General features: G+C 48.5%; 90 protein-coding genes (2 of these 90 running past the window's edge). 79 read left to right on the plus strand and 11 right to left on the minus strand.

What is annotated here, in order from left to right; genetic code table 11:
- The 15 genes from AC50Y3_RS07835 to AC50Y3_RS07905 form a co-directional block, all read left to right on the plus strand.
- Positions 1-157, plus strand: partial view of a carbohydrate ABC transporter permease gene (locus AC50Y3_RS07835; RefSeq protein WP_494818214.1) — the end only. 746 nt of this gene lie to the left of the window's left edge; only the last 157 of its 903 coding nucleotides appear in the window; the start codon falls outside the window, past its left edge; it ends in the stop codon at positions 155-157.
- 36 nt (positions 158-193) lie between these two features.
- On the plus strand, positions 194-1,420 hold the full coding sequence (locus tag AC50Y3_RS07840; protein WP_494818215.1) for an alpha-L-fucosidase: 1,227 nt from the start codon (positions 194-196) through the stop codon (positions 1,418-1,420).
- A gap of 417 nt (positions 1,421-1,837) precedes the next feature.
- A complete protein-coding gene (locus tag AC50Y3_RS07845; protein ID WP_494818216.1) occupies positions 1,838-2,194 on the plus strand; it encodes a hypothetical protein in 357 nt (118 codons plus the stop codon).
- 125 nt (positions 2,195-2,319) lie between these two features.
- Positions 2,320-3,234, plus strand: a complete 915-nt coding sequence (locus AC50Y3_RS07850) for a phosphotransferase (protein ID WP_494818217.1) — start codon at positions 2,320-2,322, stop codon at positions 3,232-3,234.
- Positions 3,235-3,524: 290 nt separating this feature from the next.
- Entirely contained in the window at positions 3,525-4,610 is a 1,086-nt protein-coding gene (locus AC50Y3_RS07855; RefSeq protein ID WP_494818218.1) for a helix-turn-helix transcriptional regulator, read from the plus strand.
- Between the two features lie 654 nt (positions 4,611-5,264).
- Entirely contained in the window at positions 5,265-11,714 is a 6,450-nt protein-coding gene (locus AC50Y3_RS07860; protein ID WP_494818219.1) for an S-layer homology domain-containing protein, read from the plus strand.
- 158 nt (positions 11,715-11,872) lie between these two features.
- Positions 11,873-13,300: a GNAT family N-acetyltransferase gene (locus AC50Y3_RS07865; RefSeq protein WP_494818220.1), complete on the plus strand. Its 1,428-nt coding sequence runs from the start codon at positions 11,873-11,875 to the stop codon at positions 13,298-13,300.
- 124 nt (positions 13,301-13,424) lie between these two features.
- Positions 13,425-14,483, plus strand: coding sequence for a Gfo/Idh/MocA family protein (locus AC50Y3_RS07870; protein WP_494818221.1), 1,059 nt, complete (start codon positions 13,425-13,427; stop codon positions 14,481-14,483).
- A 20-nt stretch (positions 14,484-14,503) separates the two neighbouring features.
- Positions 14,504-15,586: a Gfo/Idh/MocA family protein gene (locus tag AC50Y3_RS07875; RefSeq protein WP_494818222.1), complete on the plus strand. Its 1,083-nt coding sequence runs from the start codon at positions 14,504-14,506 to the stop codon at positions 15,584-15,586.
- Positions 15,587-15,757: 171 nt separating this feature from the next.
- Positions 15,758-17,506 carry a sensor histidine kinase gene (locus AC50Y3_RS07880; protein WP_494818223.1) on the plus strand — a complete coding sequence of 583 codons (1,749 nt, stop codon included), beginning with the start codon at positions 15,758-15,760 and terminating at the stop codon, positions 17,504-17,506.
- Between the two features lie 8 nt (positions 17,507-17,514).
- Positions 17,515-19,203 (plus strand): response regulator transcription factor, encoded by a 1,689-nt coding sequence (locus AC50Y3_RS07885; protein ID WP_494818224.1) that lies wholly within the window; start codon positions 17,515-17,517, stop codon positions 19,201-19,203.
- 92 nt (positions 19,204-19,295) lie between these two features.
- A complete protein-coding gene (locus tag AC50Y3_RS07890; protein ID WP_494818225.1) occupies positions 19,296-21,011 on the plus strand; it encodes an extracellular solute-binding protein in 1,716 nt (571 codons plus the stop codon).
- A 78-nt stretch (positions 21,012-21,089) separates the two neighbouring features.
- A complete protein-coding gene (locus AC50Y3_RS07895; RefSeq protein ID WP_494818226.1) occupies positions 21,090-22,001 on the plus strand; it encodes an ABC transporter permease in 912 nt (303 codons plus the stop codon).
- Between the two features lie 18 nt (positions 22,002-22,019).
- A complete protein-coding gene (locus tag AC50Y3_RS07900) occupies positions 22,020-22,904 on the plus strand; it encodes a carbohydrate ABC transporter permease (RefSeq protein WP_494818227.1) in 885 nt (294 codons plus the stop codon).
- Between the two features lie 16 nt (positions 22,905-22,920).
- On the plus strand, positions 22,921-24,174 hold the full coding sequence (locus tag AC50Y3_RS07905) for a Gfo/Idh/MocA family protein (protein WP_494818228.1): 1,254 nt from the start codon (positions 22,921-22,923) through the stop codon (positions 24,172-24,174).
- A gap of 51 nt (positions 24,175-24,225) precedes the next feature.
- Here AC50Y3_RS07905 and AC50Y3_RS07910 read toward each other — a convergent pair whose 3' ends face one another.
- Positions 24,226-24,786: a GNAT family N-acetyltransferase gene (locus tag AC50Y3_RS07910; RefSeq protein WP_494818229.1), complete on the minus strand. Its 561-nt coding sequence runs from the start codon at positions 24,784-24,786 to the stop codon at positions 24,226-24,228.
- A gap of 25 nt (positions 24,787-24,811) precedes the next feature.
- A complete protein-coding gene (locus tag AC50Y3_RS07915) occupies positions 24,812-25,282 on the minus strand; it encodes a heme-degrading domain-containing protein (protein ID WP_494818230.1) in 471 nt (156 codons plus the stop codon).
- Between the two features lie 200 nt (positions 25,283-25,482).
- Between AC50Y3_RS07915 and AC50Y3_RS07920 the strand changes: the two genes are divergently transcribed.
- From AC50Y3_RS07920 to AC50Y3_RS07930, 3 genes are all read left to right on the plus strand, one after another.
- Entirely contained in the window at positions 25,483-27,525 is a 2,043-nt protein-coding gene (locus AC50Y3_RS07920) for a hypothetical protein (RefSeq protein WP_494818231.1), read from the plus strand.
- A 600-nt stretch (positions 27,526-28,125) separates the two neighbouring features.
- Positions 28,126-30,615: a GH116 family glycosyl hydrolase gene (locus AC50Y3_RS07925; protein WP_494818232.1), complete on the plus strand. Its 2,490-nt coding sequence runs from the start codon at positions 28,126-28,128 to the stop codon at positions 30,613-30,615.
- 199 nt (positions 30,616-30,814) lie between these two features.
- The gene (locus AC50Y3_RS07930) at positions 30,815-31,645 is read left to right on the plus strand and encodes a phytanoyl-CoA dioxygenase family protein (protein WP_494818233.1); all 831 of its coding nucleotides are present in this window, start codon (positions 30,815-30,817) and stop codon (positions 31,643-31,645) included.
- Between the two features lie 59 nt (positions 31,646-31,704).
- On the opposite strand, the gene AC50Y3_RS07935 is transcribed toward AC50Y3_RS07930, so the two are convergent.
- The gene (locus AC50Y3_RS07935; protein WP_494818234.1) at positions 31,705-32,577 is read right to left on the minus strand and encodes a helix-turn-helix domain-containing protein; all 873 of its coding nucleotides are present in this window, start codon (positions 32,575-32,577) and stop codon (positions 31,705-31,707) included.
- 154 nt (positions 32,578-32,731) lie between these two features.
- On the opposite strand from AC50Y3_RS07935, the gene AC50Y3_RS07940 reads away from it, so the two are divergent.
- From AC50Y3_RS07940 to AC50Y3_RS07965, 6 genes are read left to right on the plus strand one after another with little or no spacing between them, the layout of a single operon-like run.
- On the plus strand, positions 32,732-33,529 hold the full coding sequence (locus AC50Y3_RS07940) for an HpcH/HpaI aldolase family protein (RefSeq protein ID WP_494818235.1): 798 nt from the start codon (positions 32,732-32,734) through the stop codon (positions 33,527-33,529).
- Between the two features lie 37 nt (positions 33,530-33,566).
- The gene (locus AC50Y3_RS07945) at positions 33,567-34,604 is read left to right on the plus strand and encodes a Gfo/Idh/MocA family protein (RefSeq protein ID WP_494818236.1); all 1,038 of its coding nucleotides are present in this window, start codon (positions 33,567-33,569) and stop codon (positions 34,602-34,604) included.
- Positions 34,597-34,917 carry an L-rhamnose mutarotase gene (locus AC50Y3_RS07950; protein ID WP_494818237.1) on the plus strand — a complete coding sequence of 107 codons (321 nt, stop codon included), beginning with the start codon at positions 34,597-34,599 and terminating at the stop codon, positions 34,915-34,917. The genes AC50Y3_RS07945 and AC50Y3_RS07950 overlap by 8 nt, the downstream gene beginning before the upstream one ends.
- A 17-nt stretch (positions 34,918-34,934) precedes the next feature.
- A complete protein-coding gene (locus AC50Y3_RS07955; RefSeq protein ID WP_494818238.1) occupies positions 34,935-35,981 on the plus strand; it encodes an NAD(P)-dependent oxidoreductase in 1,047 nt (348 codons plus the stop codon).
- 17 nt (positions 35,982-35,998) lie between these two features.
- Complete coding sequence (locus tag AC50Y3_RS07960) at positions 35,999-37,471, plus strand: cellulase family glycosylhydrolase (protein ID WP_494818239.1); 1,473 nt, start codon at positions 35,999-36,001, stop codon at positions 37,469-37,471.
- Between the two features lie 16 nt (positions 37,472-37,487).
- Positions 37,488-39,131, plus strand: coding sequence for a glycoside hydrolase family 140 protein (locus AC50Y3_RS07965; RefSeq protein WP_494818240.1), 1,644 nt, complete (start codon positions 37,488-37,490; stop codon positions 39,129-39,131).
- 347 nt (positions 39,132-39,478) lie between these two features.
- Here AC50Y3_RS07965 and AC50Y3_RS07970 read toward each other — a convergent pair whose 3' ends face one another.
- Positions 39,479-40,291: a helix-turn-helix transcriptional regulator gene (locus AC50Y3_RS07970; RefSeq protein ID WP_494818241.1), complete on the minus strand. Its 813-nt coding sequence runs from the start codon at positions 40,289-40,291 to the stop codon at positions 39,479-39,481.
- A 194-nt stretch (positions 40,292-40,485) separates the two neighbouring features.
- On the opposite strand from AC50Y3_RS07970, the gene AC50Y3_RS07975 reads away from it, so the two are divergent.
- The 8 genes from AC50Y3_RS07975 to AC50Y3_RS08010 all read left to right on the plus strand — a co-directional run bounded on the left by AC50Y3_RS07975 (position 40,486) and on the right by AC50Y3_RS08010 (position 50,381).
- Complete coding sequence (locus tag AC50Y3_RS07975; RefSeq protein ID WP_494818242.1) at positions 40,486-41,436, plus strand: zinc-dependent alcohol dehydrogenase; 951 nt, start codon at positions 40,486-40,488, stop codon at positions 41,434-41,436.
- A 1-nt stretch (position 41,437) separates the two neighbouring features.
- Complete coding sequence (locus tag AC50Y3_RS07980; protein ID WP_494818243.1) at positions 41,438-42,442, plus strand: zinc-binding dehydrogenase; 1,005 nt, start codon at positions 41,438-41,440, stop codon at positions 42,440-42,442.
- 614 nt (positions 42,443-43,056) lie between these two features.
- Positions 43,057-44,073, plus strand: coding sequence for a LacI family DNA-binding transcriptional regulator (locus tag AC50Y3_RS07985; protein ID WP_494818244.1), 1,017 nt, complete (start codon positions 43,057-43,059; stop codon positions 44,071-44,073).
- Positions 44,074-44,194: 121 nt separating this feature from the next.
- Complete coding sequence (locus AC50Y3_RS07990) at positions 44,195-45,109, plus strand: carbohydrate ABC transporter permease (RefSeq protein WP_494818245.1); 915 nt, start codon at positions 44,195-44,197, stop codon at positions 45,107-45,109.
- Positions 45,110-45,994 (plus strand): carbohydrate ABC transporter permease, encoded by an 885-nt coding sequence (locus tag AC50Y3_RS07995; RefSeq protein ID WP_494818246.1) that lies wholly within the window; start codon positions 45,110-45,112, stop codon positions 45,992-45,994.
- A 36-nt stretch (positions 45,995-46,030) separates the two neighbouring features.
- Positions 46,031-47,326, plus strand: coding sequence for an ABC transporter substrate-binding protein (locus AC50Y3_RS08000; protein WP_494818247.1), 1,296 nt, complete (start codon positions 46,031-46,033; stop codon positions 47,324-47,326).
- A gap of 122 nt (positions 47,327-47,448) precedes the next feature.
- Positions 47,449-49,482: an alpha-galactosidase gene (locus tag AC50Y3_RS08005; RefSeq protein WP_494818248.1), complete on the plus strand. Its 2,034-nt coding sequence runs from the start codon at positions 47,449-47,451 to the stop codon at positions 49,480-49,482.
- 116 nt (positions 49,483-49,598) lie between these two features.
- Positions 49,599-50,381, plus strand: a complete 783-nt coding sequence (locus tag AC50Y3_RS08010) for a transglutaminase domain-containing protein (RefSeq protein ID WP_494818249.1) — start codon at positions 49,599-49,601, stop codon at positions 50,379-50,381.
- A gap of 131 nt (positions 50,382-50,512) precedes the next feature.
- Here AC50Y3_RS08010 and AC50Y3_RS08015 read toward each other — a convergent pair whose 3' ends face one another.
- Complete coding sequence (locus tag AC50Y3_RS08015; RefSeq protein WP_494818250.1) at positions 50,513-51,694, minus strand: conserved virulence factor C family protein; 1,182 nt, start codon at positions 51,692-51,694, stop codon at positions 50,513-50,515.
- A gap of 186 nt (positions 51,695-51,880) precedes the next feature.
- Here AC50Y3_RS08015 and AC50Y3_RS08020 point away from each other — a divergent pair, with 186 nt between their 5' ends.
- From AC50Y3_RS08020 to AC50Y3_RS08045, 6 genes are all read left to right on the plus strand, one after another.
- A complete protein-coding gene (locus tag AC50Y3_RS08020; RefSeq protein ID WP_494818251.1) occupies positions 51,881-52,816 on the plus strand; it encodes an MBL fold metallo-hydrolase in 936 nt (311 codons plus the stop codon).
- Positions 52,817-52,888: 72 nt separating this feature from the next.
- On the plus strand, positions 52,889-54,511 hold the full coding sequence (locus AC50Y3_RS08025) for an ABC-F family ATP-binding cassette domain-containing protein (RefSeq protein WP_494818252.1): 1,623 nt from the start codon (positions 52,889-52,891) through the stop codon (positions 54,509-54,511).
- A 237-nt stretch (positions 54,512-54,748) separates the two neighbouring features.
- A complete protein-coding gene (locus AC50Y3_RS08030) occupies positions 54,749-55,231 on the plus strand; it encodes a double zinc ribbon domain-containing protein (protein ID WP_494818253.1) in 483 nt (160 codons plus the stop codon).
- 145 nt (positions 55,232-55,376) lie between these two features.
- The gene (locus AC50Y3_RS08035; RefSeq protein ID WP_494818254.1) at positions 55,377-55,952 is read left to right on the plus strand and encodes a class I SAM-dependent methyltransferase; all 576 of its coding nucleotides are present in this window, start codon (positions 55,377-55,379) and stop codon (positions 55,950-55,952) included.
- Positions 55,953-56,060: 108 nt separating this feature from the next.
- The gene (locus AC50Y3_RS08040; protein WP_494818255.1) at positions 56,061-56,297 is read left to right on the plus strand and encodes a KTSC domain-containing protein; all 237 of its coding nucleotides are present in this window, start codon (positions 56,061-56,063) and stop codon (positions 56,295-56,297) included.
- A gap of 326 nt (positions 56,298-56,623) precedes the next feature.
- Entirely contained in the window at positions 56,624-57,610 is a 987-nt protein-coding gene (locus AC50Y3_RS08045; protein ID WP_494818256.1) for a C40 family peptidase, read from the plus strand.
- A 96-nt stretch (positions 57,611-57,706) separates the two neighbouring features.
- Here AC50Y3_RS08045 and AC50Y3_RS08050 read toward each other — a convergent pair whose 3' ends face one another.
- Positions 57,707-58,822: an MGDG synthase family glycosyltransferase gene (locus tag AC50Y3_RS08050; RefSeq protein ID WP_494818257.1), complete on the minus strand. Its 1,116-nt coding sequence runs from the start codon at positions 58,820-58,822 to the stop codon at positions 57,707-57,709.
- A gap of 188 nt (positions 58,823-59,010) precedes the next feature.
- On the opposite strand from AC50Y3_RS08050, the gene kapB reads away from it, so the two are divergent.
- The 4 genes from kapB (at position 59,011) to AC50Y3_RS08070 (ending at position 62,947) form a co-directional block, all read left to right on the plus strand.
- Positions 59,011-59,403, plus strand: coding sequence for a sporulation phosphorelay system protein KapB (gene kapB, locus AC50Y3_RS08055; protein ID WP_494818258.1), 393 nt, complete (start codon positions 59,011-59,013; stop codon positions 59,401-59,403).
- Between the two features lie 115 nt (positions 59,404-59,518).
- On the plus strand, positions 59,519-60,085 hold the full coding sequence (gene pyrE / locus AC50Y3_RS08060; RefSeq protein ID WP_494818259.1) for an orotate phosphoribosyltransferase: 567 nt from the start codon (positions 59,519-59,521) through the stop codon (positions 60,083-60,085).
- Positions 60,086-60,177: 92 nt separating this feature from the next.
- On the plus strand, positions 60,178-60,762 hold the full coding sequence (locus AC50Y3_RS08065) for a TetR/AcrR family transcriptional regulator (RefSeq protein ID WP_494818260.1): 585 nt from the start codon (positions 60,178-60,180) through the stop codon (positions 60,760-60,762).
- Positions 60,763-60,931: 169 nt separating this feature from the next.
- A complete protein-coding gene (locus tag AC50Y3_RS08070) occupies positions 60,932-62,947 on the plus strand; it encodes a YhgE/Pip family protein (RefSeq protein WP_494818261.1) in 2,016 nt (671 codons plus the stop codon).
- A gap of 643 nt (positions 62,948-63,590) precedes the next feature.
- Here AC50Y3_RS08070 and AC50Y3_RS08075 read toward each other — a convergent pair.
- The gene (locus AC50Y3_RS08075) at positions 63,591-64,931 is read right to left on the minus strand and encodes an SGNH/GDSL hydrolase family protein (protein WP_494818262.1); all 1,341 of its coding nucleotides are present in this window, start codon (positions 64,929-64,931) and stop codon (positions 63,591-63,593) included.
- Positions 64,932-65,252: 321 nt separating this feature from the next.
- Between AC50Y3_RS08075 and gltB the strand changes: the two genes are divergently transcribed.
- The 30 genes from gltB (at position 65,253) to AC50Y3_RS08225 (ending at position 105,760) form a co-directional block, all read left to right on the plus strand.
- Positions 65,253-69,857 (plus strand): glutamate synthase large subunit, encoded by a 4,605-nt coding sequence (gltB, locus tag AC50Y3_RS08080; RefSeq protein WP_494818263.1) that lies wholly within the window; start codon positions 65,253-65,255, stop codon positions 69,855-69,857.
- A 399-nt stretch (positions 69,858-70,256) separates the two neighbouring features.
- A complete protein-coding gene (locus tag AC50Y3_RS08085) occupies positions 70,257-70,394 on the plus strand; it encodes a hypothetical protein (RefSeq protein WP_494818264.1) in 138 nt (45 codons plus the stop codon).
- A 518-nt stretch (positions 70,395-70,912) separates the two neighbouring features.
- Complete coding sequence (locus AC50Y3_RS08090; RefSeq protein ID WP_494818265.1) at positions 70,913-71,665, plus strand: YveK family protein; 753 nt, start codon at positions 70,913-70,915, stop codon at positions 71,663-71,665.
- Positions 71,646-72,338: a CpsD/CapB family tyrosine-protein kinase gene (locus AC50Y3_RS08095; RefSeq protein ID WP_494818266.1), complete on the plus strand. Its 693-nt coding sequence runs from the start codon at positions 71,646-71,648 to the stop codon at positions 72,336-72,338. Before AC50Y3_RS08090 ends, AC50Y3_RS08095 begins: the two co-directional genes overlap by 20 nt.
- Before the next feature lie 252 nt (positions 72,339-72,590).
- Complete coding sequence (gene galU / locus AC50Y3_RS08100) at positions 72,591-73,502, plus strand: UTP--glucose-1-phosphate uridylyltransferase GalU (RefSeq protein WP_494818267.1); 912 nt, start codon at positions 72,591-72,593, stop codon at positions 73,500-73,502.
- Positions 73,499-74,209: a sugar transferase gene (locus AC50Y3_RS08105; protein WP_494818268.1), complete on the plus strand. Its 711-nt coding sequence runs from the start codon at positions 73,499-73,501 to the stop codon at positions 74,207-74,209. The genes galU (AC50Y3_RS08100) and AC50Y3_RS08105 overlap by 4 nt, the downstream gene beginning before the upstream one ends.
- 22 nt (positions 74,210-74,231) lie before the next feature.
- Positions 74,232-75,419: a glycosyltransferase family 4 protein gene (locus AC50Y3_RS08110; protein WP_494818269.1), complete on the plus strand. Its 1,188-nt coding sequence runs from the start codon at positions 74,232-74,234 to the stop codon at positions 75,417-75,419.
- Positions 75,420-75,446: 27 nt separating this feature from the next.
- Positions 75,447-77,018 carry a murein biosynthesis integral membrane protein MurJ gene (gene murJ / locus AC50Y3_RS08115; RefSeq protein WP_494818270.1) on the plus strand — a complete coding sequence of 524 codons (1,572 nt, stop codon included), beginning with the start codon at positions 75,447-75,449 and terminating at the stop codon, positions 77,016-77,018.
- 3 nt (positions 77,019-77,021) lie between these two features.
- Positions 77,022-78,161: a glycosyltransferase family 4 protein gene (locus tag AC50Y3_RS08120; RefSeq protein WP_494818271.1), complete on the plus strand. Its 1,140-nt coding sequence runs from the start codon at positions 77,022-77,024 to the stop codon at positions 78,159-78,161.
- A gap of 4 nt (positions 78,162-78,165) precedes the next feature.
- Complete coding sequence (locus AC50Y3_RS08125) at positions 78,166-79,311, plus strand: glycosyltransferase family 4 protein (protein ID WP_494818272.1); 1,146 nt, start codon at positions 78,166-78,168, stop codon at positions 79,309-79,311.
- A 3-nt stretch (positions 79,312-79,314) separates the two neighbouring features.
- Positions 79,315-80,445: a glycosyltransferase family 4 protein gene (locus AC50Y3_RS08130; protein WP_494818273.1), complete on the plus strand. Its 1,131-nt coding sequence runs from the start codon at positions 79,315-79,317 to the stop codon at positions 80,443-80,445.
- A gap of 102 nt (positions 80,446-80,547) precedes the next feature.
- Positions 80,548-81,861 (plus strand): hypothetical protein, encoded by a 1,314-nt coding sequence (locus tag AC50Y3_RS08135; RefSeq protein ID WP_494818274.1) that lies wholly within the window; start codon positions 80,548-80,550, stop codon positions 81,859-81,861.
- A gap of 67 nt (positions 81,862-81,928) precedes the next feature.
- Positions 81,929-83,305 carry a sugar phosphate nucleotidyltransferase gene (locus tag AC50Y3_RS08140; RefSeq protein ID WP_494818275.1) on the plus strand — a complete coding sequence of 459 codons (1,377 nt, stop codon included), beginning with the start codon at positions 81,929-81,931 and terminating at the stop codon, positions 83,303-83,305.
- Between the two features lie 194 nt (positions 83,306-83,499).
- The gene (locus AC50Y3_RS08145) at positions 83,500-84,453 is read left to right on the plus strand and encodes an LCP family glycopolymer transferase (protein WP_494818276.1); all 954 of its coding nucleotides are present in this window, start codon (positions 83,500-83,502) and stop codon (positions 84,451-84,453) included.
- Between the two features lie 135 nt (positions 84,454-84,588).
- Positions 84,589-85,062: a Calx-beta domain-containing protein gene (locus tag AC50Y3_RS08150; protein ID WP_494818277.1), complete on the plus strand. Its 474-nt coding sequence runs from the start codon at positions 84,589-84,591 to the stop codon at positions 85,060-85,062.
- Positions 85,063-85,382: 320 nt separating this feature from the next.
- Positions 85,383-86,162 (plus strand): YveK family protein, encoded by a 780-nt coding sequence (locus AC50Y3_RS08155; RefSeq protein WP_494818278.1) that lies wholly within the window; start codon positions 85,383-85,385, stop codon positions 86,160-86,162.
- Positions 86,162-86,785, plus strand: a complete 624-nt coding sequence (locus AC50Y3_RS08160; protein WP_494818279.1) for a sugar transferase — start codon at positions 86,162-86,164, stop codon at positions 86,783-86,785. The genes AC50Y3_RS08155 and AC50Y3_RS08160 overlap by 1 nt, the downstream gene beginning before the upstream one ends.
- 35 nt (positions 86,786-86,820) lie before the next feature.
- A complete protein-coding gene (locus AC50Y3_RS08165) occupies positions 86,821-88,092 on the plus strand; it encodes an oligosaccharide flippase family protein (protein ID WP_494818280.1) in 1,272 nt (423 codons plus the stop codon).
- Between the two features lie 16 nt (positions 88,093-88,108).
- Positions 88,109-89,395, plus strand: coding sequence for an O-antigen ligase family protein (locus AC50Y3_RS08170; protein ID WP_494818281.1), 1,287 nt, complete (start codon positions 88,109-88,111; stop codon positions 89,393-89,395).
- A gap of 18 nt (positions 89,396-89,413) precedes the next feature.
- Positions 89,414-90,328 carry a glycosyltransferase family 2 protein gene (locus tag AC50Y3_RS08175; RefSeq protein ID WP_494818282.1) on the plus strand — a complete coding sequence of 305 codons (915 nt, stop codon included), beginning with the start codon at positions 89,414-89,416 and terminating at the stop codon, positions 90,326-90,328.
- A gap of 48 nt (positions 90,329-90,376) precedes the next feature.
- Complete coding sequence (locus AC50Y3_RS08180; RefSeq protein ID WP_494818283.1) at positions 90,377-91,339, plus strand: NAD-dependent epimerase/dehydratase family protein; 963 nt, start codon at positions 90,377-90,379, stop codon at positions 91,337-91,339.
- Positions 91,340-91,354: 15 nt separating this feature from the next.
- The gene (locus tag AC50Y3_RS08185; protein ID WP_494818284.1) at positions 91,355-92,770 is read left to right on the plus strand and encodes a UDP-glucose dehydrogenase family protein; all 1,416 of its coding nucleotides are present in this window, start codon (positions 91,355-91,357) and stop codon (positions 92,768-92,770) included.
- Positions 92,771-92,795: 25 nt separating this feature from the next.
- Positions 92,796-94,391: a N,N-dimethylformamidase beta subunit family domain-containing protein gene (locus AC50Y3_RS08190; protein ID WP_494818285.1), complete on the plus strand. Its 1,596-nt coding sequence runs from the start codon at positions 92,796-92,798 to the stop codon at positions 94,389-94,391.
- A 22-nt stretch (positions 94,392-94,413) separates the two neighbouring features.
- Entirely contained in the window at positions 94,414-95,964 is a 1,551-nt protein-coding gene (locus tag AC50Y3_RS08195; RefSeq protein WP_494818286.1) for a class II glutamine amidotransferase domain-containing protein, read from the plus strand.
- Positions 95,964-97,133: a glycosyltransferase family 4 protein gene (locus tag AC50Y3_RS08200; RefSeq protein WP_494818287.1), complete on the plus strand. Its 1,170-nt coding sequence runs from the start codon at positions 95,964-95,966 to the stop codon at positions 97,131-97,133. The genes AC50Y3_RS08195 and AC50Y3_RS08200 overlap by 1 nt, the downstream gene beginning before the upstream one ends.
- Positions 97,127-97,693, plus strand: coding sequence for an acyltransferase (locus tag AC50Y3_RS08205; RefSeq protein WP_494818288.1), 567 nt, complete (start codon positions 97,127-97,129; stop codon positions 97,691-97,693). Before AC50Y3_RS08200 ends, AC50Y3_RS08205 begins: the two co-directional genes overlap by 7 nt.
- 30 nt (positions 97,694-97,723) lie before the next feature.
- Positions 97,724-98,800, plus strand: coding sequence for an NAD-dependent epimerase/dehydratase family protein (locus AC50Y3_RS08210; protein WP_494818289.1), 1,077 nt, complete (start codon positions 97,724-97,726; stop codon positions 98,798-98,800).
- Positions 98,797-99,615, plus strand: coding sequence for a WecB/TagA/CpsF family glycosyltransferase (locus tag AC50Y3_RS08215; protein ID WP_494818290.1), 819 nt, complete (start codon positions 98,797-98,799; stop codon positions 99,613-99,615). Before AC50Y3_RS08210 ends, AC50Y3_RS08215 begins: the two co-directional genes overlap by 4 nt.
- Before the next feature lie 185 nt (positions 99,616-99,800).
- A complete protein-coding gene (locus tag AC50Y3_RS08220; protein ID WP_494818291.1) occupies positions 99,801-102,233 on the plus strand; it encodes a polysaccharide lyase 8 family protein in 2,433 nt (810 codons plus the stop codon).
- 89 nt (positions 102,234-102,322) lie between these two features.
- Positions 102,323-105,760, plus strand: coding sequence for a polysaccharide lyase family 8 super-sandwich domain-containing protein (locus AC50Y3_RS08225; protein WP_494818292.1), 3,438 nt, complete (start codon positions 102,323-102,325; stop codon positions 105,758-105,760).
- A gap of 59 nt (positions 105,761-105,819) precedes the next feature.
- Here the strand turns inward: AC50Y3_RS08225 and AC50Y3_RS08230 are convergent, their stop codons facing one another.
- On the minus strand, positions 105,820-106,188 hold the full coding sequence (locus AC50Y3_RS08230; protein ID WP_494818293.1) for a helix-turn-helix domain-containing protein: 369 nt from the start codon (positions 106,186-106,188) through the stop codon (positions 105,820-105,822).
- Between the two features lie 287 nt (positions 106,189-106,475).
- On the opposite strand from AC50Y3_RS08230, the gene galU (AC50Y3_RS08235) reads away from it, so the two are divergent.
- From galU (AC50Y3_RS08235) to AC50Y3_RS08255, 5 genes are all read left to right on the plus strand, one after another.
- The gene (gene galU / locus AC50Y3_RS08235) at positions 106,476-107,375 is read left to right on the plus strand and encodes a UTP--glucose-1-phosphate uridylyltransferase GalU (RefSeq protein WP_494818294.1); all 900 of its coding nucleotides are present in this window, start codon (positions 106,476-106,478) and stop codon (positions 107,373-107,375) included.
- A 133-nt stretch (positions 107,376-107,508) separates the two neighbouring features.
- Positions 107,509-107,967 carry a PilZ domain-containing protein gene (locus AC50Y3_RS08240; protein ID WP_494818295.1) on the plus strand — a complete coding sequence of 153 codons (459 nt, stop codon included), beginning with the start codon at positions 107,509-107,511 and terminating at the stop codon, positions 107,965-107,967.
- A complete protein-coding gene (locus AC50Y3_RS08245) occupies positions 107,954-108,493 on the plus strand; it encodes a VanZ family protein (RefSeq protein WP_494818296.1) in 540 nt (179 codons plus the stop codon). The genes AC50Y3_RS08240 and AC50Y3_RS08245 overlap by 14 nt, the downstream gene beginning before the upstream one ends.
- A gap of 565 nt (positions 108,494-109,058) precedes the next feature.
- A complete protein-coding gene (locus AC50Y3_RS08250; protein ID WP_494818297.1) occupies positions 109,059-109,997 on the plus strand; it encodes an ABC transporter ATP-binding protein in 939 nt (312 codons plus the stop codon).
- Positions 109,981-110,790 carry an ABC transporter permease gene (locus AC50Y3_RS08255; RefSeq protein ID WP_494818298.1) on the plus strand — a complete coding sequence of 270 codons (810 nt, stop codon included), beginning with the start codon at positions 109,981-109,983 and terminating at the stop codon, positions 110,788-110,790. Before AC50Y3_RS08250 ends, AC50Y3_RS08255 begins: the two co-directional genes overlap by 17 nt.
- Before the next feature lie 117 nt (positions 110,791-110,907).
- On the opposite strand, the gene AC50Y3_RS08260 is transcribed toward AC50Y3_RS08255, so the two are convergent.
- Positions 110,908-111,375 (minus strand): bactofilin family protein, encoded by a 468-nt coding sequence (locus tag AC50Y3_RS08260; protein ID WP_494818299.1) that lies wholly within the window; start codon positions 111,373-111,375, stop codon positions 110,908-110,910.
- Positions 111,376-111,520: 145 nt separating this feature from the next.
- On the opposite strand from AC50Y3_RS08260, the gene cls reads away from it, so the two are divergent.
- Positions 111,521-112,948 carry a cardiolipin synthase gene (gene cls / locus AC50Y3_RS08265; RefSeq protein ID WP_494818300.1) on the plus strand — a complete coding sequence of 476 codons (1,428 nt, stop codon included), beginning with the start codon at positions 111,521-111,523 and terminating at the stop codon, positions 112,946-112,948.
- A gap of 6 nt (positions 112,949-112,954) precedes the next feature.
- On the opposite strand, the gene AC50Y3_RS08270 is transcribed toward cls, so the two are convergent.
- Positions 112,955-114,193: an NAD(P)/FAD-dependent oxidoreductase gene (locus AC50Y3_RS08270; protein ID WP_494818301.1), complete on the minus strand. Its 1,239-nt coding sequence runs from the start codon at positions 114,191-114,193 to the stop codon at positions 112,955-112,957.
- Between the two features lie 97 nt (positions 114,194-114,290).
- Positions 114,291-114,470, minus strand: coding sequence for a hypothetical protein (locus AC50Y3_RS08275; RefSeq protein WP_494818302.1), 180 nt, complete (start codon positions 114,468-114,470; stop codon positions 114,291-114,293).
- Between the two features lie 382 nt (positions 114,471-114,852).
- Between AC50Y3_RS08275 and AC50Y3_RS08280 the strand changes: the two genes are divergently transcribed.
- Positions 114,853-115,343: the 5' portion of an asparaginase gene (locus tag AC50Y3_RS08280; RefSeq protein ID WP_494818303.1), read on the plus strand. It continues 739 nt past the right edge of the window; 491 of the gene's 1,230 nt are visible here — the first part of the coding sequence; it begins with the start codon at positions 114,853-114,855; its stop codon lies off the right edge, out of view.

A 115,343-nucleotide genomic window follows, 5' to 3' on the forward strand; every position in this document is an offset into this window, starting at 1 on the left:
TATCGAAGAATACAAGAGAACAATGCAGAGAAGTCTGACCCCGCGGGGTGTACAAATTACAATTACCATGATAACAACCATTCCGATTCTGCTTGTGTACCCTTACATGCAGCGTTTCTTTATCAAGGGAATCATGGTTGGAGCCATTAAAGGCTAGACTGTCAGCAAAATAACGCTTGGAGGATGATTGTTTATGAGCAGCACTTTGCCAACGAAACAACAGCTGGAGTTCTTGAATTGGGAAATCGGAGGGTTTTTCCACTTTGGAATACGTACCTTCTATGAAGGACATCGGGACTGGGACGGGAAGCCCATGCCCCTTGAAGGCTTCAATCCGTTACAACTAGATTGCGAGAACTGGATTCAGACCGTAAAGGCGGCCGGTGGGAAATATGCGATTTTAGTCTGCAAGCATCATGACGGTTTTGCAAACTGGCCTTCCGAATATACGAATTACGGCGTACACAATACGCCTTGGAAGGAAGGTAAGGGAGATGTTGTACAGGAGTTCGTCACGGCCTGCCGCAAGCATGAAATCAAAGTCGGTCTGTACTATTCGCCTGCCGAAATGGGCTATACAGAACGATCGCCGATTGAACATGACGACTATTTTATCAACCAGATCGGTGAGCTTCTGACGAATTACGGCAAGATCGATTATCTCTGGTTTGACGGATGCGGTTCAGAGGGACATGAATATGATGAACCAAGAATTATTAAGGCAATCCGTACGATGCAGCCTGAGATTCTAATCTTCAATATGTGGGATCCCGATGTACGATGGGTAGGAAATGAAGGGGGAATTGCCCACTTTAACAATTCCAACCTAGTGACCACGTTGGATTTTTCCGTCATGACAGACGAGGTGAGCAGCCTATCCGAACAGAAATTTTTACCTGCGGAATGTGACTTCATGATGCGTGATAATTGGTTTTACAGTGAATACGATACGGCCAATGTGAAGAGCTTAGATGAACTGATGGGTATCTATTATTACTCTGTCGGCAGAGGCGCTAACTTCTTGATCAATATCGGACCAGACAGGAGAGGATTGCTTCCGGAAGTGGATGCATCGAGGCTGATTGAGTTCGGAAACGAGGTAAGACGAAAATTTGCAAATCCGCTTGAAATTGCTGTCGAGAAAACAGACAACGGATTGTGCATCACGCTTGACCGGTCGAGACTTATCAATCATGTCATTCTCAGAGAGGACCTGACTACGGGCGAGCATATCGAGGAATTCGAGATTGCTGTGAAAGCGCCGGTACTCCATCAAAGTGGGGTCGTACATATCGCAAAAACGATTGGCAACAAGAGGATTATTCAGTTTCCTCCGGTTGAAGCTGTGCAAGTTTTTGTCAATGTAACAAAATGTTCAGGGGAGTTCGAACTGTTATCGCCTGAGGTATACTACTGTTAATTGATACTAAGCATTTGATTGCTGTGTACACAGCTCGTGGGAGGATGATCCTCTAGCGAGCTTTTTTTATAGGCGCTCTCAGAGCGGCGTAGGCATAATGTCAACCGCGACATCCGCCGCCGCAACAATTATGTCGGGTGACAAGAACATTATCTCATTAAAGGCCGCGAAAATCGCGGCTTTTTTATTTATGGGATCAAGTTCTTGTCAAAACCAAATGACAAGAACTTGATCCCATTACCGAAATTGACAAGAACTTGATCTCATTCCCGCGAAATGCTTGGAAATCGTTTAAATGAAGCACAAAGCTAGAAATAACCGACTGAACTTCGTTGAAGTAACGGGCAGTTATGTTCAATTCCAATAGCTTTGGTATAATTACAGGAAAAGGAAACACTAATCGGAAGGAGACTCTAAATGTCGAAGGAAAAGCAAGAGCTTCTTTTCGAAAAATTAAAGGGAATAAAGGATACTTGGATAGATTTATCAAAAGATAGTTTTAATCCACATTCAAGTATAAATTGGGCTGACTCCAATGAAGCATATAAATATCTACAAGAAAAGTTGAAGTCAGAGGACGACCTAAACGCCATTTCCACAATACAAAACGAACTTGTCGAGACCGTCATTTATAAGATTATGGAACTCTTTGATGGGTATGGTGATTTGAAATATCAAGTGGACTTGATTGATAAAGATACTAAAAAATCTTTAAGGGAAGTTGGAGAATTGCACGATGGTTTTATGAGCTATTTATATGAACATGAGAGCTGAACGAAACAAGGAGCAGTTTGCCGGTGGCACTGCTCCTTGTTTCGTTGAAGTAACAGGCAGTTATGCGTAACTTCCAGGGAATGTAAACATCTAAATAACGTAAGGAACGAGGAGGCAGACAATTCATGGGAGGAACGAATGTATGGGATGCGGAGTTGGAGGTTAACGAAGAGCAGGCGCGGACGCTGATCGACAGACAATTCCCTCAGCTGTCATCGAAGCAAGTGAAGCGATTGGGCTGGGGCTGGGACAATACGGTTTTTCTCATCGGTGACGAGTACGTGTTCCGGTTTCCAAGAAGAACGATTGCAGTTGGCTCGATTCGTATGGAAGGGAAGCTGCTGCCGAAGCTGGAGGCATATATGACCATCCCCTATCCGAAACCGTTGTTTTATGGCGAAGCAAGTGACGAATACCCGGCACCATTTCTTGGCTATGCCTACGTGCCAGGAGATTTCCCAATCGGTTTGACGGAAGAACGCCGGGCTTTATCGGCAGAGACGCTGGCGAAATTTTTGCGGAGATTGCATGAGTTTCCGGTGCAGGCGGCGCTGAAGTGCGGAGTTCAGCAAGATCATCGAAACTTGACGGACATAGCATCGCGCAAAGTGAAATTGGAGGGCTTTCTATCGAAGGTGGTTGAACATTTGTCGCCGGAGGAGTCCGGTGTGATCGAAGCGTATATTAGCAGGCTGCAAAAGGACCGTGTCGAGGTGGTGAACGCACTGCTACATGGCGATCTTCATTTCAAAAATATGCTTGTGAATGAGAACGGGATCGTTTCCGGCATCATTGATTGGGGCGATCTGAGCGTAGGCCATCCGGCTTGCGATTTGAGCGTTGCTTATAGCTTTTTATCACCTTACGCTCGCGGCGTGTTTTTCGAAACGTACGGAGGAGCGGACGAGGAAACGAAGCTGCTGGCGCGGCTGATCGCGGTATACATCCCCATACTGATCTTAATGCAAGCGGTCGATGACGGGAATGAAGCGATTGCGGCAGAGGCGAAATCCAACATCATGCGGGCATTGTCGGATTAGGCTCATTATTTCGTTGCGGCTATGGGGCTATGGCTATCGGCACCATTTTGTCGTTTAAAGGCCGCGATAAGGTACGATCCGCCTTCTCTGATGCCGGTTTATGTTGAGGAACACGAAATTCAACAGAGTAAGTCGTTGCGCTAACGGAGAACATCGGTTTAATGGCTGACATCAATTACCCAGAGAGATTCCATCGGAAGCGAAAAGCTGCAAATAATCAGAAGTAAACACAACTTAGATCAAGAAGAAGATCTTCTTTTCTTCTATAATCAATTTAGGAGGAGGTGCTCATGAAATACACGATGCAGGAGATGATTGACTGGATTGAGGATCATCTTTTTGAAGATTTTTCATTAGAAAGCTTAGGACAGAATATGGGGTATTCTCCCTATTACTGTTCGTTCAAATTCCATCAAATGACTGGAATCACCATAAAAAGATATAAGTCACTTAGAAAAATTTATCTGGCTTCTATTGAGTTGAAAGAAACCAATCATAAGACGATCGAGCTTGCATTCAAATATGGATTTTTATCTCAGGAAGCTTTTACGAGAGCGTTTAAAGGAACATTTGGCATAAGCCCGAGTTCCTTTAGAAAAAAACCGCAACCATTGCAAACCTATGTGAAACTTAATATTAATCGTAGAGAAGGTGAGTTTTCGATGGACATCTCGCAAAAATTGAAAATTGGAGCTTTGCAAAGTAAAATTCAGGATCAATTTGATCAAGACATACTGAATATCTTAAATGGACAAATGATGTATGAAGAATTTTATCATCATCAATTAATGGAAAAAAGCGATTATGTCCCATTTAATGAAGCGATGTGTTCAAACGATACTAGCGCTACAATTTTCAGCGATGAATTTATGCAGATAAGAGCTTCCGGACATCAGGTGCCTTTACAGGAGTATGAGAAGATTACCGTGACTCCTTTGAAACCCCTATTTGAGAACAATTACAAATGCATCGTTTTATGGTTCGGTGATGATATGTTCTGTCAAATCAATTTACTGACCGTGCTGGCCTATCTAGAACAAGTGGGATACGAAGGAAAAGTGTATTTCCATATGGTTAAGGAAGCGACTTATGAAGTGGAAGAAACGGAGATCCGGTTAGAAGGTTACGGAGAAATTTATCAACAGGTGTTGATGCATCATCATCTATCCGAAGCGAAATTAATGCCTGTGATGTACCAGGGAATTCGATTATATTTAGAATATTTAAAGGAAGATAATGAAATCACTGCGTTTATTAAGAAGCATATAAGCAAACCACAGCATGAACTATTGCAACACTTATTTCATCTATTTCCTCACTATGGACTAGGAGATTTGCAATATATCAAAATCATTGAAGCCCTGAAACAAGCATAAGTTGACGTTAGTATTAGAAACCCTGGAGCAGTTTGCCGACGGCAGCTGTTCAATTTTTTTCGTTACGCTAACGGGCACTTTAGTTGAACGACAACATGTCGGCAACCGGTTACACAATCCGAAAGTGCCGAACCTTGCTTTAAAAGCTTAGTTGGGCACTATTATTTGTTTTAAAGCCGCATAATGATCTGTGGTTGCTATCATTAAACAATTTTATTTTCACGATTTCTGCCCCGGCACAACGGAAAGTCGCCCCATTAAACAACTTTAATTTATTTGCAGTAGATTTTGTATGCCCGAAAACCCTTGATTTCATTGGACGTTCGTTAAACATCTTTATTTTCCCTCACCACTTCAACTGATAATTGGAAATAAAGTTCACGGCATTTTTCCGCATCCAGCCCCCTCGCGCCGCCTCAGCGACGACTACGATTTTTCCTCCGAATGGTTTCCTCAAGATTATGTCTTCCTTCTTCTCCATTTACGATCTCTAAACAAAATATTAACTTTACGTGCACAATACTTTAATAGACTTGTTTATGTGTTGCGACAAAATACTGCAAAATACTACAATCAATCTACAAAATAATACAAATTAATACAGAAATCGCTACGTCGCAGCACTACATATTAGACAGGGAGTGAGTTTATTCAGTGAGCAAGAAGAAGATTCAAAAGTTGGCACTCGGCGCGTTGGTCGGCAGTTTGCTGACCGGCCTGATTACGCCTTACGGCGCAGGCATCGCAAATGCAGACGTGTCCGAAGAGGCGCTTGATTTCTCGAAGGTGCCCAAGCTGTTAATTACGGAGCTCGTGCCGGATAGTGATAATGTAGCAGGTTTCACGCCTGCAACAGATGCATATGAATTTATTGAAGTCTATAATAACTCGCTGGCGCCGGTTTCTTTTGACAATTACAGCATCGATTATCATTATCTGAATGCTTCGAACAAAGATGTTGATGCGATTTGGGCACTATCTGATTCAACTCAACATCCAGTAATACCAGCCAAGAGTTCGATTGTCTTGTGGGTGATGAATACAGCTCCAGACAACGGTTCTAATCTTGGGTACACAGCTACTCAGTTCAATACGAATTACGGTACATCGCTCGTGGAAGGAACTAATTTATTCCGTATTAATGGCGGAGGCGGCATGGCAAACGATGCCGCGCGCGATGTATTTCTAAAAGACAGCAATGGAAATAAAGTTGCCGCTGCTTCTTACGATTCTACGACAAATAAGGGTTTAACTAATCCTAATAAAGGCATGTTCTACGCATATCCAACCGACGGCAGCGTGAATAGTACCTTGGTTACAAACGGCTTATACGCCTCAGGCGCCCATGATGCTTCGCCGGGCACAGTCGAAAGCATTTTCATGCCAACGCTGGCTTCGGATGAACAGCCTGCTGCCCCGCAGCCTGCGATTGGGATTAATCACACACCGGTTACAGATGTCAACGAAGGCACTGATGTAGCTCTAAGCGCAACGGTATCCGCGTCGAATGGCGCTGATTTAACCAAGGCTACAGCGAAACTCTTCTATAAATTGGATTCGGAGAGTAACTTTACTTCCGTTCCTATGACGCTTAATGCGGGTAACTCCACGCCGGAGCTTTCCGCATTCGAAGGCGCAATTCCTAAGGAGAAGCTGCTGGAGAGCAAACTGGAATATTATATTGAGGCCACTGACGGCACGACGACCAAAGACACGGTTGCGTATACGGTGAGTGTTCACCTTAACGTGCCGCAGCCTGCCATTGCGATCGATCATACGCCTGTGAAGGACGGTATCGACGACAGCGACCTGGAGATGATTGCTTCTGTATCTGCCTCGAACGGCGCAGACCTGTCCAAGGCTACGGCAAGCATCTACTACAAGCTGGATTCGGAGTCGACCTACACGGCAGTTCCAATGACGCTGAACCCGGGCAGATCTACACCGGATCATTCTGCATTCGAAGGAGCCATTCCGAAAGCAAGACTGACGCAGAAGAAGCTCCAATACTATATTGAAGCAACGGACGGCACGACGAAGAAAGACACGGACGTCTATACAGTGGATGTTCGTTCGAGTCTGAACTACAACTACGTGCCTTCGATTCTGATCACAGAATTGAACCCAAATTCAACGAATGTAACGGTGAGTGGATCGCCGTTTGATGGGTATGAGTTCATTGAAGTGTACAACAACGCCGATCGTACGATTAATTTGAAAAATTATAAGCTCATGTATGTGTACACGAATCAAACCAAGGAAACGCAGTGGCCGACAGGCGATATCTCAATCCCGTCCCAGAAATCGGTGGTTCTGTGGATTGCCAACGGCTCCAACGACAATATGTCCGCTGCCGAGTTTAACGCCCATTTTGGCTCGAACCTGACAATGAACAAGGATTTGTTCAAAATCGACAGCGCAGGCATGGAGAACGACGGCGCTCGCAGTCTTGTTTTCCGCAATGCCTTGAACAAGGACATTGTATCCGCCCATTATGATGCGCAAGTAAGCGGAGTTGAGGACAAGCCGCTCTTCTACAAATATCCCGATGACGGCACGCTGGCGATGCTTCTGGATTCCGCGGGTACACAGGCCGCAACACCTGGCGCAGTCGCTGCTAATCAGGTGCCTAAGATGCCGGCTTCGATTCCGGTTGAAGGCGAGAACGAGAAACCGGTGATCGCCCATACGCCGGTAACCTCTGCCGAGACGAATGTGAACCTGAAAATTATCGCTCAAATCACGAATAAGGAAAGCGATGACGGCATGGTCGATCCTGTGACGGCAACGGTATTTTACAAAACCTCCTCACAAGCTAAATTCACGGCAGCCAAGATGTCCGTAACAACCGGACATACCTATCTGGCTGACATTCCGCGCCAAGATCTGATCGAAGCGTCGCTACAATACTATATTGTAGTGAAAGATACCGTGAACACGGTGACGACGGATACGTACACGGTGAAGGTCAATGTACCGGAATTTGATCCAGCCAAAGTTCCGCCGCTGCTCGTCACGGAGCTGATGCCGAACAGTGTGGGCGTTGGCGGCGATCAATACGAATATATCGAGTTGTATAACAATACGGATAAAGATCTGGACTTGAAGGATTACAAGCTGTATTACCGCTACACGGATTCCGGTCCGGACGGGGATATCGTTTGGCCGACGGATAGCGAGAGCATGACAATTGGAGCAGGCAAGGCGATTGTTTTCTGGATTATCAACAGCGCCGCTAAGAATTTGACAGTAGCCGACTTTAATAAGACCTATAAGACGAACCTGATCGAAAATCAAAACATTTTCAAAATGTATGCAGACGGCATGTCTAACACAGGTAAAAGAGGTGCCGTTATCGGTACCAACACGCATGTAGACTTATCCGCTGCGTATTATGACGGTACAGCAGCACCTACAGGCAATCCGCCAAATGATGAAACTAAAGAAGGCAAGGCCATCGTTTATAAATATCCGGCTAACGGAAGCACGACGATGATTAAGGTAAGTTCCGGCATTGCGGCGCCTACGCCTGGCAGCGTGCCTGCAGATCTTGTGCCGAATGTGAAGGTAATAACGAAAGACGACACGGTTCCGCCAACCATTGAAGACATCGATGGCGTTACGACCATCGATCAATCCAAGAACTTGGCTATCAAAGGCGATGCTCTGGACGATCAGGGCATCAAGTCGGTTAAGCTCTATTACAAATCAAACGCAGATACGAACTTCGCGAGCCGTTATTTGTATCGAGACTATAACGATTTCATGTATCATTTCACGCTCTACTCGCCTGATCTGATTGGAAAAGCTTCCATTCAATATTACTATGTCGTTTCGGATGGTCCGCACGAAGTGACCTCAGATACGTATACGGCAATGATTACTGGCGGCGAAGAACATACGCCGTTGCGCTTGAACCTGAAGGACGGCGATATCATCGGCGGAACGAAGGCCGTGAAAGGTACGGCGGAGCAGGCAGGACCGGATACACTGAAGCTGAGTATCGACGACAAGGAACTGACTTCCGACACCTACCATGCACTGGAGAAAGACGCTTACTTTGCGTTTGATGCCAATTCGGTCAACTATTACTTCAAGAACGGCGTTACGATGGGGAACGATATCCTGAGCATCTTCATGGATCCTATCAACTCCTATCAAACCTTAAGTGTACCGATTCCAACGGAGCGCCTGAAACTAGGCAAGAATGTGATCTCCATTCGTGCAGGCACGAAGTCTTCCCCGTACGACGATCGTCCGACGGAAAACAAGGATGACTTCACGGTGAAGAATGTCAGACTGGTATTCACAGATGGAACACTCGTCAAAGATCCAGACTACAACAATCCGCTGACAGAACTTAAAGTAGGCGACAGTTCAGGGAAGAAGCCTGTGTACGATTTTAACTTTACTTTGAATGATTCGGATTTAAGATCTAAGGCGTATGATTTGCATACGTCAGACCTTTCCGATGGCCCACATCGTATCGTGGTCAGCAGCACGGAATACGGCCAAGTGAAGGCTGACATCAAGGTCGACAACACAGCTCCTGTTATCGTTCCGACGATCGAGAACGGCAAGACATACCGCGGTGCATTTACGCTTGGCGCCGAAATTACGGATGCCATTGCCGGCGTGAAAACGACCGAGGCTAAACTTGATGGCAACACAATCACCCTGCCATTAGCTACTTCGTCTTCGAAGCTGAGCCCGGGCAAGCATGTATTTTCGATTAAAGCAGAAGACAACGTCGGCAACCTAACCGAAGAGAATTTGTCTTTTGAAGTACCGAATGAGAACCCGGCTAAGCCACAGCTGGTTACGCCCGGCATGGACGAAACAGGCGCACCAAACCTGTCAGTTAAGGTTCAGGATCCGACGGAAGATAAGATGAACGTAAGTTTCTATCAAGGCTATCTGTACGACAGCCTGCATAAAAACGGTTTCTCTGCGTACAAGAACGCATCTGAAGTTGAACCGCCTAAGATGCTGAAACCTGAAGGTGAAACCGCGCTAAATCAAAGTGAATATGACTTGATTGGCAAAGCAGACGGTCAATATTTAAGCAATGATTCCGACGAGAAATTCCCGTACCATCGTTTCGAAGTGAAGCTGGATCCTACTGTGAAAGCAACGGATAAAGTGGAAATCGATTGGCAGGGTAAGTCGCTTGAAGGGCGCAAAGTAAGCATGTATGCGTGGAGCCCTGTTGAAGAGAACTGGAAGAAACTTGACGAGAAGCTTGCAGGTAATGAAGATTTTAGCTTAAAGGCTGAAGTACTTGCAGGAGACTTCTCTGTCAATAAAACCATTCACGTGATCGTGCAGGATGAGCTGCCGGCCAAAGAGGACGATTATGACTTCAGCTTTGTCTGGATGTCTGATACGCAGTACTACTCCGAGAGCTATCCGGAAATTTATGAAGGCAACGTGAAGTGGATCGTCGATAACAAGGATAAGATGAAGATTAAGTATGTCATCCACACCGGCGATATCGTCGATGAAGCGGACAAGAAATACCAGTGGGATGAAGCGAGCAAGGATATGAAGGTCCTTGAGGACGGTAACGTTCCTTACGGCGTACTCGCAGGGAACCATGACGTGTCTCACCAATATGCCGACTATTCGACGTTCTACAAGTATTTCGGCGAGGAGCGCTTCAAGAAGCAGCCGACTTATGGCGGTTCGCATCAGAACAACCGCGGTCACTATGATTTGATTTCGGCAGGCGGTAACGACTTCATCATTATCTACATGGGCTGGGATATCCGCGACGAAGACATTCAGTGGATGGACGATGTCGTTAAAGCGTACCCGGACCGTAAGGCCATTCTGGATTTCCACGAGTATCTGCTCGTCTCCGATACACGTGCGCCGATAGCGGAGAAAATCCATGAGCGCGTGGTCGTGCCGAACAAGAACGTGATTGCCGTACTTTGCGGGCATTATCATGATGCTCAGGAACTGGATACGGATATTGACGATAACGGCGATGGCATTCCGGACCGCAAGGTTTACCAATTGCTGGCCGACTATCAAGGTGCGGAGAAAGGCGGCCTCGGCTACATCCGCCTGCTCCAGTTCGACGTGAAGAACAACAAAATCCATGTGAAGACGTACTCGCCTTATTTGGATGATTACAACTATTACGATCCGGCGACTTATCCGGGCAAAGATGAGTTTGATCTGAATGTCGACTTGCAGCCGATGCACAAACAGGTTGCGACAGACTATTTCGGCGTGAAAGTGTATACCGATAAATTGATCGGGCAGAACAACGATATTGCCAGCGATTCAACGACGGCAGTGAAGTGGAGCGGTCTACAGATTGGTAACTACTATCAATGGTATGTCGTAGCCGAGGATGCGTTTAGTGGATTTACGCGTTCCGATATTTGGGGATTTACGACAAATAGTACCGGAAACAGCGACAACGGCGGCAATGGCGGCAACGGCGGCGAAACGCCTCCGGTCAAACCGACAGATCCAGTCATACCAACAGATCCGGGCAAGCCAGCTCCTCCGGCCACAATACCGTTCAAGGACGTGGACAAGCATTACGACTGGGCTAAGGATGCCATCAGTACTCTAGCAAGCGAAGGCATCATTAACGGTACTACCTCGACGACGTTCGAACCGGCCAAGAACATGACGAGAGCCGACTTTATGGTTATGCTGGTCAATCTGCTGGATCTCAAATCAACAGGCAGTACCGGCAGCAATTTCAGCGATGTAAAAGCATCGGATTACTATTATGAGTCGCTCTCCATTATGAAAAAGCTTGGTATTGCCACAGGCGTAGGCGACAATAAGTTTAATCCGAAGGCGAACATTTCAAGACAAGAGATTATGCTGCTTCTGCAGCGGGCGCTGCAAGTGACCGGTAAGCTGAAGCTAAGCGGCTCTGATGCGGATCTTAAAGGTTTCAAGGATACCTCCAAGCTGGCCGTGTACGCGAAGGACGCTGCGGCGGCCATGGTCAATGCAGGCATCGTTAAAGGAAACGATGACGCGCTGAACCCGACGGGCAAAGCGACAAGAGCGGAAACCGCGCAGATGATCTACCGCGTTTACCTGCTGATGCAGGAGCAAGGAAGCAACTAATTTTGTAATCAGCGAGACGCTCTGTTCAGGAAGCGGCGTTTCGCCCATGAAGATGAAAGGAGCCGTTCGAGGTCACCGCGGGTGATCTGGGACGGCTTCTTTGTTCATTGGCAGGTACTGTCACTTCTCGTTATACTGGACACAAAGGGGGATTTTCTTTGCATTTTGAACCGATAGATGTAGTCAAACATAGAAAGTTTATTATTCCGTTTCGCAGAGATGCGTTCATTGTTAGTTTCGGTTCAGATAACGATTTCGGGAATGAAGAAGAATATCTCGATTGGGTACATACAAAGTCGAACCAATTCCCGGGCGGATTGGTTTTAGCTATGGAGAATGAAATCCCCATCGGTCAACTTGAGCTTACAATACAAGGGTACAAGGATAGCAAAATCGGCTATGTACATCTTTATTATTTAATTCCTGGAAAACGCGGGATTGGATTAGCCAAGGAACTCCACCAGTACGCGCTTAAGTTCTTCGAAAACAATGGAGTAAACGAATATCATCTTCGTGTTTCTCCTTCTAATCAAAGTGCTCGCCATTTTTACCATAAAATCGGAATGCGGGAAATGGGATTCGAACAAGACGGAAAAGTAATCCGAATGAAAGGGTGCTTGCACTTGGCGGAGGATGAAGGAACATTGAAGATTTCTTTAGTTAAACAAGCAGCACGAATTGCAGGCGATTATCTTCAGGAGCAAGTGAAAACTTCCTATCAGATCATCGGTAAAGGCATCGCTAATCAGGTTTGCGTAGTCGAAACAGAGATTCATAAAGTTGTAGTCCGTATGAACGATAAAGAAGCACTGCCAAGCTTTATGAAAGAAAAGTGGTGTATTGAGCAAGCTGCGGCAGTTGGCGTTCCGGGACCTGAGGTGTTGTCCGTTGGTATCGTTGATGAAACCGCATATATGATTCAAGCCTTTGTTGAGGGAGACAACGGGGCAGACAGTACTGTACCCAGGCCTGATGTTTGGCGGAAACTGGGCGAATATGCCAAGCTTATTCATGCGATTCCGGTGAAAGGCTATGGAGAAAATCTGATTGATCCGGTCCAGGGTGAGTTTCAGTCACCGCCTCATGCTGGATCGGATGGTAGCTGGCAAGGGTATGTGCAGCATAATATTAATAGTTTGACGGAGCACGATCGTTTGATTGAGCTTGGAGTAATCACTCCGATGCAATCGCAGAGAATAAAGAGACTATTTGAAGATTTAAAGAGTAAAACGTTCCGTTTCGGCTTAAATCATGGAGATATCTCTTTAAAGAATACGATTATCAATCAGGCTAACCAAGTGATATTGCTGGATTGGAATGCGAAAGTAAGCGTGGTGCCACATGCAACTGTTGCTCAAATCATGCACTACCAAATCCTAGGGCTGGAAGAAGCTCCAAATGTTGAAGAGTTCCAAGCATTTATAGACGGGTACGAAGTAAGTGAAAAAGACCTTTCTGGCATTAAACATTATCTGCTATTAAGAGCTTTCGATAACCTCAGGTGGGCGATGAATCGAAGCCCGGAGCATATTGAACCCTTTGCTGCATTCGCGAAACAAGTAGTAGACCTTATAGAGGATGAGTAGGCACGATTGATTAGAAAGTACTATTTTTTAGGAGATTCGTTATGGTAAATTGAAAGGGGTTCCAATATAGCAGAAGCGGAATGGCTTGGGTGAAATTATGCTAGGAAAAATGAGGAGGAGCTTCATGAAAAAAATGACTGCATCGGTCGTTGGCGGAGGAGCTGGCGGGCAGCTCAGCATGAATGCCTTACAGAATTCAGAGCATTATGAGTTAGTAGCCATCGCAGATCTTCGGCCGGAAGTGTGTGAGAAACTGCAAAAACAATTTCCCGGCATCCGCACGTATTTGGATCACAACGAGATGTTTAAGGACTGTCCGACGGATGTCGTATGTGTAAGCACGTTCCCGCCTTCTCATGAAGAAGTGACGCTGGATGCGCTTAAGCTTCCGCTCAAGGGGATTCTCGTCGAGAAACCGCTTGGGCATACGGTGGCGTCCGGTCGGCGGATTCTGGAAGCAATCAAGAATCGTGATTTGCCGATGGCTGTGCCGCATGGCCTGCTGGCGAAGCAGACGCCTCGTGAAATCATTGAGAGAGTGAAGCGCGGGGATATTGGCGAGCTCAAGCTCGTAGAAATTCAAAATACGAATTGGGATATCATCAATGCCGGCATCCACTGGCTACATTTCTTCGTGCAATTGACGGGGAATGAACCTATGGACTATGTGATGGGGATCTGTGAATCGAGCACGCGTACGTATCGTGATGGGATGCAGGTGGAGACGACAGCGGTCACGTATGGACAAACGAAGAGCGGCGTCCGCGTAGTCATGAATACCGGAGACCATGTGATGATTAACGCCGAAGGCAAAGATACCTTGTTTCGCCTAATCGGAACCGCGGGACAAATTGAATTCTGGGGCTGGGAGAATGGCTACCGCATTCTGAATGCTGAGTTTCCTAAGGGGAAGCTTATTACTCCTGAAGAGCTGGCAGTTACGGGGCATCAGGCGCATCTTGAGAATATGGCTCGTATGATCGAGTCAGGCGAGCGGAATTATTCGATCGCGGAGAGCTCTTTACTGGCGCTTGAAATTGTGGAAGGCGCGTACATATCCAGCAGACATCGCTGCAAAGTCACGTTTCCCGTGGATTCCTTCGAAGCGCCGGCTGAACCGGATTGGAATCCTGGACTTGCATACAGCGGAACCGGCGGAGGCCGAGACGGCAGAAAGCTCTAATGACGAAGGAGGGATTAGGAATGGGTCGAATACGTTTTGGGATTGTCGGCGGCGGATGGCGTACGGAGTTTTATCTGCGTATTGCAAAGGAGCTGCCGGAGCAGTTTGAAGTGAGCGGTGTCGTAGTCCGGAATGAAGAGAAAGCTAAGAAGCTGGCAGCCGCTTGGCAAGTGCCCGTATACCGCACCGCTGCTGAAATGCTGGAGCAGGCAGAGCCGCTATTTGTCGTGTCGTCGGTGCCTTGGGATGCGAATCCGGGTGTAATCGAAGAATTAGCAATAGCCGGAATGCCGGTCCTATCCGAGACGCCGCCGGCGCCGGATGTAGAAGCACTTATCCGTTTGAATGAGAAGTTTGGCGACAGCCGCATTCAAGTTGCGGAGCAGTATTTGTTTCAGCCGCTTCATGCTGCTCGAATAGCAATCGCGCAGTCCGGGAAACTCGGAACCGTGTCTCAAGCCCAGTTGTCGGCGGCACACGGGTATCATGGGATTAGTCTACTGCGTCAGTTCCTCGGCATCACGTTCGAGAACGCCGTCATCCAAGCTTCGCGTTTTCGTTCACCGCTGGTCAATGGACCGGGCCGAGATGGAGCGCCGAAGGAGCATCGGCTTGTTGAGTCCGATCAGGTCATCGCCTCGCTCTCTTTTGATGGCAAACTAGCCATCTATGATTTCACGGGGGATCAATACTTTTCGTGGATTCGCAGTCAGCGTCTGCTTGTACGCGGGGAATCGGGTGAAATCAACAATAAAGAAATCCGTTATCTGAAGGATTATCTGACACCGATTGAGATGGAGCTTCGCAGGCAGAATGCAGGGGAGAACGGGAATCTCGAAGGCTATTATTTCAAAGGTATCCTAGCCGGAGATGAGTGGGTCTACCGGAATCCGTTTACTCCGGGCAGACTGACGGATGATGAGATTGCGATTGCAACCTCCCTGGCGAAGATGGCCGAATATGCGGCAGGTGGGCCGGGCTTCTACAGTTTAGCAGAAGCTTCGCAGGATCATTATTTGAGTATTAAGATCAATGAAGCACTCGAAACAGGAGCGCCGGTCCAAACGGAAACACAGCCATGGGCTGCTTCAAATACGCGATAAAGCCTGTTGCAATAGGGTCAGCTGAGAACCGATGGTTCTCATGCTGACCCTTTTTTTACATCAATCCGGACTTACTAAATTGCAGTGCAAATTTTTTGTAAATGAGTGATAATGTGACAAAAGGCAACAGGAATCCAATAGCAGAAGGGAAAGTCGAGGGGATGTGTGCCCGTGAAAACGAAGTTTAGACTGGCAAATCTGCATGTGTATCAGAAGGTTATCCTTATTTTCATCTTACTGATTGTGCCCCTGCTCTTAATCAATCTGCGCATGAATACGACAGGCGCGTCCTTCATCAAGCAAGAATATACGAATTCGATTAACTCCAACGTGAAGTTTTATTCCCGTCAGCTTAACGATCAGATTGCATTTATCCGAAATTTGCAGCTTCAGTTTCTGAATGATTCGGACCTGCAGAAGCTTAGTTTTATTGGGAAACGATTAGAGGGCTACGAACAATTTCAGCTCGTGAACCGCGTGCGGGAGCGGCTGCTATTGATCCAGAACTCCAGCGAATTTCTGGTGAACACCGGCGTGTACGTGAAGTCGCTGGAGAAAACCTTCTCAGTCAGGGCCGGTATCAAGGATCTGCCTAACGCGGAATTCGATGCGATATCATCTTATCGGGAAGCTGACCAGACGCAGCCGGTCTACAGCAAGAACGGAAGGCTGTACTTCATCGCTTCCAGCAACAATGGCAGAATTGTTTCGTACATGGAGATTTCCAAACCGAAGCTGGAAGAAACGCTGCGCCGATTTGTGGAGAGCTACGAGGATTCCGGAGCGGCGCTGTCCAATGATGATTTTACAACTACGATCGCCGTGAAGATGGACAAGGATATTTTCGGCCAAATCCAGAAGCACGTTGCCAGCACTAGCAGTAATACCTCGTTAGAGGATCCCATCCGTACAGATACGCTGCGGCTTGGCAATCATAAATATTTGATTACATCAAGCGACATTCAGATGTTCGGCATGACGATCTTCACCTACATCAATCAGAATGAAGTGCTCGGCCCTATTCGGACGTTCAACTTCTGGTATATTATCCTGTCCACGGTATCCGTTGCTGTTCTGATTGTCTTCTCCTTCTCGGTCAACGTCATGATTCATCGACCGCTCAAACGATTAATTCAAGCCTTCAAAATACTGGAAACCGACAACTTGAATATTTCCATTCGGCCGCAAGGGGATATCGAATTTGGTTATCTCTATCGAAGCTTCGACCGGATGGTAGACAAGCTTAGGGGCTCCATCCAAGAGAACTACGAGCAGAAAATCGCGCTGCAGCACTCCGAATTAAAGCAGCTGCAATCGCAAATTAATCCCCATTTTCTATACAACAGCTTCTTCAATATCTACATGATCAGCAGAAGCGGTGATGCGGAGAATGCGGCGACGCTGGCACAAAGGCTCGGCAGCTACTATCAATTTATAACACGCAGCAGCAGCGACGAAGTTACGCTTGATCAAGAATATCGCCATGCGGTGGATTATTGCGACATCCAAGGCATCCGCTTCTCGAATCGGATTACCATTGAAACGGCGAAGCTGCCTGAGGTTTGCAAGTCGCTGCTGGTACCGAGATTGCTGATTCAGCCGGTGGTGGAGAACGCCTTCGAGCATGCCTTCGAGGATGGGATGAGGCGAGGGAATGTTGCCGTCAACGTGGGATACGAGGACGATACGCTGTGCATCTCCGTCGAAGATGACGGCGACACCTTAACGGACGAAGCGCTCGAGCTGCTTCGCGAGCGGCTTGACGATGTTTCTGCTTCCCAGGAGAAGACCGGGTTGTTCAACGTTTGCCGGCGTATCCGGCTCAAATTCGGGCAGCGCAGCGGTATCTTCGTTTCTCGCAGTACACTCGGCGGGCTGAAGGCTGACATTATCATTCATTTTAACGAGATGGGAGTTTGAGAGATTCCATGTATCGATTACTCATTGTAGACGATGAACCCGCTATCGTTGACGGCCTTGTTCAACATTTTCAGAATGTGGAATCATTAGAACTCGATGTATGTAAAGCGTATTCGCCTCTTGAAGCACTCGCCATTGTGAAGAAAACCAAGATCGATTTGGTCATCAGCGATATTCGGATGCCGGGGAAGAGCGGCTTGCAATTGGCGGATGATATTCTCTTCTACTGGCCGGCTTGCCGGATCATTCTGCTTACGGGATACAGCGAATTCGATTACGTGTACAGCGCCATTCAGAAGAATATCGACAACTACATTCTGAAGACAGAAGGCATCGAAACGATCGTGGCGGCAGTCCTTGCTGCCATCGACAAGCTGGATCAAGCAAATCAAATACAGGCCGCACTAGAGCAGGCCAAGCATCAGCTGACAGTCGCGGAGCCGCATCTCAAGAAGCAGTTTTTCGAAGCGCTGCTGCTAGGGGAGAAAGCGCTCGACCTGTGGCAGTCGCCTTATTTTGCAGGACTAACGATGAGACTAAGCAGCAGCGACCATGTCATGATGATTGTCGGAAGGATGGATCGTTACGACCATGTACCAACGACTTACATGGATAAATTGAAGTTGTACTTATCCATTCAAGACGTGCTGCGGCATCAACTGCCGTCGCACTTTCATGCGGAGACTGTCGTGCATGACTCGTCCCTGCTCGTATGGTTTATTCAGCCTGCGGAGGATGCCGGAATGTTTAAGAATGGCGAGGGTATCACGCAATGGGAGGATATTTCGGAATATCTCAAAGGGATGCTGGAGCCCGTTCAGGATCAATGCCGCCATGTGCTTAATGCCGATGTATCGTTTGCGATCAGCCGCTCTGCCGTAGGTTGGGATGGTGCGGCAGCGGAATTCGAACGGTTGAAGTCGTCGATGAAGAAGTGCTCGCTCTTCGGTCAGCCGATGTCCATTATTCATCTGGGCGATATGGACGATGTCATTAAGGCGGAGAGACCGCATCCATCGTCGGAGCTGTCCACCGGTATGTTCAACAAGCAGCTCGATGCTTTGCAGCGCAGTTTGGAAGCGGGCGATGAGCAGGCAGCCGTTAAGCTGACTTCGGAGCTCTATGCCCATGTTGAACTTAATCTATCTTCCAACTCTTTAATCGGGATGGAAAGATACTATCAATTCGTGCTGGTTATTATTACGCAAATGACGCAGGTACGCCCTTCGGAGATATCGTATGAAGAAGAAGCATGGACGCTTGATCTCAATGCTTCCAAGGAGCAGCTGCTGGAACTTGTCCATAAGCTATGTGCGCAGAAGAAGGAGCAGCAGAATAAGAGCGAGCATCTTATTATCGAACGTATTCACCGATTTATCGCGGAGCATTTAGGCCGTGATCTGTCTCTCGCGAGAATAGCGGAGTCGGTTTATTTTAACCCCTCGTATCTATCCAGGTTCTATAAACAGCTGACGGGCCGGACGCTGTCCGACTATATGAATGCGACAAGGGCAGATGCCGCGCGGCACATGCTGGAGGAAACGCAGATGAAAGTGAATGAAATTGCGCTGCGGCTCGGGTTCGAATCTCCTTCGTATTTCACGGCCTTTTTCCGCAAAATGACAGGCAGCACCCCTCAAGAATACCGGGAATCGGTCCTATTGCGAAGAGATGGTAAAGAAAACAGAAGCATGTAAAGATGTTTATAGAGCGAGCCCCCTGCCGCTCACCTTATGATGAAATAGCAAGGTCAAACGCAGTGAAACCAACTTTAATGGGGGGAAACAAAATGAACAGATGGGCAAGTTCTTTTCTGATTATCTCATTAATCGCCACCATGACCGCATGCTCAAGCAATAACAACACTGCAACAGATCAAGCCGAAGAGACCGATCAGACAGTCGCAACGGACAATGCAACCACAACTACGGATCAGACAGACGATGCAGCAACGGAGAACGTGGATCCACTAGGAAAATACGACAAGACGTTAACGGTAACCGAAGTACTCGGGTACGGTCCACCGGAAGATCCGAAGACGCCATCAGGCTTAACGCCGGAGCAGAATGCGTACCTGAAGGATCTGAAGGATCAGCTGAACATCGATTTGAAATACAAGTGGACGGTGCCAACCGACCAGTACGAGCAGAAATTCTCGCTTTCCATTGCTTCAGGAGACCTGCCGGACATTATGGATGTGGATATCCGCAACTTTGAGAAATTCAAGAATCAAGGCGTGCTGGCTGATTTAACCGACGCTTACGATAAATACGCTTCGCCGACACTGAGAAAATTCATGGAATCCGATGGCGGGCAGGCGATGAAGTCACTGACTTCGGATGGCAAGCTGTACGGTATTCCGGGTTTCGAGGAGCCGTTCTTATCGACGCAGATTCTATGGATTCGTGCGGACTGGCTGAAGAACGTGAACCTGGAAGCTCCGAAAACAATCGGTGATTTAGAGAAAATCGCGACTGCTTTCGTCAATAACGATCCCGATAAGAACGGTAAGAAAGATACGTACGGCCTTGCGCTGCAGAAGAACATCGTGAACTGGGGATTCGATACGCGCGGCTTGTTCTTCGGCTTTAATGCGTATCCGAGCGGATGGATTAAAGGCAGCGACGGCAAGCTGGTGCCGGGCGAGATTCAGCCGGAGATGAAACCGGCGCTCAGCAAGCTGCAAAGCTGGTATAAGAACGGCATTCTCGATAAGGAATTCGCGCTCAAAGACGAGAACAAGGTCGTCGAAGATATCGTCGGCAGTAAAGTGGGCATGCTGTACGGCGAATGGTGGCTCCCGAACTGGCCGCTTAATCTGAACAAAGATGCTGACCCGAACGCTGAATGGATTTGCGTGCAAATTCCGTCCCTTGACGGTTCACCGGGGAAGTCGCTTGTACCGAAAGTACGCATGGGACATATCGTTGTCGTAAACAGCAAGTTCAGCAACCCGGAAGCTGCGATTAAGATGATCAACTTCTATATCGAGATGAACACGAAAGCGCATTACGATACGAACAAACCGGAGAATGGCTACGTCTACAACTGGTTCGTGCCGCGCATTTACAATCCGGTCGAAATTCAAACGATTCATGACGAAGTCAACAATGCGATTGCGAACAAGCTGAATACAGTCAGTGAGGACATTCCGTACTACGTCAACATTCAGAAGCCGCTTGAAGCAACGGAGAAATTCCTCGCAGGCGACAAAACCGGATGGGGCCTCTACTCCAGCCGTGTTTCAAAAGACGGAGGCTGGGGCCTTACAAGCCAAATTCGCGACAGCAATCAATTCGTGTACAACGAGTTCTACGGCTCTGCAACGGAATCGCAGGTCGAGAACGGTGCACAGCTTGATAAGCTGATGAATGAAACGTTCACGAAGATCATTATGGGTGAATCGATCGACAGCTTCGATAAATTCGTAAGCAGCTGGAAAGCGCTCGGCGGCGACGATGTAACGGCAGAAGTGAACGATTGGTACAGCAGCGCATCGAAATAATGAGAATGGCAGAAACGGCGGAAGACGCTTACGCAAGTAAGCTCTTCCCCGCTGCTTCTTACTGGAGGCGGAACCTTGATGAAACAGCAGACAATGCGGAGAAGCCGGTTCGTACGGCAATTGCCATTCCATATCATGCTCATCCCCGGAATCATCGTTACACTCATTTATGCCTATGGTCCGATGTTCGGAATCGTCATGGCCTTTCAGAAATTTGATCCTGTACTAAGCTTCTGGAAATCCAAATTCGTCGGCTGGAAAAACTTCCGCTACATGTTTCACCTGCCGGATATGAATCAAGTCATTTGGAATACAGTGGTGATCTCCGTTCTCAAGATCGCCTTTGGGCTGGCCATTCCGCTTATTCTTGCCTTATTGCTCAATGAGCTCAGCAGAGATTGGTTTAAGCGAATCATTCAAACGAGTATTTTTCTGCCGTTCTTCCTTTCGTGGACGGTGCTTGGCGGTGTCATTCTGGAGCTGTTTTCCTTGAAAGGTCCGATCAATGATTTGCTCGCCGGTACGGGAATCGAACCGATTATGTTTATGGGCCAAGGGGATTGGTTTCGGGCCATCATTGTTGGCTCCGAGGTTTGGAAGGGCATGGGCTACAATATGATCATTTTCCTGGCAGCCATTGCAGGGATCAATTCAAATTTGTACGAAGCGGCCGAGGTGGACGGAGCGGGAAAATGGAAGCAGGTTGTCCATATCACGCTGCCGGGCATGGCGCCGATCATTATATTGCTCGCTACGCTTAGCTTAGGCAATATTCTAAATGCCGGATTCGATCAAATTCTGATCCTGTATAATCCTGTCGTCTACGAGAGCGCGGATATTCTCGATACGTTCGTATACCGGCTCGGTATATTCAACCAGCAATATGCGCCAGCAGCAGCTGTCGGATTGTTTAAGTCCGCGATTTCCTTAGGATTGGTAGGCATATCCTATTACTTAGCTTACCGGTTCACCAAGTATAGAATCTTCTAAGAGACTGGGGGAGATGACATGGTTTATCGAGCATCCTGGGGCAGAGTCCTGTTCATGGTTGTGAATACGATCGTGCTGGTAGCAGTGACATTGCTGGGCATATTACCGTTCATTCATCTGCTTTCAGTCAGCTTAAGCTCCAACATTGCCGCAGTGGCTGCACAGGTTAAGCTATGGCCCGTCGGATTCACATTGGATGCCTATCAATATTTAGCGCAAAAGGTAGAGTTTATTCGTTCCTTGAAAGTATCCCTGGAGCGCGTTATTCTCGGCACGGCACTCAGCATGTTTCTGACGATCATTACGGCATATCCGTTATCGAAGAGCCGAGAACAGTTTGATTTCCGCACGCTGTATGTATGGTTCTTCGCGATTACGATGTTTTTCGGCGGCGGCTTGATTCCGACCTACATTGTAGTTAAAGAAACCGGCCTGATTGACAGCATTTGGGCACTGATTGTCCCCGGAGCGCTTAATGTGTGGAATATGGTGATGCTGCTCAACTTCTTCCGTAATATCCCGAAGGATATGGAAGAAGCGGCCACGATTGATGGGGCAGGCCAATGGGCGATTCTGATACGCGTTTATCTGCCGGTGTCCTTGCCATCGCTTGCGACCATTCTCTTGTTCACGATCGTCGGTCATTGGAATTCCTGGTTCGACGGTATCTTATACATGAATTCACCGGAGAAATATCCGCTTCAGACGTACTTATCGACTCTGGTGACGGCTATTAATAAAGCAGCGATATCCATCGATGACTTGAAACGGCTTGAAGAAGTCAGTGAGAAAACATTGCGAACGGCTCAAATTTTCTTGGGCGCTTTGCCGATCATGCTTGTTTATCCGTTCCTGCAGCGTTACTTCATTAAAGGCATTACGGTTGGCAGTGTAAAAGAGTAGGAGATGAGAGCGTCTGATGAGCAAAGTGAGGATTGCCTTAATCGGAGCGGGACTGCGCGGACAAAATTACGTCGATTATGCGCTCGCACATCCGGATGAGATGGAAGTTGTAGCGGTAGCCGACCCCAACCTTGATCGGCGAGATCGCTTGAAGCAGCGTCACGGGATAGATGTGCGCATGTGCTATGACGATTGGCGCGAATTGCTTGCGCAGCCGAAGCTTGCGGATGCCGTGTTGATCTGCACGCAGGATAAGATGCACTACGAGCCGACGATGATGGCGCTAGACGCGGGTTATCATGTACTGCTTGAGAAGCCCATGTCACCGGACCCGCTCGAGTGTCTGGAGATGGGGGAGAAAGCGCAGCAGTCAGGGCTCATCTTCTCGATCTGCCATGTGCTTCGGTATACGAATTTCTTCCGTACAGTGAAACGGCTGCTCACGGGAGGGCAGATCGGTCAGCTGATGTCTATCCAGCATAATGAGAATGTGGGTTATTGGCATCAGGCGCACAGCTTCGTTCGCGGCAATTGGCGCAATGCGGAAGAATCCAGCCCGATGATTCTGGCGAAGTCTTGTCATGACATGGATATCTTGTTATGGCTGGCGGGAGCGGATTGTACACGCTTATCCTCCTTTGGTTCACTCTCCTACTTCAATGCTTCCAATGCTCCGGAGGGAGCGCCAAAGCGGTGTACGGATGGTTGCCCTGTGGCTGATGAATGCTTATATTATGCGCCTAATGTCTACCTCGGGGACTCGGAAAGCTGGATGGCGGCGGCCATAAGTGATGATCCAAGTCCGGAAGCAAGGCTCAAAGCGCTGCAGGTAGGGCCGTACGGACGCTGTGTCTACCATTGCGATAATAATGTGGTGGATCATCAGGTCGTCAATATGGAGTTTGCCAATGAAGTGACGGCGGTCTTCACCATGAGCGCATTCACACAGGAATGCAGCCGGACGTTGAAGCTGATGGGCACGAAAGGCGAGATCCGAGCTGCAATGGAGAAGAACGAAATCGAGTTGATTCGATTCGGCGGTCATACGCCGGAGAAGATTTCACTTGAAATGCCCGGCGGCCATGCCGGCCATGGCGGCGGAGATTATGGGTTAATGAGCGACTTTATCGGACTCGTGAAGTCGGACGGCGGTGCCGGCGATAGTTTGACTTCTGCGGCCAAATCGGTGCAAAGCCATATGATGGCATTCGCAGCGGAGGCATCTCGTTTAGAGAAACGCGTGATTGAGCTGGATGCATTCAGAGGATAAATAAAAAGGCAATGAAGAACGTTGGGGTTCAACGTCCTTCATTGCCTTTTCTTATACTCGTTTCACCATACGGCGGTAGTCGCTGTCGCCGATGCGCAGCATATCGTCTTCCTCGTAGCCGCTTGCGAGATAAAGCCGATAAGCCCGCTCGTTGTAGGTTTCGACGATTAGCGCCGCACGCTCGAACCCGAGCTGAGCCGCGCGCTGCTCGGCGGCTGCCATGAGAAGCTTGGCAATCCCTTGTCCGCGATATTGCTCCGACACGGCCAGCGCGTCCAGATAGAACTCGCCATCTCGTGCCTCACGTACAATAACGCTGTTTTCTTTGCCGGGTCTGTTGCGAAGCTTCGCTAGGAATGGCTCGTCCAACAGCGATGCATCGTTACCGGAATAGGCCACGACCATGCCGGCAATTCGGCCTTCCTGCTCGGCCACGATCACATTACCGTAGCTGACTCGATTGCCCTGCTGCTTGTAGAATTCGGTCAGCAGCTCTGCCGCCTCGATTTCATCCGATGCTCCCGTAAGCAGATAAGCAATCGAACCGATCGCTTCGAGCAGCAGCGGAATGACCTCCGGGGCGTCGTCTCTTGCTGCGATACGCGTAATCACTGTCATAACACTCCTTGTGACGCGATTATTTTCCTAGTAGAAACTCTCCCAATACATCCACGATAATCTGATGGTCCAGCTCACCCGGCAGTCCGGATGCTGTAATCGTCCCTACGATGCCAACATTCTTGATGATCAGCGGGAAGGAGCCGCCTTCTGCCGCATAATCTTTCGGGTCAAGGTGAGATGCTTCTATGGAGGAGCCGTTTGCTTTAAACTCGACATGCATGAAGTACGAGCTGTGAGCGAAATGGTGAACGACGTTCCGTTTACGCTGAATCCATTGATCGTTGTTTGCATTTGTTCCGTTCATTTTGCTATGGAATAATAGCTCGCCGTTTCTTACGATCGTGACCGCGATTGCTTTGTCCTCTTGCTGCGCTCTCTCAATGATCTTCGTACCGATCTGAAAAGCGGTTTCGTTCGTAAACGAGGAGAATTGAAGCTCGTTCTCCTGTTGCTGCAGCTGCTCTAGCAAAGCTTGGTATTCACTCATATGTAGCACTTCCTATCGGCTGATTTTTTCACCTCTAATACTATGCTTTAACCTAGGCTTCGTCAAACTTGGGGCCGTGTTGCGGCGCGCAATGGCATGGTCTATTCGGACAATTGCTTAGGCAGGAATGGACTTCCGGTGCTCGAATAGGATGGGATAGAGGACGACCTGATTTCCTCACATTGAAGGAGTGATCGGAAGTGCCGGAATTTACGCAGGGCAGCTATGGAGGAGAAACAATACGAATAGCTAACGAGCATATGCGAATTGACGTGCATAAGAGATTGACCGGATGGGGATGGGCGGAAGTATTTTCGGCAGATGATCGGTTTATGGGGGTACTGGAGCATTTCGGTGAGATGCTGCTGCGGGATCAGGAAATTCCGATTCGGATGGAATCGGAGTCGTACGAGCGGACACAATCGGATGAAGGGGAATCGCTGACGTTTCAGGTGAAGGCGTTGGTTGTGCAGCAGAAGCTGAAAGGCACTTCGTTCGATACTTGGATTCAGTATCCTTTCGATGCGGCGTTGATGGATGGCGAAGTGAAGCTGACGTTATTGCGTGATCAGCCTGTATTGAAGCTGGCATATAGGTTTGTCTCGCATTATAACCTGTTTGTTCGTTATGTCAGAGGGCCGTGGGTTAAAGTCGGTGCGGATTCATTCGGGGCGAACAAGACGGATGCCATCTTCCCCGGCGTGGAATGGCTGGAGGGCGAGGAGTGGTCAAGCGGTACAGATTGGTTCAAGGACCCATGGGCGCTCAGAGTCGCGCCTCATCCAAATAAGGTAGCTTTCCCGGTAATGGCGGTCAGTCACGATGGTACGGCGGTTGGTCTGTCGTGGGACCCGGCGCTGCATGCAACCCGCTGGTTCAACTACCGCATTCATGTGCAGCAGCCGGTATTCGCTTCGCCGAATTTCATAGATAGAAGGAATCATCATCTACTCGGACTGATGGTGCCCGATGCCCGAACCGAGCATGCCGAGAATCAAATTTATGCGGCAGAACCATTGGAGCTCCATCCGCAGCAGGTGGTGGCTTGGAATGCTGAGCTTGTTGTGATTCCGGGTCGATCGCTGGATGTGATGACGGATTGGATTACTCGCTCAGGAGGGCTCCCGGCACCGGCGACACCAAGGTGGTCTTATGAGGAAACGCTTGATCGCATTGCACATGCCTATAACGAGCGATACTGGCAGGAAGGCCAAGGATTCGGAACACCGCAGCATGAGAAAGGGTATTCACACCGCGTGCCGCGTTTCGCAGAAACCTACATAGAACGCCGCAAAGGGACTTCGCTAGCTGCTTCGCTGCAGGAGAAAGTCGATAAATGCAGAGCACTCGACGCGGCCTCTGGGAGCAACGGGAGTACGGTCGAAGCGAATGCATCGTCCGTTGATGACCGCTTACTGCAGAAGGGACTGCAGCTTCTGTCCCATCAAAAGGAAGACGGTGCATTCCCGTTCGATCCGGATGGGCGGCATTACATGAAGGATGATTTTGTCGTGGCGCGGGCCTTTCTTGAACCGATGGGTCATGCGGGGGATACGGCACTTGATTTATGCGTGGTGCCGGCGATCGAGCTGCTTCGGCTATGGAAAGCGACCGGGGATGAACGCTTGAGGGAAGGTGCTCTGCGTGCCATCGACTATTGCTTGCCGATGACAAGGCCGGAGGGCGGCGACTTCTGGGAAACGCCGCTGCATAGTCCGAACCTGTTCGCGGCAGGCCATGCGGCTATCGCAAATTGGCTTGCTCATCTGGCAACAGGCCGTGAAGTCTATAAGGAAAAGGCTGTGTATTGGATTCGTTCGGTTCTTCCTTTTACCCATCTGCGGCAGCCGGCAGATAAGCCCATGCTATACAATACGAAGCCGTGCTTCTGTTCAAGCGATTGGTATTTCGCCAATTGGGTGCGCGACCATGTGCAGTGGGAAGTGTTGGAAACGTTTGCGGAATCCTACAGGCTCGGCATCGACTGGGCGGTCATTGATCCGGCTATCGATTGGACGCGTTATCGGGAGGGGATCACGAATGCGGCCATGCGCTGGATGATCGATCACCGGGATGCAACGTGGATGCCGCATAATTTGCAGCATACGAAGGTGTATTATGATCAAGGCTTGCTCGATGATTGCTTCGCCGATACGCATAATGCGGTCACCGGCTTGTATGGCGGAATGGCGATTATGCCGGATGTAATTGCGGTCAACTTGCTGGCGATGACGGAAGGGTAAGGTGAAGCTCACAGTTGCGTTCTGAACTGTGGGCTTCTATTTGTCTTGTTTGATTGTGAACCTGCCGCTATGATCATTCCTAGAGTTATTATGGGAAGACTGCCTAGTGATTGCGGATAGGAGGACTCATCGGAATGAATAAAATGAACACGCTCGGTTCCCGATTTATTTTGCTATTCTGCGCGATTACGATTCCTCTTCTGGCCGCACATGCTGAGGCTCTTCGTATAATTAGGTCAACCAGATTACTCTGGTTGGCCTTTTTTTATTCTAACGAACCGTACGGGCCTTATTTGATCGAATAGCAGCGGTTTGAAATTCTAACGAACCGTACAAGCACTATTTGGCCCAAAGGTCGTGCATTTCAGCCTATTTCGACTAAATAAGGTCTCTGTGGTTCGTTAGAATAATGGAGGAGCACTTTTCTCTCAAATAAGGCCTCTACGGTTCGTTAGAATAGCGAGGGGAATGACGAGTGACCCTCTCCTGGAGAAAGTTTTATTCAATTAGGGAGAGATTTGTAATCGGTTCCATGAAACACGTATTCATAGGATAAGAGAGCGCTTATGATGGATGGAGACTCATTAAGGGGGAATCAGTATGAGCCAGCAATCTTACAGTCAATCGTATTCGGGGAATCGGAATGCCCACATCGCTTATCCGCTTGGCGGGATAGGTGCGGGCATGTTTTGTCTGGAGGGAACGGGGGCGATGTCCCATTTCTCTTTACGCCATGCACCCAATATTACGCACGAACCTATCATTTTTTCCGGCTTGTGCGTGAAAGGGGAGCAGGACAATATTGCAAGGGTCATGGAAGGCCCGATTCCTTCTTGGAAGATCTACGGCAATAAAGCAGAGTCGATGAATCCAGGCAGCGGGCTGTTCGGTAAGCACTTCGGCTTGCCGCGCTTTGAGAGCAGTACGTTTCACGCCAGGTTTCCGTTTGGGACCGTTGAACTGAAGGATGATCAGCTTCCTGTCGAGGCGTCGATTACGGGCTGGAGTCCGTTTATTCCCTTACATGCAGACGACTCGAGCTTGCCTGCAGCAGCGCTCGAAATTACGCTAATCAACCAAACAGATCGCCCTGTTGAGCTCGTGTATTCCCTTCATGCGGCTAACTTTATGGCGTTCAATAAATCGACGAAACAACGGGTATACGGCGCGAATGCAGGCAAAGGTTTTGTACTGGAGCAATCGCCGGAGGAAGGAAAGCCATGGGAAGAAGGTTCATTCAGTGCCTTAACGGATCATCCGAACGCTAAAGTCGACTGCGCTTGGTTCCGCGGCGGATGGTTCGATTCGTTAACCATGGTTTGGAACGCGGTTAAAGAAGGCCGAAGTGAGGAGAAACCTGAAGTATCGGAAGGGAAGCCAAGTCCGGGAGGAAGTTTGTTTGTTCCGATTACGCTTGCTCCTCATGACCGCGAGGTCATTCGAATCATGCTGTCTTGGTATGTGCCGGAGACAAATCTGATTGAAGGTGTAGAAGCAGCTAAACATGCGGATTGGGCCGGAGAATTCCATAAGCCCTGGTACGCCGGTAAATTTGCAACGATTTCGGAAGTTTCCGAGTACTGGTTCCGTCATTACGATTCGCTTCGCGAAAGAAGTCTGAAGTTTAGCGACACGTTCTATGGCACTTCGCTCCCTGCGGAAGCCAAGGATGCAATAACCGCCAATCTGACGATTCTAAAATCACCTACCGTTCTGCGACAGACGGATGGCCGAATGTGGGGCTGGGAAGGGCAGCAGCTTAAAGAGGGAAGCTGCAGCGGTTCATGCACGCATGTCTGGAACTATGCGCAAGCGGTGCCGCATCTGTTTCCGGAATTGGAGCGCAGCTTGCGGGTTTCGGAATTTACGGAAGGGCAGGATGAACGGGGGCATCAGAATTTCCGGGTTCCGCTGCCTATTCAGCCGGCAAGCCACAAGTATCACGCAGCTTCGGATGGCCAGCTAGGCGGCATCATGAAGGCCTACCGTGAATGGAGAATCAGCGGGGACACCGAGTGGCTCCGGAAGTATTGGCCGCAAATCAAGCAAAGCCTGTCGTATTGCAAGGAGCTTTGGGATCCCGATGGCATGGGGGTATTAATCGAGCCCCATCACAATACGTACGACATCGAATTCTGGGGACCGGATGGCATGTGCTCTTCCATTTACATTGGCGCGCTTAAAGCGGCTTCGCTCATGGGCGAAGCGTTGGGGGACCCTTTAAACGAATACGAAGAGCTATACCGCAAGGGCAGGAATTATTTGGAACAAGAGCTGTTCAATGGCGAATACTTTGAGCAAAAGATTATTTGGGAAGGGCTACGCGCGCCGGATCCGGCCAAGCTGGTTCCCCAAGGAAATGATAACTACAAGGCTGCCGAGACATTGGAAGGTCCTGAAGCATGGAATGTCAACTACTCCAAGGAAGCCCAAAAGCTTCTGGAGCAGGAAGGTCCGAAGTATCAATATGGGAAAGGCTGCTTGTCAGATGGGGTCATCGGAGCGTGGATCGCGGAAATGTGCGGGCTTGGGGATATCTTGGATCGCGAGATGGTCAAGTCCCACTTGCTAAGTATCTATAAGTACAATCTCAAGCGCGACTTGTCCGAGCATGCTAACCCGCAGCGTTCAGGCTTTGCACTCGGCCGAGATGGAGGACTCCTTCTTTGTACATGGCCGAAGGGCGGTCAGCTGTCGCTCCCGTTCGTATATAGCAACGAAGTTTGGACAGGTATCGAATATCAAGTCGCCTCCCATTTAATGTCGGTTGGCTGCGTGGAGGAAGGGCTGGACATTGTACGCGTTTGCCGCGACCGTTATAATGGAAGCGTAAGAAATCCTTTCGATGAATACGAATGCGGGCATTGGTATGCCAGAGCAATGGCATCCTATGGCATTATCCAAGGCTGGAGCGGTATTCGGTATGATGCGGTGGAGCGGGTGCTCTACGTTTCGCCGAAGGTGTCAGGAGACTATAGCAGCTTCTTGAGCACAGCCTCCGGATACGGAATTGCCGGAATTCGGAACGGCGAGGTATTTGTGGAAGTGAAGGATGGCACGATAGAAATAGATGAGATTCGGTTGGCTTAACAAGCAGAGGTTTCTTAGGGGAAATGCTTACTGGCCTATCTGGTATTTATTACTAAATATTAGGCCGCTTCTATGTCTCATCTGCAGATTGGTGAACGCCGTTTCACCAATTTATGCTTTCCAAGTGGGAATGAATTTGTTATTTTATAGCTTAGCAAGCGCGTTCTTACCAAAGCTAAAACAGATTGGATGGGATAAAGTGAAAGTTAGTGCAGAAGAATTAGCGTCCGGCAAACTGTTGCCCGCGACGATTGAATTGGCCGTACAGTTGATTCAAGTAAATGGTTATGTGTTGATCGAAGAGGTGCTGCCACGGACGCAGATCGAGGAATTGAACAACAGAATCGGCGATTTCCTCGAAGGCTTTATGGTGAAGAACAAGTTCAGCCTCGAAGAAGGCTTCCATGATGGTACGAACCATATCGGCATGTATTTGCCGTTTGAGCAGCCGTTCTGCGATGAATCGCTCATTGCGCATCCGTTCGTAACGGCTATTGTGGATCAAATTCTGGGCTCCGATTGCGAGCTCACTTATTTTGCATCGAACACGTCCATGCCTAAAGGCACCAAGTCGCAAGACGTTCACGCCGACATGGGTGCTAGATTCGGCAGCCGTTTTGGCGTGAACGTGCCAATTACCAATCTTGTCGTGAACTACCCGCTCGTAGACGTCAATGATGAGAACGGTCCGATGGAAGTATGGCCCGGCGGAACGCACCTGCACCCGGATAGCTGGTACAGCTCGAAAGTGGTAAACAAACCTGAACTGGCTCCGCACATGCTTTCCTTCAAAGCCCATATGCCTGCCGGCTCCATTATGATTCGTGACGACCGCATGTGGCACCGCGGCACGCCGAATCGCTCCGACAAGCCAAGACCGAACATTGCGTTGATCTACTCGTCTACATCAACTGCGCCTTACCAAGGCAGCCTGCAAATTCCGCAGGAGACGTACGATCAATTCTCGGATCGCGCGAAGCAGCTTGTTCGCAAGCAGAAGATCGGTTCTGAAGTAATCAAGCCTTACTAATTGCGGATTCTGTAGATGAGAAAACACCTGACCATCGGTCAGGTGTTTTTTTTGCGCGCCTACACGCCATCCGCGAACAATCGATATTTCAGCGGCGTAACGCCGGTCAGCTTCTTGAAATCACGGATGTAGACGTTCACGTTCTCGAAGCCTACCTCGTATGCGACCTCGGAGACGGAAGACATCGATTTCTTGAGTAGATGCTTCGACCGGTCAATACGCAGCCGCATCAGATACTCCTGAGTCGAGGTGCCGGTCATCCGTTTGAAGAGCCGCGAGAAGTAGCTCTCGTTGAACCCCGCATGCCGCGCGACCTCGGCTACGCTGAAATCGCCGCGACTTAACTGCGCCTCCATGAATAGGATCGCCGACTCAATCACCTGCTGGTGGTATTCCGTCTTCCTGGCACCCTCGCCACGGTTGCGGTTGAGCGACAGCTCCGTCAGTATCCGCATAATGAGCACCGGAATCGCAAGGTCGCTCTGATGATCGCTGGCTTCGACATACCTCATGATTTTGTCAAAACAGCTATTGAACTCCGAAGAGTGCTGCAGCGTAACCGGAGCCAAGCCGCTTGGGTTGATCGTATCGTAGAAGGCAGGCACGCCGCTCCCCTTGATATGCAGAAACCGATATTTCCACACCCCCGAATCGCCGGTTCGATAATGATGATGGCCGAAACAGTTGATCAAGGCGGCTTTATTCCGATCGAGCACGACTTTTTTGCCTTCATAGGTTAGGATGCCGCTGCCTTCATCGGTGAAGATGATTTGGTAGTTTTTTTGCTTCTCCCGCTCGGTGTAGAATTTCTCGGCGAAATGCACATGTCCCACCGTACACAGCTGATAGGGCAGTTTGCGCGAGACAGCCAGCGGCGTGAAGGGAAGGATGACAGGCTCTTCGATATTGTCAAAATAATACGATGTCCGCATACCCCAGCACCCCGTCCTTATCTAAAGTCAAATAGCGTAGATAACAGGTAAAGAATCGTCACTGACAGCGGTGTTGAAAGCGCTACAATTAGATTATACACACAGAAAGCCGCGCAGCAATCGAGAATTCCCGAGAAAGTAAGGAGGAGTATGATTGGCGGAGAGCAAAACGGCACGAAACCCGTTACGGCGCAAATTACAAGCCAACCAGCCAACAGCAGGCGTATGGATAACGCTTGAGAGTCCGTCCATCACCGAGGCGGCAATCATGATGGGGACAGACTGGATTTGCGTGGATATGGAGCATGGACATTTGGATTTGAAGGAAGTCATGGAGCATGTGAGAACGGTCCGAGGATCAGATACGGCGGTGCTTGTTCGGGTACCGAGTATCGAGCAGGGCATCGTGAAGAGGGTGCTGGATCTTGGCGCGCACGGCGTGCTGCTTCCGCTTGTTCGAAACCGAGAGGATCTGGAGAAAGGTATGCGTTATGGCCGTTATCCGACGGATGGAGTGCGCGGCATCGGAGGCGAGCGAGCCGTCAAGTGGGGAATGGGGATGCAGGATTACTTGAAGGATGCCAACGAGGAAACGCTGATCATTCCGCTGATTGAGACGAAGGACGCGGTGGAAGATATGGAGCGGATTTTGCAGGTTCCCGGACTTGAAGCGATTTTCTTCGGACCGGCGGATTTGTCGGCCACTTACGGGTACTTAGGGGATTGGGAAGGTCCCGGTATTGCCGAGGTCATTCTGAATGTGCGAGGGGCAGCGGCCAAGCGGGGCATCGCTTCAGGCATTATGAGCAGGAGTGCTGAGGATGCGAAGCTCAGGCAGGAGCAAGGTTTTAACATGGTAGGACTTGGCTCCGATATCGGTCTCATGATCCGATCCATGGAAAGCGCGATGCGTAAAGTCGGGCGAGATCCCAAGCCCCATCTGTGGTTTTAGTGAGATCGAAACGGACGGAGAAGGGGCCAAGGTTGAAATGGAGCGAAAATGGAATGTTTGTATGGTCGGCATGGGCTACTGGTCCGATGTTCATTTTCAAGCATGGGGCTCATTGCGTAATGTTCGCATTGCGGCTATCGCGGACCGCAATCCGCCAAAGCTGGCACGGAAGGCGCAGATGTACAGGTTAACGGATGACCAGCTCTACACGTCCTTGCATGAAGCCGTCCGGCATCCGGATATCGATATTGTCGATGTGATTACGCGCCCCGACACCCATCTGGAGATGGTCGAGATAGCGGCTCGTGCGGGCAAGCACGTCTTATGCCAGAAGCCCTTTGCACCTACGATCGAGGAATGCCGCAGGATGGTTGCTATCTGCCATGAGAACGGGGTTCGGCTCATGGTAGCCGAAGGCTGGCGCTGGCAGGGGCATTACCTCGCGATGAAGCGCGTGCTGGAGAGTGGCGTTCTTGGTGAAGTGTCCTATGCCAAAATCAGCGCAAAATGGTTCTTCACCCCACGCTTCGACGATCCCGCTCAGATGACGCAGCCTTACTTCCGCGATATGGAGCGACTGCTGCTGTATGAGATGGGGCCGCATTACATCGACAGCTACAGGTCGCTGTTCGGAGAGCCAGATGGCATTACCGCCGTTACGAAGCGGGTCAGCCCCCATATTAAAGGCGATGATCTGGCGATTGTCATCTTCCATCATGCAGCAATGACCGGCATGCTTGAAGCTTCATGGGCTTCAAGGGAGTTCCGAGACGGGAGCTATACGCTTCCGGGCGGCGAGAATTTGATGGAGTACGTGGTAATCGAAGGTAGCGAGGCCACGCTTCGCTTGAATGCAGACGGCGAAATGCTGTTGCTTCGAACGGATGGCAGTGTGGAGCAGATCCCGCGTTCTCAGGAAGCTTTTCAAGAGTCCCATAACCGGCTGCATCGGCATTTTATCGAAGGCATTGAGAGCGGCTCGTCATTTGTGACCTCAGGCGAGGAATATTTGAAGACGATGGAAATTATCGAGGCAGCCTATCAAATCGGGAGGAAGGTCGAGCGCATTGGCTAAGACGAAATATATGTTTTTCTACGAGTGCAAGCAAGGGATGGAGGAGGAGTACATCAGGCGCCATGAGGCAGTCTGGCCTGAGGTAATTGCCGCCTTGCGGGAGGCAGGCTTCAGTAATTTCACCACTTTTATGAAGGAAAACAGGCTGTATGCGACGATTGAATCCGAGGATACGTTCGCTCCGGCATGGGCACGGTTTCAGGCGAATCCGGACACCGTCAGATGGGAAGCGTACATGTCCGATGTTCTGGTAACGGATGTTACGTCAGGCGGCATGGAAGTGCTGGATCACATCGTATTCCATATGGAGTAGGAAGGAGGCGACGAGAGGTGGCGACCTTTCAGCTCGGACTCACGCGCGATTTCCTGAACAGCCGGGGAGAGCCGGCTTTTGGACCTGAAGGCATGGAGCGGATTTCCCGGCAAAATCACATTGAGGCTTCGTACTTCAGCGAACATCTGGATACGGTGACGGCGGAGCAATTGCAGCACTACGATGGCGTCATCAGCTTGACGCCCCGCTACACGGCGGATGCACTGACTGCCGCCGCCGATCGCTTGATCGTCATTGCGCGTTATGGCGTCGGCTATGACATGGTCGATGTGCAGGCATGTACAGATGCCGACATCGCCGTCACGATTACGCCCCAAGGCATTCGCAAGCCGGTGGCGTACGCCATCATGACGCATATGCTGGCGCTGGCGCATCGACTCCCTGTGAAGAGCAGGCTGATCGCGGAGAAACGATGGCAGGATCGGATTGACTATCCGGGCCGCCGGATTACGGGCAAAACACTTGGTTCTGTCGGATTCGGCAACATCGCCAAGGAATTGTTCGATATGACGCGCGGCTTCGAAATGAGAATGATCGCATACGATCCCTACGCCGATCCGGTAGCAGCGGCTGCACATGGCGTGGAGCTGGTTGACCTGCAGACTCTGTCTGAGCGTTCGGATTACCTCACGATCAACTGCTTCTTATCCAAGGAAACCTTCCACTTAATTTCATACGATCAGCTGCGAGCCATGAAACCATCTTCCTTCCTGATTAATACGGCGCGTGGCGGCATCGTCAACGAGAAAGCATTGATCAAGGCGCTGCAGGAAGGCTGGATTGGCGGCGCCGGTCTGGACGTATTCGAGGAAGAGCCCTTCGTGAGCGACTCGCCGCTCCTTCATATGGACAATGTGATTGTGACGCCGCACAGTCTTTGCTGGACGGAGGAAATGTATGAAGGACTATGGGCGGATACCACGAATGCCATTATAGATGTCGCGAGTGGAGCTGCGCCTGCCAACGTCGTTAACCGGGAAGTGCTTGCGCGCTCGGGATTCATAAAGAAGCTGGAACGATTCTCCCAAAATGAGCGTGGATGAAAGGAGCAGTGTGTGCATTGGCTATTCCGATTCGCCAACATCCGAGAAACAGCCGCGTGTTCGAGTTTCGCGGCAAACCGCTTGTGCTCGTATGCGCAACCGAGCATTACGGCGCGGTCATCAACCGCCCGTTCGACTTCGCCAAGTATCTGGCGGACGCACATGAGAAGGAGCAGACGCTCACGAGGTTATTCATGCTGTTTCGTGAGCAGCAAAGCCACTGCAATCCCTACTCCACCTGCAAGCCGGAATCGCCGGACTATATCGCGCCGTACCCTCGAGTTGGGCCGGAGAAAGCGTTAGATTGGCAGCCGAAGTTTGATTTGGACGCCTGGAATCCGGAGTTCTTCGATCGCCTTCACCGTTTTCTATCACTCGCTTCCGATTATGGCATTATCGTAGAGGTTGTGCTGCTGAGCAATACGTATGGTGAAAGCGTCTGGAATCTCAATCCGCTTAACGCCGCGAACAATGTCAGCGACGTGGAGTCCATTCCATGGACCGATTACAATACGATGCGCGCGCCGAAGCTGTTTCAGCGCCAGCTCGCACATGTTCGCAAGATCGTAGAGGAAACGAACCGCTACGATAATATTTTCTACGAAATCTGCAATGAACCCGGAGGGGGATTCCCCGGAGACAGCGAGCACCCGACGCCGCAAGAGGTCAATGCCTGGCAGATGGCGATTGCCGAGGCGATTCGTGAGACGGAAGCGCGTTTGCCGAACAAGCATATGATTGCAGGACAAGAAGCGTTCCTCTACGAGCCTTGGGAGCAATCGTCGGACTTGTCATTTGGCGATTTCGGCATCGATATCGTCAACATGCACCCGCTGCCGAACACAACCTACGGGGGACGCGGCTACCATATGGGCGAGTTCATGTCGAAGCAGCTTCGACTGCGTGAAGTGCGGGATTATTGCTTGGCTACATTGAATGAGAGCAAGCCGCTTAATCTTGATGAAGATAACGTTGCCAGTCAGTACAAGGATCCGGATGGCTGGACGATTCACCGCAAGCGCGCGTGGGTGACGCTTATGAGCGGCTGCCATTATGACTATATCGATTTCTCGATTATCAATTATGTTGAAGCCGGAACGCCGGCCTCCCAGCGGCATATCCGGACATGGATGAAGCATTTGTCTGCTTACATACATGCTATCGATCTGGCAGAAGCTCGTCCATTGCCGGACGTTGTTAGTGGGGAGCCGAAGCATACGGTTACTTGCACGCTGGGGATACCGGGCAACGAGTACAACATCTACGTGGCAGATGAGAGGGAGTTGACAGAGGGCGGTGCCGGTTCACCGTTTGCATCGGAGGAGCTGATTGTTCATTTACCGGTTGGCGACTATCGTGTTCGCTGCTACGATCCGGCATCTGGGCTTTATTCGCCGTCAGTACGCATTAGCGGTGGGGCAGAAACCATCATCCAACTGCCGGAATTTCAGCATGACCTCACGATTCGCATCAACAGGGAGCTGCTGTAGTAGAGCGGGAATCCAATTGACGAAGGGACTGAACGGAGCAATGGCGAGCAGCATCATGCAAAATCAAGTTACGGAATGGGAGTACCGCTCCGGTACGCCGTATCCGGACCCTTTTAACGATATCGGCATGCGAGTAATGATTACCTCACCGGATGGCAGGGAACGTGTGGTGCCGGGCTTCTGGGGCGGTGACCAGACGTGGAAGTTCCGCTACTCTTCTGATCAAATCGGCGTGCATAGGTTTCGTACGGTATGCTCCGATCGTTCTAATGTCAGTCTGCATGGACAAGAGGGAACAATTGAGGTTACGGCATATACGGGCGAAAATCCACTATATTTGCACGGCAGTCCGCGGGCTGATGCAAGCCGCAGTTATCTGGCGCATGCTGATGGCAAGCCGTTCTTCTGGTTAGGCGATACATGGTGGATGTCCTTGACGGATCGGCTGAAGTGGCCGGAGGATGTCAAATGGCTGGCACAAGATCGGGTTGAAAAAGGCTTCACCGTCATCCAAGTCGTTGCCGGACTCTATCCCGACATGGGACCGTTCGATCCGCGAGGCAGCAATGAAGGCGGGCAGGCTTGGGAGGAAGGTTTTGCTCGTATCAATCCGGCGTTCTTCGACGCTGCTGATCCGAAGATGGTATGGATGGTGGAATCCGGACTGCTTCCGTGTATTGTGGCATGCTGGGGGTATTATATTGACTTTGCCGGACGCGATGTCATCAAGAAGCAGTGGGAGTATTTGATTGCCAGGTATGGTGCTTATCCGGTTGCTTGGTGCCTCAGCGGTGAGGCCGATATGCCGTATTATCAGTGGGATTCCTTCAAGAACCCGGATCAGAAACAGCTCTACATGGAGCGCTTGCGCAAGGAATGGACGGATATGGCCGCTTATGTGAAGGAAATCGATCCGTTCGGCAGATTGCTGACGATTCACCCTACGCAATATGGGCACAACATGGTGGAGGATGCCTCTGTTCTGGATCTCGATATGCTGCAAACCGGACATGGCGCCTACATCTCGCTTGAGCCAACGGTTCGTATGGTGCAGGAGTCGGTATCAAGGGAGCCGCGCACGCCCGTTATTAATTCCGAGGTTTGCTACGAAGGTATCGGCGGAACAAGCTATCAAGATATTCAGCGTATCGCGTTCTGGACCTGTATGTTAAACGGGGCATGTGGCCATACCTATGGCGCGAATGGGATTTGGCAGGTCAATTCGGAGGATAAGCCTTACGGCGCGTCCCCGCATGGGGTGGCATGGGGGCATCTTTTTTGGCGGGAAGCTGCACAGCTGCCCGGCTCGCGGCAAGTCGGACTGGGGAAGAAGCTGCTGGAGCGGTACGAGTGGTGGTCTTTCGAGCCGCAGCCGCAGTGGCTGAATGCGGTCGCGGAGGAAGCGCCTGTGACGGCGAAGCCTTTTGCGGCGGGGATTCCGGGGCAAGTTCGCGTCATCTACGCGCCTTTCCTGCTCGCCTTCAGCGGCGTTGAAGTGCTGGGCATCGAGCAGGATGTTGCTTACCGCGCGTTCATGTTCGATCCGGCTACAGGCGAAGAGCATGACTTCGGGCCGATTAGCCCGGATGCGGACGGCAAATGGAGCACCGGTGCGTTTAAAATCTTCCAAGACTGGGTGCTAGTTTTGGAGAGGGTATAGCATTATGGAGGGCTGTTCTTGATGTCATCGTAGTCTCGATGACGGAGGGGGCAGCCTTTTTCTATCGGGTTGGGCAATGAGCGGTACGAGATACCCGCTCATTGTCTTGGTATGGTGGATTGGCGGGGAAGAGCGTAATGAGAACCGCTCATGAGCATGAAATGGCGCGTTTGAGAGAAAGAGAGGTACAGGTTACCGCTTATTGGTGCTTATGTAGCTGGTCTTGGAAGTTGTATTGGCTAAAGCTCGGGGGAGCAATCAACCGCCGCGGATGCTTGATAGACAAGTAGCTTACCTGGGGTGAGAATCAGATAAACCGACTCTCACCCTATTAAATTTCTACCAACTCAAGTCCGCAACGGCTTGCGCCACTCGCTCGGCGACATGCCGAATTGCTTTTTGAAGGTTCGGCTGAAATAGTGAATGCTCTGAAAACCGCATGCCTGTGAGACATGCTGCACCGTCATATCGGAATGAAGCAAATACTGCGAAGCGGCAGCTAGGCGAAGCTCGTTTAAGTAGCTGAATGGTGTCTTTCCGGTATGCTGCCGGAACAGTCGCACGAGATAAGAAGGGTTGTAGTGCGTATAATCGGCGATGGTCTGCAGTGAGATTGATTGCGGGAACACCGATTCCAAGAATCGCAGCACCTCTGTGACGAGCATCTCACCGGAGGAGTAACTGGGGGGCTGCGCCGTCAATGCCGTGATATTAGGGATGAACACGAGCAGCTTATGGAGATCTGAGAGTAGTGCTTCTTGAAAAATCGCCGGGGCAAGCGAGGCTTCCGCCTCCATCAGCATACGCACTGCCTCAAAAGCAGCGCGAAGCGCTGGATAAGGCGGACTGCTCCAACTAATATCAGATTGCATGCTGTTCCAGCGATAAATGAGATCAACGCTGGGAAGCGCATCGGCATTCTCTTCATGGAATTCGACGAACCAATAACAGAGCCGATGCGACCGCTGAACCAATTGATGAGGCGTATTCGGCATGATGACAAACAAGGCCGTTCCATTGGCATGATACGTCATACCCGACCATTCCAAATCAGCCTCTCCCTCCGTAATACAGAGCAGCTCACCATAGGGATGGACGCCTCCGGCGCGGCTGCCGACACCGCCTTCAACCGCAGCTAAGCCATGTTTTCTGATCCTCATCTTTTGCCACCGCTTTCAACATGTCAATGATGTGCAAATCATATCATGCACCACAATGCTCGTAAACGGTTGAATCGCACCACTTTATTCAAACCATCACTATAGAGTGCAAAGACATCCTGCTTGTAAGCGCTTATCCTAAGAAGTATCAGGACCAGCCCAAACCCGGCTCGGCCATAAGGAGATGAACGCGCATGAAAGCGATCCAAATTACAGGTGTAAACCAGTATGAATCAATTGAAGTGCCTATACCCGAAATTAAAGACGATCAAGTGCTTGTCCGGATCCATCTTGTAGCGACCTGCCCTCGCTGGGATTTAAACATGATGGGCGGCAAAGATATGTTCATTCAGAACCGTCAGCCGGATTATCCGCTGCCTCCGGGTTTCCCTGGTCATGAAGCGGTAGGTACAGTGGAAGCAGTCGGCGCGAGCGTGCAAGGTTTTGCTCCAGGTGATCGCGTAGCGGCGCTGGAGCATCTTTCACCCGGCTATGGAGCGTACGCACAGTACATGGCTTATCGCGAGAACGATCTGCTGAAACTGCCGGATCACATTTCGGATAAGCGTGCCGTTTCTTCGGAGCTGCTCAAATGCGTGATGTACGGCCTAAATCAGTTTGATGATCTTCAAGGCAAGACGATGCTGGTTGCGGGCCTTGGCCCAGCCGGCATTCTGGCGATGCAGCTGGCCTCACTCTGGGGAGCAAAAGTGACGGCGATTGATGTAAACAGAGAGCGCGTTGAATTCGTAAGCGGACTTTCCTTAGGCGTCGAAGCAGTACATGCGGATGATCTCGGAGACCGCAGATTCGATCTTGGCTATGATTGCGTAGGCTACGCCCCATCCGTGCAAAACGTACTCGACCGCACCGATGAGCATGTCATCATCTTCGGCGTGCTTCGCGGCGATATCACCTACCCGGAATCGTATTGGTTCAAAGGGACAAAACTGGAATCCTACCGCTATCATCCGGTTACGAAGCGGGATCGCCATTTGCTGTTAGATGCACTTAGCAATCCGGCTTTCAACACGGAATGTTTGCAAACCGAGGAACTCTCATTCAGAGAGTATAAGCGAGGCGTTGAACTTCTAAAGGCGCAGCAAGCGATTAAGATCTGTTTTAACTTGCAGGGGGATTTCTAATATGAAAGCAATGGCAGTCGTATTTGAGACAAAAGAAGTCGTGAGCGTTCGGACCGTAGAAGTGCCTGAACCAACGGATCGGGATGTCGTCATTGAGCTCGAATATTCCTGGATCAGCATCGGAACCGAATCATCCTTCTTCCGCGGGGAGCGTATATCAGGCGAGACTCCGTACACCGAAGGAGGACCTTGGCCTTTCCCTCATGTGCCCGGCTATCAGAAGGTAGGGCGTGTTATCTCGGTAGGTGCAGAAGTAACCCATGTAAAAGCAGGTGATCGCGTATTCGCCTCCGTCAGCAAAGTAGACGGCATGTATTTCGATTTTGGCGGTCACATCAATCCGGCTGTTACGGACGGCTCCCAAGTGTGGAAGCTATCGGAGGATGGGCCGGAGCCGCTAGCCTACTCCGGCACGGTGCTGACGCAGGTCGGCTATAACTGCGGCATACGGCCGCCGGTCTCAGAAGGAGACGTCGCGGTTGTTATCGGCGACGGGCTCGTTGGCCAATGGGCGGCACAGACGCTGGCTCATCGCGGCGTTCAGGTTTATTTGCTCGGCCATCGAGAGGAGAGACTGGGGCTGGCCGTTGCGGGTGGTTATGCGATTCCAATCAATGGCCATATCAGCGATCCCGCTCAAGTACTGCAGAATGTAAACAAGCAGCTCGCCATTGTGATCGACACGGTGGGCAGCCTCGAAACGTTCCGCAAGCTGCAGCCGCTGATGAAACACGACAGCCACCTCGTTTCTGCAGGCTACCTAGGCGAAGCAGGCATGATTGATATTCAAAAGCTGCGCGAGCAAGAGATCACGCTTCATACCCCTTCCGGCTGGTCAGCAGAACGGATGGCGGCTACGATTGCTGCCATTGAAGAAGGGTGGCTGACGTCGGAGCAGCTGATCACGCACCGGTTTCCCGCCACGGATGCCGCCGAAGCCTGGGAGCTGATTACAGCGCCGAAAAGTCCATGTTTAGGCGTCATATTGGACTGGCGCGAGGTATAGATTGACCTTAAGGGGCTGTCTCAAAAGTGCGCAAGTCAACTTTTGGGATGGCTCTTTTCTTCTTTGGATGCTCATAGAGGGGGCAATGGTGGAAACGTGTAAGCTAGCTGCGAGAGAGGAAGCAGTTACCGCACATTGTTGGGAGAGCGCAAAGTAGCTGGAAGAGAGAAACCTGCTACCGCACATTAGATTTGCTGTCCACTTCGGCACGGGATTCCTGCCAACTGGTGTTGTCACCAAATCTAGACATATCTAGCAAATGAGAAGCCCCCAGAGCAACACATGAGAAGTTAGTTGACGAATCTAGCAAAAGTGTAGCTCTCAGAGCAACACATGAGAAGTTAGTTGACGAATCTAGCAAATGAGTAGCTCTCAGAGCAACACATGAGAAGTTAGTTGATGAATCTAGCAAATAAGTAGCTCTCAGAGCAACACATCAGCGTCAAGCCACCCAATCTAGCAAATGTGTAGCTCTCAGAGCCACACATCAGCACAAATCTACCGCTTTATCCCTTGTGTTTGTCCTCCAAATTGGCTATTGCAAACGCTATCATTTTGACCTATACTGAGTCCATAATCAATCCGAAACGTTTCGAATAGAGGATGTGCAAGTGGTGACCACCATTAAAGACCTGGCAAAAGCAACAGGATTGTCGGTTACGACTGTATCCAGAGCGCTTAACGGATACAGCGACGTCAATGAGGAAACTCGCAAGAAAATCAAGCAGGCTGCCGAGGAATTGAATTATCGGCCCAGCGCTGCTGCCAGAAGTCTGGTGATGAAGAAATCGAGAACGATCGGCGTCATCATCTCGGATATTAACCGGGAAGGCGTCAAGGATGCGCTCGCATACGAAATATTGTGCGGCATCAATGACCGCTCGACGATGCTCGATTATGATATTTTGCTATTCAGCACGAGCTCCAAGAAACAGCTGAAGAAATCCTATTCGGATCTGTGCAGGGAGCGGGGCGTTGACGGCGCGATTGTGTTCGGCTTGCGGGTGAATGATCCGTACCTGGAGGAAATTGTGAGCAAAGCCGATTTCCCATGCGTACTGATCGACATTCCGGTCGAAAGCAAGAATACCGGCCACGTCACGACAGACAATGTGTACGGAGCAACGCTTGCGGTCAATCACCTGCTGGAGCTCGGGCACCGTAAGATCGCGATGATCAACGGACATAACGAAGCGGCCGTCAGCATCAGAAGGCTGCAGGGCTACAAGCAAGCCTTGGAGAAAGCCGGCATTCCTTACGATCCGGACCTCGTCTTCGACGGAAACTTCTCGGAAGACGGCGGCTGCGAGGCGATGTATCGCATCTTGCTCAACCATCCCGATGTAACGGCGGTGTTCTCAGCGAGTGACTTGATGGTACTCGGCGCGCTCCGCGCAATGGAGAAGCTGAAGCGACAAGTGCCGCAAACGCTGTCCATAGTCGGCTATGACGACATCCCGGTAGCCGCCTATTGTTCGCCGAAGCTGACAACGATCCGGCAAGATAAATATGAGATGGGGTATCAGGCTGCGCAGCTCGTCATCGATATGATGGAGAACCGCCAAATTGATCGAAAAATTGTATTGCAAAATGAATTAATTATCCGCGAGAGCACGAGAGCGATACCTTAGGAAGCTAATGAAAGCAGCGATTGAGGAGAGCAGCAGCGCTCTTTTTCAGAAAGGTATCCGAAACGTTTCGGAAAACCGAAAATAAGTTTAATTCCAACTATCTTGGAGGTGAACGACGAGTATGCACACAAACAAGAAATGGTGGACCAGATCCAGGCGCGAAGCATTGGATGGATATGTGTTTATGAGTCCTGCGATACTCGGCCTGTTATTCTTCATGCTGGGGCCGATCGCGGCATCTGCCTATTTCAGCTTTACGGACTACGATATTCTGAGCTCGCCCAAATGGGTCGGCCTGGACAATTATATTGAATTGTTCAAGGATTCGCTGTTCTGGCAATCGCTGAAGGTAACTATGATCTACTCCGTTGTAAGCGTTCCGCTCGGGCTAGTCGTTTCCTTAGCGCTGGCACTGCTGCTCAACAAGAACATTAAGGGGATCTTTTTCTTTCGAACGATATTTTACTTGCCTGCGGTCATGTCCGGCGTTGCGGTTGCGCTGCTGTGGAAGTGGATTTTCAATCCGGATTTCGGGTTAATCAACTGGGCCATCAGTTTTATCGGTTTCGAGGGACCAAAATGGTTTATCGATGAGCAGTGGGCGCTGCCGCCGATCATTATTATGGGACTCTGGGGCGTTGGCGGAAGCATGCTGGTTTATCTGGCGGGGCTGCAAGGCATTCCGACGGATCTGTACGAAGCTGCCGAGATTGACGGAGCGAACAAAAGCAAGCAATTCCGGCATATTACGCTTCCCATGCTCTCCCCGGTTATTTTCTTCAATCTGATTACGGGCATTATCGGAGCGCTCCAAGTGTTCACGGAAGGCTTCATCATGACGGCAGGCGGACCGAACAACGCTACGCTGTTCAGCGTGCTGTATTTATACCGCAACGCATTCGATTATTTACAAATGGGTTATGCGTCCGCGCTGGCTTGGGTGCTCTTCCTAATCATCCTTGCATTCACGTTAATCATCTTCAAATCATCGCCGATGTGGGTCTTCTACGAAGGGAACAGGAGGTCGGGAAAATAAATGAACACGATCACACAAAACGATGCGCCTGTCCGTAGAAAGCTCTCTCGCAGCCAAGCAGAGCTGATGTCCAAAATATTCAGCTATCTGCTGCTCTGCATCGGCTCCATCGTCATTCTGATTCCATTCGCTTGGATGCTGTCTACTTCATTGAAGCTCAAAGCGGATGTATACATCTTCCCGCCGCAGTGGATCCCGCAGCCGATGCAATGGCATAACTTCGTGGAAGCTTTTACGACATTTCCGTTTGGCTTATATACGCAGAACTCGGTCATTATTGTCGTATTCGTAATGATTGGAACGCTGTTCTCGTGCTCCTTCGCCGCCTATGGATTCTCACGGCTGCATGCACCCGGACGCAATTTCATCTTCCTCGTGCTGCTGGCAACCATGATGCTGCCTAGCGCCGTAACGATGGTACCGATTTATCTCTTCTTCAACAAGCTGGGCTGGGTAGATACATTCCTGCCGCTCATCGTTCCGGCTTGGTTTGGAAGCGCCTTCTTCATCTTCATGATGCGTCAGTTCTTCATGGGCATCCCGTATGAGCTCGAGGATTCGGCGCGGATCGACGGTTGCAACACATATGGCATATGGGCGAGGATCATGGTTCCGCTTAGCAAGCCGGTGCTTGTTACGGTAGGGGTGTTCACGTTTATGGGGACTTGGAACGATTTTATGGGGCCGCTCATTTATTTGACGGATGAGAATAAGCGTACTTTGGCGCTTGGTTTATCCTACTTCCAAGGTTCTGCCCGAAGCGCTCCTGATCTTCATCTCCTAATGGCCGCGTCGCTCTATGCGATCGCTCCATGCGTCATTCTGTACTTCCTTTGCCAGAAGATTTTCGTCAAGGGCATGGTATTTACCGGCGTTAAAGGTTGACAACCATAACGTAAAACAGAGAAAAGAGGGATCTGTATGTTTCGCAAACGTAAGCTGGCTTTCGTTATGACGCTCGTCATGGCATTGTCGACGGTCTTGTATGGCTGCGGCGGGAATGACAACGGCAACACGGGCAGCAAGGATGAGAAGGTAGAGCTGAATTTCATCCGTTGGTCGAACGGCCCCGCTTTAGATGAAGAAGAGAAAGATAAAGTGAAACGCTTTAACGATACACACCCGAACATTCAAGTGAAAATGACGCTCCTGCCATGGGACGAAACGTTCAAGAAAATTGAGCTGTCCCTTGCCTCGAACTCGCCAGTAGACTTGTTTTACTGGGATGTGCCTGCCTATGCTTGGTACAAAAAAGGACTCATGAAAAATCTTCAGCCTTACTTCGACCGCGATCTGAACATGGCCGACTACGACGAGAAGCTGTTCGAGCCGTTTAAATTTGATGGCAGCAACATGTACGTTGCGCCGGAAAACTATCAAACGCTCGTCATGTACTATAACAAAGACCTGTTCGACAAAGCGAATGTCGCGTACCCGAACGAGAACTGGAACTGGGACGATTACCTCGCAGCGGCCCAGAAACTGACGATCAAAGAAGGCGACAAAACGGTGCAGTTCGGCACAAGCATGTCCCTCGGCGCATGGTGGGGCTGGATGGCGCTAAGCCAAGAACAAGGAGGGGCACTGGCACCGAACATTCACGATCCGGAGAAGCTGTCGTTTAATACGCCGGAAACGAAGAATGCGCTGCAATACTTGCAGGATCTGATCTACAAGCATCACGTTGCGCCGGATGCGGCGCAATCGAGCGCCCTTGGCGGCGACTTCTTGACGGGCAAAATTGCCATGTATGTTGGCGGTGACTGGGATCTGGGCAATCTTAAAGAGAAGAAGGACCTGCACTGGGATATGGCGCCAATGCCGAAGTGGGATGACAAACGCGTTGTTCCTTACTGGATGGGCGGCTATGCCATGACGGAGAAGTCGAAGCATCCGGATCAAGCATGGGAATTCATCAAATGGACGATGACCGAGAACCAAGAAACGCTGGCGAAACAGCAATCGTGGATTCCGATCAACAAAACCGCTCTCTCGAAGGTGGAAACGCCGGCATGGGCACCGGAAGGCTACCAAACAGCTCGTTTCGACTGGATGAAATACGGCAACATCGGCGATATCTATCACCTCAGATGGCGCGAAGCGCAAGACAAAGCCATTTCGCCGCTGGTCGATCAAATTTTTGCAAACAAAATTCCGGTCGACGAAGCGCTGAAGAAAATGGATGAGCAGGTCAACGAAATTATTTCGAAGAAATAGGTAAGAGGAGGCTGTGCTTTAAAGTAGAATTTCTACTTTGAGGTGCGGCCTTTTGCCTGCCGTGCGATTTCGTTATCGATCGTGTGCACAGGTGCAATGACTTGATTAGGAGCGTGTGTGAATTGAATAGAGTAGAGCAAGCAATTAACGGGACGGAATTTGCGGTCTATGCGAATGGACTGAGGATTGATGAGCAAACAGAAGGTCTTCAATTAATAGGGATAGATGAGAGAGAGGCGGCAGATGGGGCTCAACACCATGCTTCTATCTATCATTACTGTGGTTCGTTCGATTTGGTCATAGAGAGTCATGTGATCGCTTACGAGGGAACATCTTTGGTAGAGCGATGGGTATCGGTGCGTAATGATGGAACGGAATCCGTGACAATTGAACGAGTGGACTCCTTCCGGCTGCAGCTTCCCGAGGATTCGTGGACGCTCATGCACTACAAGAGCGAGTGGGGAGCCGAGTTTGAGCCAGTACGCATTCAGCTGGTTCAAGAGGACGTAGTTCTGCAAACAAGGCAAGGGCGTTCGTCGAAGGATATGCATCCTTGGATGAGTCTCATAGGGAGCGAAGGTGACCTGTTAACGGTATCTCCGATGTGGTCCGGCAACTGGATACTGCGTTGTGAAAGAGCTGGGGAGATTGAAGCAAACGGACGAGGCTTGGGCCTAGAAGGCAGCAGCCATTTCGAAGTGAGCGGCGGGTTGAATGATTGGGAATTTGCCAAAGAGCTGCAGCCGGGGCAGACGATGGAAGGCATTCATGTAGCCATGGCGGCAGGAAGCGGCGGAGAGCTTAACAGTACTTCAATCCAGTTTGCTCGTGTGGGACGTAAGCATTGGTATGTGAGTAATGAGTTCTCCCGTTCGCTTCCGGCAGAGTGGAATCATTGGTGGAGCTACGAGGACAAGACGATTAACGAAGAGGTATTCCGTGCAAATGCGGTGGAAGCGGCGAAGCTCGGCATTGAGATTTGTACGCTGGATGCCGGTTGGTTCGGTCCATCCGAAGCGGCTTCAGAATGGTTCGAGCACCGCGGCGATTGGGAAATGGTGAATACGTTGCGCTTTCCAAGCGGTATTCGTGCATTGTCCGATTTCGTGCATGGCCTTGGCATGAAGTTTGGACTGTGGTGCGAGATCGAAGCGCTGGGAAAATCCGCGAATTTATCGAAGCGCCATCCGTCCTTCCCTGCGCGCAGAGATGGGGTACAGCTCGGATATCTCTGCTTTGGTAATCCTGAAGTGCAGGATTGGGCCTTCCGTACATTGGATGAGCTCATTACCGGCTATAACTGTCAGTGGATGAAGCTCGACTTTAACTTGGATCCGCAAGCAGGCTGTAATTGTACCGACCATGGACATGGCGCAGGCGATGGACTATTCGAGCATTACAACGGCTACTACCGCACGCTCGATCGCGTTTGCGCCAAACATCCGGAGGTGATATTGGAAAATTGCTCCTCTGGTGGACTGCGAATCGATCTCGGGATGATGAGTCACACCCATACGACCTTTCTAAGCGATCCGGACTGGCCGGAGCACAGCTTGCAAGTTTTCTGGGGAGCGACCACGATGCTGGCCGCGGATGTCTGCTTGCACTGGAGTTACTCTGAGTTTCTGTGGAATTATGAGAAACAGCAGTTTCATCCGAATTCACCGGACTTAAAGCCTCATCAATTCGATTACTATACCCGAGTCGCAATGCTTCGCGGCTTCGGCATTTCGCAGAAGCTTCCGCAGATGCCGGAGTGGATGCGAGAACGGTTGGCGCATCATATTGAGGTGTACCAGCAGAAGGTGAAACCTTTTGTACGCTCGGCGGATTTGTATCGATTGACCGGGCAGCCGGTGAGGGGCGGCCTCGGTGATTGCTGGTCTGCTTATCAATACAGCCAGCAAAGCGGCGAGGAGCATTTGCTGTTCGTATTCCGTCTGCCCGGTGCAGAAGCGTCTCGCTCGATTCGCCTGCAAGCTCTGGATAGGGGAGCTGCCTATCAAGTGGTGTTCTTACCCGGTGATCGCAGTGATCGCCAAGCGGAGTCGATTGTAGTAACAGGGCAGCAATTGATGGAAGAGGGAATACGTTTCAGCGAGCTGGCGATCGAAGAATCTGCTCTGCTGCTCATCAATAGGATTACAGCGTTGTAACATCGGATTCAATTTGATTTCCCATATTTTCCTCATTTGCTTTATTCTATCCATTCCACTTTGTTATAATGGAGCTACGTAAAGCCAAGAGGCAGGTAGAAGGGAGTCAAATCGGCATGCACCCATTCCTTATACGATTGGTCCTCGTCTCTTTGATTCTGATTGCGGGACTTGGTTCGGATTTTCGAGAGACTAATGCCCAGATGGCATCGAATAGCACAACGCTTCGGGAGCTGAAAGCAGACATTCTGCAGCAGCTGCTTGAACAGAAGCCGGAAATTTCGATCTCCTACGATGGAGATCGCACGGAGCTGTCCAAGCAGTTTCCGGTTCTTATACGGGATACCTTTGCTGCTAACGATTATATTGCCTACATTGTAGATTCGTATCTCTATACGATTCGGACATGGGGTTCATCTGCCAAGATTAAGCTGACGATTACGTACCGTGAAACAGCCGAGCAAACGAGCAAAGTGGATCAATTGATCGATCAAGCCTTGCCTTCCATTGCCTCCGATAACATGGAACCTATAGAAAAGGTCACCTTTATTCACGATTGGATCGTGAAGCATGTGGCTTACGATACAACGCTGCAGCGATATACGGCATTGGATGCGCTTGAAACAGGCAAGGCCGTCTGTCAAGGCTACTCGCTGCTGGCCTACCGCATGCTGAAGCATGCCGGCGTGGAGTCGAGAATCGTGGAAGGCAAGGTCGATTCCGGCAGTCATGTTTGGAATTTGGTACGCCTGAATGACGGCTGGCATCACATGGATGTAACTTGGGACGATCCGCTTCCGGATCGGCCCGGCCAAGTCAGTCACGAGTATTTCATGAAAAGCGACCGTTTCATGAGACAGGATCACAGCTGGGATAAGGCGTATCCGTTGACTTGGTAATGGACGAGAAGAAAAAGAAAATAATGCTGTAAAAAGAAAATAAACAACAATAAAGCCATCGATCATGCAAAATAAGGGCTTCCTAGCCGTAATCCGCTTATGCGAATTACAGTTAGGAAGCCCTTTCTGCTCTAGTCGTTGTTTGATTTGTTGCTTCTTTGCGCCGTCATCTGCTGCCAGACGGATCCGGCAGCTTCTTCGCCGCGCTCAATCCGTTCCAGGGCGATGCGCGCCTGCAGGCTGACCTCGAATTCCGGGTCAGCCGCGGCCGCTTGCAGCGCCTCTGCCGCGGAGTCGTCGCCGACCTCGTAGAGGAAGCGGGCGGCCCGCCAGCGGACGAGCTTGTTGCGGTCGCGCAGCGCTTCAATCATGGCCGGGATCGCGGCGGGGTCGCCAAGATCCGAGAGCGTGTCGCCGGCGGTGCGCCGCACGGACGCGGACGCGTCGCGGAGTGCCGCGATCAAGAGCGGCATCGCCTCCGGCAGGCGCAGCTCGCCGAGATAGACGACGGCCAGTCTCCGGATGGAGACGTTGTCGTCGGTTATGGCTTTGGCGAGCAGCGGGAGCATCGCCGGCTCCGGCGCCGTGCGCGAGAGCGCCTCGTAGCGCACGCTCCACTCCGGCGATGCGAGCCGCTCGGCGAGCTGCTCTGCCGTAAGCGGCGCAGGCCGCGCCGCCTGCGCCGCGGGGGCATCGCCCTGCGCGGCGCCGAGCGCGATCGCTGCCGCGACAAGTGCCTCCAGCCGCTCCTGCGGATAAGCGGCTTCAAGCTCTCTTACGAGCTCCGCTGCAATCTCATCGGGCTCGCCATAGCGGACCCCGAGCTCCTCCAGCATTCGCTCGCGAATCATCGATGAGGCGGCTGCCCGCGTCACCGCCTCCGTGAACTGCGCGGGCAGCGCCGCACGCGCTTCGCCGCCCGGCGTGCGCACGCGCACCTGCATCGGGATGCCCCGATACAGCTGCACGAACGCGTGCGCTTCGCCGAAGCTCTCTGCGCCGGGCACAGCTGCGCCAGTGCCCGCGCCAGAGCCTTCGGCCGAGCCGGCCTCATCGCCGCTCACGAGGATGCGCCGCGCCTCGGCCAGAATCCGCTCCCAGTCAGCCCCCGGCTTCCGGTCGAGCGCGATAAAATCCGTCGTGCGGAACAAGCCGCGCACGCCGTCAATGCGAAGCAGGCTGCGCAGCGGTTCAGCCGCGCTGTCCGCATCGCTAAGGGCCAGGCTGAAGCGCTGCCCGGCGGGCAACTTCTCATTCACATTTAATTTCATTGTATTTGGACTTGGCGTCGGTTCAATACCAAGTAATTTCATATGGTTTTCCCCCATTCCCGTTCATCGTTAGACTATATTGTAAACCATTTGGCAAGGGAACCACAATTAACATTCACGGGGGTGAACGCTGTTTGCTTAATCGATTTAAGCTTGGTATCTTTGAAAGAAAGAATGGTTGTATCATGCAGCCGATAGAGACAGGAAACCGACAACACGACGGGAGACGTGAGAACCATGCGCTTTGAAAATTTAAATCGGGAAGCGGTACCCAAAACGTTCAGGGAAGTCAGACAATGGCGACGAGAGCGTGCCGGCAAAATGAAGCTCAAAGATTATTCCTATACGGTTCCGACTGCAGACCCGGACTTGATTTATTTGCATTCCAACTCGGCTGAGCCATCGTTGACTTGGATTGGTCACTCGACCTTTCTCATCCAGCACGCCGGACTGAATATTATTACCGATCCGATTTGGGCCGAGAAGCTCGCGTTACAACGACGGTTGTCTCCACCGGGACTTGCGATTCAAGATGTACCGCCAATTGACGTCGTCTTGATATCCCATTCTCATTATGATCATCTTCATATGAAATCACTCGAACAGCTCAAGGGCAGTAAAACGTTGATCGTACCCGTTGGCCTTGCCGATAAATTACGTCGCAAAGGGTTCTCCTCCATAATCGAGCTGGAGTGGTGGCAATCCGCCATAATCAGCGGCATTACGTTTACCTTTGTACCTGCACAACACTGGACACGCCGCACCTTGACGGACACGAACAAATCGCATTGGGGCGGATTCATCATAGAATCAGAACTGGCACCAACGGTATATTTTGCCGGAGACAGCGGATATTTCGACGGATTCAAGGAAATTGGCAACCGCTTCGACATCGACGTTGCGCTGATGCCAATCGGGGCTTATGAGCCGGAATGGTTCATGGGACAGCAGCATGTGACGCCGGAGGAGGCGCTGCAAGCCTTCCTTGATGTGCGTGCCAAACGGTTCGTGCCGATGCATTACGGATCGTATAAATTAGCCGATGACACACCGCGCGAAGCGCTGGATCGACTGGAAGCCGAGAGCAAGCGGCTCTCGCTGGGGAGAGGGACCCTGATGATCCTTCCTCATGGAGAAACCGTGCGATTAAATGATAACAAATAGGCAATCATACGCGATTTTATGCTATAATGGTGTGATGAGTAGAACATTTAGTGAAGGACGGGATTGTTTAAAATGATTAGTACAAGCGGCATAACGCTTCGTTTCGGTAAGCGTGCGCTATTTGAAGATGTAAATATTAAATTTACGCCTGGCAACTGCTACGGCTTGATCGGTGCAAACGGCGCAGGCAAATCGACGTTTCTGAAGATTCTTTCCGGCGAAGTAGAGCAAACGAGCGGCGAGGTTCATATTACACCGGGTGAACGCTTTGCGGTCCTGAAACAGAACCATTATGAGTACGATGATTTCCTCGTACTCGAAACGGTTATTATGGGCCACAAGAAGCTCTATGAAGTCATGAAAGAGAAAGACGCGATCTACGCGAAAGCAGAATTCACCGATGAAGACGGCATGCGCGCAGGCGAATTGGAAGCGGAATTCGCAGACATGAACGGCTGGGAAGCGGAGTCCGAAGCAGCAGGCATGCTGAACGGTCTTGGCATCACGCCTGATCTTCACGACAAGAAAATGTCGGAGCTTTCCGGTAACGAGAAAGTTCGCGTACTCTTAGCGCAAGCATTGTTCGGTACACCGAACATTCTGCTGCTCGATGAGCCTACCAACCATCTCGACATGCAATCCATCGGCTGGCTTGAGGATTTCCTCTCCCGCTATGAAGGCACTGTTATCGTAGTATCCCATGACCGTCACTTCTTGAACCAAGTGTGTACGCATATCGCGGATATCGATTTCGGTAAGATCCAAATGTATGTCGGTAACTACGACTTCTGGTACGAGTCCAGCCAATTGGCGCTGACGCTCATGCGCGATAACAACAAGAAGAAGGAAGACAAAATCAAGGAGCTGCAAGCGTTTATTCAACGTTTCAGCGCGAACAAATCCAAATCCAAGCAAGCGACTTCCCGTAAGAAGCTTCTTGATAAGATTTCGCTTGATGACATTCGTCCATCCAGCCGTAAATATCCATTCATCAACTTCAAGCCTGAGCGTGAAGCCGGCAAGCAATTGCTGCTGACTGAAGGCTTGACGAAGACCGTTGACGGCGTGAACCTGATCGACAACCTGACGATCACGGTTAACAAAGGCGACAAGATCGCACTTGTTGGACCGAACACACTGCCGAAAACAATCTTGTTCCAATTGCTTACGGGAGAGATTGAACCGGATGCAGGTTCATTCCAATGGGGGATTACAACGACACAAGCGTATTTCCCTAAAGACAACTCGCAGTATTTCGACGGCGTAGAGATGAACCTTGTTGACTGGCTTCGCCAATATTCGAAGGATCAGGATGAGAGCTTCATCCGCGGCTTCCTTGGCCGTATGCTGTTCTCCGGTGACGAGGCGCTTAAGAAAGCAAGCGTATTGTCCGGGGGCGAGAAGGTTCGCTGCATGCTGTCCAAGATGATGCTGTCCAGCTCGAACGTATTGCTCATGGACGAACCGACGAACCATTTGGATCTCGAGTCCATTACGGCGCTTAACAACGGTTTGATTGACTTTGATGGCACGCTGATCTTCACATCGCATGACCATCAGTTCGTTCAAACGATTGCCAACCGCATTATCGAAATTACGCCTAACGGAGTAATCGATCGTATGATGTCATACGACGAGTACCTCGAGAGCGCTGAAATTAAAGCGATTCGCGAGCGTATGTACCCAGCGGAATAAGTTCATAACGATTCAACTCCATTAGCGGGCTTTTTCGAACAATGCGTTCGGTGAAGCCCGCTTTTTGCTGTGTAATGCGTGATTTGTTGTTCTTCCGCAATAGTCCGGCACATAAACTATAGCAATAGCCTGTGTAGTGTTATGTCGTATATTAGGTCTATGGATGTGCATGACCTGTCAGGGCGGTTTATGTTAAAATGACAATAGTAGATGAATAGTTGAAGGAGTCGATAGTTTATGTCCTTTTTCGATAAAGTTAAACAAGGTGCATCGGAAGCGGCGAAGAAAGCACAGCAAACGGTTGAAATCACTAAATTGAAAGCGCAAATCTCCGGCAAGGAGAGAGAAATCGATAAAGTATTTGCAACCATCGGAGCTGCGGTTTACCGTGCGCATCAAGCGCATGACATGTCATCAGCCGAGCATGAAGTCACTGGCTGCTGCATGCAGGTGGATGAACTTCATGTGGAAATCGGCCAGCTGGAAGAACGGATTAAGATGATTCGTTTCGAGAAAACTTGCAGCTGCGGCAAAGTAGTTGCGCTCGATACGAAGTTCTGCCCGGATTGCGGATCTGCGCTGGGAGATGAGCCTAAGAATGAAACGACTGTCGGTGAGATTGTCGTCATCTGCAACACTTGCAAAACCGAGAACGAATTGAACGCTAAGTTCTGCGTGTCCTGCGGCTCCGGCTTAGCAGCCTCAGGTTCCGGATACTAGTTTCCTATTCATGTAGTTAGAGCAGTCCCTACGCGCCTATTGGTGTATCGGGACTGCTTTTTTTTATGTACATGTGCCGTTACGTTACAAGGACATGCTCATAAACTAAGAGGAGAACAGTCAGGTTGAAGGAGGTAGAAGAGAGGTGGCATACGAAACAACGGATCGGGATTTCAATGCATTGCTTCATCAAAAGCTTACGAAAAGGGACAGTTTGCTCGATATCGGGAGCGGACCTTGCGTACTGCTGGACACATTCCCGTATAACCATATTGTTGCGCTCGAGATTCATCGGCCCTATTTGGTTAACCGGGCGACGAATGCGAGTCATATTATTCCTTTAAATGCCGATGCCAGGGAGATCAATAAGCTGTTTGTGCCCAAGTCGTTCTCAGCGGTGTCGTTCATCGATTCCATCGAGCATTTCACCAAGCATGATGCCCATTTGCTCCTGCAGAAAGCGGAGGTGATTGCCAAGCACCATGTTATCCTCTATACGCCACGAGGCTTCTTCCCGCAGGAGTATGTAGATCACTTTGGGCTGAACGGCGAGAAATTCCAAACCCATCGCAGTGGCTGGGAACCGGCTGAACTGGAGCAGCTGGGCTATGAGGTCACGATTATGAAAGGGATGCATGATCAGCGTAATCCGGCATTTGTTCATGCATTTGGCTTGGAGCACACGCCTATTGATGCGCTGCTGGCCATTAAGTATTTGTGATAAATAATATTTTGCATGGATAACGATTCACTTTAGTGCTGTTATGGTTACAATTTGGATATATATAGTAATGTCCTTGCGATATCCTACACTTGGGAGGCGTTGGCTATGCTCGTACCCGTGGAATCCAAACAAATCGCATTCTGTTCGTATAATGAGGACGAGGCATCTTTGTATTTATACTACCATACAGGGGATGTGGCCATTTTCTCGTCGATCGGGAAGCTTGACTATCAGTCCGTCATCGATTCTCCAAACCGTTATGACACCCTCATGCTCATTATGAAGAAAAGCCAGAGCGAATCGGAGCTTCATGCATTTTTCCCTGAAATGGAAGGGATTTAGCAGTAAATTCATACGAAGGCCGCATTGGTAGTATTTACATTATTGCAGAAGGCACAGACAATACTAGTACTTTAGGCTTTCATATAGGACCGAAGCACTTCGATGCGAAAGGAAGTGTACGCATAGGAAGTGCGGGGGGTTCGCGCGAAGACATCTCTAAACAGGAGGTGTCTTTTTTGCGTGTATAGGTTCGTGCGCTAGTGCTATTCGACTAGTAAGCGGGATGACAAATGAGTCATGTGGACGATATATGCATTTTACGTAGTTCCGTACAATTGGCATTAGGGCAAAACGCCTACAGCAAGACCAACATAAGGAGGATCAAAATGAAAAAGTTTACAGCATCACTGCTTGTCCTGATTCTGACTGCTCTGCTTGTCATGCCAGCAGTGATGGGCGCCTCACCGGCTCCAGCACCTGTCGTCGGCGAAATTCAATCCAGTGTAAGTTTCCGCAGCGCACCGTCTACCTCTTCAACCGTCTACAAATATTTGAAGGCGGGCGATAACGTTGTCATCTTGGAGAAAACGAACGCGAGTTGGTACAAAGTACAAGATGTTTATGGCACGATCGCTTATGTCTCTTCTTCCGATAAATATATTGAAATCATCTATAACGCATCGATCGTTTCATCCGTTTCGTTCCGTAAATCTCCTTCCACAGATGGCACGCGTCTGCGCTATCTCAGCAAAGGTGAGTCTGTTCTGATCACAGGTCAACCGAACAGCGCTTGGTATGCAGTAACCGATTCGAATGGCGTTAAAGGTTATGTCAGCACAAGCAATCAATACATATCGACTGGTGCAAGCTTCTCGCTGCCTAGCGGCACGAATCCTGGTTCAGGCACAGGCGGCGGCACTACACCGAACGCACCGCAATTGATCGAGAACACAATCGCAGCCGGCATGAAATATTGGGGAACCCCTTATGAGTTCGGTTCCGACCGTGACACAACTACAACATTCGATTGCTCCGATTTCGTACGTACTGCATTCCGCGAAGGCGCTAATTTGACGCTTCCGGCGGATTCGCGTAAGCAAGGCGACTACGTGAAAGCGAAAGGCGCTACGAAATCAGATTGGCGTTCACTGAAACGCGGCGACCTAATGTTCTTCATGGAATACAAAGGCTCGAAAGCTTCCAACTATGCAGGTGTCAACAAAGCGACTGAAACGATTACACACGTAGGTATCTACCTGGGTAATGGCCAAATCCTGCATACGTATTCGACTGAATCCGGCGGCGTTCGCACAAGCGACATCGCAGGCGGACAGTGGGAGAATCGCTTCTTGTTTGGCGGAAGCGTGCTGTAATGGTATTGAAAAACCGGAAGGGTCTTAGGACCTTTCCGGTTTTTTTGTGGTTCGGGGAAGGGAGATGCGTCCTGAACAGCAGGCAGAAAAAAACCGTCACTGCAGGAACTGCAGGACGGCGCGGGAGCATTCCATCGGATTGTATTGTTGGTTGCGTTTGTTTATAAGATCCAGCCGGTGTTGTCCGGAGGTATAAGGCTCTTGAATAAGGCCGAACCATTTATCGATCGTTTCGGAGGAAATCAGCATCTCGCCAAAACCGCTCGCGACGAAGTATTCGCAGTTCACTTCTTCTTGTCCCGGAATCGGTTCGTAGAACAGCATCGGGATGCTTTTGCTCAAGCCTTCTGTACATGTCATGCCGCCGGGCTTTGTAATCAGCAGGTCGGAGACGTCCATCAGCTTGTTAATTTCTTTGGTAAACCCGAGCACCTTGATGTTCGGATGTTGAAAATTAGGGTCAGCGAGCATTCGCTCACGTGCCTTCTCGTTGTTGCCGACACAATAGATCAACTGAATCTTATCGCGCCAACGGGTCATGTAGCTAAGCAAATCATCGCTGTACATAATCCCCCAACCGCCGCCCATAATAAGGACGGTTGGCAATGGTTTCAAATCAAACTGCGCCTGCAGCTCCGATTTGTCATGCGTTTGCCAGAAGTTCGGATGTACCGGGATACCGGTAACCTCGATTCGCCCAGGCGAGATGCCGCGGTCGGTCAGCTTGTTTTTAACTTCATTGGTAGACACAAGATATTTGGTCACCTCGGAGCTTGTCCAAGTGCCATGCGCATCGTAATCGGTAATGAGCGTATAGAGCGGGACTTGCAGCCCAAGTCTCTTCAGCCGTGAAACGACTGCATTAGGAACAGGGTGCGTGCATACGATCAAATCCGGCTTTAACTGGGCGATGACCTGCGATGTATGCGTATAGAAAATACGATGCAGCGCCAGCTGCGCGAATCGGTTAAGTGATTTTTTATATTGTCTGCGGTATAGCTTTCCGAGCAGTTTCGGTTGTTTAGTCACTGTTTTGCGATATGCGGATACAATCAGCGGGCCGATGACCGGGTTCAGAAAATTGCCCAGCTCAATGACGCGAGTCTGAATTGTAGAATCAAGTGAACGAAGACCGACCGCAAGGGCATAAGCCGCTTGGGTATGTCCGGAACCGAACCCTTCGGATAGGAGCAATACTCTTTTTTTTCGCACATTCTCACCTGCTTCTTCTACCGGTTCAGGAATCCCTAAGAACTCTCTTTCTCATATTACGCTGTTTTCCCTTTGAAGCACAAGATTGGAATTAAGACTTGCGTATGATTGCATCCTTATTTTATGCTAAAAATTAGGCGGTTCGCGGTAGTGGCGAATACTATGGACAAGAATGGAGTGGTTGTAAAATGCAGCAAAAAGAAAAATTTATTCCGGAACAAGGCTCTATCGTAACGTTTACCTATAAATCGGGCGATTATGCAGGGGAAGTAATGGAAACAGGCGGACCACGCGCATTGATTAAAGTGCTGGCGGTATTGAAGCACCCGGAGCAAGGCGATTTGCACAATCCCTATAATCCCGACGTGCCGATGTTTCATGAACGCAGAGCGCTGAGCTACACCGAGAAAACGAACGTACCTTACGGCGATATCAGCGGACTTTACCCGGGAGAAGTGCCATCGTATAAAGAGTCGCTTACACGAGCCGTTGCCGCCGAGATCGAAGCAATCGACCGTTTGAAGCGTTGGGCCGAGAGAGGTCTTGAGCAGCTGAAGCAGTTGGAGAAAGAGTATAAGTAGGTTGGACGAGTAGGGAAGCTTGGTCAACTGAGGAACGAGGAAGACAAGAGCAGCTGAGGCAGCACATTACAGCAGCTAATGGGTATGAAACAGGTTCGTTGGAGGGGGATGCGTTATGAATAGGAACGAATTGGCGAAGGGGATTTACAACAGCTCGCATTTGTCGGGAAGCTTTACGCTGCGTTCCGGTCAAGTTTCGGAGACGTATTTTGACAAGTATTTATTTGAAGCGAACCCTCGATTGCTTGGCGCCATTGCCTGCGAGCTGGCCTTATGTATTCCGATTGGTATCGATGTGCTTGCGGGTCTGGAGATGGGCGGCATCCCCGTTGCAACGGCGCTTTCGCTGGAAACGAATATCCCTGCGGCTTTCGTGCGGAAGCAGGCGAAGAGCTATGGGACATGCAAGCTTGCTGAAGGTGCGGAAGTACGCGGCCAGAAGGTGTGCATTGTGGAGGATGTCGTTACGACCGGCGGACAGATTCTGCTAAGCGTTGCAGAGCTGCGCGCAGCAGGCGCGATTGTTGAAGACGTCTTATGTGTCATCGAACGACACCCGGATGGCCGCAAGAAGCTCGAGGAAGCGGGACTGAAGCTGCATGCTTTGTTTACGATCGAGGAGCTGGAGGCTGCTGGCAGTAAGGACGATGTTGCGGTTACGGGTGAGGTTTGGAGTGATTGATATTGGGCGGTTGACTGAATGACTATATTGCGTTTTTGGTCAGTCGGTGCTATTATGACTAATATCATGTTGAAGAAGGAGGCTGCAGCGTAATGGAACAGAAGAAACCGGTCGATCGCAGAATGCAAATTGTTGAGGCGGCGGGAAAATCGTTTGCCATGTTTGGTTATAAGGCGACGACGATGGAGCTTGTTTCCAAAATCGCTGCAGTCGGCAAAGGAACGATTTATACGTTTTTTGCGACGAAGGAAGACCTCTTTAATGAAATCATCGGGCAGCTGGCTGCCGAGCTTCGCAGCTTGGCAGAGCGCACGATTGACCGCAAGCGGAATTTCTTCGATAATTTGGCTGCTGTCCTGCACGAGCTGCTGCTGTTTCGCGAGAAGCATGAGCTCATCGTGAAGCTGTCGCAGGAAATTCGCGATTTGGGTACGCCAATGGCGAAGGATGGAGTCGCAAGGCTCGAACAGGCTATTCATGCTTTTATTCAGCATGAGGTTGAGCTTGCCATTGAAAAGAATGAGCTGCGTGGCGTTGATCCGGCGCTGACTGCTTTTGTCATGCTGAAGCTCTATGTTGCAATCGGCGTCGAGTGGAGCAGAACTCTCCAGCTGACGCGGGAAGAGCTTGCGGCTTATTTTACAAGCTTGCTGCGTGAGGGTGTTGGCGTGAAGTAGGCGAGGCTAAGTTAGGGAGTGGCGGGAAGTTTATAGACCTGCTGTGTGAGGATTAGTTCCGGGGGCATCGGCTAGTTGGGGATGGACTAGTCCTTTTTTTTGAAATGAATTGACCAAAATACCAAAACGGTCATTTATTCATTGAAGTGTAAATGGAGGGAAAAACGCTATGCGAGGTTTATCATTGTTTGGCAGGGAGTTTAGCCGGATTGTCCGCAGTCCGAAGCTTCTTATCCCGATTGTGGGTGTGTTGTTTATTCCGATTATGTACAGCGGGATGTTGATTGGATCGTTTTGGGACCCTTACGGGAAGCTCAGCGAGCTGCCGGTGGCGGTTGTGAATGAGGATGCCGGCGCACAGTTTGAAGGAAAACCATTGGCGGTTGGGCAGGATTTGGTAAAAGAATTAAAGGCCAACAAAGAATTTGATTGGGCTTTTGTGAGCCGAGCTGCAGCTGAGGAAGGGGTTCAAGACGGTGATTACTATTATGTGATTGAAATTCCCGAGTCCTTCTCCAAGCAAGCCACTACGCTGCTCGATGAGAAACCGCAGCCTGCGGCCATCCGTTATGTATCCAACGATAGCGGCAACTACTTAGCGGCCAAAATCGGGCAAGCCGCAATCGAGAAACTCCAAACCGAAATTTCGCGGCAGGTGACGAAAGCTTATGCGGAGGCGGTATTCGACAGCATCGGCGATGCGTCAGACGGCATTGTAAAAGCGAGCGAAGGTGCAGGCAAGCTGAGCGACGGCGCTTCGAATGCGGAGGAAGGCGCCAAGCTGCTTCGCGATAATGTTGCGAAGCTGGCTTCCGGCTCGGAGCAGCTCGCCGGAGGCGTCAAGGCGCTTGGCAGCGGCGCCGGTCAATTGGCGGCTGGCACGGCTGCGGTTCGCGACGGCTCGGCGGCGCTCGCAGCCGGGCTCGGCAAGCTCGAGGCCGCCGGCGCGCAGCTCGGCGGCGGAGCTAAGCAAGCAGCCGAGGCCGGTGCGAAGCTGGCCGATGGGCTTGCCTCGGCGGAGCAAGGCGGTGCGCAGCTCGCCGGCGCAGCCGCGAAGCTGTCGGCGGCGCTTGAGGCGTACGCCGCCGCAGCTTCGCCGGATGCAGCGCAGGATCCCGCGCTGCAGGAGCTTCTCGGCGCAGCCCGCGCGGTATCCGCGGGCGCAGCCGAGCTCTCTGGCGGCAGCGCGAAGCTTGCCGCCGGCGGCGCGCAGCTGCAGCAGGGCCAGCTGCAGCTGCAGCAAGGGCTAGCGGCGCTGCACGCGCAGCTCGCAGCCGCGCAGCAAGGCGGCGCGAAGCTCGCCGCCGGCGCCGAGAGCGCCGCGGCCGGTGCCGCGAAGCTGGCGGATGGCGCAGCCGCCGCAGGCCGCGGTGCGGCCGAGCTTGCCGGGGGCTCCGGCAAGCTGGCTAGCGGCTCCGCCGCACTTGCGAGCGGTGCAGAGCAGCTCGCGGGCGGCACGGCCGAGCTGTCAGGCAAGCTCGGCGATGCCGCGAAGCAAACCGGGGGCATCACCGGAACCGATGCCCTGTACGACATGTTCGCGAATCCTGTCCATGTCGATGAGCAAAAACTGACCGACGTGCCGAACTACGGTACGGGCTTCACGCCGTACTTCTTGTCACTGGGTCTGTTTGTAGGCGCTTTGCTCTCCACGATGGTCCTGCCGATGCGCGAAACAGGGCTGAAGCCACGCTCCGGCTGGAGCTGGTTCGTCAGCAAAGTATTGCTCTTTATCGTAGTTGGCATTGTGCAAGCATTGATTGCAGATGCGATTCTGCTCTACGGAATCGGCCTCGAGGTTAAACACTTAGGCGCATTCATTGGCATGTCGATGCTGGCGAGTGTTACTTTCATGATGATTGTCCAGTTCCTTGTAACATTGCTCGATCAGCCTGGACGCTTCGTCTCCGTCATACTGCTCATTCTTCAATTGACGGGCAGCGCAGGGACGTATCCAGCTGAGCTTGTCCCATCATGGCTGCAGCATATCAGCGCATGGCTGCCGATGACATACACGATCAGCGCATTCCGTGAAATCGTGACAGGAAACGAATTGCTGACCGTAGGAAGCAAAGCGCTGCATACCGCAAGCTTCGCAGTCGTATTCGCAGCACTTTCACTAATCGTCTTCCTCATGCTGCATCGCAAAGCAAAAAGCGATACAGCAGAAACAGCAACTGTGTAGCTCCCAGAGCAACACAGCATCATATAATCATGGAATACGGCCAATGAGTAGCCCCCAGGGCACCACATTAGCCGAAATCCGCTGAATTTAGAGAAAGAGTAGCTCCCAGAGCTACTCTTTTCTTCAACTAAAGAGGTACCAGCTACCTCACATTGGTAAATCAACGTCTAAAATGACAAAAGAGCGGTACTGGTTACTCTACAGCGTTTGCCAAGTGTACGTCAGGAGATCCACATCGAGCAATTCCCAGCTTTCCTCCAAAGAAGCTCTCCAGGAGATCCACATGGAACGAATCCCGATCAGTTACTCCAAAGAAGCTCACCAGGAGATCCACATGGAGCGAATCCCGATCAGTTACTCCAAAGTAGCTCACGAGTAGATTCTCATGGAGCTAATCTCCATCATGTCCCCCAAAAGAAGCTCACCAGGAGATCCACATGGAGCGAATCCCGATGAGTTACTCCTAAAAAGCTCACCACCAGATCCCAATTGAGCAACTCCCCGAGCTGCCGATCCAGCCCTCGGCCAACCGGCCGATCCGCCAATCTCCAACCAGCGGCGAGACCGCAAAACGCCGCAACACAACAAAAAAAGCAGGAATTCACCACCCAGGTGAATTCATGCTTTTCAATTGCTTTCCAAATTAAGACTGAATAAACACAGTCGTGATCGGCTTGCGATAAACAACCTGGTAACCAAGACCTTTGGACAATGCCGCGAGCGGGAGGTAGGTCACCGAGGTGCTGCCGGACTGCTGCAGGTAGGCCCGTGTCTCAAGCGGTACGGTTTGGCCGTTCACTTTCATCGTATCGGCGCCAATGGTGAAGGCTACGACTTTGTCACCTGACTTAATCGTAGCGGTGCGTGTATTACCGTCCCAGGCGAGTGTTGCGTTTAATGCTGTTGTGACATCTCGCATCGGGAGGAACGTCGTGTTATTTTTCAAAACCGGCTTATTGCCGCCCTTCAACGATTTTCCGTTTACGATAACGCGAAGCGGTGTATCGGCTGCCAGCGCTTCAGGGTCGCGATAGTCGCGCCAGATCCCTTTGGCAAAAGCTCTTCCGATGACATCGTAACCGGATTGCTTCGGATGAATGTCACCTTTGAGGATGGAGGTATAGCTGAGCTCTTTGCCGCGGAACGGTGCCGACACATCGACGGTTCGCACATCGTAGCCTTCTTGCGTCAGCTTAGAGGCAATTGCCTCGGTTTGTGTTTTCAGCTTCGCCACGCCATCGGTTAATACCGCATATTGTTCTTGCGTAATGGTTTGATTAATCGTGGAAGGCTTCGGCGCAGGCAAGTACTGGTCGGCAAAAACAAGCGTAGCTTTCGGGTTCATTTTGAGAATCGTACGAAGCGATGCTTCTAATGAAGGATAATAACTATCCAATAAGGCATCCAACCGAGTTTGCAGTGCGGAAGCACTGATCTTCTCATCATTTAAGATGTCGTTAAAAATCGGTGTAAAATCATTGCCGCCGATCGTGAGTACGATCAGGTTCGCTTTCTTTAGATCCTCACCAAGCTGCGCGCTCTTCGCGACGGTGGCCTCAGCAAGCGGATAAGTCGATAAATTCGGCTGCAGCTGATCTGCCGTAATACGTGTTCCCGCAGCAGCTGCTTCCAGCAGTTTTTGCAATCCGGGCGATTTTAAACCAAGAATCCCGTAATTTTGCAGCTCGGCGCGGCCATGATAAAGCGCCTGCTCGTACAGGCGATCGACATAACCATAGGGAACGGAATTCTCCGTCATGCCCAGCTCATAACCGAGCGTCAATGAATCGCCAACTCCGACAATGCGAAGCGGTTGGTTAGCCTCGGCTTTCGGATCGGTGATCGCTGAAACCGCCATAATAGGAGTGGAATATGATGATCCTGCAAAAGCCCAAGCAGCGCCGCTTCCGACAACTCCAACTAACATAGCAGCAGCCGTGAACGTAATTGTCCATTTTGGCAATTTCCTAAAATTACTATACATATTCACCACATCCTTTTGCATAATTATGCGTTCTATTTGGTGGTATCAATTTTCAGTTAATTTTTTGAATTGCTGCTGTGTCGTGGTAAAGAACACTTATCACAATTATAAAAATATTAAATTGATATCGTAATGCACTGGTGTTAAAATAATATAATAACTTTTTTCAATGGATGCATTATTGGAACGCAACCTTTTTATTGAACTGCGTGTACACCTTCATTTTAAGCGATATCGCTTTCGAAATGAAGCCGGATTCCATGAATAAGAATCCATTCCATCCGTTTATTTAAAAATTTCTCATAGAAAGGTTGCATCCAAGTGAAAGAGAACCGTTTAGGATTGCCGCCGAAGCAAGGTCTATACGATCCGCAATTTGAGAAAGACGCCTGCGGAATGGGCTTTGTGGCTAACATCAAGGGAATTAAATCACACACAATTATTCAGCAGGCGCTGACGGTGCTCGAGAACATGGAGCATCGCGGCGGTCAAGGCAGCGAGCCTAACACAGGAGACGGAGCAGGGATACTTTTGCAAATCCCACATGGCTTCTTCTCTCGTGAACTCAGAGAGCTCGGTGTCGAACTGCCGGCAAGCGGCGAATATGCCGTAGGTATGCTGTTCCTGTCGCAAGACGAGAACATTCGCGTGAACCATGAGCGTGAGCTCGAAGCCATTATCCGTGAGGAAGGCCAGACGCTGCTTGGCTGGCGTACCGTTCCTACGAATGATGAGAAGCTGGGCCACTCGGCGAAATCGGTTAAACCGTATGTTCGTCAAGTGTTCATTGGCCGTAGTAGTGAGCTTCAAGATGAGCTGGCTTTCGAACGCAAAATCTATGTCATTCGCAAGCGCGCGGAAATCGCTATTCGCTACTCCGGCGCAGAAGGCGCAGACAGCTTCTACTTCTCCAGCATGTCCAGCAAGAAAATCGTGTACAAAGGGATGCTCACAACAGAGCAGGTTCGCTCGTTCTATGTTGAGCTTAACGACGAAGCGATGGAAACAGCTATCGCGCTTGTTCACTCCCGTTTCTCCACGAACACGTTCCCAAGCTGGGAGCGCGCGCATCCATACCGCTATCTGATTCATAACGGCGAGATCAACACGCTTCGCGGTAACGTGAACTGGATGCATGCTCGTCAAACGATGGTTGCTTCGGAGCTGTTCGGCGACGATTTGGACAAAATCAAACCGATTATCAATCCGGACGGATCGGATACGGCGATGTTCGACAACACGCTTGAATTCCTTTACCTTTCCGGTCGCTCCTTGCCGCACGCGGCGATGATGATGGTTCCTGAACCTTGGTCCAACCATGAAGGCATGAGTGATGAGAAGAAAGCCTTCTACGAATACCACAGTTGTCTGATGGAGCCGTGGGACGGCCCGGCAGCAATGGCATTTACGGATGGAACGCAAATCGGTGCCATTCTTGACCGAAATGGTCTTCGTCCTGCCCGTTATTATGTAACGAAGGATGACGTTATCATTCTTGGCTCCGAAGCCGGAACGGTTCCGGTCGATCCTGAGAATATTCTATATAAAGACCGTCTTCGCCCAGGCCGTATGCTGCTTGTCGATACCAAAGAAGGCCGCATCGTATCGGATGAAGAGGTTAAAGCTCAAATCGCAGCGGAGAACCCGTACCGCGAGTGGCTTGATGAACACCTTATCGGTCTTGATGAGCTTCCTGATGCTCCTGAGCTTCCGGAACCGGATCATGAAACCGTTGAGAAGCGTCAACAAGCATTCGGCTACACGTTCGAAGATCTGCGCAAAGTACTTGAGCCAATGGCGGGCAGCGGCGTAGAGCCGATTGCTTCCATGGGTTATGATGCGCCGCTTGCGATTCTGTCCGAGCGTCCGCAGCGTTTGTTCAATTACTTTAAACAAATGTTCGCGCAAGTTACGAATCCGCCGATCGATGCGATTCGCGAAGAAATTATTACAGCTACCGGCACAACACTGGGTCCAGAGCGCAACTTGCTCAATGCCGAGCCTGAAAGCTGCCGTCATATTAAATTAGCTTCACCGGTATTGTCGAACGAAGAGTTCGCGAAGCTGCGCCATGTGCGCCGTCCGGGTTTCAAATCCATTACGCTGCCGACGCTGTTTAATGCAGCGGAAGGAGAAGCTGGCCTGCGTTTTGCGATTAAGCAAATGTGCGAAGCGGCTGACCGCGTAATTGGCAAAGGCCATAATATTCTTATTCTGTCTGACCGCGGCGTAGACCGTGAGAATGCGGCAATCCCGTCGCTGCTCGCTGTTTCGTCTCTGCATCACCATTTGATCCGTGAAGGTACGCGTACGAGAGTCAGCATTTTGCTGGAATCCGGCGAGCCGCGCGAAGTGCATCACTTTGCCTTGCTGCTCGGTTATGGCGTTAGTGCCGTCAATCCATACCTTGCATTTGAAACGCTCGACGATATGATTCGTCAAGGGCTGCTCAGAGGCGTAACGCACGAGAAAGCCGTGAAAAACTTCATTAAAGCAGCTACGAAGGGCGTCGTTAAGATTCTATCCAAAATGGGTATCTCGACGATCCAATCGTACCGCGGCGCGCAAATTTTTGAAGCTGTCGGCTTGAAGGAAGAGCTCGTTGATGAGTACTTCACTTGGACGACTACACGTATCGGCGGTATCGGTCTTGACGTTATCGCAGATGAGACGCTGAAGCATCATAACCGTGCTTTCGCAGAGCAAGAAGGCCGCGTGAAAGAGCTTGATTCCGGCGGCGAATACCAATGGCGTAAAGACGGCGAAGATCACTTGTTCAGCCCGCAGACGATTCATACGCTGCAAATGGCTTCCCGTTCCAATGACTATAAACTCTACAAGAAGTTCTCCGCGCTTGTGCAAGGCGAAGACAAGAAACATCTGACACTGCGTTCGTTGCTTGATTTCAACTACGATGCTGCTCCGGTTTCCATTGATGAAGTGGAATCCGTTGAATCCATCGTGAAACGCTTCAAGACCGGCGCGATGTCCTATGGCTCGATCAGTAAAGAAGCGCATGAAGCATTAGCTATTGCGATGAACCGCATCGGCGGCAGATCCAATACAGGTGAGGGCGGCGAAGATCCGGCACGTTACATTCCGGATGCTAACGGCGATTCCCGCCGCAGTGCGATCAAGCAAGTGGCTTCCGGACGTTTTGGCGTAACGAGCAACTACTTGATTAATGCCGATGAAATTCAAATTAAAATGGCGCAAGGCGCGAAGCCGGGTGAAGGCGGCCAGCTTCCGGGACGCAAGGTTTATCCTTGGGTTGCTGAAGTTCGCGGTTCCACACCGGGCGTAGGACTAATCTCCCCGCCTCCGCATCACGATATTTATTCCATTGAGGATCTGGCTGAACTTATCCATGATTTGAAGAACGCCAACCCTCGTGCTCGTATCAACGTGAAGCTCGTGTCCGAAGCAGGCGTAGGAACGATTGCTGCCGGCGTTGCCAAAGGCCGCGCAGACGTTATCCTCGTCAGCGGTTACGATGGCGGAACAGGCGCTTCGCCGCTTGCATCGATCCGTCATGCAGGTATGCCGTGGGAGCTTGGACTTGCTGAAACGCATCAAACGCTGATGATCAATAACCTGCGTGACCGCGTAGTTGTTGAGACAGACGGCAAAATCATGAACGGCCGCGATCTCGCGATTGCAGCGCTTCTCGGCGCCGAAGAATACGGCTTCTCGACTGCACCGCTTGTCGTACTTGGCTGCATCATGATGCGTGTCTGCCAATTGGATACTTGTCCGGTTGGTGTAGCTACGCAAAACCCTGAGCTTCGTGCGAAGTTCATGGGCGATCCTAGCCACGTAGCGAACTACATGCTGTTCGTTGCACAAGAGCTGCGCGAGATTATGGCAGAGCTTGGCTTCCGCACGATTCAAGAAATGGTCGGCCGTGTAGATCGTTTGCAAACGAAGGATCTTATTGAGCACTACAAGCTCAAAGGCATCGACCTTAGACCGCTTCTGCATCAGATGGAAGTTCCGCAGGACTCGGCACGCTACTGCACGCAGGAGCAGGATCATAAACTCCATGAATCACTGGATATGCAGCAATTGCTGCCGCTCGCATTGCCTGCGATCGAAACCGGTGAACAAGTTCGCGCGACACTGCCGATCACGAACATCAACCGCGTAGTTGGTACGATCGTTGGTAGTGAAGTAACTCGTCGTTACGGTGCGAAGGGATTGCCTGAAGATACGATTTCGTTCCACTTTGTCGGCTCCGCCGGTCAAAGCTTCGGCGCATTCGTACCGAAAGGCATCACGCTTTCCTTGGAAGGCGACTCCAATGACTATGTCGGCAAAGGACTTTCCGGCGGTAAAGTAATTGTAGCTCCATCCAAGAAAGCAACGTTTAAGGCGGAAGAGAATGTCATTATCGGCAACACGGCTTTCTACGGCGCGACTAACGGTGAAGCTTACATCCGCGGTATCGCGGGCGAGCGCTTCGCAGTTCGTAACTCCGGCGTGAAGGTTGTCGTTGAAGGTGTTGGCGACCACGGCTGTGAGTACATGACAGGCGGCCGCGTCGTCATTCTCGGAGGCACAGGCCGTAACTTCGCAGCCGGTATGTCCGGCGGCGTCGCTTATGTCCTTGATGAAGCAGGCGACTTCTACAAGCACTGTAACATCGAGATGGTTCTACTGGAGCGCGTTGAGGATTCGCGTGATTCCGAGGAGCTGCAAGGCATGATCCAGCGCCATGTGGATTACACCGGCAGTGCGATCGGCGATCGTTTGCTCTCCGATTGGGAGACATCCAAGACGAAATTTGTCAAAATCATCCCGAAAGACTACAAACGGATGCTGGAGCAAATTGAGAAGATGGAGCAAACCGGCCTTGCCGGCGACGAAGCCCTTCTCGCTGCATTTGAAGCCAACATGAAAGAGCTTGCTCGCGTAGGCGGAAATTAATCGCTTAGACCAAAGACCGATAACGGGGAAATCCGTTATCGGTCTTTTTTTGTTGCTCCATTATTATGTCCACATGCTAAACTACAAACAGAGAGTGACCAGCCAAGCCATATCATTATGGATTCTAGTAAACGTTTTCGAAATGTTAATAATGCTGCCACCAGTTGGGCGAAATTACCATTAAACGACAAAATAACATATTAAATGTGAAAATAGGCCCAGTCATTTCGACATCCTTTTTGATAGCGATTGTTTATAATGAATGCAGACAAGTAAAACAGTTCAGAGAGAGATTATACTAAGGGAGCGGTTATTTTGAATGGAGTGATTGGCGAGAGAGCCTATGTTCGGCTAGAAAGCGTAAGGTTCATTATAAATAGAGGGAGTAGGAGCCTGGGTATGAAAAAAATTGAAGATCAGCACAAAGAAGCACAGACACCGCCAGCCGTAATAGAGCTCGATGTCCGCACCATAATGGAGCAGCTTGGAATTGATCTTGCGAAATGGCCTTCAGACTTACCCCCAATTCAACAATAGAGTTATCTATATAAGCCACAGTCGCTTGCGACTGTGGCTTTATTTATTTTTGTAAACGCTATTTCAACACTGACTTCATGCTCGCCGAAAACAATGAAACGACAAAATCCTCCCGATTGTCCCCGGTATCATACTACGACCATCTGCGCATATCCTACTTCCTATAAAATTCAAATCCCAAGATTATACAAATCCCTTACAAATACATTTCATAAGTAAAATACTTCCAATAAAGGTGTGAGTATTGAAAAAATCTTATTGACACGATACGTACCGTATCGTAAAGTAAGGCTATTGAAAGTTACAAAACGTATCATACTAAATACCCAAGATTGAATGTATTAAACCCGATTGGCTTTCTTTCCTGCTAATAGTCTTAAAAGATTTAAAGGAATTCTGTTAGTGAATAAAGATATTAGTCAATTAGTCCCTGTCGAACAATCGAAGGATTGTGGGCCAAATCGGCTAGTAATTGGCACCAAGCAAATATGTAAAATATTTCAATTGGAGGAGACAACTTGGAACTAAAACAGTACTGGGCGATTATTAGAAGGAATATTTGGATGATCTTACTATTGATCATTATCAGTGGAACAACGACCGGCCTTTATTCCTATTACGTGATGGATAAGAAATACGAAGCCTCTACGAAACTGATCGTGAACCAGAATATTGAAGAAGCCACGCTAAACAAGATTATGGACCTCAGTACAATCAACTCCAACATCCAACTGGTTAAAACCTACAAAGAAATTATTAAGACTCCGCGAATTATGAGCAAGGTTGTTGTGCAATTCCCCGCTATTAAGCTAACCGAGAAAGAGCTGATCAATAAGATTAGCGTTACTTCCGTAAATGATACGCAAGTGATGTCAGTTACTGCTACTGACTTGTCTTACAAAAAAGCGGCGGAAATCGTCAATGCGGTTGCCCAGGTTTTCCAGAAAGAAATCCCCACCCTTATGAAGGTAGATAATGTAAATATTCTAAACGAAGCCGATCCGAACGAGAATCCCGAACCGGTATCACCAAAGCCAAGCTTGAACATCGCAATTAGCATCATCCTATCGCTCATGATCGGACTTGGACTGGCCTTCTTAATCGACTACTTGGATGATACGGTGAAATCGGAAACGGATGTCGCTGACGTGCTTGGCATGTCTACATTAACGCTAATACCGCGAATGAAAGCAGCCGACAAAGCATCACTAAGGAAGAAACAAGCCAAAGTCACAATACGAGGTGAGAATAATGCCACGCTCGACGCATGAGTATCAATTAATTACGGAGAGTAATCCGAAGTCCCCGATCTCCGAGGCGTACAAAATTCTTCGTACCAATATTGAATTCTCGAATGTGGATGCGAAGCTGCAAACAATCATGGTGACATCCAGCAAGATGAGTGAAGGGAAGAGTACGACATCCTCAAATCTGGCCGTTACTTACGCGCAATCGAACAAAAAGGTGCTGCTCATCGATGCGGACTTAAGGAAGCCAACGCAGCATCATATTTTCAGGCTCTCGAATCGGTTTGGACTGACTTCCTTGTTAAGTCATCAGAACGAGCTAGAGGATGTTCTTCTACCTACAACTATTACGAACCTAAAGGTTCTTCCTTCCGGACCAATACCACCCAATCCTTCCGAAATGCTGGAATCTAAGCGTATGGGAGTACTGATGGAGGAATTGAAGCAGCAATTTGACATTATCATTATCGACACACCTCCTGTCCTCGCAGTAACCGATGCACAAATTGTCGCTGCACAATGCGATGGGGTCATCCTAGTTATCGATTCAGGGAAGGTCAAGAAGGAAGCAGCACTGAAAGCGAAAGCAAGTCTAGAAGTCGTGAAGGCAAGAATGCTGGGAGTCGTCTTAAATAACATCAACCGTAACAGCGCAGAAGGATATTACAACTATTACTACTACGGCGATCGAAAATAACTAGGGTTCTAAAGGTAATGTCTCCTGCACCTTTATCACTGGAGGCACTCGGTCATGCTGTGGGTTAGCTGCCTTAGACGTAAATCGTCAAGGGTGTGACGCGAGGATGGGTTCAATGCCCAATCTTGGACCAAGAGTCCAAGCTATGTCTTCTTACGGATGAAGATCTAGTAGGAGGACGCAGCTTGCACTTTTGACACCTGGATAAGAGAGAACAAAGGAAGATAGATTATCGAGGGATAGGTGATTGAGATGAGAAAAGTAACGAAAGCCATCATTCCGGCTGCCGGACTTGGAACACGATTCCTACCGGCAACCAAAGCGATGCCGAAAGAAATGCTTCCGATCGTAGATAAACCTACCATCCAGTACATAGTTGAGGAAGCGATTCAATCCGGTATTCAAGACATCATTATTGTAACCGGGAAGGGTAAGCGAGCTATTGAGGATCACTTTGATATTGCTTTTGAACTCGAACATACCCTCTTTGAGAAGGGCAAGCTTGAGATTCTCAAAGAAGTTCAGAAATCATCGAATATCAACATCCATTACATTCGTCAGAAGGAAGCCAAAGGGCTCGGACATGCTGTCTGGTGCGCCAGAAATTTTATCGGTGACGAACCATTTGCGGTATTGCTAGGTGACGATATCGTTCAAGCGGAAGTTCCGTGTACGAAACAGCTGATAGAGCAATATGAAAGGACAGAATGTCCGGTAATTGGCGTCCAAAAGGTTCCTTTCAGTGAAACGAGCCGATATGGGATTGTAGAGTCAATGGAATCGTCGTATGGACGATTAAGACAAGTGAGTAGGCTGGTCGAGAAGCCAGCGATTGGTCAGTCTCCCTCAAACCTAGCCATAATGGGTAGATATATTTTAACTCCTAATATTTTTAAACAATTAGAAGAACAAACAATTGGTACTGGAGGAGAAATTCAATTAACTGACGCGATTCAAAAAGTGAATATGTTTAATAATGTGTTTGCTTACGAATTTGAAGGTACACGTTACGATGTAGGTGAGAAACTGGGTTTTATCTTAACCACGATAGAATTTGCTTTAAGAAACAATGATTTGAGAACTCCCCTCCATGCTGCACTTGCACAAATTATGGAGAAATATAGATCAGACCAACTCGTTCGTTCAAGGAGCGAGATCATATGAGTGCAGACACTAATACAAGTTTTCAACTCGATAAAGAGGTAATTAATAAAGGCGGGCTAAGACATACTGATAAATCAAAGTCCATTAATGACATTATGTATGCGAGTACTAAGAGGATGATTGATATTATTGGATCAGCAATGGGTATTGTATTATTTTTGCCGGTGATTATAATAATTGTTTTTTTAATGAAAATAAAAGAACCTTCCGCAGGTGTTTTCTTTAAACAAATTAGAATTGGAAAAAATTATAAATTATTCAAAATTATTAAGTTTCGTTCCATGGTTATAAATGCTGAGGAGAAATTGAAGGCTGACCCACTGTTATACAAGAAATATATTGATAACAACTATAAACTGGAACAGAATGAAGATCCTAGAATTACAAAGCTAGGTTACTTTTTAAGAAAAAGCAGTCTGGATGAGATCCCCCAATTGATCAATGTGCTCAAAGGGGAGATGAGTCTGGTAGGGCCGCGACCAATTGTTAATGAGGAACTTCAAGAATACGGTAATAAGGCAACTGACTTTCTTGCGGTTAAGCCTGGATTAACTGGATACTGGCAGATATCAGGAAGAAGTGATGTGGGTTATCCGGAGCGTGTGGATTTAGAAATGTACTACATTTACAATCATTCTCTTTTATTGGATTTCTCTATACTGATTAAAACGGTAGGGATTGTACTTTTAAAAAGAGGTGCATATTAGAAAACTTAAAGTGAGGTATTATATGAAAATTGCCATCATACATGATTGGTTGGTTACATATGCGGGCTCAGAAAGGGTTTTGGAGGAATTAGTTAAAATTTATCCTGATGCTGATATTTATTCTATAGTCGATTATCTACCAGAAAATCAGAGGAAATTCCTCCAGGGCAAAAAGATCACAACTTCATTTATACAAAAACTACCTTTAAGCAGAAGTCAGTATAGATCCTACTTGCCTCTTATGCCACTTGCTGTTGAACAATTTGATCTCTCCAAATATGACTTAATAATATCAAGCACACATGCAGTTGCTAAAGGAGTATTGACTGGTCCAAATCAAATTCATGTTTCATATACCCACTCACCAATTCGTTATGCTTGGGATTTACAACATCAGTATCTTAAGGAATCTAATCTACAGTCCGGAATGAAGAGTTGGATTGTCAAATGGATGCTCGGAAATCTTAGAAAATGGGATTATCGAACCGCTAATGGAGTGGATTATTTTATCGCTAACTCTGAGTTTATTGCGAAGCGGATTTGGAAGATCTATCGGCGTGAAGCAACAGTTATCTATCCTCCTGTGGACATTCAGTTATTTGAAATGAAGGAAGAGAAAGAAAATTTTTATCTTACTGCCTCTCGAATGGTGCCTTATAAGAAGATTGATTTAATTGTCGAGGCATTTTCAAGAATGCCTGAAAAGCGATTAGTTGTTATTGGTGAGGGTCCGGATTTCAATAAGGTGAGGAGTAAGGCGGGGTCGAATGTATCCTTAATTGGTTATCAATCAGTTGAAGTTTTAAAAGATCATATGCAACGAGCAAAGGCCTTCGTTTTTGCAGCCGAAGAGGATTTTGGAATTACATCTGTAGAAGCCCAAGCTTGTGGAACCCCCGTGATTGCATATGGAAAAGGTGGAAGTTTGGAGACGATAAGAGATCTTAATTATGAGAAGCCTACTGGTGTACTTTTTGCGGAACAAAGTATTGATTCAATTATTGAAGCAATTAATCGATTTGAATCGAATTATTCCGCATTCGCTGCTAGGGACTGCAGAATTAATGCTTTACGATTTTCTAAAGGTAACTTTCATACAAAGTTTGTTCAGCAAATTGAGGAAATATTAAAGGCCAGTCAGGTTGAAGCTAATAAAGTAGAAGAGCGTCTAGAGGTTGTAGTCACTTCAAGTTATCTTAACAGCCAATAAATTAGCTTGAGGAGGTACAACTAAGGGGTGGATAAAACTTCTATAAAGAAGAACACAATTATAGTAATGTTGTTGACACTATTTAGTTCTATATTAGGTTTCGGTAGAGAATCATACATTGCATATGCATTTGGATCTACAAAATTAACGGATGCATACTATGTTGCATTTGTCGTTCCGGATATTATTGCTGGTTGGATTGGATATTCTTTAACGAATGCATTGATTCCTGTCTTGAAAAAAGAATATGGAACTTCAGAGCAACTGGGTAAACAAATAATTAATAATACCTTTTATATTGTAGTATTTGGGTCAGTGATTCTTACAATATCATCCTACTTATTAGGAGATCAAATAATCAGTGTATTAGCACCGACATTCGAGTCAGGTCAACATGAAGCTGCGGTAAAACTTCTGAAGATTATGGTGATTGCAATTTGCTTTTCCGCATTATCTGGTTTTTTTGGAGGAATAAATAATAGTTTTGAAAGTTACTCCTTTCCAGCACTAGTAGGTATTTTTTTTAATTTATTTTTTTTCATAGTTCTAGTAACACTTAAACAAACGCTTGGATATGAAGCATTAGCATACGGATTTATATCAGGTGTTATTGGCAGATTTCTTATTCAATTTATTCCGTTAATCATTCGGAAACAACTCCCACTAAAATTTAATAGCAGGTGGCATCCGAAAGTACCTAGAATTTTGTTTGCAATGTTACCTATATTTTTTAGTCAGGCAGTATCTCAAATTAATCAAATTGTTGATAGAATACTGGCTTCTGGATTACCGGAAGGACAAGTGAGTAATTTGAATTATGCATCAAAACTTGGCTTGTTGCCTATTGGTCTTATTGGAAGTTCTATTGCAGTAACCGCATACACAAGATTTGTAAAATATAACAACGAGCAAAAATTTCCCCAGTTAGAATGCTTACTGAATAAAGCTTTAACATGGATCGTGCTATCTGGTTTTGTTATTGGGGGAGGATTTGTTTTTTTTAGTAAATCACTGGTTTCTATTTTTTATTATCATGGTGCGTTCAGTCTTAATGATTTAAATCTAACATCAAGTATTCTGATAATTTATGGTGTGTTTTCGTTCTTTTACATGATGCTTCCATTAATTTCTCAATATTACTTTGCTCAAAAAGGTGGGAAATATCTTCTTATCTCATCTTCAGTTGCAGTCACTTTTAATATTGTTTGTGGGTATTTTTTAGTTCACATTTATGGAGCTCGAGGTCTTGCTGCTGCTAGTGGTTGCGCGCAATTAATCAATGTAAGTATTCTCTATGTTATGGCAATAAGGAAAATGAATTCGAAAGTACTAACAAATATTAAAAAAATCACTATAGCGATACTTCCTTATGGTTTTATAGCCGTCTTTTCTTTTTCCTTTATTTCAATGATTTGGAATTTACCTGCTATGCAAGATAAGATATTACTTCTAGTTCGTGGTAGTACAGCTCTTTTTTTGGCTATCTCAATCATAATTCTTTATATGTTTCTTACCAAGAAAAGCGAAATTAGTGAAGTTGTACTTAACTCATTAAGGGGTATATCGCGAAATAAGATGCAAGTAAGGAAGAAGGTGTGAAAAATGATTTCAAACATAAAAAGAGACAGAACGAAGAAATTGGTTATTTTAAGAGGGAGTTCCCAATATGTAAGCCCCAATAGTTATAATGTCCAAGAGATTGGGTTGGGAAAAGTCTTGGCTAATAAAAGTTGGGACGTGACGATACTTTCATCTGGTCCCAAAGAAGTGACTATGGAGTATGGAAGTCGTCTAAGGTGGATCGAGCTTACTCGCAGAGGCGGAAGATACGGATGGCTTGAGTCTAGTTTTTCAATAATAAATAGTAGTGATGCCGATATCATACAAATTCAAGATTTGACAAATTTATCTACATTAATTGGCCATATATCCTCGATAAGAAGAAAGATACCCTTAGTACTCTCGTTAGGTGAATACGAACCTAAAAGTAGAATTAAAAGCTGGGTTAACAATATATTTTCATTAAGTATAAAAAATAACATTAAAGGTGTGCTGTGTAAAACAATTAGTGCACGAGATTATGCAAACTCACTGAATTTTCCACAGATACATTATGCACCGATAGGTATAGATCGTACTGCATATAATACGGATGTGAATCTAGATGATGAAATAATGTTAAAAGTAAAGAAGATGCAAGAATCCGGAATGAAAATATTATGTCATATTGGAAGAGTGGATAAAGAAGATAACATAGATTTTATTTTCGCCGTACTTGATGCACTGGGCGATGATTACGGTCTGATATTAGTAGGAGAACCAAGGCAATATGCACATAAACACGAAAAGTTTAGTCGTCTATCCAAACGGATCATTATGACAGGTCAGATAAACAATCGTTTTATTGGGAGCGTACTTTCATTATCAGATCTATACATAGCTTGTTCTAATTATGAGATATTCGGTATGTCTGCTGCCGAGAGTATATTTTTTGGATGCCCGGTTATTGGTTATGCAACCGGCGGAATCAAGGAAATTGTACTCGATATGAAAAACGGAATATTAATGAGCAACCGGCTTCCAATGGAATGGGTCAGAAAGATACGCTTCATATTCAATTCGGAGCTAATAACACATCTCCAGATCGGTTGTAGAGAGACTGGGAGTGATTTGACTTGGGACCATAGAGTTGATAAATATGAAAAAGTTTATCGTGATGTGTTGAATGCAATAGGGAGATGATCTTGTGGCACTAAAAGTCATGTTTATTAATCAATCATCCAGGTTTGGAGGAGCTGAAAAGGTTTTATTCGAATATTTAAACAATATTGATCATGATAGAATAACTCCTATCTTAGTAGCTCCCCATGGAGATTTATCTATTTCGCTTCAAGAAAATGGAATTAAATGGATAGAGGTTAATGAGTTTAATGGCATGGAAACAACTAGAGGAGTACTAAAGATAAAAGATATATATTCAACATTTAAATTATTGAAACGAATACGTCAATTGATAAAAGTGATTAATCCAGACATCATTTTCACAAACTCAGTAAAAGCACATGTAATTGTTAATAGTTTTAGAAAAAAAATTCCAACATTTTTAAGGCTACATGACTATCCTCAATCTTTTCAAGGGATGTCGAGCAGATTAATGAATAATGCGGTTAAAAATGCAAAACATATTAGTTGTGTTTCAAAGAGTGTTGCCGATGAAGTGAAAAGCATTCTAGAGAACCAAAATCAGAAAGTTAGCTCGACATATAACGGTTTTCCAAAAAAAAGAGTTAATGATACGACGAATAAATTGCAAAACCATAATGGCAAAAAACAAATAGTTATTGCTGGTTGGATCTTAGAATGGAAAGGCTTTGACATATTTGTAGATGCTATTAATTTAATTGCCGATCAGATTCCTGCCTGGGGTTTTGTTATAGCTGGAGCCGTCGCTAAAGACGCTGTTGGTAGTTATGAGTATATGCAGAGATTAACAGAGAAAGTGAAAAAATCTCCATATTCAGATAGATTTATACTCCACGGGGGTTATACAGCTTTAAGCGAAGTTCTATGCTGTGCTGAGCATTGTATATTCATTCAACCATCTATAAAACCGGACCCTTTACCGACGGTTTTATTTGAAGCTGCATCCTTAGGAATCCCAATTATTTCATCCAAGCTCGGTGGTAGTACTGAAATCTTAATTGATTCAGTGTCTGGGTATCTTGTTTCTCCGAAACCAGAAGAAATTGCCGATAGGATATTATCGCTTGCTAACAACATGGATTTAAGAATGAGTTATGGCTATAAAGCAAAGAAGGATGTTGAAGAACACTTTACAATAGATAGATATGTAAATGATTTAACTGAGATTATGGAAAGATTGGTGAAATAGAACATGAATAATAAATCTGTTCTAATTATTAATTCAGGAAGTTTACCTATCCCCCCAATTTCAGGAGGGGCTGTTCAGCAGGTGCTATATAATATTGCAATGGGGTTAGCGGAGAGGGGCTGGAAAGTGGGAGTACTCTCCTCATTGTTAGATGCTTCTGAAGGTGTTTCATCATATAAACAATCTAGCTTAATTCATTGGTATAAGATTACGGGAAAGGTGAAATCAGGAGGGATAAAAGGGATTATTAATAGTAAGTTGCAAATAAGGAAAAGCCTAAAAAAGGTACCTAATAATGAATATCAAAATGTTATTATTTATGATCCATACATAGCATCTGATGTGAAGAGTTGGAACCCGCAATCTAATGTTATTTGGAGTGTTCACAATGTTAGAAACCGAACACAACCATTAATTATTTTATGGTCTAGACATATTAACGAAATAGTAAGTGTTAGCAGTTTTTTAAAAGAATCTATTAATAAATTATTAACCAAACAAAAAAGAGAGAAGCACACAGTCATTCATAACCCTCTTCCTGAGAAATGGTTTAATGAAGAGTCAAATAATCTTAGAGTACCAAATAGCATATTATTCTGTGGCAGAATAATACCACAGAAAGGATTGGATATTTTGATAAAAGCATTAGAACAACTTCCCATAGAGCTTAAGTTATCAATTAATTTAGGAATAGCTGGGGCAACCCATTTTCAAGGTTCAAATGAAAATCATTATTCAAAAATCGTATATAATTTATTAAAACAAAGTAATCTTAAATATAAATTTTTAGGGTATATAAATAATGCAGATTTGCATCATATATACGATGAATATGAATATGTAGTAATTCCGAGTAATTGGTCCGAGCCAGCAACATTAGTTGCTAGTGAAGCACAATCTAGAGGTTGTAAGGTGATTTCTAGTTCAGCTGGTGGACTTCCTGAGATGGTATCGAAGTTTTGGCATAAATATCAAGTGTCACCGGGATCTGTGAATGAGTTATCAGAGGCATTAGAACGAGCATTAAATTCAGAAAATGATAATTACTCAAAAGAGATTAATTTATGGTTGAAAAGTGAATTTGATATAAATGAGATAATAAGTAAGTGGGAAAAAACAATTCTAGCTCGGTGAGAGGGTACTGCTATGTCTACCTATATAGCTAGTCTAATTACAATGTTATTAAGCGTATGTCTACTTTTTTACATTGGCCGTAAGACAAGAAGTAAAAGTTTAATGAGTATTACATTAGTATTTTTAGCAATTGGAGAGATTTTCGGTGTCTTTGTGAGGGCTTTGATTATTATGACGCATGGGGATTTGGCATTTGGCCCAACGAGTGACTATATGCCAAGTAATAGTTTAATCAATCTTGCATTTTGGTGTATAACAATTTTCAATATATCATTTATTCTTGGAGTGCTAATTGTGTTTGTTGCTCAATTGGCAGTTGAAAAACGGCAATTTAATAAAAAGGAACAGTCTTTAAACGGAAGAGCGATAATCCATCAAAGTGGTTTACTAAAGGTGTTAATTGTTATATCCATTCCTGGAATTTTACTTTTGTTATCCTCAATATTATCAGGTGGTACTTTAGTAACTAATTCAAATCTTGAAGCATCAAGAATTGATGTTTCTGGTGATGGACCTATCATTTTATTAATGGAGATCCCACTGACGTCGTTATTTGTTTGGTTCGCATATAGAAAAGGTGAAATTGGACATTTATGGTTAGTGTTAATGTCTACGTACATAGGAGCAGTTTTACTGACTGGTAATCGTTCCAAGATGGTTACTGCAGTAATTATTTTGGTTGCACTATTTATATTACAAAAAGGGTATAAGGTTTTAATGAGAAAACTACCTCTATTAGTAATTGTCGGCACACTAGTTTTCTACTTGGGCTGGATTATCATTTATGTTAGAGGGAATTTATTGAAAGTGGGAGGAACATTTGGGAATACAGTAAAAGAGGCTATTAGGTTTAATCCTATCGATATATTCAACTTAATTTATAGAAGTTCATTTAATGGATTTGATGGGTTATTGTCAGTGATTAATAACGTTCCCAATAATATGGAATATCAACATGGAAGATTTTGGTATGAATCGTTGACGATAATAATACCACGTGCTATATGGGGTGAAAAATGGGATTTGCCAATGACAAACATATTTACAAACATAATATGGGGTTGGGGGAAAGGTGGAATGTTTGTTACTGGTCCTGGAGTGTTGTTCTTAGATAGTGGTTATATGGGCATTTTATTAAGTGCAATGTTAATAGGTATTATATTATCAATCTTTTTATTAGTTGTTCATCAAAAGGTATTAATTAATATTTGGTTTTCGAATCTTTGTGTAGCAAGTGTAGCATATTTTATGTGTAGATTTACTTTTGCAGGCGGGCCAAATGATGTGGTATTTGCACAAAGATTAATTGTTGAGGGGATACTCATATTGTTTCTAGTAGAAATAGCCCAAAAGAAAAGAAGCTATAGGACAAGGTATTCTTTAACAGAAGTATCTAAAAAAACATTAAAACAATAAGTTTCTAGTATTAGGTGGTTTTTGAACTTCGGAAGTTAAGAAAGATAGATACAAGGAGTTGCAAACCATGAAACTCGTCCTACTATCCGGCGGATCGGGCAAGCGCCTATGGCCATTGTCCAACGATTCAAGATCCAAACAGTTTCTTAAGGTGTTAGAAGGTCCAAGCGATGAATCGGAGTCCATGGTGCAGCGAGTGTGGAGACAACTTCAGTCTGCCGGCCTCGATCGGCATGCGTACATATCAACAAGCACACCACAGGTTGAAGTACTTCAAAGTCAACTGGGAACTCATGTCCCACTCATTGTTGAACCTGAGCGCCGAGATACATTTCCGGCGATCGCACTAGCCGCCACTTACCTGTACTCCGTTCAAGGGGCACGGCTAAGTGAGACGATTGCGGTATTGCCGGTTGATCCTTACGTGGAGTCGGATTTCTTCGTTAAGATCAAACAACTTGATGGAGTACTGGCAGAGTCCGATGCGGATCTTGCGCTGATCGGTGTGAAGCCAACGTATCCATCAGAGAAATATGGTTATATTATGCCAACGGAAACGACCGTTGATTATAGCAAAACAGCTTACCAGACGGTAAGCCGATTTCAAGAGAAACCCCGCGTTGAAGAAGCGGCAGCGATGATTGAACAGGCTGCGCTTTGGAACTGCGGGGTTTTTGCATTCCGGCTTGATTTCATCATTAACTTGCTCCTTGCGATGAATCTCCCGATCCAGTACGACGAAATGCTGAAGCGGTACAGTAAGCTGCCCAAGATCAGCTTCGATTATCAGGTCGTAGAGCGTGCGGCTAAGATCGTTGTTACACCGTATGATGGGGAATGGCGTGATCTCGGCACTTGGAACACGTTAACGGAAGAGATGAGCAGCACCATTGTTGGTAAAGGCATTGTTTCTTCAGACTCCATGAATACACACCTAATCAATGAGCTTGATATCCCTGTGACGATTATCGGACTCTCTAATATCGTTGTGGCCAGCAGCCCGGATGGCATTCTCGTAAGCGAGAAGGCAGCAAGCCCGAGAATTAAGGAAGTACTCGGCAATGATAAGCTGAGCAGGCCCATGTATGAAGAGCGCCGCTGGGGTCATTACCGTGTGGTGGATTATGTGAAATACGCGGAGTCTAATGAAGTACTCACTAAACGCATATGCATTACAGCAGGTCGTAATCTCAGCTACCAATACCACCTGAAGCGCAGTGAGGTATGGACGATCGTTCAAGGGGCAGGGGAGTTTATCCTCAATGAAGTCGCTCAGCTTGTACGTGCAGGCGATGTGCTTATAATTCCTCGCGGCAGCCGTCACAGCATCCGAGCAGCGACAGACCTTGAGCTTATTGAGGTACAGACCGGTTCAGAGCTCGTTGAAGAAGACAATATTCGAATCAGTCTTGTGTGGGAAGAAATTGTAGAGAAGTGTGTCTGAGAGAATTCGGTCTATAGAAGTGCTAATTTTTTTGATTGACATGATACAAATTGTAACGTAAAGTGATAACAAAACAGATACAATTTGTATCTTTTTTTGAATGGTTTTTCGCTTCTGATAAAGATATTTTCAATTAATTCCTACATTATGTATCCAATCAGGCTAGTCGAGATAACGCAAAGGAGTTCTGCGGCATGAAGCGTCCAATGAAACGTATAGTTGTTTGGTCAGGAGCTGTACTAGCGACGATCCTACTGCTTGTTGGTGGGTTCGTCTGGTATCTCTATCACTCTGCCGAGCAAACAGCAGCTAAGATGTACGAGGAGCTGGCACCTGTCAAACCGGTCTATATTAGTAAGGACGTGGAAGTGAAGAAGGTGAAGGTGCCGGAGCCTGTGAAAATGAAAAATCTAGATCCGTTCACGGTGCTCGTTTTAGGTGTCGATGAGCGGAAGAATGATCGCGGGCGCTCCGATACGATGATCTTACTTAGCGTCAATCCGGCGAAGCAGTCTATCCTCATGTTTAATATTCCACGCGATACGCGGACGGACATTGTCGGTCATCATACGGTGGACAAAATCAATCATGCTTACGCGTTCGGCGGCGTGGAAATGTCGATTCAATCCGTAGAGCAGTTCTTGGATTATCCGATCGATTATTATGTCAAAGTAAATATGGAAGGCTTCGCGCGTCTAATCGATCTTATCGGCGGCGTTGAGGTCGATAATCCGTTCGCCTTTGATTATCAAGGGCATAGCTTCCAGAAGGGGCACCTCTCCCTAAACGGGACAGATGCGCTGAAGTATTCCCGCATGCGGTATGATGACCCGCGAGGTGATTTTGGACGCAACACGCGCCAGCGTGACATCTTGCAGGAAGTGATGACGAACGCGATGAACATCTCGAACGTCAAGCATCTGCAGTCGCTGCTGGGCGAGCTTGGCGACAGTGTGAAGACGAACATTACATTCGCGGAAATGAAGACTTTCGTAACCGATTATCGGCCATTAATCCACAAGACGACTACGATCGAAATCAAAGGAAAAGGACAAACGATCAATAAGGTTTGGTATTATATCGTAGATGACCAGGAGCGTTCGCGGATTCATAATGAGCTTGTTGCACATATCAAAAAGGTGTCGTAATACGTCTTAACCCGGATGTCTGCACGCAGGCACCCGGGTTATTTTCTTATGAAAATACAAGAGTTGACAATGATACATTTAGTAACATATAATCGATTTAGTAAACAAAACGTATCATTATGAGGGGGAAAACTCTTGCTTACGAATCGAGTTAACACAGGTAAATCTAAGAAGCTTCGCCGTATCAGCTTTATCCTTTTTATTGTTTTAAGCTTGTTCTTCACACAAAATGCAGTCTTCGCCGGCAGCATCGTTCACCTGAAAATCAACAAAGGTAAAGTGACACTACACAAGGCCACATACACCGTAAATGAAGGACAGAAATTCGCAGCTGTGAGCATCGATCGGGTAGACGGCAAGTTCGGGCCAATATCCATCGATTACTGCCTGTGCGATATCACGGCAACCAAGGATAAGGATTTCTTAGGTCAGCTGGAGACGGTTACGTTCAAGAGCGGCGAAACTCATAAGCAAATTGAGTTAAAGATCGTGGATGACAAATTAGTCGAGGCCAGCGAGACATTCCGCATCCGTCTGAAGAACCCTAAAGGCGGCGTGAAAATCGGCGATATTGGCGAAGCGATTATTGAAATTAAAGATAATGATTAACCCCTGATGAGGGCGATCGCGCAACAGCAACGGCACAGTAGGACAGGCCTTCATTCAAGGATAGGGGAATGGAGGCTTGTCTTTATTTTGTTGAAAGATGCTACATTTTGTATATGAGGAAAGCAATAATATTTTGTGAAAATATACCTCGAATCAGGCGTCGAATTTAGAGATTCTTTAGATGGATATAGTTGTCTAAATCACTTGACATGATACATTTTGTATCGTAAATTAGTTTTATGAGTGATGTTACAAACTGTATACTTTCCGTCAAATTAAGTTAGGTGGTGTTTGTGATCGAAACAGTAAGGAGTTCTAGGGTGCTTGATCTGACAACTGACTTGTATCCTCCACGATCGCTTTCCGCGAAGGATTTGAACCAACTGGACCAGTTGGAGCTGGATGATCTGCCTGCGAAGCAAGAGCTAGGTCGAGCCAAACAAATCGGCTTCTACGAGAAGCTGATCTTCATGCTAAAGCTGTTGAAGAGATGGATCGTGCTGCTCATTCTCTTCCCTTTGCTTTGCGGAGGCGCAGGCTGGGGGTACAGCAACTATTTCGTCGTTCCTACTTATGCAGCAAAGTCCACTTTGCTAGTACAGCCACAAAATATGACCTCCCAGAATATGTACAACAGCATCATGAGTAACCAGCAGCTGATTAAGACCTATGAGGGACTCATTAAAACACGTACGATCGCCATTGACGTATCCCGTCGGCTGGACAATAGCGTGTCTCCAGAGAAGGTGCTCCAGAATTTAACGGTCAAAACATCGAACGTGACCTTTCTTATCACACTGACATTCACCGACACGAACCAGGAGCGGGCAGTCAGAGTCATCAATGAGGTTGCGCGATCGTTCTCCAAGAATGTGAGTGTATTCGTCAACCTAGACAACGTAATGATTGTAGATGAAGCGGTACCGGTTAAGAATGCCGCTCCAGTCAGCCCCAACATTGTATTGAACGTATTACTTGGCGGCGTTTTAGGCTTTCTTGTCTGCCTCGTCCTCATCGTCGCTGTAGAGGCGATCAAAGGGCTGATGAGACTACTGAAGGAAGCGGAACAAAAGATGAAGCTAGAGGAGCGGAGCAGGTAATGAAATCGATGCTGCCGATTACCGGCGAGTCTGAAACGCAGGGGAAATCGACACTATATGAAACGTATTTCAAAGTGGCCATGGATTACTTGATAGCTTCCCTATTGTTCCTGGCGCTGCTGCCTTTTCTGTGCATCATTTATATCTTCATTAAATGGACTTCGCCGGGGTCTCCGATCTTCAAGCAGCCTCGGGTCGGTAAAGACGGCAGGGAGTTCCAAATTTATAAATTTCGGACGATGCACAGCCATGTTCCGAAGGAAGGCTTCTCGCCAACGAGTGACTCCGATCCAAGGGTCACGCCAATCGGGAAGCTGCTGCGCAAGACGAGTTTGGATGAATTGCCGCAGCTGCTCAATATCCTGCGAGGCGAGATGAGCTTCATCGGCCCAAGACCGGAGCAGAAATCCATAGTCGATGCTTATTACACCGAGTATGAGAAGCAGCGATTTCTCGTGAAGCCGGGATTAACCGGACTTTGGCAAATCAGCGAGGATCGCAAGCAACCGATACATTTCAATTTGCATCATGACTTCAGGTATATCAATCAAGTGTCTGTCAAGCTGGATCTGTCGATCCTCTATCAAACCGTGCGAGTAATATTTCGCAGCAATACCCATTAACGGGGAGTAACAACTTTTAGGGAGATGTGGAATAGATGCAGAACCGCTTCCAGGACAGCCAATTGCTTCGGAATACATTATGGATGTTTGCTGGACAGGGTTTTCGAATCGTGCTGCAGGCGGCCTATTTCATTATCATTGCTCGCACACTGGGCGTAAACGGATACGGTATTTTCGTCGGAACCGTTTCACTTGTCGCCATATTGGCCCCTTTCTCAAGTTTAGGACGAGGCGAGCTGCTGGTTATGAATGTGGCTAGAGACCAGAAGGTGTTCCGCACCTACTTAGGCAACGCCATTATGATGACGATCATCTCAGGTGTACTGCTGACCTGCATCGTCTTTATTGCCGCTCGATATGTGCTGCCGGATTCCGTTAATCCGATGCTGATCTTCTGGATTGCGATATCGGATCTGATCATGTACAGGGTGCTTGATATTAGCGGGCAATCCTTTCAGGCGCATCAGAAGCTGAAGCGCACAGCACAAATTCAAGTTACACTTGGCGCATTAAGGTTACTCGGCGCGATTGCGCTCGTGGCTTGGGCACCGGCGAAGACGCCTGAAACATGGGGCTTTCTGTACTTTGTCAGTACGCTGCTCTGTATGCTAATCGCCATAATCATCGTCATTCGTGAACTGGGCGTTCCGAAGGTCGAATTTAGAAAGCTGATCACCGAACTTAAACAGGGCTTCTACTTCTCAATCAGCTTGTCCTCCGTTGTCATTTACAACGATATTAACAAGACGATGCTCGTGCGATTCGGAGATCTGCAGTCAGCCGGTATCTTCTCTGCAGCAAGCCGAATTATGGATGTTACGCTGACGCCGCTTCGTTCCTTGATGAGCGCAACCTATGCAAGGTTCTTTCGAGAAGGGGAGCAAGGAATATCCGGAAGCTTAGCGCTCACAAGGAAGCTGCTGCCCGTTGCCGTAAGCTACAGCGCACTTGCAGGCATTGGCGTTTATTTATTGGCACCTTATTTACCATGGATACTGGGGGACGATTACGTAATGGCGATTGACGCGATTAAGTGGCTCGCGATCATCCCACTATTAAAGAGCATTCAGAGTTTCGCAGCAGATACGCTTACTGGAGCCGGTTATCAAGGGATTCGCTCCAGCATACAGGCTTCGGCCGCTATCCTTAATGTCATCGCGAACCTGATCGTGATTCCGATCTTCCTCTGGCGAGGAACGGTAGTGGTCACGATTGCAACCGAGGTATCGCTCGCGATCTGCTATTGGACCGCGATCTATGTGCTCAATCAAAGAAGTCTGTCTCTAGGCAGCACGGTATCCAAATGAACAGGGGGATAGCGAAGTGAACCATTATGCAGTTCAACTTGGCTTACGGACGTTTGCGCAGCACAGAGCATTCATTACCGGAATGCTGAAAAAGCTGGAATATGGTTACATGATGTTCGCGATCCTCATGTTCACCCAATCCTTCTTCACGCTCCTTCAAGGAAGCGCTGGCGAAGCGATATCAGATGGCAATCCGCTAATTCAGAAGTTGTGGGCCGTGATTTACGCCTTCGCGTTTGTGCTTTGCTGTATAAGATGGAGAGTGCTCTTGGTCGTACTTCGCCAGGATAAGCTGCTCCTCATGCTGACATTCGTTGTCATAAGCTCAGTCGTATGGTCTGCAGCTCCGGATGTAACGCTTCGCAGAGCATTCGCGCTCATTGGAACGAACCTATTCGCGCTTTATATGGCGGTCAACTACAGCTTGAAGCAACAGTTCGTCATGATAAGCCGCGTATTTCTTATCGTCATTGCCTTCAGCTTCCTATTCGGAATCTTCCTTCCTCAATACGGCATCATGACCGATGATCGCGGGGCTGCCTGGCAAGGTGTTCTTGCCCACAAGAATCAGTTAGGAAGAATCATGTGCTTCAGTTCGGTGCTGTTCTTCATCTTTCTTCTTAACAAGGAGAGGAAGAAGATGTGGATCTGGGCCGGTCTAATCGGATCTCTTGGACTCATGCTGCTCTCCACATCCAAGACTGCATTGGTCATCATGCTGGTGCTGGTCATGCTCTTACCATTTCTGCAATCGTTTCGCTGGAATATAAACGTGGCAGTACTCTACTGGATGTTCGGACTCATGCTGGTTGGCGGGGCGGTCGCGCTGATTTTCAGCAATGCAGAGCTCATTCTAACCTTAATGGATCGAGATATTACACTAACCGGACGAACCGAGCTATGGGCGGCCGTATGGGAAATGATTACGAAGCGACCGCTGCTTGGCTATGGCTTCAATGGTTTCTGGCTTGGCCTAGACGGAGAATCAGCCTATGTGTGGCTCGTTACGAAGTGGGATCCGCCGCATTCGCATAATGGATTTCTCGATGTGTGGCTGGATATAGGGGTTATCGGACTGACCTTGGTCCTTCTACATATCATCGTCGGTTTCAAGAAAGCCGTGAGCTACATTCGGCATACCGGCACGATCATCAGCTTCTGCCCGCTTATTTACTTCATGTTCATGTTCTTATACAACCTAACGGAGAACACGATACTTCGGCCGAACAGTTTTTTCTGGGTCATCTATGTCTCAACCAGCCTATCGTTATCCATCGCGTTAAGACGGGTTAAGGCGAAGTGAAGCAGGGGGAGGATGCTTATGTTTGACGTAGCGATATGTATTCTGACTTACAAACGAAATGATGGATTAATGCGCCTCTTCCAGGGATTAAAGCGACAGCATTTCCATCAGGTCCCATTGCCGCAAATCAAAGTGGTCGTGGTGGACAATGATCCTGAGGGTGGGGGCATCGCTTATTTATCGAAGGAGCTAGTGGATTTCCCATGGCCGGTCATCCGTCACGTGGAAAGCGTAAAGGGGATCTCTTATGCCAGAAACACAGCCATGTCATTAGCTTTCGGCGACAGCAAATTTATCGCCTTTATCGATGACGATGAGATGCCGGAACCGGGCTGGCTTGATGAGCTGCTGCATGTGCAGCGGCGATTTCAAGCGGATGTAGTCGCAGGTCCGGTGTTGCCGGAGTTTCCGGCGAATGCACCCAAATGGAGCAAGGAAGGCGGGTTCTATGATCGGGAGCGATTCCCGACAGGACAGGAGCTTCCCTTCACCGCATCGGGTAATGTGCTGATCCGTTCGAGCATTTTGAGAAATCTGCCCCAGTGGTTTGACGGACGGTTCGCACTGACCGGCGGTGAAGATACCCATTTTTTCATGCGGCTGCGCAAAGCAGGTCATCGGATCGTATGGGCTGACGAGGCTGTTGCATATGAGCCGGTTTCCCCGAACAGACTTCAAATCAGCTGGCTCATGCGGCGATCCTATCGGACCGGTATTACATATGTGCAGTGCGAAAGGGAAATCATCGGCAGCCCTAAGGTTACGGTGCTTCGACTGTGCAAAGGGATTTTCCGGATTATGCAGGGCATCGTTCGAATACCGGCTGCACTCATTGGAGGCAGCATTGCGTTAACGAAATCCTTATTGCTCATCAGCCAAGGAGTCGGCATGCTGGCAGGAATGGGCGGTTTGCGATATCAGGAGTACAGATAGCTGGGGCAAATACAGCTAGGTGTAAATAAATATTTCGGAGGGGTTACGATGAATGTTGTTATTTCAGGCGCTGCCGGGTTTCTTGGCTCGCATTTAGCCAAGGAGCTGCTCGATAAAGGGAATCGGGTCATCGGTATTGATAACCTGTCGACAGGAAGAATGACGAACCTCAAGGCCTGCTTGCAATACGACGCATTCTCCTTCCTCGAAGTTGATGTAACGGATAACCAAATTGTAGAGCTGCTGGAGCGGGAAATCGAAGAGATTCATGCCATCTATCACCTGGCCTCGCCGGCTTCGCCAAAGTTCTATCAAAGCGCGCCTTTCGAGACTATCGATGTCAACACAATCGGGACGCGTCATATGCTGGAGCTTGCAAGACGCAAGTCAGCCAAGCTGGTTTATGCGAGCACAAGCGAGGCTTACGGCGACCCGGAGCAGCATCCGCAAAAAGAAACTTACAACGGCAATGTGAATACCTGGGGGCCAAGAGCTTGTTACGATGAAGCGAAGCGACTGGGTGAAGTCATGTGCTACGAATATTATTCGAGGTACGGTGTGGATGTGAAGGTAGCGCGGATTTTCAACACCTACTCTGCAGGGCTGCGCAACGATGATGGAAGGGTCATTTCGAATTTCGTCAATCAAGCGTTGACTGGCAGTGAAATTACGGTGTACGGCGATGGCTCGCAGACAAGATCGTTCTGCTATGTAGATGACAACATACGAGGACTGCAGCTCATGATGGAGCACGATGGGGCTACAGGGCAAATTATCAATATCGGCAATCCGGTTGAATATTCCATCCTCGAGGTAGCGCATCTTGTGAAGGAATTGACGGGATCGGAGAGCGTCATCGTTCACCATCCGCTGCCGGAGCATGATCCTAAAGTGCGCAGACCGGTCATCGATAAAGCGAATCAAATACTAGGCTGGCAACCGGCTGTCAGTCTGAAAGAAGGTCTACTTCGCACGATAGAAGTCTATCGCTCAAATCTCATCTTACAATAGAGAGGGAGAATGTAAATGAATATAGTATGTATCGGATCTGGATATGTAGGTAGTGTTACGGGAGCTGCATTCGCGGCTGTAGGCCACAAAACAACCGTTATCGATATCAATGAGCAGAAGGTAGCGATGATGAATGCAGGACAGAGCCCGATATACGAGCCGGGTTTAACAGATCTCCTTCATTACTGTGTCGGGAGAACTTTGGTTGCTACCACTTCCTATGAAGCGATCCGAACCGCGGATGTGATTTTCATAGGCGTTGGGACGCCATCTAAGCCGGATGGCAGCGTAGACCTCTCTTATATCAAGTCGGCTGCCTCGAATATAGGGAAGCAGCTGAACCGGGATCGCTTTAGCGTAATCGTCAATAAATCCACCGTTCCGGTTGGAACAGCTGACCTCGTCTCTTCGATAATTGCGCATGATTCGGGTCTGGTTGCCGAGCAGAACTTCACGGTCATCAGTAATCCGGAATTTCTAAGAGAAGGATATGCGCTTGAAGATGTGTTCTTCCCGGATCGCATCGTTATCGGCACGAATCATCCAGTGGCCAGAGAGCGAATGCGCCAGCTCTATCATTCCATTCTTACGAGAGAAAGCTATGACAAAATCAAGAGCCACTTTAGCTTCCACTATAAGCCAGATGCGCCTCGCGCGAAGTATTTTGAGACGGACACGAAGAGCGCAGAGATGATCAAATATGCAGCCAACGCCTTCCTCGCTGTGAAAATCAGCTACATCAACGAGGTTGCCCGCTTATGCGAGGCATTGGGAGCGAATGTACCGGATGTCTCCAAGGGAATGGGGATGGATACCCGGATCGGGGATCGGTTCCTGGAAGTATCCAGCGGATGGAGCGGCAGCTGCTTTCCGAAGGATACGGCAGAATTTCTACATACGAGCCAACAGTACGGCAGCGAGCTGAGCATCGTGAAGACGGCGATGCAGTCGAATGAGCGGATGCATACTTTTGTCGTCGAGAAGATTCAGCGCCAGCTCAAGACGCTTCACGGGAAAACAGTCTGTATTCTGGGACTTACCTTTAAACCGAATACAGATGATGCCCGCAAGACGCAAGCTTCCTTCATCATTGCGAGATTGATCGAGCTTGGCGCACATGTGAAGGTGCACGATCCGCAAGGGATGGAGATGTTCAAATCACTGAACAGCACATTATCGGTGGAATTCAGCCGCTCGGCATACGAAGCGGTGGAAGATACGGATATGGTCGTACTTCTGACGCATTGGGATGAATATCAAGCGCTTGATTGGACGAAAGTGGCGAAGCGCATGAGACAGCCGGTTATGCTCGATACCCGCAATGTGCTGAACCAAAGCGAGCTGCAGCGCATCGGCTTCCACTATGAAGGCTTAGGCTTGCTTAAGGAACAGGAAATGATCAATAAGGAACGCAAGAAGCTCATCATCTAATTTGGCAGTCATATAGGAGGGCAGTATGACAAACAAGAAATTCGATAAAGACCAACCTTATACGCGCAGAGATTTTATAAAATTAATGGCAGGTGTCGGAGGAGGTGCCCTCCTAGGCTTGACGGGATTGAACTATGTAATCGCCCATGCGAATAAATTTCTGGACGATGGCGGACCTTCAGCTCCCAAGCAAGCTCCTACTGAACCTGCTAACACCTTAATCAGTGAAGAGAATAAGAAGCCGGGCACCAGTGCCTGGAAATTCACGAAGGCTGCATTAGGCGAGATACAAGGGTATGTTTCGGCGACAAGCGTCGCCGCAGGAGAAACGATCGCTTACATGATCAGCACCAAGAAAGCCGGAACGCTCTATCAATTGCAGACGTTCAGGCTAGGGTATTACCAGGGCAAGGGAGGCCGGCTAGTTCATGAGGCCAAAGGGCTCAAAGGTATGGCACAGGGCTGGTGGTCCAGTAAGGCGGGAAGAAACGGACTGCCGGAGCCTCACGCGGTCACGAAACTGCTCGATTTGAATTGGAACGCTTCGTATCAATGGACCGTCCCAGCAGATGCAGTATCCGGCTACTATCTGACGAAGCTGACAGATGCCGCAGGCTTTGAAACCTATGTCCCTTTCATCGTTCGAGATGATAAGAAGGCGCATGATCTCATGGTGCAAGCATCTGTCTCAACGTGGCATGCCTACAGTGCCTGGGGCGGACACGGGTATTATGGACATTATGACAACGAGACGCATGAGTATAAGGATCATGATGTGGATCCGAAGAACAATGCGGTGTCGATCTCTTACAATCGGCCTTATGAACAGGATAACGGAGCCGGGGACTTATTCATCGAATTCCCGACGGTCTATTGGATGGAATCACAGGGGTATGACATTGGTTACGTAACGAACATCGATACCCATTTGTCGCGCGTGAAGTGGAAGCCGAAAGCTTTTCTGTCTATAGGGCATGACGAATATTACTCTAGACCCATGCGCGAATATTTGGAAGAATTTAGAGATAATGGTGTACATATGGCTTTTCTGGGGGCTAATTCGATTTACTGGCAAAGCAGGTACGAGGATTCTCCAAGTCTATTATCTACACAGGAGCCGCGGATTCAAACCTGCTATAAGTATCGTGCCAATGAAGACACGATCTCGAACCGTAAGCTGCTTACAACGACATGGGAGGCAGTGGATGAACCAGAGAACCTGATTATCGGGCAGAACTGGGGATCTGTGGTTAAAGAATCTCAGGATTGGGTCGTCAGTAATCCGGAGCATTGGCTGTTTAACGGCCTGCGGGTTAAGAAGGGCGATAAGGTACCTAAGCTGATTGGCTGGGAGTTCGATGGCGTCGCCGATCATTTGTTTACACCGCCAAACCTTGAAATTATATCTTCATCCAAAGTCGTAAATTTGATCGATAAGACGTACGAAGCCAACAGCACCATATATGAGCATTGGAGTAAGTCGATCATATTCAGCTCCGGAACGATTTACTGGGGATTCGGCTTAGCGAATCCAGCAAATGATCCAAGAGGGACTGTAAGTCCAATTGTGCAAGGTGTAACTAAGAATCTGCTGGATCGTTATGTCGGTTTATCAGTTTAATTCATTCAAGGGGGATAAGACGGTGGAGCAGCTTATGGAGGAACAATTATTATATCGCAGACAATTTATTATGGGCCCGCGGCCGGTAGTGCTTTCGGGATGGAAGTCTGTAGAGATCGATGGGGGCTGCTATGCATCCGTCCATCCGGATTTGCAATTTGAGCAGACGAAGCTGAAGAATGGCGTTCAGCTGACGCTGCTTGGTTACATAATTGATCCTTACCATCCAAATGAAACGAACAAGAGCATCTTGGCAAGGCTGCAAGAAAATCTTTCTTCCTTCGAAGAACTGACAAGGCGCAGTGAGCCTTACGGCGGCCGGTGGATTCTTATTCATAAAGATAACTGCGGTATCCGATTATTCCACGATCCGTGCGGATTAAGGCAGATCCATTACGTGGAGACGGAAGAAGGGCTCTGGTGCGCATCGCAAGCGAATCGCTTGGCGGAAATGCTGCAGATTCCGGAAGATACCTGTGATCAAATGAAGCAGTTCATGGATTCTCCTCAATTCGCGTCCGAGGAATGCGCATGGCCCGGCGAAGGTTCGCCTTACAAGGGCATTCGCCATCTGCTCCCTAACCATTATTTGGACCTAAACCGGGTAACGACGCATCGTTACTGGCCGTATCAAGCGCTTCAGCCGTTGTCGATTAAGGAAGCGGTAGCTGAAGCATCGGTGCTTCTCAGAGGTGCGATTGAAGGGATGGCCAAACGGAAGAAGATCATGATCCCCGTCACTGCCGGCTGGGAAAGCAGATCATTGCTCGCAGCCAGTAAGAACGTCAAGCAGTCGGTCTACTACTATATCGGCAAGCATTCGAATTTATCCGCAGAGAGCGTGGACGTCAAAGTGCCTTCCAGACTCTTGAAGAAGCTCGGCTTGGAGTATCATGTCGATGAGTGCACGGAAGAGATGGATGAGAACTTCAAGAGCATCTACAACAAGAATGTCACGATGGCGCGTCATCTGCCTAAATCCTTGATTATCTACCGCCATTACAAATACTTGCAGGATCGCATTAACATTTGCGGCATTTGCAGCGAGATCGCGAAGAAATGTGTGTACACCCATCATGCTGCCAAGAATGTGACACCTGAGTTGCTGGCAAAAGTATTCAAATTTAAGAAGCTGGAATACCCAACTGCCATCTATGCCAAGTGGCTGGAGCAATCTGAGGGTATTGCGAAGCGCTCCAAAATCGACATTTTCGATCTCTTTTATTGGGAAATGCGGATGGGAAATTGGGGGGCGATGTACGCGGCAGAGCAAGATATCGCTGTTGATGAATTTTGCCCCTTCAATAACCGCAAGCTGCTGACCGTGCTGCTCTCCGTGCCGGAGAAATATCGGGTTCCGCCTAACTTCAAGCTGTACCGCGAAATCGTGAAGTCACTGTGGGGGCAAGCGCTGCAAGAGCCGGTGAACCCGCCGACACTTCGCACCTACGTGCGCAGAATTTACCGCAGTGTCAGACGCAAAGCCCAGTATATGATGACGCTAAAGCTGAAGAAGCCTAATTATCGTGATGCGCAGTTGGCGATGCAAACAGCCGGAAGGAATGAAAGCTGATGCAAGACACCAAATATCAAGTTGCGATTGTATACAAGAATCTGCCGCAATACCGGCGCAAGTTCTTTGAACTGCTTAGGGAAAGGCTGATTCGTAACGGAGTCGAGCTGAATCTGATCTACGGTCAGCCCGGCAAGAAGGATGCGGCGAAGAAAGATACGGTTGAGCTGGCTTGGGCTCACAAGATTATGAACCGTATCATTCGTATCGGCGGCCGCGAGCTGTATTGGCAGCCTTGTGTGAAGCATTTGAGAAATGCGGACATGGTTATCGTAGAGCAAGCAAGTAAACTGCTCGTCAACTACTACTTGTTTGCGACACACGTCATGGGGAAGCGTAAGATGGCTTTCTGGGGACATGGTAAAAACTTTCAAGGCCATACCGCAAGCTCGTTTGGGGAGAAATTGAAGAAATTTCTCTCCAAGCGCGTGCACTGGTGGTTCTCCTACAACAGAACCAGCGCGGATGTCGTTCGTGATATCGGCTTTCCGAATGATCGGATAACCATTGTGCAAAATGCCATTGATACGAAGCAATTGACGGATGTCAATGCAACGCTAAAATATTCAGAGTTAGAACAGCTGAAGCGTGATATGGGCATCGCAAGCAATCAGATCTGCATCTATGCCGGCGGCATGTATGAAGAGAAGCGGCTTCCGTTTCTTATAGAAGCATGCCTGAATGTCCGCAAGCAAGTGCCCGATTTCCATATGATATTTATCGGAGCGGGTGCAGAAGATGGCCTGGTGAAGGAAGCAGCCAAGAAATACGAGTGGATCCATTATGTCGGGCCCAAGTTTGATGCGGATAAAGTACCGTACTTCGCGATCTCGAAGCTGTTCTTAATGCCGGGGCTCGTCGGACTCGCCGTCCTCGATACCTTCGCGCTAGGCGTACCGATTGTTACCACGGATTTGCCGTACCATAGTCCGGAAATTGAGTACTTGGTCGATGGCTACAACGGTATTATCTGTAAGGATTCCGAGAATGTCGCGGAGTACTCGGAGAAGGTTGTAGCACTGCTGCACAATGACAAGGCGTACACTTCGCTTGTAAAAGGCTGCTTAGAGACAGGCAATGTGTACACCGTTGAGGAAATGGCGGATCGGTTCGCAGAGGGAGTGCTGCAAGCGCTCGGCGAACGGACGGCAGAGGCTGCAGTATGTTAACCTTCCCCGGGAAAAAATGGATTCAGAAATGGTTGTTCCGTTATGCGGTACGCTCCGGCGTTGAACTCGGGAAGGATGTCCATATCGGTCTCGGTTCCACGCTCTGGGCACCTAATCGTCTTCGGATCGGAGACAACGTCTACATTGGCAAGCGATGCACGCTCGAGTGTGACGGCAGCATTGGACATAATGTCATGATCGCCAATCAAGTTGGCATCATCGGCCGATATGATCATGATTACGCCGTCGTCGGGCGTGCGATTAGGCAGGCGCCGTGGATTGGCGAGAAGGCATATGACGGGCCTGGAAAAGGCATTCAAATTACGATCGGCGATGATGTGTGGATTGGGTTCGGCGCGATTCTGCTCTCCGGCGTCGTGATCGGAAGAGGCGCGATCGTGGCAGCGGGATCCGTTGTGACGAAGGATGTTGAGCCTTACTCCATCGTAGCCGGCAATCCGGCACGGAAGATTACGCAGCGATTCTCTGAGGATGCAATCGCGAAGCACGAGCAAGTGCTGTACGGTCGGGAAGTCACATTTGCCGTAAACAAAGGCTAGCCAACTATAAGCAGGGAAGAGGTATTCCATATGTCCATAGTAGTGATTACAGGGTCTGCAGGTTTAATAGGCTCGGAAGCTGTTGAATTCTATGCAGGCCTCGGCTATAAGGTCGTCGGGATCGACAATAATATGAGGCAAACCTTCTTTGGTGAAGAAGGCTCTACGCACTGGAACCGTCAACGTCTGGAGCGCGCTTTCGGCAGCAAATACGAGCATCATGACATCGACATTCGGAGCTTTGATGCGGTCTGCAGCATTTTCAAGCAATACGGCTCTGACATCTCCCTCATTATCCATACAGCGGCACAGCCTTCCCACGATTGGGCTGCAAGGGATCCCCTTATGGATTTCGGCGTGAATGCGAACGGAACCTTGCATATGCTTGAAGCGATGCGTCAGCATTGCCCGGAAGCCGTATTTATCTTTACGTCCACCAATAAGGTATATGGCGACAGCCCTAATCGCCTGCCACTCGTCGAGAAGGAAACGCGCTACGAGATTGAGGACGGTCATGCCTATATAGATGGCATTGCAGAGGATCTGAGCGTCGATCAAAACATGCATTCGTTATTCGGTGCTTCCAAGCTGTCCGCGGATATTCTTGTTCAAGAATACGGTAGATATTTCAACTTCAAGACGGTATGTTTCCGTGGCGGAGTGCTTAGCGGACCTCGCCAATCCGGCGTACAGCTGCATGGCTTTATTAACTACTTGATGAAGTGCGCAATGACGGAGACGCCTTACACGATTTTTGGTTACAAAGGCAAACAAGTTCGCGATGTCATTCATTGCAATGATGTAATCGCGGCATTCCATACATTCTTCTCCAACCCTCGTAGAGGGGGAGAGGTATATAATCTGGGCGGAGGGCGTGCCTCCAATATTTCGATGCTGGAAGCCATTGCTCATGCAGAGCAGTTGACTGGGAATAAAATGAATGTTACCTATTCGGATGAATCCCGCGCAGGCGACCATATTTGGTATGTTAGCGGGCTAAACAAATTCCGGTCGCACTATCCGCAATGGGATATTCGTATTGACGTGAAAGCGATTATGGAAGAGATCGTGCTTGCGAATCAAGAGCGATGGAGTGTGGCGAAATGAAAGATTCGTCCATTAACGAAGGGAAACATTCAATCCTTGGCGTCAATATAGCAGCGGTTAATTATACCTTCGCCGTGCAAGAGATTGTGAAGCACGCTAAACTTGGCCGAGCATTCGGTGTATCTGCATTAGCGGTACACGGCGTTATGACCGGGTTTCTGGACAGAATGCATCTGCGCCGGCTCAACGGACTGGATCTGGTCGTTCCTGACGGCCAGCCTGTTCGATGGGGGCTAAGGCTGGCTCACGGCATCAAGCTGCCCGATCGAGTGTACGGCCCGGAGCTGACGCTGCGTACAGCGGAAGCAGCAGCCAAACATGGTTTGCCTATTTACTTGTATGGCAGCAAGCTTGAGACGATCAATCTGTTCGAAGAGGCGTTGAAGCGCAAGTATCCCGGCATCCGTATTGCAGGCAAAGAGCCTTCCAAATTTCGCCGGCTAACGTCTCAGGAGAAACAAGAGGTTACCCAGCGAATTCGGAATAGCGGCGCGAAGATGGTGTTTGTCGGTTTGGGCTGTCCTCGGCAAGAGGTATGGGTTTATGAATATAAGCAAGTACTCTCAATGCCGCTGCTCGCAGTTGGGGCCGCATTCGATTTCCATGCAGGCATTCTTCCACAAGCGCCTCCTTGGATGCAAAAGCGCGGATTGGAATGGGTATTCCGTCTTATCCAAGAGCCGAAGCGTCTTTGGAGAAGATATTTGTATTTGAATCCCCTGTACAGTATGAATTTGTTAGCGCAAGTTCTGCGCATTCGCAAAATGCCTGTTTTAATGCCGAATTTAAAAGAAAAAGAAGAATCATACGGTTGATGGTTACGCTTCGGAACACTTCTGCCATACAGAAAGACTACATTCTCCTCGAAGGAGAGCTTTGTAGCCTATTCTCAGGGAGGAGTTGTTTTCGTGGTTGTCAAGAATGAAGAAGGCCCGCTGGACCCCCCGGCGGGTCTTCTTCTGAAAGGTTGAGCGTACACCTAAGGAGGCGATTTCGAACTATGTTTGCATCTAAACTAATGAAAATAGCCATTATTATCGTCTCGATCAGTATCGCTATTCTAGTTTGGCCAAGACGCAGTGAAGAAGCGGTTTCCACGGATAGCAATAGTTCCGCTGCTCTGGAGCCGAAGGTCAGCTATGCCGCTGCCCCTGTGGATCGTTTCGAACAGCTTCGCGGCAAATGGCTGATACGTTTATTAGGCTCGGGGGAGTCTGGAACGAATGATCGAGAACTCAGAAGCTGGAATCAACAGCTTGTATCGCAAGTCAGCAATCGTTCGAAGAATGGGTATTTAGACCGAATGAATAGGAGTGCTTCTCCGCAATCCTTATGGCAAGATTTGACAAAGTGGACTTCGGACCCTCTTTTTTTCACGGATGTAAGTCAGGCCTATTCCAGATTGAGAACAATGGCCCTGGCGTATGCGTCTAAAGGCTCCTCTTTGTATCATGATGCTACACTCAAGAATAGTATTATAGGTGGATTGGATTGGCTGTACGACAATAGCTACAATGAGAATATCCAGCCAAATTCAAGAAGTAATTGGTGGGATTGGCAGATTGGTATACCTATGCTACTAAACGACACGGTAGTTCTGATGTATGACGACTTAAGCAGCACTCAAGTGGCGAAATATATGCGAGCGGTGGACAAGTTTGTTCCGGATCCTACGATTCAGTACAATTTCGAACAAGAGGAAACAGGCGCCAATCGTGTCGATAAGTCGCTTATCGTCATATTGAAGGGAATGCTGCAGCGGAATGCAAGCGAGATTGCTAGAGGCGCAGATGCGCTGAATCAAGTATTCGAGTATGTTTCATCCGGAGATGGCTTCTATAAGGATGGTTCATTCCTTCAGCATGTGAATGTCGCTTATACAGGCGGGTACGGCTACGTGCTACTGGATCATTTAGCGGATTCGATGTATGTGCTTTCTGGCTCGGAATGGGCAGTCAGCAGTCCAGATGCAGCGAATGTGTATCAATGGGCGATCAATGCATTTCTGCCTGTTATGTACAAAGGGACCATGATGGATATGGTCCGGGGTAGAAACATTGCCAGACAAGGCTGGCAGGACTATGTGATCGGAAGGGAGGTAACGCTGGCACTTCTGCGGCTTGCTGATTCTGCTCCGGCAGCGATGAAGAAGAAGCTCCAGCAAATCGTCAAAGACGACATCATAGAAAACAAGCGGTATTCCAATTATTATCAAGGGTTGGATGCCTTCCACATTAGCAAAGTCAAGCAGCTAATGAATAATGCGCTAATTGTACCTACTACTCCGAGCAATCAAAGCGTTGTATTCGCATCAATGGATAGAGCGGTTCATCATCGCAGCAGCTTCACCTTCGCCATCAGCATGACCTCCGAGCGAATCGCAAATTACGAGAAAATGAATAATGAGAATTTGCGAGGCTGGTATACGGGGGAAGGGATGACTTACCTCTATACGGACGATCTGACACAGTATAGCGATAAGTTTTGGCCAACGATTGATCCTTATCGGCTTCCTGGAACGACCACAGACGGCGGTACGCGAAATGCTGGGATCAAGAGCTCCGCAAGCTGGGTTGGCGGTACGACATTAAACGGCAATAGCGCTGTAGGGATGGAAGTCGACAGCGGCGGCATTTCGGGCTATAAATCATGGTTTATGTTCGATGATGAAATTGTCGCGCTCGGTGCCGGAATCAATGCGAATAATGGCCGTGAAGTCGAAACGATTGTCGATAACCGTAAGCTCGATAATGGCGGAACGAATTCATTGATAGTAGATGGAAGCCGCAAAGCCTCCACAATGAACGCAAGCAGTTTATTGAGAGGAGTGAGCTGGGCTCATCTGCAAGGGAACACAGCGTCTTCGGATATTGGTTACTATTTTCCAGATCAAGCAAATGTAGAAGTCAAAAGAGAGATGCGCTCCGGCTCTTGGAAGCAGCTAAGCAGCGGTGAGTCATCTCGTGTAGTTAACGCCCCTTATCTCAGCCTCTCTATTCCACATGGGGAATCACCTCGCAATGCTGCATACGCTTATGTCATGCTGCCTAATAAAACCGTTAATGCGGTAACAAATTACAGCCAAAGTCCGGATATTAAGATCATCGAGAACTCGCCTTCGCTTCAAGCGGTCCAAGAGACGACGCTGGATGTGACGGGATTGAACTTCTGGAAGCCAGGATCGTATTCAATCATTCGTACAGAATCGCCGGCATCTATCGTGCTTCAAGAGAGCGGCTCCAACATCATGTTATCCCTCTCTGATCCTACTCAGAAGCAAGAGAAGCTCGTCATTGAGCTTCAAGTGGACAATGCTGAAGTGCTTAGTAAAGATGGTGCGGTAACAATCGTACAAACGACGCCGACATTAAAGCTTGAGGTCAATACGGAGCAATCGCTTGGACGCAAGTATTTCATTAAAATTCGACAGTAACGCAAATGGGATCCGGCAGAGGGATATGCGGCATTATGTGTCGCAGTTCCTTTGCCGGGTCGCTTCCTGCGTTGTCGAGAGGAGAGACCATGTTGAAACAGCTAAGAAGATATTTCATCGCAGTGCTAGCATTCATTGTCATGTCCATTTCGTTTACGCCATCGCTTAAGAAGGTGGCTGCAGCAGATGATTTTGATACGCTGCGGATTAAATGGTCGCAGAAATTGACGGGCGGAACCTACAGCACGACAGATTCTGATATATTCTACTATTTGTCGAATTTAGCCGGTACAATCACGAATAAGAGTAAGACCGGCTTGTTGGACACCCTGAATAAGGCTGCCTCACGTACATACTTGTGGTCGGATTTGAATCGTCCTACTACCAATCCGTTATATTCCAATGATCTGTATTGGGATTATTCAAGGCTGAGATCAATGGCGCTGGCACTTAAATCGCCAGGCTCGAGCCTGTATTTGAATGCGTCACTAAAGGCTGAGATCATCAGTGCAATGGATTGGATGTATGCCAAACGGTACAACGAGAACGAGAAAGAATATAGTGGAACGAACTGGTGGGAATGGGAAATCGGAGTACCGCTGTTCCTACTAGACACCATGGTACTCATGTATGATGATTTATCCGCTGATCAAGTAGCCAAATATTTGCGCGCAGTCGACAGATTCTGCCCGACAGCCACGATGAAGTCGGATGGCCAATGGGTTGAAACGGGAGCGAATCGTGTAGATAAATCGCTGATCCTGACACTCCGGGGGCTTCTCGGAAAGAATACCAGCAAGATTCAACAAGGAAGAGATGCATTAAGTCTTGTGCTTGCAACCGTAACAAAGGGGGACGGATTCTATAAGGACGGTTCCTTTATTCAGCATGATAATGTCCCTTATACGGGCAGCTATGGTTATGTGCTCTTGGATCACTTAACAGACCTGCTCTATTTGACGAATGGTTCCGCCTGGGCTGTACAAGACCCCAATGTGGCGAATGTACAGAACTGGGTAAGCCGTTCCTTTGAGCCGTTTATTTACAAAGGTGCGATGATGGATTCCGTTCGCGGACGTTCCATCTCCAGAGAGGATCTGCGAGATTACAAGACTGGACGCGAATTAAGCATTATTATTTTGCGTTTAGCTCAGATTTCGTCGAATGATAAGGCTTTGGAGATGCGAAGAATGGTGAAATCTTGGATATTGGCAGAGAATCGCTACGAGAATTACTATTGGGGATTAACGATAAACGGCATGCTGCTTGTCAAAGCGGTGCTGAATAATTCGGCCATCACCCCAAGAGCTGATTTAGTGCGAAATATGCAGTATCCTTCTATGGATCGTATCGTTCATTTGAGGCCCAATTACGCATTCGGGCTTAGCATGTACTCGAATCGAACATCCAATTATGAGCTGATGAACAACGAGAACTTAAAGGGATGGTACACTAGCGAAGGAATGACGTACCTATATAACGGCGATCTCTCGCAGTACAGCGACAACTTCTGGCCGACCGTCAATTCCTACCGACTGGCGGGCGTGACGACAGACGGGGCTACGAGGAAAGCAGCCTACTTAAGCACGAAGAGCTGGGTCGGCGGTGCTTCTCTGCAAGATTTGTACGGAACGGCGGGGATGGATCTGGACCCGGACAATAGCACGCTTGAGGGCAAGAAGTCATGGTTTATGTTCGATGATGAAATTGTCGCTTTAGGTGCAGGTATAACGAGTCGAGATTCGCGAAAAGTCGAAACTATTGTCGAGAATCGGAAGCTTAATGACACCGGCAACAATCTGTTGACAATCAATAATGCGGCGAAGAGCTCCTCATTAGGCTGGACGGAAACGATGACGGGGGTTAAATGGGCTCATTTGCAGGGCTCAGCAGCGAATTCGAATATCGGTTACTATTTTCCGACGTCGCCGACTATTGATGGTTTGAGAGAACAACGTACAGGCTCTTGGAACCAGATTAATCAAACCGGTTCAACAACGCAGCTGAAGAAGAACTACTTAAGCTTAGCTATTAATCATGGCGTGAATCCTGTCGATTCTTCGTATTCGTATGTGCTGCTGCCGAATAAAACCGCCGCAGAAACGAAATCGTACAGCGAAGCACCGGATGTTCAGATTGTATCAAATACCAAACTAGTACAAGCAGTGAAGGAAACGAAGCTAGGCTTGCTCGCAGCTAATTTCTGGGGGACAGGCTCTGTTGATTATTTGACGGCCAGAACACCTGCGGCTGTTGTGGCTCAGCAAACGGGGGATGCGCTTGATCTTGCGATTTCGGATCCGACACAGCTGAGCGACAGCGTAGTCATTGAAATTGCCAAGACGGCTTCTTCTGTGGTTAGCAAAGATGCAACGATTACGGTCTTGCAGTCAACACCGACCACCATCATTAGTGTAAATACGAGTGGTTCTATGGGCGCATCTCATAAGATTAAGCTGCTCACGAAAGCTGCTGAATCGACACCGACGCCGATCGTGGTGGAGCTGACTCCAAGCGAGGATACTTTCGTTCGTGATGGATCCTATGCAAACACGAATTACGGAGCAGCGAATATGCTGGTGCTGGCAAACGGAGCCACCGACTATGCGAGACAATCGTTTCTGAAGTTTGACTTAAGCGCCATTAATGGGCAAATTCAATCGGCTTCATTAAAGGTGAATGGGGCTACGACCGATAGCAAAGGTGATGATTCAACCATTGCCGCCTATTCGGTAGCCAATGATAGTTGGACGGAGAATGCGATGACATGGAACAGCAAACCTCAGCAGCTTGCGATGCTGCAAGAGATCCGCTTTGCCGGTGCCCGTCAATGGCGAACCTATGATGTAACTTCGTTTGTCAAAGCAGAGCAGCAGGGCGACAAACGTACAAGCTTTGCCTTAATCCAGACAGGAAAGGCGCTATTCGCAGAGTTTAACAGTCGCGAGAGCGCAACAAATAAACCGACGCTGCAAATTGTATACACGCAATCCACTTCACCTACTCAGCCTCCGAGTGGAGGAACACCGGGAAGTGGAACAGGTGCCTTCTCAGCGGCGGCAGATACTTTTGTTCGAGATGGTCAATTTGCGGCAGTTAATTATGGGGCTGACAAATCCATCGTGGCGAAGACGTCAGCACAAATCGACTATACGCGCAAAGTAAATATTAAATTCGATTTGTCGCCGATTGCTTCGACAACGAGTAAGGCAATATTGCGAATTTTCCCTAACTATGCGGAGAAGACAAGTCCGGTTATCTCGATTCTTGGTTCCCCCGAGTCAACCTGGCAGGAGAGTCAACTCACTTGGAATTCGGCGCCTAACCTAACGAAGAGTGAGATTAAAACGGTTGCTGTTGCTTCTACCGGTGCTTATCTGGATGTGGATGTTACTTCCTACATTAAGAGTCAGAAAGCATCTGGCACCCAAAATGTAACGTTTACGATTCAAGTGGTGACAAACGAAGTTGGCGTGCTGTTTGATAGCAAAGAGAATGGGCATCCTCCATTATTGGTCATTCAATGATGTAACAACAAAAAAACTTGCTGCGGGAGATCCCGCAGCAAGTTTTTTTGTTGTTAGGGTTAGCTCATTGAGCGCTCTGCACGCACAAAAGCTATAAATCGACGAGCTTCTTCAATTGTAAGCTTGCGTCCGTCTATTGTGAAATCGAATTGACTGAGGAGCTCCTCATTAGCCAATTCGAGCTTGTCTACAAATTCACGGACCGGCTCATCGAGCTCGGCTTCCGGACTGCTCGTACGACCGATTAAATAATCGACAGTAACATGAAACAAATTGGCGAATTTCATCAAGGTTTCGGAATCCGGTTCTCTTCTGTTTTTCTCATAATGGGATAGTGCGGCGCGCGAAATGCCGAGCGATGAGGCTGTCTGCTCTTGCGTCCATTTCTGATCTTCTCTCAGTTTAGCAATTCGATTGCCAATATTCATCATGCTCCTCCTAACATTTTGTAGCGCTATATATCATCAGTTTATACCGAAATGGATAGTTTTGCATGAGATGCAACAAAATGTCGCAAACATAGAGGGACGAAATTTGAACTATTGACGTGTTACGGGATGTATCGTAAAGTGAGAGTATGAATTGATACAATTTGTATCTTTTGTTAGCACCTAGTATACCCTATAATTTGCCCGATTATACGTCTCTTTTGCATTGCATCATGAATTTCTTGCGTTGCTTCAAGTAAACAAGAGAAAAAGGATAGGTGAGGAAGATGAAAAAAGTAAGGAAAGCGATTATCCCTGCTGCTGGACTTGGTACACGGTTTCTGCCTGCAACGAAAGCGATGCCTAAAGAGATGCTTCCGATCGTGGATAAGCCAACTATCCAGTACATCGTGGAGGAAGCCATTCAGTCGGGCATTGAGGACATCATTATCGTAACAGGCAAAGGGAAGCGGGCGATTGAAGACCACTTCGACAATGCATTCGAGCTGGAACTGAACCTGATGGAGAAAGGGAAGCTCGACATTCTGGAGAAGGTCAGAAAATCCTCATCCGTGGATATCCACTATATTAGGCAGAAAGAACCGAAAGGTCTAGGTCATGCGGTTTGGTGCGCGAGAAACTTTATTGGTGACGAGCCGTTTGCTGTTCTGCTAGGCGACGACATCGTGCAAGCTGAAGTACCATGCACAAGGCAGTTAATTGACCAATATGAGAAATACAATAAATCCATAATCGGTGTCAAGGCGGTTTCCATTGAGGAAACGCATCGCTACGGAATCGTAGATCCGAGAAGCAACGATGGTCGTTTGTATAACATTAACCAGCTTGTAGAGAAGCCTAAGCGAGGTCACGCTCCATCCAATTTGGCCATTATGGGCCGTTACATTCTGTCTCCGGAAATATTCTCATTTCTGGAATGTCAGAAAGCCGGTGCCGGCGGCGAGATTCAATTAACGGATGCGCTGCAGGAGCTCAATCGTTTGATCGGCGTGCTTGCCTATGAGTTTGACGGAGTAAGATACGATGTCGGCGAGAAGTTGGGCTTTATTCTGACGACACTGGATTTTGCCATTCAGAATGAGGAATTGAAGTTTCCGCTGCTTCTTGCCATGGAGGAACTTCTCCAGAAGGAAAAAGCAGGGCGTTTGATCAGTCACTGGGAATAGTGTTTATCTAACCACCGGGCCATGTTAATTCTAAAGCTAAAGCTACATATTGGTATTTTCAAGGGCGAAGCATGGCCCCTTTTTTTATCCATTATTGATACATTTTGTATTATTTCATGGAGGGTGCTACATAATGGACGATCAAACGCAGATGGGGGGCAGGCATCAGGTTCGTATTGCGATCCGTGAAGGAATTGAGGCTGCAGTTACCATTTACGATGTACGCGGCAGCGAAGTGGATTTAGGAAAAGTGTCAATTATATTAAAAGATCTTAGTCTTGAAGGACTCAATTTTATGACGCATTTACGTTTTCCGGTGAACTCGGATTATCGTATTCGAATCTTTATTAAATTCAGGGAGTGGGAGTTTAGTTTAGTAGGCGAAATTATTTGGCGTAAGCGCGAGGAGAATTTGTTCGTATATGGGTGTCACTTCGTGGCCGATGAAGCTATAAGACAAGGTTTGGCGTTGGCAACTCTGCAGAATCTGCGGGCGATGCATCCGAATCAGCTTCGTATTCACCAGCTTTACCAGCGATTTACGGAGCGCGCACTAAGAAAGAAGGTTATGACATTTGATGAGACATATTAATTCAAATGTAAATCCTTTAATGAACGTGAAAAGAAAAAACGTGCTGCTTACAACTGCGGGCTGGATTGCACTTATTTTCGTTTTTTCATCCCAATCCTATCAGCAGCAAAGTATTATACCGTTTCTTCATAAATGGATTAGTCCTTCGACGGCAAGAGAGTGGCTTCCGACGTTCAACATCCATTATGACGGCAGGTACTACTCCAGAGATTTAAATCCCTACTTATATATGGAGTTTTTATTTCGTAAAGGAGCACATTTGTTTATGTACGGTTCCCTTACGGTCCTCATTGCCTTCTCTTTTCGTTTTGTGAATAAAGAATGGAAGCGTTGGATCTTGGCCCTTGGTACAGCGTTTATTGTCTCCGCTTTCGATGAGTTTAACCAACGATCATCGTTTGGAAGAACGCCAACCTTTCAAGATGTTATTATTGATGTAGCAGGCGGAATTATTTCATTATCCGTGCTGGCTGGCATCCGATATTGTAAATCGCGATATTTTAGAAAGATAGACTCTATAACGTGAATCGCGTTAACGAAAGTCTGAATCGAACTGTCAAATCCAACAGGATTTGACAGTTTTTTTGTTTTTATTCGATTAGTAAAGGAAACTATAGGACTCAACTATTGACAAGGATCGAAAACTGTCATAATCTATACTCATTGGATACAATACGTAACATATTTAAGGATAATGATACATATAGTATATAGAGATCAAAAGGAGGCGTATTTATAAATGGGTAGTAAAGAGCAATTTTGCTGTGTGGATTGTGGGCTTTTAAGGGGGGGACAAGACGCGAGGCTTGTTTTTCTTACAGGGTTTTACAAGATTATCTACCCCCTTGGTTATTGCAATGATTGTCATACCAAAAGCGGGCTTGCGATTAGTGCTTTCGAGCAAGACAATGTTCCTCACCTGAACCACAGCATGCCTGGGCCATCCTATCAGGCGGAACGAGCCTTCGTGTCGGTCGGATAAAGGATCAATCTCGCATAACTTCCAATCCCTTACATACTTCGGTATACTGATGGAGATGTGAAGCTTGAATGAGCGTCATTCAGCTTCCCTAAAGCAGGAGGGGATAGATGTGGATTATCGGACCGAGCAAGACGAGCAGCAGCCGATCGTTCGTCTTCAGCAGGTAACGAAAGTCATCGGAAGACGCACCATCATCGAGGATCTTACATTGGATTTACCGCGATCGGAGGTATTCGGATTTCTTGGGCCTAACGGGGCCGGGAAAACGACTACGATTCGGATGATGGTAGGTTTGATGAAGCTGACCAAAGGTGACGTCCTTATTGAAGGACACAGCATCCGGACGGATTACGAAAGTGCCATTCGTCATGTCGGAGCTATCGTAGAGAACCCTGAAATGTACAAATATTTAACAGGCTTTCAAAATCTGCTGCATTACTCGCGGATGGTGCCGGGAATTACGAAGCAGCGCATAGACGAGGTCGTCGAGCTTGTCGGGCTGAAGAGCCGCATTAACGACAAGGTGAAAACCTATTCGCTCGGTATGCGCCAACGGCTTGGCGTTGCACAGGCAATTATGCATAAACCATCGCTGCTTATATTGGACGAGCCTACGAACGGGCTTGATCCAGCCGGTATTCGCGAGCTGCGCGATTACTTGAGGAAGCTGGCCAAGGAAGAGGGCATCACCGTGTTCGTCTCGAGCCATTTGCTCAGTGAGATGGAGCTGATGTGCGATCGCGTTGCGATCATCCAAGCAGGCAAGCTCATCGATGTTCGCGGCATTCGTCCCGGTACATCGCTTGCGGACGAGACGAATCAAGTGCTCTTCGAGGTGGATCAGCCAGATGCCGCCGTGCAGCTGCTGGCGGAGCATGGTGCTTCTCGCGAGGCGGATGCGGCGCTCGTGCGGGCTGATCGAGAAACGATAGCGCGGCTCAATGCTGATCTTGTCCAAGCGGGTATTAAAGTGTACGGCATTCGTGTCCTGAACAAGTCGCTGGAAGATCAGTTCCTAGAGATGACAGGAGGTGAGCAGGTTGTTTGATTTCCTGCAGCTGGTACGCAATGAGAATATGAAGATCTACCGCCGGATTGGCACCTGGATCATGCTCGGCATTATTCTGCTGATCGTAATCGTTGTCAGCACGTTGTCGAAATTGTTCTCCGAACATGATACGATGTGGACGATTATCAACGGCATCGAACAGTTTACCTATTACCTCATTACCATCTTCACCGTCGTAGTCTCGGCGGAGTGCGTAGCCGGCGAGTTCTCGGCAGGCACGATCAAGCTGCTGCTGATCCGTCCGTGGAGCCGCTCGAAGATTTTGCTTTCCAAATACATAGCGCTGCTTTTGTTCGCTCTGACGCTCTCAGTCGTGATGCTGGTGTCATCCTATGTGCTCAACTTGATCTTGTTCGGCTATAACAGCAGTGCAACGGCAAATGAGGCACTTGGCGTGCTAAACAGCTCCCATCCGCTGTCCTACATGATTCAGGTGTACCTGCTCGATTACATTGGGCTTATCATGATCGTCACGTTTGCTTTCATGCTCTCGACGATCTTCCGCAGCGGCGGTCTGGCGATAGGCTTGTCGATGTTCATCTACTTCTTCGGTCTGATTGCAAGTGGTTTGCTCTTCAATCTCAAGTATGCCTGGGTTGAATATCTCCTGTTCCTTCACCTGGATTTGAAGCAATACCTGCAAAGCTCGGTCATCACGCATAATATACATGAATTGACCATGGGCTTCTCGCTAGCGGTATTAGCCGGTTACTATATTGTTTTCGTGAGCATCACATGGCTTATATTCAACAAACGTGATGTTGCCACTTAATTGAAGAGAGCCGCTGCACGGTCGCCATAACGGGACTGTGCGGCGGCTCTTTTATTGTTGCTCTACGGCGGGGAAATCGGCATTACAGCGGAGTGGTGGAAGCGACAACCACCTGCGCTAACCGGCCTGCCGGGCTTTATCCTTCGCTTGTGTTTCCTTCACCTGCTGCGGTTGTTGCGGCTGGATTGCAGGTTCGGCACCGTCCTGCTGATGCCGTGTCCGCTGCTCGACAGCACGCTCCATACGGCAGTTGCCGTTATAGATGCCTCCGTCTTGAATCAGCATCGTATGGGCAAGCACATTGCCGAATAGTTGGCCTGAAGCGGTGATCGTCAGCTTTCCTTTGGCTACAATATCGCCGAACACCTTGCCTGCGATCGTTAGGTCGCGCGCGATAATGCCAGACCTCGCCACACCGCATTCCCCGATAATGACATCGCCTTTGCAATCAATATCGCCCCGGTATTCGCCTTCGATCCGAATGCTGCTTTCACTAACTAACTTCCCTTCTACATGTGTGCCTAGTCCGATCAGAGTTTCGGCCGAACCGGACCGTTTGGACTCTTTGAACATCGCTGCGATCATCCTCCCTCTCTTACGGTAGGTCATATAGCTATTTATTCTTAGAAGCTTTAAAACATGCCAATAACCGATGTATACCCGCTAGGTGGGGGGTGAAAGCTAGTCTAAGAAGAAAAGGCTGTTATTGCATGCAAAAGGGGGGCTGGACTTGGGTTGGATAATCGCCGCACTGCTCATATTTATCTTTCAAATCGCTACAATTCTTGCACTCGAGTACCGCCGTCCTGCCAAAACCGTCGCTTGGCTGCTTATCTTGTTTGTGCTGCCGGTAATCGGATTTGTGATGTACTACTTTCTCGCGCAAGCTTTCAAGCGTCAGCAAGAATTTCGTATAAACAGCAGCTCCACCGAGGGTATGAGGCGCAAGGCGTTATCACAGTGCGAGCAGGTGCATCGTCCGAGTGACATGCATGGCGAAGAATTTGTCGAGCAGGAGAGACTCTATCACATGCTGCAGCGGCTGACCTTGTCGCCGATTACGAGCCGCAATGAATCTACTGTGCTGACGGATGCAGAGGCCGCGTATGGTGCTATTTTTCAAGCAATAGAGGAAGCCGGGCATCATATCCACATTGAATTTTATACCATCCGAGATGATCATATCGGGCAACGGCTCAAAGAGGCACTCATCCGCCAAGCGAAGGCGGGCATTGAAGTGAGGGTCATTTATGACGGGATTGGCAGCATGAGTTTAAGCAGGAGTTACATCAAGGAACTTGAGCAGGCTGGGGTTGAGATACGATGCTTCTTGCCACCTCGAATTGCGTTCTTTGATAAACGGATGAACTTTCGAAACCATCGCAAAATCGTCGTTGTAGACGGGCTGGTGGGCTATCTCGGCGGCATTAACATCGGTGATGAGTACCTTGGCGGCAATCCGAAGCTCGGTTTCTGGCGGGATACGCATTTGCAGCTTAGAGGCGATGCGGTTTATTTTCTGCAGGAAGTGTTTATGGAGGATTGGTGGTATACCTCGAAGGAGCGACTGGCAGATCCGAGCTATATGCCTGAGCATCCTTGCATAGGCAGTGAGCAGGTACAGATCGTAGCTAGCGGCCCGAACAGCAGAGACGAAGCCATTCTGGAATGTGTGTTTGCGGCGGTATCGGTTGCCAAATCGCGCATTTATATCGAAACCCCTTATTTCATTCCGGATCCAAGCCTGTTAATGGGACTTCGTACGGCCGCGCTGAGCGGCGTCGATGTGCGGATTATCATTCCTTATGTGCCGGACACGAAGCTGGTGCTGAGCGCTACTTTATCGTATGCGGAGGAACTGCTTGCTGCAGGTGTAAGGATTTATCGGTATCGCAAAGGCTTTATGCACGCCAAAGTGCTCATTGTCGATCATTTGATGGCGTCGGTTGGGACGGCAAATATGGACATGAGAAGTTTTTTCAGCAATTTCGAGATCAATGCGCTGTTGTTCGATGAGAAGGCAATCGATCGACTTGAGGCGGATTTCATGAAGGATATGGAGGACAGCGGCGAGGTAAGTCGCGAGGAATTTATGAAACGTCCGCTTCGGCAGAAGGCCGGAGAGGTTGTCGCACGCATGCTCTCGCCGCTGTTATAGCGCTGTTTATACGTTTTGGTTTTGCAGGGATGGTCGGTTCAGTGCCACGATGGAGGCAAGCGGGTGCTCGGATTGCGTAATCTTTGCATGCAGGAGGTTGGCTCCCATCATGCTGTAGACCGTCCCGTTCCCGCCATAGCCAAGACAATAATAAACACCGCTCCAATTCGGGTCTTCCCCGATGAAAGGCAAGTTGTCACAAGAGAGGCCAAAGGTAGCATTCCATTCATGTGCAATCGGTGCATCGAAGGAAGGATAAAAGGCTTGTACGCGAGTGAGCAGCAACTCAGCATGTTTGCTTCTCGCCTTTTTCTCTTCCAGCGGAACAGGAGATTCTTCATCGTAGCCACCTGCAATAACCCGGCCATCGTCGGTGATGCGCATATAGAAATAAGGGCGGGCGGTTTCCCAGATAAAATAGTCCCTGAACTGCCGCTGAAGATGCTCTTGCGGCTCGGTTACGATGACGTAGGTCCGGTCCAAATTCGATTTGATGAGCTTTCCATGCAGCTCCTCCGGTTCATAGCCGATCGCATAGATGACACGCTTGGCCCGAATAGCAGCCTGCGACGATGTGCGAAGCACATGAGTGCCGTCCGCTTCCGTTTCATGGCTGACCACATCGGTATGCTCATGAACGGCAAGCTGGTAGCGGTTCACCGCTGATTCGATTGCGGTATGCACGAATCGAAACGGATTCAGCTGCGCGTCCCCGCGAGCTACGATTGCGCCGGGCTTACGGAACGGGAATGCCGCAGCAATTTGATCCGGCTCCCAGTAGCTCACGTCGAAGCGATGACGCTTCAGCGTCTCGTATTCGCGCTTCAGCTTGGGCAGATCCTGCTCGGTGCTTGCTACGTATAAACTGCTTTTGGGAGCGAAACCAACATCTGCTTCCAGCTCGGCCGCGATTTCCCCCAGTTGAACGATTGCTTCGGTACAGCCTTTATAGAAGAGAACCGCATCCCGCTCGCCAATTTGGTCAATCAAATCGCACAGCATAATGTCATTGCAAAATTGCAGCAGTCCCGTATTAGCCATCGTACTGCCGCCTGCAACATCGCCTCGCTCGAGCAAAACGGTCTTCATGCCTTTCTTGGCGAGCATGTATGCGCATAATGAGCCTGACATCCCGCCTCCAATGATTGCAACTTCTGCTTCCTTATCCCCGTTCAGAGTAGGGTAGGTGGCTTGGTTTTGCAGCGTCTCCGGCCAATAGAGATGGCCTTTGTGTAGGACTTTCATCAATATCATACCTCCAGTAGCTACTATGCCCATTTTTGGACGAGAAAAAAGAGGGATCGTTCACGATCCCTCCTCTTATTTTGGATAAGCAAACATGCTATTCTTGAATCGGATCGGGAATGAGTCCCTCTTCCTGCAGCTGACTGTTCGTCTTCATATGTTTCATGTCGTGACCGAGTCGTTTCATGTCTTGGTAGTCTTGAACCATTGTACCGTTCTGAGCGTTCGCGACTGGTTTAGACTTGCTTCCGGCTTGCCCGCAGATTGGATTTTCCATGATCGATGGCTCCTTTGGTATACTGGATTAAGCAGTGCACAGCGTGCGCTCGCTTTAACCTTATATTCCTATAAGTGTATACTTGACTTCTATATACCCGCAGGCAGAAATATTTGAAACGTGAAACCGAAGATTGGGCTTTCGAATAGGCTGGTAGGGATTGAGGGAATGTAGGGGAAGGTACGGCGGAGGTTGGAGGGCTGAGAGGCTGGAGAGTGGAAGGCTGCAAGGCTGCAAGGCTGCAAGGCTGGATAGGCTGGAGAACAGTAAGGCCGCGGTGCAGCAAGGATCCAACTCGTATAGAGTAGAACAACAGGATATAGTTAGGTGTGGGAAAACATAATTGGGGAGTAGGATTGGAAAAATGCCAGGGGTGAGCACGATGATACAGACAGCAACAACAGCAGCGAGCGTGCTGGGAGTTCCGCTCGTTCAGACGACACGAGGCGAATGGGTCGAAAATGTTCACAGCGGTCACGCAGCAGTCGTGACATGGGATGGTGAACTCATTGCGCAGGTTGGAGACGCGTCGATATGGACCTATATGCGCTCTACTGCCAAACCCATTCAAGCCTTGCCATCCGTGCTTGGCGGCGTCGTTGAAACATACGGATTGACGGATGAGGCAATTGCGCTAATGTGCGCATCCCATCAAGGTACGCCGGCACATATTGCCGTGCTGGAACAAATGCTGAAGCAAACCGGCGTTCGAGAAGAGCAGCTGGTATTTGGTCCGATGCTTCCAGCCAATGCGGAAGCTCGGGATGAGCTGCTTCGTCAAGGCGGGAAACCGCGGAAGCTGTACCATGTTTGCGCAGGCAAGCACATCGGCATGCTTGCACTGTGCAAGCTGCGCGGTTGGCCGCTTGCGAC

It is taken from the genome of Paenibacillus sp. J22R98 (genome assembly GCF_059383835.1).

What these genes read in the sequence shown, in the direction of transcription:
- AC50Y3_RS07840 (WP_494818215.1), top strand. Translation starts at nt 194, where the DNA reads ATGAGCAGCACTTTGCCAACGAAACAACAGCTGGAGTTCTTGAATTGG.
- AC50Y3_RS07845 (WP_494818216.1), top strand. Translation starts at nt 1,838, where the DNA reads ATGTCGAAGGAAAAGCAAGAGCTTCTTTTCGAAAAATTAAAGGGAATA.
- AC50Y3_RS07850 (WP_494818217.1), top strand. Translation starts at nt 2,320, where the DNA reads ATGGGAGGAACGAATGTATGGGATGCGGAGTTGGAGGTTAACGAAGAG.
- AC50Y3_RS07855 (WP_494818218.1), top strand. Translation starts at nt 3,525, where the DNA reads ATGAAATACACGATGCAGGAGATGATTGACTGGATTGAGGATCATCTT.
- AC50Y3_RS07870 (WP_494818221.1), top strand. Translation starts at nt 13,425, where the DNA reads ATGAAAAAAATGACTGCATCGGTCGTTGGCGGAGGAGCTGGCGGGCAG.
- AC50Y3_RS07875 (WP_494818222.1), top strand. Translation starts at nt 14,504, where the DNA reads ATGGGTCGAATACGTTTTGGGATTGTCGGCGGCGGATGGCGTACGGAG.
- AC50Y3_RS07885 (WP_494818224.1), top strand. Translation starts at nt 17,515, where the DNA reads ATGTATCGATTACTCATTGTAGACGATGAACCCGCTATCGTTGACGGC.
- AC50Y3_RS07890 (WP_494818225.1), top strand. Translation starts at nt 19,296, where the DNA reads ATGAACAGATGGGCAAGTTCTTTTCTGATTATCTCATTAATCGCCACC.
- AC50Y3_RS07895 (WP_494818226.1), top strand. Translation starts at nt 21,090, where the DNA reads ATGAAACAGCAGACAATGCGGAGAAGCCGGTTCGTACGGCAATTGCCA.
- AC50Y3_RS07900 (WP_494818227.1), top strand. Translation starts at nt 22,020, where the DNA reads ATGGTTTATCGAGCATCCTGGGGCAGAGTCCTGTTCATGGTTGTGAAT.
- AC50Y3_RS07905 (WP_494818228.1), top strand. Translation starts at nt 22,921, where the DNA reads ATGAGCAAAGTGAGGATTGCCTTAATCGGAGCGGGACTGCGCGGACAA.
- AC50Y3_RS07915 (WP_494818230.1), bottom strand. Translation starts at nt 25,282, where the DNA reads ATGAGTGAATACCAAGCTTTGCTAGAGCAGCTGCAGCAACAGGAGAAC.
- AC50Y3_RS07925 (WP_494818232.1), top strand. Translation starts at nt 28,126, where the DNA reads ATGAGCCAGCAATCTTACAGTCAATCGTATTCGGGGAATCGGAATGCC.
- AC50Y3_RS07935 (WP_494818234.1), bottom strand. Translation starts at nt 32,577, where the DNA reads ATGCGGACATCGTATTATTTTGACAATATCGAAGAGCCTGTCATCCTT.
- AC50Y3_RS07945 (WP_494818236.1), top strand. Translation starts at nt 33,567, where the DNA reads ATGGAGCGAAAATGGAATGTTTGTATGGTCGGCATGGGCTACTGGTCC.
- AC50Y3_RS07970 (WP_494818241.1), bottom strand. Translation starts at nt 40,291, where the DNA reads ATGAGGATCAGAAAACATGGCTTAGCTGCGGTTGAAGGCGGTGTCGGC.
- AC50Y3_RS07975 (WP_494818242.1), top strand. Translation starts at nt 40,486, where the DNA reads ATGAAAGCGATCCAAATTACAGGTGTAAACCAGTATGAATCAATTGAA.
- AC50Y3_RS07980 (WP_494818243.1), top strand. Translation starts at nt 41,438, where the DNA reads ATGAAAGCAATGGCAGTCGTATTTGAGACAAAAGAAGTCGTGAGCGTT.
- AC50Y3_RS07990 (WP_494818245.1), top strand. Translation starts at nt 44,195, where the DNA reads ATGCACACAAACAAGAAATGGTGGACCAGATCCAGGCGCGAAGCATTG.
- AC50Y3_RS07995 (WP_494818246.1), top strand. Translation starts at nt 45,110, where the DNA reads ATGAACACGATCACACAAAACGATGCGCCTGTCCGTAGAAAGCTCTCT.
- AC50Y3_RS08000 (WP_494818247.1), top strand. Translation starts at nt 46,031, where the DNA reads ATGTTTCGCAAACGTAAGCTGGCTTTCGTTATGACGCTCGTCATGGCA.
- AC50Y3_RS08010 (WP_494818249.1), top strand. Translation starts at nt 49,599, where the DNA reads ATGCACCCATTCCTTATACGATTGGTCCTCGTCTCTTTGATTCTGATT.
- AC50Y3_RS08015 (WP_494818250.1), bottom strand. Translation starts at nt 51,694, where the DNA reads ATGAAATTACTTGGTATTGAACCGACGCCAAGTCCAAATACAATGAAA.
- AC50Y3_RS08025 (WP_494818252.1), top strand. Translation starts at nt 52,889, where the DNA reads ATGATTAGTACAAGCGGCATAACGCTTCGTTTCGGTAAGCGTGCGCTA.
- AC50Y3_RS08030 (WP_494818253.1), top strand. Translation starts at nt 54,749, where the DNA reads ATGTCCTTTTTCGATAAAGTTAAACAAGGTGCATCGGAAGCGGCGAAG.
- AC50Y3_RS08040 (WP_494818255.1), top strand. Translation starts at nt 56,061, where the DNA reads ATGCTCGTACCCGTGGAATCCAAACAAATCGCATTCTGTTCGTATAAT.
- AC50Y3_RS08045 (WP_494818256.1), top strand. Translation starts at nt 56,624, where the DNA reads ATGAAAAAGTTTACAGCATCACTGCTTGTCCTGATTCTGACTGCTCTG.
- kapB (WP_494818258.1), top strand. Translation starts at nt 59,011, where the DNA reads ATGCAGCAAAAAGAAAAATTTATTCCGGAACAAGGCTCTATCGTAACG.
- pyrE (WP_494818259.1), top strand. Translation starts at nt 59,519, where the DNA reads ATGAATAGGAACGAATTGGCGAAGGGGATTTACAACAGCTCGCATTTG.
- AC50Y3_RS08065 (WP_494818260.1), top strand. Translation starts at nt 60,178, where the DNA reads ATGGAACAGAAGAAACCGGTCGATCGCAGAATGCAAATTGTTGAGGCG.
- AC50Y3_RS08070 (WP_494818261.1), top strand. Translation starts at nt 60,932, where the DNA reads ATGCGAGGTTTATCATTGTTTGGCAGGGAGTTTAGCCGGATTGTCCGC.
- AC50Y3_RS08075 (WP_494818262.1), bottom strand. Translation starts at nt 64,931, where the DNA reads ATGTATAGTAATTTTAGGAAATTGCCAAAATGGACAATTACGTTCACG.
- AC50Y3_RS08085 (WP_494818264.1), top strand. Translation starts at nt 70,257, where the DNA reads ATGAAAAAAATTGAAGATCAGCACAAAGAAGCACAGACACCGCCAGCC.
- AC50Y3_RS08095 (WP_494818266.1), top strand. Translation starts at nt 71,646, where the DNA reads ATGCCACGCTCGACGCATGAGTATCAATTAATTACGGAGAGTAATCCG.
- galU (WP_494818267.1), top strand. Translation starts at nt 72,591, where the DNA reads ATGAGAAAAGTAACGAAAGCCATCATTCCGGCTGCCGGACTTGGAACA.
- AC50Y3_RS08105 (WP_494818268.1), top strand. Translation starts at nt 73,499, where the DNA reads ATGAGTGCAGACACTAATACAAGTTTTCAACTCGATAAAGAGGTAATT.
- AC50Y3_RS08110 (WP_494818269.1), top strand. Translation starts at nt 74,232, where the DNA reads ATGAAAATTGCCATCATACATGATTGGTTGGTTACATATGCGGGCTCA.
- AC50Y3_RS08120 (WP_494818271.1), top strand. Translation starts at nt 77,022, where the DNA reads ATGATTTCAAACATAAAAAGAGACAGAACGAAGAAATTGGTTATTTTA.
- AC50Y3_RS08130 (WP_494818273.1), top strand. Translation starts at nt 79,315, where the DNA reads ATGAATAATAAATCTGTTCTAATTATTAATTCAGGAAGTTTACCTATC.
- AC50Y3_RS08135 (WP_494818274.1), top strand. Translation starts at nt 80,548, where the DNA reads ATGAGTATTACATTAGTATTTTTAGCAATTGGAGAGATTTTCGGTGTC.
- AC50Y3_RS08140 (WP_494818275.1), top strand. Translation starts at nt 81,929, where the DNA reads ATGAAACTCGTCCTACTATCCGGCGGATCGGGCAAGCGCCTATGGCCA.
- AC50Y3_RS08145 (WP_494818276.1), top strand. Translation starts at nt 83,500, where the DNA reads ATGAAGCGTCCAATGAAACGTATAGTTGTTTGGTCAGGAGCTGTACTA.
- AC50Y3_RS08160 (WP_494818279.1), top strand. Translation starts at nt 86,162, where the DNA reads ATGAAATCGATGCTGCCGATTACCGGCGAGTCTGAAACGCAGGGGAAA.
- AC50Y3_RS08165 (WP_494818280.1), top strand. Translation starts at nt 86,821, where the DNA reads ATGCAGAACCGCTTCCAGGACAGCCAATTGCTTCGGAATACATTATGG.
- AC50Y3_RS08175 (WP_494818282.1), top strand. Translation starts at nt 89,414, where the DNA reads ATGTTTGACGTAGCGATATGTATTCTGACTTACAAACGAAATGATGGA.
- AC50Y3_RS08180 (WP_494818283.1), top strand. Translation starts at nt 90,377, where the DNA reads ATGAATGTTGTTATTTCAGGCGCTGCCGGGTTTCTTGGCTCGCATTTA.
- AC50Y3_RS08185 (WP_494818284.1), top strand. Translation starts at nt 91,355, where the DNA reads ATGAATATAGTATGTATCGGATCTGGATATGTAGGTAGTGTTACGGGA.
- AC50Y3_RS08190 (WP_494818285.1), top strand. Translation starts at nt 92,796, where the DNA reads ATGACAAACAAGAAATTCGATAAAGACCAACCTTATACGCGCAGAGAT.
- AC50Y3_RS08200 (WP_494818287.1), top strand. Translation starts at nt 95,964, where the DNA reads ATGCAAGACACCAAATATCAAGTTGCGATTGTATACAAGAATCTGCCG.
- AC50Y3_RS08205 (WP_494818288.1), top strand. Translation starts at nt 97,127, where the DNA reads ATGTTAACCTTCCCCGGGAAAAAATGGATTCAGAAATGGTTGTTCCGT.
- AC50Y3_RS08210 (WP_494818289.1), top strand. Translation starts at nt 97,724, where the DNA reads ATGTCCATAGTAGTGATTACAGGGTCTGCAGGTTTAATAGGCTCGGAA.
- AC50Y3_RS08215 (WP_494818290.1), top strand. Translation starts at nt 98,797, where the DNA reads ATGAAAGATTCGTCCATTAACGAAGGGAAACATTCAATCCTTGGCGTC.
- AC50Y3_RS08220 (WP_494818291.1), top strand. Translation starts at nt 99,801, where the DNA reads ATGTTTGCATCTAAACTAATGAAAATAGCCATTATTATCGTCTCGATC.
- AC50Y3_RS08225 (WP_494818292.1), top strand. Translation starts at nt 102,323, where the DNA reads ATGTTGAAACAGCTAAGAAGATATTTCATCGCAGTGCTAGCATTCATT.
- AC50Y3_RS08230 (WP_494818293.1), bottom strand. Translation starts at nt 106,188, where the DNA reads ATGAATATTGGCAATCGAATTGCTAAACTGAGAGAAGATCAGAAATGG.
- galU (WP_494818294.1), top strand. Translation starts at nt 106,476, where the DNA reads ATGAAAAAAGTAAGGAAAGCGATTATCCCTGCTGCTGGACTTGGTACA.
- AC50Y3_RS08240 (WP_494818295.1), top strand. Translation starts at nt 107,509, where the DNA reads ATGGACGATCAAACGCAGATGGGGGGCAGGCATCAGGTTCGTATTGCG.
- AC50Y3_RS08245 (WP_494818296.1), top strand. Translation starts at nt 107,954, where the DNA reads ATGAGACATATTAATTCAAATGTAAATCCTTTAATGAACGTGAAAAGA.
- AC50Y3_RS08260 (WP_494818299.1), bottom strand. Translation starts at nt 111,375, where the DNA reads ATGATCGCAGCGATGTTCAAAGAGTCCAAACGGTCCGGTTCGGCCGAA.
- AC50Y3_RS08270 (WP_494818301.1), bottom strand. Translation starts at nt 114,193, where the DNA reads ATGAAAGTCCTACACAAAGGCCATCTCTATTGGCCGGAGACGCTGCAA.
- AC50Y3_RS08275 (WP_494818302.1), bottom strand. Translation starts at nt 114,470, where the DNA reads ATGGAAAATCCAATCTGCGGGCAAGCCGGAAGCAAGTCTAAACCAGTC.